The organism is Flavobacterium sp. 270, from assembly GCF_004368785.1.
In the GTDB taxonomy this organism is placed as follows: domain Bacteria; phylum Bacteroidota; class Bacteroidia; order Flavobacteriales; family Flavobacteriaceae; genus Flavobacterium.
Map to the genome: position 1 here is coordinate 791,648 of NZ_SODM01000002.1, position 115,343 is coordinate 906,990.

112 protein-coding genes and 1 pseudogene (1 of these 113 cut by a window edge) are annotated in these 115,343 nt (G+C 34.1%); 53 read left to right on the forward strand and 60 right to left on the reverse strand.

Going from position 1 to position 115,343, the window contains the following annotated elements; all coding sequences use genetic code 11:
- From EV144_RS24150 to EV144_RS10745, 6 genes are all read left to right on the forward strand, one after another.
- Positions 1 to 3,677, forward strand: a 3,677-nt coding sequence (locus EV144_RS24150; RefSeq protein WP_166670561.1) for a T9SS type B sorting domain-containing protein, incomplete at its 5' end; no start/stop codon positions are given.
- Positions 3,678 to 3,720: 43 nt separating this feature from the next.
- Positions 3,721 to 4,704: a type IX secretion system membrane protein PorP/SprF gene (locus EV144_RS10725; protein ID WP_243854652.1), complete on the forward strand. Its 984-nt coding sequence runs from the start codon at positions 3,721 to 3,723 to the stop codon at positions 4,702 to 4,704.
- 158 nt (positions 4,705 to 4,862) lie between these two features.
- Entirely contained in the window at positions 4,863 to 6,050 is a 1,188-nt protein-coding gene (locus EV144_RS10730; RefSeq protein WP_134148675.1) for a phosphoglycerate kinase, read from the forward strand.
- Between the two features lie 110 nt (positions 6,051 to 6,160).
- Positions 6,161 to 8,002, forward strand: a complete 1,842-nt coding sequence (locus EV144_RS10735) for a LysM peptidoglycan-binding domain-containing protein (protein ID WP_134148677.1) — start codon at positions 6,161 to 6,163, stop codon at positions 8,000 to 8,002.
- 46 nt (positions 8,003 to 8,048) lie between these two features.
- Positions 8,049 to 9,017, forward strand: a complete 969-nt coding sequence (locus EV144_RS10740; protein ID WP_134148679.1) for a DUF4837 family protein — start codon at positions 8,049 to 8,051, stop codon at positions 9,015 to 9,017.
- A 24-nt stretch (positions 9,018 to 9,041) separates the two neighbouring features.
- Positions 9,042 to 9,488, forward strand: coding sequence for a GNAT family N-acetyltransferase (locus EV144_RS10745; protein ID WP_134148680.1), 447 nt, complete (start codon positions 9,042 to 9,044; stop codon positions 9,486 to 9,488).
- 188 nt (positions 9,489 to 9,676) lie between these two features.
- Here EV144_RS10745 and EV144_RS10750 read toward each other — a convergent pair whose 3' ends face one another.
- The 4 genes from EV144_RS10750 to rnpA all read right to left on the reverse strand — a co-directional run bounded on the left by EV144_RS10750 (position 9,677) and on the right by rnpA (position 13,433).
- Entirely contained in the window at positions 9,677 to 10,480 is an 804-nt protein-coding gene (locus EV144_RS10750) for an OmpA family protein (protein WP_134148682.1), read from the reverse strand.
- Between the two features lie 3 nt (positions 10,481 to 10,483).
- A complete protein-coding gene (locus tag EV144_RS10755; protein ID WP_134148684.1) occupies positions 10,484 to 12,121 on the reverse strand; it encodes a S41 family peptidase in 1,638 nt (545 codons plus the stop codon).
- Between the two features lie 2 nt (positions 12,122 to 12,123).
- On the reverse strand, positions 12,124 to 12,948 hold the full coding sequence (locus EV144_RS10760; RefSeq protein WP_134148686.1) for a DUF4349 domain-containing protein: 825 nt from the start codon (positions 12,946 to 12,948) through the stop codon (positions 12,124 to 12,126).
- Between the two features lie 80 nt (positions 12,949 to 13,028).
- The gene (gene rnpA / locus EV144_RS10765) at positions 13,029 to 13,433 is read right to left on the reverse strand and encodes a ribonuclease P protein component (protein WP_134148688.1); all 405 of its coding nucleotides are present in this window, start codon (positions 13,431 to 13,433) and stop codon (positions 13,029 to 13,031) included.
- A gap of 126 nt (positions 13,434 to 13,559) precedes the next feature.
- Between rnpA and EV144_RS10770 the strand changes: the two genes are divergently transcribed.
- The 3 genes from EV144_RS10770 (at position 13,560) to EV144_RS10780 (ending at position 16,235) form a co-directional block, all read left to right on the forward strand.
- Positions 13,560 to 14,300 carry a lysophospholipid acyltransferase family protein gene (locus tag EV144_RS10770; RefSeq protein WP_134148690.1) on the forward strand — a complete coding sequence of 247 codons (741 nt, stop codon included), beginning with the start codon at positions 13,560 to 13,562 and terminating at the stop codon, positions 14,298 to 14,300.
- Positions 14,301 to 14,351: 51 nt separating this feature from the next.
- Positions 14,352 to 15,344 carry an acyl-ACP desaturase gene (locus EV144_RS10775; RefSeq protein ID WP_134148692.1) on the forward strand — a complete coding sequence of 331 codons (993 nt, stop codon included), beginning with the start codon at positions 14,352 to 14,354 and terminating at the stop codon, positions 15,342 to 15,344.
- A 237-nt stretch (positions 15,345 to 15,581) separates the two neighbouring features.
- Positions 15,582 to 16,235: an HD domain-containing protein gene (locus tag EV144_RS10780; protein WP_134148693.1), complete on the forward strand. Its 654-nt coding sequence runs from the start codon at positions 15,582 to 15,584 to the stop codon at positions 16,233 to 16,235.
- Positions 16,236 to 16,576: 341 nt separating this feature from the next.
- On the opposite strand, the gene EV144_RS10785 is transcribed toward EV144_RS10780, so the two are convergent.
- From EV144_RS10785 to EV144_RS10800, 4 genes are all read right to left on the reverse strand, one after another.
- Complete coding sequence (locus EV144_RS10785) at positions 16,577 to 16,699, reverse strand: FeoB-associated Cys-rich membrane protein (RefSeq protein ID WP_081491463.1); 123 nt, start codon at positions 16,697 to 16,699, stop codon at positions 16,577 to 16,579.
- Between the two features lie 6 nt (positions 16,700 to 16,705).
- Positions 16,706 to 18,805, reverse strand: a complete 2,100-nt coding sequence (gene feoB / locus EV144_RS10790; protein ID WP_134148695.1) for a ferrous iron transport protein B — start codon at positions 18,803 to 18,805, stop codon at positions 16,706 to 16,708.
- Complete coding sequence (locus EV144_RS10795) at positions 18,805 to 19,044, reverse strand: ferrous iron transport protein A (protein ID WP_134148697.1); 240 nt, start codon at positions 19,042 to 19,044, stop codon at positions 18,805 to 18,807. Before EV144_RS10795 ends, feoB begins: the two co-directional genes overlap by 1 nt.
- Positions 19,045 to 19,145: 101 nt before the next feature.
- On the reverse strand, positions 19,146 to 19,811 hold the full coding sequence (locus tag EV144_RS10800) for an SCO family protein (RefSeq protein WP_134148698.1): 666 nt from the start codon (positions 19,809 to 19,811) through the stop codon (positions 19,146 to 19,148).
- Between the two features lie 316 nt (positions 19,812 to 20,127).
- Here EV144_RS10800 and EV144_RS10805 point away from each other — a divergent pair, with 316 nt between their 5' ends.
- Entirely contained in the window at positions 20,128 to 22,188 is a 2,061-nt protein-coding gene (locus EV144_RS10805; protein ID WP_134148700.1) for a M13 family metallopeptidase, read from the forward strand.
- A gap of 58 nt (positions 22,189 to 22,246) precedes the next feature.
- On the opposite strand, the gene EV144_RS10810 is transcribed toward EV144_RS10805, so the two are convergent.
- The 13 genes from EV144_RS10810 to hemA all read right to left on the reverse strand — a co-directional run bounded on the left by EV144_RS10810 (position 22,247) and on the right by hemA (position 32,600).
- Positions 22,247 to 22,693 (reverse strand): GyrI-like domain-containing protein, encoded by a 447-nt coding sequence (locus EV144_RS10810; protein ID WP_134148702.1) that lies wholly within the window; start codon positions 22,691 to 22,693, stop codon positions 22,247 to 22,249.
- Positions 22,694 to 22,809: 116 nt separating this feature from the next.
- Complete coding sequence (locus EV144_RS10815; protein WP_134148704.1) at positions 22,810 to 23,214, reverse strand: c-type cytochrome; 405 nt, start codon at positions 23,212 to 23,214, stop codon at positions 22,810 to 22,812.
- Positions 23,215 to 23,222: 8 nt separating this feature from the next.
- Entirely contained in the window at positions 23,223 to 24,158 is a 936-nt protein-coding gene (locus EV144_RS10820) for a hypothetical protein (RefSeq protein ID WP_134148706.1), read from the reverse strand.
- Positions 24,159 to 24,207: 49 nt separating this feature from the next.
- A complete protein-coding gene (hemB, locus tag EV144_RS10825) occupies positions 24,208 to 25,203 on the reverse strand; it encodes a porphobilinogen synthase (protein WP_134148708.1) in 996 nt (331 codons plus the stop codon).
- Between the two features lie 73 nt (positions 25,204 to 25,276).
- On the reverse strand, positions 25,277 to 26,164 hold the full coding sequence (locus tag EV144_RS10830; RefSeq protein ID WP_134148939.1) for a fructose bisphosphate aldolase: 888 nt from the start codon (positions 26,162 to 26,164) through the stop codon (positions 25,277 to 25,279).
- 130 nt (positions 26,165 to 26,294) lie between these two features.
- Positions 26,295 to 27,197, reverse strand: coding sequence for an oxygen-dependent coproporphyrinogen oxidase (hemF, locus tag EV144_RS10835; protein WP_134148710.1), 903 nt, complete (start codon positions 27,195 to 27,197; stop codon positions 26,295 to 26,297).
- The gene (locus EV144_RS10840) at positions 27,187 to 27,738 is read right to left on the reverse strand and encodes a GNAT family N-acetyltransferase (protein WP_134148712.1); all 552 of its coding nucleotides are present in this window, start codon (positions 27,736 to 27,738) and stop codon (positions 27,187 to 27,189) included. The genes hemF and EV144_RS10840 overlap by 11 nt, the downstream gene beginning before the upstream one ends.
- 2 nt (positions 27,739 to 27,740) lie before the next feature.
- Positions 27,741 to 28,118, reverse strand: coding sequence for a hypothetical protein (locus EV144_RS10845; protein WP_134148714.1), 378 nt, complete (start codon positions 28,116 to 28,118; stop codon positions 27,741 to 27,743).
- A gap of 12 nt (positions 28,119 to 28,130) precedes the next feature.
- Positions 28,131 to 28,493, reverse strand: a complete 363-nt coding sequence (locus EV144_RS10850; protein ID WP_134148716.1) for a hypothetical protein — start codon at positions 28,491 to 28,493, stop codon at positions 28,131 to 28,133.
- Between the two features lie 68 nt (positions 28,494 to 28,561).
- Positions 28,562 to 29,587 (reverse strand): uroporphyrinogen decarboxylase, encoded by a 1,026-nt coding sequence (gene hemE, locus EV144_RS10855; RefSeq protein WP_134148718.1) that lies wholly within the window; start codon positions 29,585 to 29,587, stop codon positions 28,562 to 28,564.
- Positions 29,588 to 29,637: 50 nt separating this feature from the next.
- Positions 29,638 to 30,303 carry a uroporphyrinogen-III synthase gene (locus EV144_RS10860; protein ID WP_134148720.1) on the reverse strand — a complete coding sequence of 222 codons (666 nt, stop codon included), beginning with the start codon at positions 30,301 to 30,303 and terminating at the stop codon, positions 29,638 to 29,640.
- The gene (hemC, locus tag EV144_RS10865; RefSeq protein ID WP_134148722.1) at positions 30,303 to 31,226 is read right to left on the reverse strand and encodes a hydroxymethylbilane synthase; all 924 of its coding nucleotides are present in this window, start codon (positions 31,224 to 31,226) and stop codon (positions 30,303 to 30,305) included. The genes EV144_RS10860 and hemC overlap by 1 nt, the downstream gene beginning before the upstream one ends.
- Positions 31,227 to 31,349: 123 nt before the next feature.
- Complete coding sequence (gene hemA / locus EV144_RS10870) at positions 31,350 to 32,600, reverse strand: glutamyl-tRNA reductase (RefSeq protein ID WP_134148724.1); 1,251 nt, start codon at positions 32,598 to 32,600, stop codon at positions 31,350 to 31,352.
- Positions 32,601 to 32,827: 227 nt separating this feature from the next.
- Between hemA and EV144_RS10875 the strand changes: the two genes are divergently transcribed.
- The 6 genes from EV144_RS10875 (at position 32,828) to EV144_RS10900 (ending at position 38,494) form a co-directional block, all read left to right on the forward strand.
- Positions 32,828 to 33,703: an AraC family transcriptional regulator gene (locus EV144_RS10875; protein ID WP_134148726.1), complete on the forward strand. Its 876-nt coding sequence runs from the start codon at positions 32,828 to 32,830 to the stop codon at positions 33,701 to 33,703.
- 224 nt (positions 33,704 to 33,927) lie between these two features.
- A complete protein-coding gene (hemH, locus tag EV144_RS10880; RefSeq protein WP_134148728.1) occupies positions 33,928 to 34,941 on the forward strand; it encodes a ferrochelatase in 1,014 nt (337 codons plus the stop codon).
- Positions 34,942 to 35,031: 90 nt separating this feature from the next.
- The gene (locus EV144_RS10885; RefSeq protein ID WP_134148730.1) at positions 35,032 to 35,580 is read left to right on the forward strand and encodes a CopD family protein; all 549 of its coding nucleotides are present in this window, start codon (positions 35,032 to 35,034) and stop codon (positions 35,578 to 35,580) included.
- A gap of 134 nt (positions 35,581 to 35,714) precedes the next feature.
- Positions 35,715 to 37,130 (forward strand): sensor histidine kinase, encoded by a 1,416-nt coding sequence (locus EV144_RS10890; protein ID WP_134148941.1) that lies wholly within the window; start codon positions 35,715 to 35,717, stop codon positions 37,128 to 37,130.
- A 10-nt stretch (positions 37,131 to 37,140) separates the two neighbouring features.
- Complete coding sequence (locus EV144_RS10895; RefSeq protein ID WP_134148732.1) at positions 37,141 to 37,923, forward strand: enoyl-CoA hydratase/isomerase family protein; 783 nt, start codon at positions 37,141 to 37,143, stop codon at positions 37,921 to 37,923.
- A gap of 172 nt (positions 37,924 to 38,095) precedes the next feature.
- Entirely contained in the window at positions 38,096 to 38,494 is a 399-nt protein-coding gene (locus EV144_RS10900; RefSeq protein ID WP_134148734.1) for a hypothetical protein, read from the forward strand.
- Position 38,495: 1 nt separating this feature from the next.
- Here the strand turns inward: EV144_RS10900 and EV144_RS10905 are convergent, their stop codons facing one another.
- From EV144_RS10905 to EV144_RS10920, 4 genes are all read right to left on the reverse strand, one after another.
- Entirely contained in the window at positions 38,496 to 38,825 is a 330-nt protein-coding gene (locus tag EV144_RS10905; RefSeq protein WP_134148736.1) for a hypothetical protein, read from the reverse strand.
- A gap of 60 nt (positions 38,826 to 38,885) precedes the next feature.
- Positions 38,886 to 39,539 (reverse strand): metal-dependent transcriptional regulator, encoded by a 654-nt coding sequence (locus EV144_RS10910; RefSeq protein ID WP_134148738.1) that lies wholly within the window; start codon positions 39,537 to 39,539, stop codon positions 38,886 to 38,888.
- 104 nt (positions 39,540 to 39,643) lie between these two features.
- A complete protein-coding gene (locus EV144_RS10915) occupies positions 39,644 to 41,509 on the reverse strand; it encodes an Nramp family divalent metal transporter (RefSeq protein WP_134148740.1) in 1,866 nt (621 codons plus the stop codon).
- Between the two features lie 74 nt (positions 41,510 to 41,583).
- Positions 41,584 to 41,973, reverse strand: a complete 390-nt coding sequence (locus tag EV144_RS10920; protein WP_134148742.1) for a Fur family transcriptional regulator — start codon at positions 41,971 to 41,973, stop codon at positions 41,584 to 41,586.
- 94 nt (positions 41,974 to 42,067) lie between these two features.
- Here EV144_RS10920 and EV144_RS10925 point away from each other — a divergent pair, with 94 nt between their 5' ends.
- From EV144_RS10925 to EV144_RS10970, 10 genes are all read left to right on the forward strand, one after another.
- Positions 42,068 to 42,412: a MerC family mercury resistance protein gene (locus EV144_RS10925; RefSeq protein WP_134148744.1), complete on the forward strand. Its 345-nt coding sequence runs from the start codon at positions 42,068 to 42,070 to the stop codon at positions 42,410 to 42,412.
- A gap of 4 nt (positions 42,413 to 42,416) precedes the next feature.
- Positions 42,417 to 43,328, forward strand: coding sequence for an NAD(P)/FAD-dependent oxidoreductase (locus EV144_RS10930; protein WP_134148746.1), 912 nt, complete (start codon positions 42,417 to 42,419; stop codon positions 43,326 to 43,328).
- 156 nt (positions 43,329 to 43,484) lie between these two features.
- The gene (locus EV144_RS10935; protein ID WP_134148748.1) at positions 43,485 to 45,734 is read left to right on the forward strand and encodes a TonB-dependent receptor; all 2,250 of its coding nucleotides are present in this window, start codon (positions 43,485 to 43,487) and stop codon (positions 45,732 to 45,734) included.
- A gap of 238 nt (positions 45,735 to 45,972) precedes the next feature.
- The gene (locus EV144_RS10940; RefSeq protein ID WP_134148750.1) at positions 45,973 to 46,437 is read left to right on the forward strand and encodes a thioredoxin family protein; all 465 of its coding nucleotides are present in this window, start codon (positions 45,973 to 45,975) and stop codon (positions 46,435 to 46,437) included.
- Positions 46,438 to 46,455: 18 nt separating this feature from the next.
- Positions 46,456 to 47,622 carry a lycopene cyclase family protein gene (locus EV144_RS10945; RefSeq protein ID WP_134148752.1) on the forward strand — a complete coding sequence of 389 codons (1,167 nt, stop codon included), beginning with the start codon at positions 46,456 to 46,458 and terminating at the stop codon, positions 47,620 to 47,622.
- Positions 47,623 to 47,821: 199 nt separating this feature from the next.
- Complete coding sequence (locus EV144_RS10950) at positions 47,822 to 48,247, forward strand: ArsR/SmtB family transcription factor (protein WP_134148754.1); 426 nt, start codon at positions 47,822 to 47,824, stop codon at positions 48,245 to 48,247.
- Positions 48,248 to 48,428: 181 nt separating this feature from the next.
- Complete coding sequence (locus EV144_RS10955; protein ID WP_026982321.1) at positions 48,429 to 48,839, forward strand: BrxA/BrxB family bacilliredoxin; 411 nt, start codon at positions 48,429 to 48,431, stop codon at positions 48,837 to 48,839.
- A 221-nt stretch (positions 48,840 to 49,060) separates the two neighbouring features.
- Positions 49,061 to 50,419, forward strand: a complete 1,359-nt coding sequence (locus tag EV144_RS10960; RefSeq protein WP_134148756.1) for a rhodanese-related sulfurtransferase — start codon at positions 49,061 to 49,063, stop codon at positions 50,417 to 50,419.
- Positions 50,420 to 50,718: 299 nt separating this feature from the next.
- Positions 50,719 to 51,960 (forward strand): peptidase U32 family protein, encoded by a 1,242-nt coding sequence (locus EV144_RS10965; RefSeq protein ID WP_134148758.1) that lies wholly within the window; start codon positions 50,719 to 50,721, stop codon positions 51,958 to 51,960.
- Positions 51,960 to 52,190: a ferredoxin gene (locus EV144_RS10970; protein WP_134148760.1), complete on the forward strand. Its 231-nt coding sequence runs from the start codon at positions 51,960 to 51,962 to the stop codon at positions 52,188 to 52,190. The genes EV144_RS10965 and EV144_RS10970 overlap by 1 nt, the downstream gene beginning before the upstream one ends.
- A 75-nt stretch (positions 52,191 to 52,265) precedes the next feature.
- Here EV144_RS10970 and EV144_RS10975 read toward each other — a convergent pair whose 3' ends face one another.
- The 4 genes from EV144_RS10975 to EV144_RS10990 are packed head-to-tail and all read right to left on the reverse strand — an operon-like array spanning position 52,266 to position 56,183.
- Positions 52,266 to 53,021, reverse strand: coding sequence for a hypothetical protein (locus EV144_RS10975; RefSeq protein ID WP_134148762.1), 756 nt, complete (start codon positions 53,019 to 53,021; stop codon positions 52,266 to 52,268).
- Positions 53,022 to 53,067: 46 nt separating this feature from the next.
- Positions 53,068 to 53,610, reverse strand: a complete 543-nt coding sequence (locus EV144_RS10980; RefSeq protein ID WP_134148763.1) for a hypothetical protein — start codon at positions 53,608 to 53,610, stop codon at positions 53,068 to 53,070.
- A 19-nt stretch (positions 53,611 to 53,629) separates the two neighbouring features.
- A complete protein-coding gene (locus EV144_RS10985; RefSeq protein ID WP_134148765.1) occupies positions 53,630 to 54,973 on the reverse strand; it encodes an ankyrin repeat domain-containing protein in 1,344 nt (447 codons plus the stop codon).
- A 28-nt stretch (positions 54,974 to 55,001) separates the two neighbouring features.
- Positions 55,002 to 56,183, reverse strand: coding sequence for an ankyrin repeat domain-containing protein (locus EV144_RS10990; protein ID WP_134148767.1), 1,182 nt, complete (start codon positions 56,181 to 56,183; stop codon positions 55,002 to 55,004).
- 359 nt (positions 56,184 to 56,542) lie between these two features.
- On the opposite strand from EV144_RS10990, the gene EV144_RS10995 reads away from it, so the two are divergent.
- From EV144_RS10995 to EV144_RS11015, 5 genes are all read left to right on the forward strand, one after another.
- Entirely contained in the window at positions 56,543 to 57,904 is a 1,362-nt protein-coding gene (locus EV144_RS10995) for a stage 0 sporulation family protein (RefSeq protein WP_134148769.1), read from the forward strand.
- Positions 57,888 to 58,367: a gliding motility lipoprotein GldH gene (locus EV144_RS11000; protein WP_134148772.1), complete on the forward strand. Its 480-nt coding sequence runs from the start codon at positions 57,888 to 57,890 to the stop codon at positions 58,365 to 58,367. Before EV144_RS10995 ends, EV144_RS11000 begins: the two co-directional genes overlap by 17 nt.
- A 10-nt stretch (positions 58,368 to 58,377) precedes the next feature.
- A complete protein-coding gene (locus tag EV144_RS11005) occupies positions 58,378 to 60,681 on the forward strand; it encodes a penicillin-binding protein 1A (protein ID WP_134148774.1) in 2,304 nt (767 codons plus the stop codon).
- Positions 60,682 to 60,842: 161 nt separating this feature from the next.
- Positions 60,843 to 61,544: a CoA transferase subunit A gene (locus EV144_RS11010; RefSeq protein WP_134148776.1), complete on the forward strand. Its 702-nt coding sequence runs from the start codon at positions 60,843 to 60,845 to the stop codon at positions 61,542 to 61,544.
- 96 nt (positions 61,545 to 61,640) lie between these two features.
- Positions 61,641 to 62,294 (forward strand): 3-oxoacid CoA-transferase subunit B, encoded by a 654-nt coding sequence (locus tag EV144_RS11015; protein ID WP_134148777.1) that lies wholly within the window; start codon positions 61,641 to 61,643, stop codon positions 62,292 to 62,294.
- Between the two features lie 151 nt (positions 62,295 to 62,445).
- Here the strand turns inward: EV144_RS11015 and EV144_RS11020 are convergent.
- Positions 62,446 to 62,972 (reverse strand): annotated as a pseudogene (locus EV144_RS11020) (DUF6646 family protein).
- Between the two features lie 50 nt (positions 62,973 to 63,022).
- The gene (locus EV144_RS11025; RefSeq protein WP_134148779.1) at positions 63,023 to 63,757 is read right to left on the reverse strand and encodes a metallophosphoesterase family protein; all 735 of its coding nucleotides are present in this window, start codon (positions 63,755 to 63,757) and stop codon (positions 63,023 to 63,025) included.
- A gap of 465 nt (positions 63,758 to 64,222) precedes the next feature.
- On the opposite strand from EV144_RS11025, the gene EV144_RS11030 reads away from it, so the two are divergent.
- From EV144_RS11030 to EV144_RS11040, 3 genes are all read left to right on the forward strand, one after another.
- Positions 64,223 to 66,994 carry a M4 family metallopeptidase gene (locus EV144_RS11030; RefSeq protein ID WP_134148781.1) on the forward strand — a complete coding sequence of 924 codons (2,772 nt, stop codon included), beginning with the start codon at positions 64,223 to 64,225 and terminating at the stop codon, positions 66,992 to 66,994.
- A gap of 81 nt (positions 66,995 to 67,075) precedes the next feature.
- On the forward strand, positions 67,076 to 68,158 hold the full coding sequence (gene dinB / locus EV144_RS11035; RefSeq protein ID WP_134148783.1) for a DNA polymerase IV: 1,083 nt from the start codon (positions 67,076 to 67,078) through the stop codon (positions 68,156 to 68,158).
- An 85-nt stretch (positions 68,159 to 68,243) separates the two neighbouring features.
- The gene (locus EV144_RS11040) at positions 68,244 to 68,744 is read left to right on the forward strand and encodes a PAS domain-containing protein (RefSeq protein ID WP_134148785.1); all 501 of its coding nucleotides are present in this window, start codon (positions 68,244 to 68,246) and stop codon (positions 68,742 to 68,744) included.
- Positions 68,745 to 68,917: 173 nt separating this feature from the next.
- Here EV144_RS11040 and EV144_RS11045 read toward each other — a convergent pair whose 3' ends face one another.
- The 11 genes from EV144_RS11045 to EV144_RS11095 all read right to left on the reverse strand — a co-directional run bounded on the left by EV144_RS11045 (position 68,918) and on the right by EV144_RS11095 (position 80,176).
- Complete coding sequence (locus EV144_RS11045) at positions 68,918 to 70,522, reverse strand: fumarate hydratase (RefSeq protein WP_134148787.1); 1,605 nt, start codon at positions 70,520 to 70,522, stop codon at positions 68,918 to 68,920.
- A 70-nt stretch (positions 70,523 to 70,592) separates the two neighbouring features.
- Positions 70,593 to 71,327 (reverse strand): hypothetical protein, encoded by a 735-nt coding sequence (locus EV144_RS11050; RefSeq protein WP_134148789.1) that lies wholly within the window; start codon positions 71,325 to 71,327, stop codon positions 70,593 to 70,595.
- 2 nt (positions 71,328 to 71,329) lie between these two features.
- Positions 71,330 to 71,785, reverse strand: coding sequence for an FKBP-type peptidyl-prolyl cis-trans isomerase (locus tag EV144_RS11055; RefSeq protein ID WP_134148791.1), 456 nt, complete (start codon positions 71,783 to 71,785; stop codon positions 71,330 to 71,332).
- A gap of 55 nt (positions 71,786 to 71,840) precedes the next feature.
- A complete protein-coding gene (locus tag EV144_RS11060; protein ID WP_134148793.1) occupies positions 71,841 to 73,280 on the reverse strand; it encodes a nucleoside recognition domain-containing protein in 1,440 nt (479 codons plus the stop codon).
- Positions 73,281 to 73,374: 94 nt separating this feature from the next.
- A complete protein-coding gene (locus tag EV144_RS11065; RefSeq protein ID WP_134148795.1) occupies positions 73,375 to 74,448 on the reverse strand; it encodes a winged helix DNA-binding domain-containing protein in 1,074 nt (357 codons plus the stop codon).
- A 143-nt stretch (positions 74,449 to 74,591) separates the two neighbouring features.
- Positions 74,592 to 75,305 carry a 3'-5' exonuclease gene (locus tag EV144_RS11070; RefSeq protein WP_134148797.1) on the reverse strand — a complete coding sequence of 238 codons (714 nt, stop codon included), beginning with the start codon at positions 75,303 to 75,305 and terminating at the stop codon, positions 74,592 to 74,594.
- Positions 75,306 to 75,398: 93 nt separating this feature from the next.
- Positions 75,399 to 75,872: a methylated-DNA--[protein]-cysteine S-methyltransferase gene (locus EV144_RS11075; protein ID WP_134148799.1), complete on the reverse strand. Its 474-nt coding sequence runs from the start codon at positions 75,870 to 75,872 to the stop codon at positions 75,399 to 75,401.
- A gap of 100 nt (positions 75,873 to 75,972) precedes the next feature.
- The gene (locus EV144_RS11080; protein ID WP_134148801.1) at positions 75,973 to 77,847 is read right to left on the reverse strand and encodes a DUF2207 domain-containing protein; all 1,875 of its coding nucleotides are present in this window, start codon (positions 77,845 to 77,847) and stop codon (positions 75,973 to 75,975) included.
- Between the two features lie 17 nt (positions 77,848 to 77,864).
- Complete coding sequence (locus tag EV144_RS11085) at positions 77,865 to 78,707, reverse strand: NAD(P)H-binding protein (protein WP_134148803.1); 843 nt, start codon at positions 78,705 to 78,707, stop codon at positions 77,865 to 77,867.
- Positions 78,708 to 78,839: 132 nt separating this feature from the next.
- Positions 78,840 to 79,289, reverse strand: a complete 450-nt coding sequence (locus tag EV144_RS11090) for a GNAT family N-acetyltransferase (RefSeq protein WP_134148805.1) — start codon at positions 79,287 to 79,289, stop codon at positions 78,840 to 78,842.
- Complete coding sequence (locus tag EV144_RS11095; protein WP_134148806.1) at positions 79,274 to 80,176, reverse strand: LysR family transcriptional regulator; 903 nt, start codon at positions 80,174 to 80,176, stop codon at positions 79,274 to 79,276. The genes EV144_RS11090 and EV144_RS11095 overlap by 16 nt, the downstream gene beginning before the upstream one ends.
- A 147-nt stretch (positions 80,177 to 80,323) precedes the next feature.
- Between EV144_RS11095 and EV144_RS11100 the strand changes: the two genes are divergently transcribed.
- Complete coding sequence (locus EV144_RS11100) at positions 80,324 to 80,719, forward strand: rhodanese-like domain-containing protein (RefSeq protein WP_134148808.1); 396 nt, start codon at positions 80,324 to 80,326, stop codon at positions 80,717 to 80,719.
- Between the two features lie 43 nt (positions 80,720 to 80,762).
- Here EV144_RS11100 and EV144_RS11105 read toward each other — a convergent pair whose 3' ends face one another.
- From EV144_RS11105 to metG, 12 genes are all read right to left on the reverse strand, one after another.
- A complete protein-coding gene (locus tag EV144_RS11105) occupies positions 80,763 to 81,182 on the reverse strand; it encodes an SRPBCC family protein (protein ID WP_134148810.1) in 420 nt (139 codons plus the stop codon).
- 11 nt (positions 81,183 to 81,193) lie between these two features.
- A complete protein-coding gene (locus EV144_RS11110) occupies positions 81,194 to 83,584 on the reverse strand; it encodes a M28 family peptidase (protein ID WP_134148812.1) in 2,391 nt (796 codons plus the stop codon).
- Between the two features lie 13 nt (positions 83,585 to 83,597).
- A complete protein-coding gene (locus tag EV144_RS11115; protein ID WP_134148814.1) occupies positions 83,598 to 83,945 on the reverse strand; it encodes a hypothetical protein in 348 nt (115 codons plus the stop codon).
- A complete protein-coding gene (locus EV144_RS11120) occupies positions 83,942 to 85,471 on the reverse strand; it encodes a bifunctional GNAT family N-acetyltransferase/carbon-nitrogen hydrolase family protein (RefSeq protein ID WP_134148816.1) in 1,530 nt (509 codons plus the stop codon). The genes EV144_RS11115 and EV144_RS11120 overlap by 4 nt, the downstream gene beginning before the upstream one ends.
- Positions 85,472 to 85,626: 155 nt before the next feature.
- Positions 85,627 to 86,319, reverse strand: coding sequence for a DUF2461 domain-containing protein (locus EV144_RS11125; protein WP_134148818.1), 693 nt, complete (start codon positions 86,317 to 86,319; stop codon positions 85,627 to 85,629).
- Positions 86,320 to 86,669: 350 nt separating this feature from the next.
- Entirely contained in the window at positions 86,670 to 87,188 is a 519-nt protein-coding gene (locus tag EV144_RS11135) for a ferritin (protein ID WP_134148822.1), read from the reverse strand.
- A gap of 239 nt (positions 87,189 to 87,427) precedes the next feature.
- Entirely contained in the window at positions 87,428 to 88,573 is a 1,146-nt protein-coding gene (locus tag EV144_RS11140) for an OmpA family protein (RefSeq protein ID WP_134148824.1), read from the reverse strand.
- 186 nt (positions 88,574 to 88,759) lie between these two features.
- Positions 88,760 to 90,154, reverse strand: coding sequence for a hypothetical protein (locus tag EV144_RS11145; protein ID WP_134148825.1), 1,395 nt, complete (start codon positions 90,152 to 90,154; stop codon positions 88,760 to 88,762).
- 34 nt (positions 90,155 to 90,188) lie between these two features.
- A complete protein-coding gene (locus EV144_RS11150) occupies positions 90,189 to 90,818 on the reverse strand; it encodes a chloramphenicol acetyltransferase (RefSeq protein WP_134148827.1) in 630 nt (209 codons plus the stop codon).
- Positions 90,818 to 91,525, reverse strand: coding sequence for an HAD family hydrolase (locus tag EV144_RS11155; protein WP_134148829.1), 708 nt, complete (start codon positions 91,523 to 91,525; stop codon positions 90,818 to 90,820). The genes EV144_RS11150 and EV144_RS11155 overlap by 1 nt, the downstream gene beginning before the upstream one ends.
- A 190-nt stretch (positions 91,526 to 91,715) precedes the next feature.
- A complete protein-coding gene (locus EV144_RS11160) occupies positions 91,716 to 92,600 on the reverse strand; it encodes a DMT family transporter (protein ID WP_134148830.1) in 885 nt (294 codons plus the stop codon).
- 125 nt (positions 92,601 to 92,725) lie between these two features.
- Entirely contained in the window at positions 92,726 to 94,780 is a 2,055-nt protein-coding gene (metG, locus tag EV144_RS11165) for a methionine--tRNA ligase (protein ID WP_134148833.1), read from the reverse strand.
- A gap of 249 nt (positions 94,781 to 95,029) precedes the next feature.
- Here metG and EV144_RS11170 point away from each other — a divergent pair, with 249 nt between their 5' ends.
- From EV144_RS11170 to EV144_RS24345, 4 genes are all read left to right on the forward strand, one after another.
- On the forward strand, positions 95,030 to 95,230 hold the full coding sequence (locus EV144_RS11170; protein ID WP_134148835.1) for a hypothetical protein: 201 nt from the start codon (positions 95,030 to 95,032) through the stop codon (positions 95,228 to 95,230).
- A 225-nt stretch (positions 95,231 to 95,455) separates the two neighbouring features.
- Positions 95,456 to 95,683: a CDGSH iron-sulfur domain-containing protein gene (locus tag EV144_RS11175; protein ID WP_095952978.1), complete on the forward strand. Its 228-nt coding sequence runs from the start codon at positions 95,456 to 95,458 to the stop codon at positions 95,681 to 95,683.
- Between the two features lie 162 nt (positions 95,684 to 95,845).
- Positions 95,846 to 96,259: a hypothetical protein gene (locus EV144_RS24340; RefSeq protein ID WP_243854653.1), complete on the forward strand. Its 414-nt coding sequence runs from the start codon at positions 95,846 to 95,848 to the stop codon at positions 96,257 to 96,259.
- Positions 96,256 to 96,975, forward strand: coding sequence for a DinB family protein (locus EV144_RS24345; protein ID WP_243854654.1), 720 nt, complete (start codon positions 96,256 to 96,258; stop codon positions 96,973 to 96,975). Before EV144_RS24340 ends, EV144_RS24345 begins: the two co-directional genes overlap by 4 nt.
- A 62-nt stretch (positions 96,976 to 97,037) precedes the next feature.
- On the opposite strand, the gene EV144_RS11185 is transcribed toward EV144_RS24345, so the two are convergent.
- Positions 97,038 to 98,243, reverse strand: coding sequence for a dipeptidase (locus tag EV144_RS11185; RefSeq protein WP_134148837.1), 1,206 nt, complete (start codon positions 98,241 to 98,243; stop codon positions 97,038 to 97,040).
- Positions 98,244 to 98,431: 188 nt separating this feature from the next.
- Here EV144_RS11185 and EV144_RS11190 point away from each other — a divergent pair, with 188 nt between their 5' ends.
- Entirely contained in the window at positions 98,432 to 98,998 is a 567-nt protein-coding gene (locus EV144_RS11190) for a hypothetical protein (RefSeq protein WP_134148839.1), read from the forward strand.
- Between the two features lie 24 nt (positions 98,999 to 99,022).
- Positions 99,023 to 100,579: a patatin-like phospholipase family protein gene (locus EV144_RS11195; RefSeq protein WP_134148840.1), complete on the forward strand. Its 1,557-nt coding sequence runs from the start codon at positions 99,023 to 99,025 to the stop codon at positions 100,577 to 100,579.
- A gap of 1 nt (position 100,580) precedes the next feature.
- On the opposite strand, the gene EV144_RS11200 is transcribed toward EV144_RS11195, so the two are convergent.
- Positions 100,581 to 101,483 carry a PhzF family phenazine biosynthesis protein gene (locus EV144_RS11200; protein WP_134148842.1) on the reverse strand — a complete coding sequence of 301 codons (903 nt, stop codon included), beginning with the start codon at positions 101,481 to 101,483 and terminating at the stop codon, positions 100,581 to 100,583.
- Between the two features lie 63 nt (positions 101,484 to 101,546).
- Positions 101,547 to 101,819, reverse strand: coding sequence for a hypothetical protein (locus EV144_RS11205; RefSeq protein WP_134148843.1), 273 nt, complete (start codon positions 101,817 to 101,819; stop codon positions 101,547 to 101,549).
- A 255-nt stretch (positions 101,820 to 102,074) separates the two neighbouring features.
- Here EV144_RS11205 and EV144_RS11210 point away from each other — a divergent pair, with 255 nt between their 5' ends.
- Positions 102,075 to 102,614: a hypothetical protein gene (locus EV144_RS11210; RefSeq protein ID WP_134148845.1), complete on the forward strand. Its 540-nt coding sequence runs from the start codon at positions 102,075 to 102,077 to the stop codon at positions 102,612 to 102,614.
- Positions 102,615 to 102,752: 138 nt separating this feature from the next.
- A complete protein-coding gene (locus tag EV144_RS11215) occupies positions 102,753 to 103,292 on the forward strand; it encodes a hypothetical protein (RefSeq protein WP_134148846.1) in 540 nt (179 codons plus the stop codon).
- A 16-nt stretch (positions 103,293 to 103,308) separates the two neighbouring features.
- On the opposite strand, the gene EV144_RS11220 is transcribed toward EV144_RS11215, so the two are convergent.
- Positions 103,309 to 103,788 (reverse strand): hypothetical protein, encoded by a 480-nt coding sequence (locus EV144_RS11220; RefSeq protein ID WP_134148848.1) that lies wholly within the window; start codon positions 103,786 to 103,788, stop codon positions 103,309 to 103,311.
- Between the two features lie 307 nt (positions 103,789 to 104,095).
- On the opposite strand from EV144_RS11220, the gene serS reads away from it, so the two are divergent.
- The 8 genes from serS (at position 104,096) to proC (ending at position 111,804) form a co-directional block, all read left to right on the forward strand.
- Positions 104,096 to 105,367 (forward strand): serine--tRNA ligase, encoded by a 1,272-nt coding sequence (gene serS / locus EV144_RS11225; RefSeq protein WP_134148849.1) that lies wholly within the window; start codon positions 104,096 to 104,098, stop codon positions 105,365 to 105,367.
- 90 nt (positions 105,368 to 105,457) lie between these two features.
- Entirely contained in the window at positions 105,458 to 106,300 is an 843-nt protein-coding gene (gene lgt, locus EV144_RS11230) for a prolipoprotein diacylglyceryl transferase (RefSeq protein WP_134148850.1), read from the forward strand.
- Between the two features lie 48 nt (positions 106,301 to 106,348).
- Positions 106,349 to 108,130: a tetratricopeptide repeat protein gene (locus EV144_RS11235; protein WP_134148852.1), complete on the forward strand. Its 1,782-nt coding sequence runs from the start codon at positions 106,349 to 106,351 to the stop codon at positions 108,128 to 108,130.
- Positions 108,131 to 108,218: 88 nt separating this feature from the next.
- On the forward strand, positions 108,219 to 108,530 hold the full coding sequence (locus EV144_RS11240) for a DUF4286 family protein (RefSeq protein WP_134148854.1): 312 nt from the start codon (positions 108,219 to 108,221) through the stop codon (positions 108,528 to 108,530).
- 25 nt (positions 108,531 to 108,555) lie between these two features.
- Positions 108,556 to 108,744 carry a hypothetical protein gene (locus EV144_RS11245; protein WP_134148855.1) on the forward strand — a complete coding sequence of 63 codons (189 nt, stop codon included), beginning with the start codon at positions 108,556 to 108,558 and terminating at the stop codon, positions 108,742 to 108,744.
- A 51-nt stretch (positions 108,745 to 108,795) separates the two neighbouring features.
- Positions 108,796 to 109,581, forward strand: coding sequence for a 16S rRNA (adenine(1518)-N(6)/adenine(1519)-N(6))-dimethyltransferase RsmA (gene rsmA, locus EV144_RS11250; protein ID WP_134148856.1), 786 nt, complete (start codon positions 108,796 to 108,798; stop codon positions 109,579 to 109,581).
- Positions 109,565 to 110,914 (forward strand): magnesium transporter, encoded by a 1,350-nt coding sequence (gene mgtE, locus EV144_RS11255; protein ID WP_134148858.1) that lies wholly within the window; start codon positions 109,565 to 109,567, stop codon positions 110,912 to 110,914. Before rsmA ends, mgtE begins: the two co-directional genes overlap by 17 nt.
- Positions 110,915 to 111,027: 113 nt before the next feature.
- Positions 111,028 to 111,804, forward strand: coding sequence for a pyrroline-5-carboxylate reductase (gene proC / locus EV144_RS11260; RefSeq protein WP_134148859.1), 777 nt, complete (start codon positions 111,028 to 111,030; stop codon positions 111,802 to 111,804).
- A 220-nt stretch (positions 111,805 to 112,024) separates the two neighbouring features.
- Here proC and EV144_RS11265 read toward each other — a convergent pair whose 3' ends face one another.
- Positions 112,025 to 112,552, reverse strand: a complete 528-nt coding sequence (locus EV144_RS11265) for a hypothetical protein (protein WP_134148861.1) — start codon at positions 112,550 to 112,552, stop codon at positions 112,025 to 112,027.
- A complete protein-coding gene (gene nhaA, locus EV144_RS11270; protein ID WP_134148862.1) occupies positions 112,549 to 113,703 on the reverse strand; it encodes a Na+/H+ antiporter NhaA in 1,155 nt (384 codons plus the stop codon). Before nhaA ends, EV144_RS11265 begins: the two co-directional genes overlap by 4 nt.
- 195 nt (positions 113,704 to 113,898) lie before the next feature.
- Between nhaA and EV144_RS11275 the strand changes: the two genes are divergently transcribed.
- A complete protein-coding gene (locus tag EV144_RS11275; RefSeq protein ID WP_134148865.1) occupies positions 113,899 to 114,846 on the forward strand; it encodes a 2-hydroxyacid dehydrogenase in 948 nt (315 codons plus the stop codon).
- 217 nt (positions 114,847 to 115,063) lie between these two features.
- On the forward strand, positions 115,064 to 115,343 hold the 5' portion of the coding sequence (locus EV144_RS11280; RefSeq protein ID WP_134148866.1) for a DUF4234 domain-containing protein. It continues 98 nt past the right edge of the window; the window shows 280 of its 378 coding nt (coding positions 1–280); it begins with the start codon at positions 115,064 to 115,066; its stop codon lies off the right edge, out of view.

Genomic DNA, 115,343 nt, shown 5'->3' on the forward strand with positions numbered 1-115,343 from the left:
CAGGCACAGTTCCATTTACGATTTCAGGTTTATCATCAGGGGCTCACAGTGTTGCGGTCCATGATGTGAACGGATGCGGTAATACGGTTAACTTAACGATACTTGAGCCATTAACAGTTACTTCTGATATTAGCTTATTGCCTACATGTAATGATCCTAACGGAAATGTTACGTTGTCTGCTACAGGTGGTACAATTTCAACTCCTAGCAGTTATCTTTATACTAAAGATAATTGGTTGACATCTCAGGTAAATCCTATATTTACAGGATTAGGTTTTGGTACATATACTTTTAAAGTGAGAGATATAGTAACAGGATGTGAGGCACAGATTATTCAAGTAATTGAGCAAGCTATTCCTGTTACAGGAATAACTCTAACACCAGAAAAAGTATCTTGTTTTGGTGGATCTAACGGTAGTATTTCAGTTACACTGAATGCTTCAAACACAGATCCTGTTTATAAGTATAGTTTAGTTGGAGGTGCAATTACCAGAATTCCTCAAGATTCTAGTATATTCAATGATCTTCCAGCAGGAAATTATACTGTTACAGTAACATCAGGAAAAGGTTGTTCTGCTACAGCTAGTATAGCCGTAGATCAGCCAGCTGTAATTGTTGTTAATGCTCCAGTTGTTTCTCCGTTTACTTGTACAACGGGCACAAACACTACTAAAAATGCATCTATTACAGTTAATTCTGTAACAGGAGGATCTCAAAACTATATTGTTTATGAGTTTAAAGACATAAACGGAGTTGTGGTACAAAGCGGACCTTCTAATGTTTATAATCTAACAAACCTTGCAGGCGGAACATATTCTATAAGAGTATTGGATGATTTAGGTTGTGAGGGAAGCTCAACAGCACCGATAATTGTTCCATCATTTATTACGATGACAGATGTAACAGCGGCACCAGTAATTCCTATAACTTGTATCAATTCAGAAACAATGCAAGTAACAGTTACTACAGAAGGTGGAACTCCAGCATTGTTAAACTATACAGTGACAAATGTTACAGGCGCAGCATATAATAGATCTAATACAAATGGATTATTTTCAGATTTAGGAATAGGAAACTATTTAGTTACTGTCGAAAATCCTGCAACAGGTTGTACGATTAAGACTTATTACGATGTGTTTGATCCAAATACGTTTGTAATCGTAGCATCGCCAATTAACGGAGGTGAAATTTGTTACGGCACATCAGATGGAGCGGTAGATTTAACTTTTGTAGATAATTTCCCTACGCCATCAAATGATGCAGGACCATTTGCATATACAATCACTGGTCCAGTTCCTAGTAGCGGAACAACTACAGGTGTAGGTCCAATTAGAGTTTCAGGATTAACAGCTGGACAGTATACGGTTACTGCTAAGTTAATTGGAGGCCCAGAATGTACAGTTACAACAAACTTTACAATTTCACAGCCTTTAGAAATATTAGCTATAAACGAAGTTCATACTGCTATTACTTGTTTATCAGGAAATAATGATGGTTCTATTACTGTAAGCGCAACAGGTGGTTGGATTGGAGATTACCAATACCAATTGTCGGGTCCAATAAATGTAACATATTCTGATCAATTCTCTTTTGAGAACTTAACAGCAGGAACTTATACAGTTAGTGTTAAAGACAGCAAAGGATGTATTGCAACAACAACAGTTATATTAGTTGTTCCAGATCCAATTGCTTTCACCGCTTCAGCAAATGTAAGTGTGTTAAGTTGTTATGGTGCTAAAGATGCTGTAATTACAGTTGCAGCTCCAACAGGAGGTCAAGGACGTGATTATACTTATTATTTAAACTATATTAATGGATCAGAAGTTATCGTTTCAGGACCATTCGTTTCTAACATCTTTACAGATTTAGGAGCAGGAACATATACTGTTACGGTTAAAGATGCTTTTAGTTGTGAAACTACATCTGCAGCAATAACAATTACTGATCCGCCTATTATTGAACCGAGTTTAACTATAAATACGGCTATAACTTGTCTTACAAACGCAACACTTAAGTTAAGTGTAGTTGGAGGAACAGGGCCATATACTTATAGTGAAGACGGAACTAATTATAGTGCAAGTTTTGCTTCTTCAGTAACTTTTGCAGTGACTGCAGGTTCTCACCGTTATTTTGTCAAAGACAGTCACGGATGTGTAAGTTTTGTTTCTAATGATGTTGTTATTGCGCCAATAGTGCCATTATCAATAGATTTAGATTTATCTAATGCAATTGTTAATTGTAAAGGAGAAGGCAGCGCCTTAATTATTGCAGAGGCTAAAGATGGTCTTGGAAGTTATGTGTATACATTATTGAATGAATTAAGAGCCGAGATTAGACCAGCTCAAAACGATGGAATTTTCGCAAATCTTAGTGCAGGTAAATATATTGTACATGTTAAGAGTTTTGATTGTGAGATAGATTCAGCAGTTATAACTGTTGGAGAACCACAAAATGCGTTGACTTCTACTTATGAGGCTTTCCCTGTAAAATGTTACAATGAGAAGAATGGTAAAATTATCATTACAGCATCTGGTGGAACAGGAATAATCAAATATGCGATTTCTCCTAATTTAGATCAATTTGTTGAAAGCAATGTATTTGATCGTCTGGCAGCAGGTACTTACAAAGTAATTGTTCAGGATATTTTAGGATGTAACAACGTTTATGACATTGTTATAACATCACCAGATCTTCTAATTGCATCTGTAGTTCCAAATTCTATCATCCCAGAAATTTGTGATGGAGATAAAGACGCAGCATTTAGTATTCAAATTGTTGGAGGAACAGCTCCATATTTTGAAAGTCTAGATAAGGATAACGGACCATTCCTACCATTCACAGGTAATATTAAAGATTACACTGGTCTTAAAGGAGGTACTCACAATGTTTATATTAAAGATACAAATGGTTGTATAAGTGCAGTAGAAGTTAAGATGCCAGAAGCGGTAATTCTTAAACCAACAAATGTGGTTAATTATGACTGTGTGAATAATATGGCAGCTAATTCTGTTACTATTGATCCGGGTTATGCAGATCATAGCGAAATTGATTATAAACTTGACGGTACTGGTACATATACAGTAAATAACATTTTCACTAATGTTGCTCCGGGTAACCACTTTGTAACAGTAAGACATACTAATGGATGTGAAGCGAAAACAGAGTTTGTAATCAAAACAGTTCAACCGTTAACACTTGTAGAAGTTGTTGCTGATAAAGGTTCTATTGAAGATGCAAACATTATTGAAGTTGTAGCTGGTGGAGGTTCTCCTGCATACGAATACAGTTTTAATGGTGAAGCATTCACATCATCAAACAAATTCAAAATCTATAAAACAGGAATTTATGAAGTAATTGTAAGAGACCAAAATGGCTGTACAGTAACAATCCAGGTTCCTAAAACGTTTATCGATATTTGTATGCCAGACCACTTTACACCAAACGGTGATGGTCAGTTTGACGAGTGGGGTCCAGGTTGTACATTAATTTATGACAATCTTACATTCGACATCTTTGACAGATACGGACGTGTAGTTGCTAAATATCACTACGGTGAAAAATGGGATGGTAAATATGATGGTGCTGAATTACCAACCGGTGACTACTGGTATGTTGTTAAATTAAATGATCCAAAAGACAACAGATCGTTCGTAGGACATTTCACTCTATACAGATAACAAAATAATTGCCCCTATGATGTTGTCTAAAAAAATTATTACAATGAAAAAATTATTTTTATCCTTAGTACTCATGGCTGTAACAACAAGTTACAGCCAAGAGTTAAACCTACCAGTGTTTACGCAATATTTGGCCGACAACCCTTTTATACTTTCTCCAGCTTATGCCGGTATTGGTGATAATCTTAGAATTAGAGCCAACGGTCTTACGCAATGGGTAGGTATTAAAGATGCTCCTGATAACCAATCTGTTTATGCCGATTTTAGAGTTTTAGATCGTTCAGGAGTCGGAATCTCGATTTATAATGATAAGAATGGTTACACAAGACAAACTGGTGCAAAAGTTTCTTTTGCACATCACCTAATCTTGGATTATTATTCACAGCAGTATTTGTCTTTTGGTATTTCATATAACTTTAATAATTTCAGAATAGACGTTAACGATTTTGATTATACCAATCCAAACGGAGGAGCACCAGTATTTGATCCTGCGATTACAGATAATCGTTCTAATAACAACAACAACTTTGATATTAGTGCATTGTACCGAAACAGAGGATTTTATCTAAGTTTTAATGCCAACAACGTTTTAAAGAAAAATGTAAATAAGTACAGAGGAGTAGAACCAAACTTACTTTCAAACTATCAGGTTTATACCGGTTATACATTTAGAGATGGAGAAAATAACCGTATCGAATACGAACCATCTGTATTCTACCAATATTTTGCGAGTGATAAACGTTCGACTACCGATTTTAACTTTAAGTATAGACGATACAATCGTTACGAAGATTACTATTGGGTTGGAGTTTCGTATCGTTTCTTAAACGACCAATTCCCAAAACCTTTATCAGTTGGACCAATGGCAGGTTTTATGAAATCTAAATTTTATTTTGGATATTCATACCAAATCATGTTCAACGATTTAGGAAGTTACAACACCGGTACTCACGTTGTAACTATCGGATTTGACTTCTTACAAGCCATCAGTAATTGTCCTTGTACACAAAGTCCAGTTCACGATTAAGCAGATATTTTTATCTTTTTTGAAAGTTAATTTGTTTATTTTCATAAATTACAACGTTTTCGTTTTTATTAAGTAGTTATTTTTACTTTATTGAAATTTAATACTACTTTAAAAGTTCTATATTTGTTATTCTTTCAAAAAAATTAAATATTTAGCAAATGAAAACTTTAAACGATTTCGACTTTAAAAATAAAAAAGCAATTATCCGTGTAGACTTTAATGTACCGTTGGATGAAAACTTTAATGTAACTGATGCAACACGTATTGAAGCTGCAAAACCAACTATTGATGCTATTTTAGCACAAGGCGGAAGTGTAATTTTAATGTCGCATTTAGGAAGACCAAAAGGAGTAGAAGAAAAATATTCTTTAAAACACATTTTAAAAACAGCTTCTGAGATTTTAGGAGTTCAGGTGAAGTTTGCAGCAAACTGTATTGGCGAAGAAGCACAAACAGCAGCTAAGAATTTAAACCCAGGTGAAGTATTACTATTAGAAAATTTACGTTTTCATAACGAAGAAGAAGCTGGAGATGTTGGTTTTGCAAAAGAATTAGCATCACTTGGAGATATTTATGTAAACGATGCTTTTGGTACAGCTCACAGAGCACATGCTTCGACAACTATTATTGCACAATTTTTTCCAAACGATAAATGTTTCGGAACATTATTGGCAAAAGAAATTGACAGTTTAAACAAAGTTCTTAAAAACAGCGAAAAACCAGTAACTGCTATTCTTGGAGGATCTAAAGTTTCTTCAAAAATTACAGTTATCGAAAATATCTTAGACAAAGTAGATCACATGATCATCGGAGGCGGAATGACATTTACTTTCATTAAAGCACAAGGTGGTAAAATTGGAGAATCTATCTGTGAAGATGATAAACAAGAATTAGCTCTTGAAATTTTAAGATTAGCAAAAGAAAAAGGCGTTCAGATACATATTCCGGTAGATGTTGTTGCTGCAGATGATTTCTCAAATACAGCAAACACTCAGGTTGTAGACGTAACTGCAATTCCAGACGGATGGCAGGGACTTGACGCAGGTCCAAAATCTTTAGAGAACTTCAAAAAAGTAATCTTAGATTCTAAAACAATCTTATGGAATGGTCCATTAGGCGTTTTTGAGATGGAAACTTTCTCTAAAGGAACAATAGCTTTAGGTGATTTTATTGCAGAATCTACCAAAAACGGAGCATTTTCTTTAGTAGGAGGGGGTGATTCTGTTGCAGCAGTAAAACAGTTCGGTTTTGAAGACAAAATGAGCTATGTTTCTACTGGCGGCGGGGCAATGCTAGAAATGTTAGAAGGAAAAGTTTTACCTGGAATCGCAGCGATTTTAGACTAAAATATAACAATTAACATTTTTTTGCGTTTTTTTATTCAATAAAGGCCTTAGATTTGCAAAAATAAGGTTCCTATAATTATTTGAGTTACAGGATTTTAAAAAAATGTTATATGATTGTAAAAAAAATCTCTTTAGTGGTCACCGCTTTTTTATCAATGTCGATGTTCGCGCAGGAAACTGCAAAAGCAGAACTTGAGATCAAGCCTGAAGTAAAATTATCCTATTTAGATTCAATTAAAAGCACTTTCAAAAAAGACGTAATGGCAACAAAAGTTGACAGTCTTTGGATGAATGAGTTAGTGAGTTTGGATATTTATGATGATCTTTCAAAAGACATTCAAACCATCAATAAAGACGTTACAGTTGATGAAGAATTGCCAACAGAATTGCTAAAACAGCGTCTGCAGGCCATGAATGAGAAATCACCTTTTAATATAGAATACAATCAAGGTTTAGAAAACATAATAAAGTCATTTCTTAAGAACCGAAAAAAATCGTTTTCTCGATTAATGGCTTTATCAGAATATTATTTCCCAATTTTTGAAGAAAGTTTTGCACAACACAACGTTCCTCTGGAAATAAAATATTTAGCCGTTGTAGAATCTGCTTTAAATCCTAAAGCAGTTTCTCAAATGGGCGCAACAGGACTTTGGCAGTTTATGTACGGAACCGGAAAACAATACGCTTTAAAAATCGATTCTTATATAGACGAAAGAAGCGATCCACTTAGGGCAACTGCAGCAGCTTCAGATTACATGACCAAAATGTTTAATGTTTTTGGTGATTGGGAGCTTGTTTTAGCCTCTTATAATTCAGGTCCGGGAAATGTAACTAAAGCTATTCGTCGTTCTGGCGGAAAAACAAGTTACTGGGACATTAGAAATTATCTTCCAAAAGAAACTCAAGGTTATGTTCCTGCTTTTTTAGCAACAATGTATCTTTTTGAATATCATAAAGAACACGGAATCAACCCAGAAAGAGCCGTTGTCAAAAATTTTGAAACAGATACCGTTTGTGTCAAAAATCAAATGTCTTTCAAACAGATTGCAGATTTGTTAGACATGCCACAATCTCAAATTCAGCTTTTAAATCCTTCTTATAAATTAAATGTAGTACCTTACTATCAAGGAGAACAACATTTCTTACGTTTACCAAAAGATAAAATTGCAACTTTTGTTTCAAACGAAAATCAAATTTATGCTTACGTAAAACATCAATCAGAATTTAAAACTATTCCGTCAAGATTAGCTTTAAAAATTGCACCAAAAGTTAAAGCTGTTGCAAAACCAACTGATGAATTATCCAAAAACGTTGAGTTTTACAAAGTCAGAAAAGGAGATAATCTAGGAGAAATTGCTGCGAAATACAATGTAGATATCATCGATTTAAAGAAATGGAATAACCTTAAATCCAATTCTGTTGCATTAGGTAAAACATTGAAAATTAAATCTAATGACGATGCTAAAAGTTCTAAAGAGGTAAAATCAACTCCTGTAGTGGATAAAAAACCAGAAGAAGCTATTGCGTCTGCTGATGATAAAGATAAAAATGCTCCACTAATACAAGAATATGTAGTTGCAGCTGGAGATAATTTAGGAAGCATTGCTAAAAAATTCAATACAACAATTGCTGAAATCAAAGAATTAAATAAACTAACTTCAAACAATATTGGATTAGGGAAAACATTAGTGGTTACAAAAGTTAACGTTGAACTTGATGAAACACCAACGACAACTACCGCTACTGCTATTGCTTCAAATTCAGTAGATTCTTTTAAGAAAAAAGGATATTCTGCTAAAAATAATTCAGAAGATTATTACGTTAAAAAGGGAGATTCATTATACAGCATTTCTAAAAAATATCCAGGAGTAACAATTTCAGATATTAAAAAATGGAATGGCATTAAAGATGAAGAGTTAAAACCCGGAATGAAACTTAAAATCAACGGATAATCAAAAATCTTATTTAAATTTGGGTTTTATTTCATAACTTGTTAAAATGAATAAAACCCATTTTTTATTTCTAATACTTCCGTTTCTGTTTATTTCGTGTTTTAAAAACGAAAGAAAAGCAGAGCCGGTTTCTGGTAAAACCAATACGATTTCTATTATTATCGACGATCAGTTGTGGTATGGAGAAGTTGGAGATACGATTAGAAATAAATTTGCTTCACCAGTTTTAGGACTTACACAAGAAGAACCGTTATTCAACATCAATCAATATCCTGCCAGATTGCTCGAAGGTTTCGTAACCGATAGCCGAAGTATTATTGTAGTTAAAAAAGCAGCTACTGACAAATTTGAAATAACCCACAGTAAATCACTTCCTCACAACACTTTTCGTATTTATGGAAAATCTGTCGATGATATTATTTGCAGCATCGAATTGAATGCCGCAGAAATAATAAAAGTGATACGAGATGCTGAAATTCAAAAAATTCAGGAAGACAACAGTAAATCGTTATTAAGTCCGGCGATTATCAAAAACAAATTTCATGTAGACCTTCAAATTCCTTCAGGTTATGAATACATGATGCATAAAAAGAATTTTATCTGGCTTAAAAACGATATTATCAGTGGCAGTACAAGTCTGTTGATTTATCAGGTTCCGTTGCATAACTTCAAAAACAAATCAAATGTTGTCGAGAATATTGTTAAAATGCGCGATTCTATTGGCCGTTTTATAAAAGGACGCGAAGCCAATACACCAATGATAACGGGCGAAGCTTATGCGCCTTATTTTTTTACAACGACATTAGACGGTAAAAAAGCTTATGAAACGAAAGGCGCCTGGGAATTAAAAAACGATTACATGGCCGGCCCGTTTATAAATTATGCTGTTCTTGACGAAACCTATAATCGAGTTTTGGTTGTTGAAGGTTTTTGTTATTCACCATCAAATCAAGAACGCGACTTAATGTTGAATCTAGAAGCCATTATAAAGTCGATAAAAATCGATAAAAGATAATTTTAAGAATATAGAATAAGAAGAATGGAATTAAAATGGAAAATAAAGCCGTTTGAGGCACTAACAGTTTCGGAGTTATATGATTTGCTGAAATTGCGAAGTGAGATCTTTGTATTAGAGCAAAACTGCGTGTATTTGGATATTGATGGTAAAGATAAAATTGCTTTGCATCTAATTGGAGAATACGATGGAAAAACGGTTGCCTATGCCCGATTATTTGATGCAGGAATTAGTTTTGATAATGCTTCGATCGGAAGAGTTGTGGTTGATGCCAATTATCGTGACAAAAAATGGGGACACGATTTGATGCGTGAAGCTATTGCAGGAATTAAATCAAACTTTGAAAAAGATAAAATTACAATTGGCGCTCAGTTATACTTGAAGAAATTCTATGAAAGTCACGGTTTTGTGCAAATCAGCGAAATGTATCTCGAAGACGATATTGAGCATATTGATATGGTTCGAGGTTAAACTTATTGTTTAGTTTTTTGCCACAAATTAAAAGGATTAAAAAGATTTTTCTAAAACTTAATTAGAAATATAATCTGTGAAAATCCTTTTAATTTGTGGCAAAAGAAAATAAACTCGTTTATCATTTTGTCCAGTTTTCAAAACCTTAGCGTCTCAGTAACTCTGAACCTTAGTACCTTTAAAAAAAACTAAATCTTAGTAATCACAAATTCCACACGTCTGTCAAAATTATCACCTTTTCCCAACGGATATTTATTACCACAGCCAAGAAAAGTCATACGGCTTTTGGATACTTTTTTAGTCATAAGATAGAAGAAAACTGTTTTAGCACGGTTCCAGGAAAGTCTCCTTTCTTTAGTTGCTCTATCAATTCCGTCGGTATAAATTTCTGGAGTACAGCAAACGTGACCTCTAATTTCAAACTTAAAATTGGGATGCGTTTGTAAGGTCTTTGCAATTTTATCCAGTGTTTTTTTGGAAGAATGAGTCAGTTTTGCACTTCCAATATCAAATAAGAGATTGTCTAAACAGATTTTGTCGCCAACTTTCAGGTCATCTTTAAAAGAAGAATAAATGCCCTTTCCGAAACTATTCTTTTTAACAACAATTAAATCAACCCGTCGATTTCTTAAACGGGTTTCAGTTAAGTTTTCAACCGTATCAGCTCTTACAACAACACGTCCTTTACCTTCAAGAATAACAATTTTACTTTGCTTAAATCCAGAAGCAACTAATAGTTTTTGTATGGTAATAACCCGGTTTTGCGATAACCGAAAATTATAATCGTCGGTACCACGATCATCGCAATATCCATAAATCTGTACAGATTCAACTTTAGAAGTATCTATATTTTTTATAAAATAGGCAACAACATTCTCCTGAGAGGCAGTAAGATCGTATTTATCAAAATCAAAATAAATGGTTTCTACTGGTTTTTGCTGCGCCTCTAAAGTGTAAATAAAAAATACAAATAGGACTAAAGTTATCTTCATTCACTACATTTTTAAAATGGATTTATATTCTGTTTGGTTATTTAATACGTTCACTGCTCTTTTAATTTCTGAATTATTTTTGATATAATACTGATACAAACCTTCCTGATATTGGTATCTTTTAATAAGCTCTTCCAAAATCAGATTCTTAATTTCTTTTTGGTTTTTATCCAATAAAGTGTTTTCGCTTTTTTCTAGTGCAGCGACTAATTGTTGGTATTCCGGAGCAATTGTTTCGTCTATTTTCTCATTTTTTGCAGCAGCCAAAGTGTTTTTAAGTGCTACTTCAGTTTCAGTATCAAAACTAATTTTGTTTGTTTTCAAATATTGCTTAAAGCTTGTGTAATCAGCATCTGTAAGCGTCGGTATTTTATCTCCTAAATTTGGATTTTTATAATAGTAAGTAGTTGCATAATCAAAAATGCCATCATTTTTTAGCAAAGCAGTCGTAATCGGACTCATTTTAGTTTCATCCAATTCGATGTCTGGTAAAACACCGCCTCCGTCAAAAACAGTTCTGCCTTTTCTGGTTTTAAAAGCATTAAAGTTTTTAGCATCCGTTTTCTGTGCTACGCCATTTTTATCTTTATGCGCATAATCCAACGCCTGAATACAACGTCCGGATGGTGTATAATATCTTGAAATTGTAACTTTTAACTGCGTTCCATAAGTCAGGTCAACAGAACGCTGTACCAAACCTTTTCCAAAACTACGGCTTCCTAAAATTACGGCGCGGTCTAAATCCTGCAAAGCTCCCGATACAATTTCAGAAGCAGAAGCACTTCTTCCATTCACCAAAATAGCCAGTGGAATTTCTGTATCTACAGGTTCTTTCGTAGTTTTATACGTATTGTTATGCTTCTCAATTCTTGATTTAGTTGTTACAATAACTTCATTTTTAGGAACAAACAAATTACAAATATCAATCGCTTCATTTAGCAGACCGCCAGGATTTCCTCTTAAATCAAGAACAATTTGTTTTGCTCCATCAGCTTTCAGTTTTTCAAGCGCCTCTTTAACTTCTGCCGCTGCTTTTCTGCTAAAATGTGCCAAAACGATATAACCCGTTTTGTCGTCAATTTTTCCGTAAAATGGAACAGATTTGATATCCACTTCATCCAAAACCAAAACCGTCGTATTCATTTTACCCTGACGCAGATATTTGATATTGATTTTGGTGTTTTTAGTTCCCTTCAATAATTGGGAAGTATCATCTTTGTAATCAGCAACTAAAATATCTCCAATTTGAATAATTTCGTCTCCGGCTTTTAGTCCCGCTTTATCCGCAGGATAATTTTTATAAGGCTCGCGAACAATTAAGCGGTCTTTCTTTCTGGCAATCATGGCGCCAATTCCGGTATATTCGCCGGTATTGTTGATTTTAAAATTAACGACATCTTGTTCGTTAAAATAAACAGTATAAGGATCCAAACTTCCCAGCATGCTTTTAATGGCTTTGTCCATCAAATCTCCTGGATTAGTTTCGTCTACATAATTTGTATTTACGGCTTTGAATAAAGTTGTAAAAATTTCTATCTGTTTGGCAATTTCAAAGAAATCTTCTTTAAAACTGGTTCCAACAAATAAAAATCCTGCTGCAACAGCAGGGATAACAAACTTCTTTTTGAAATAAGGATACATGATTATATTTTTTTTCTTTTAAATCTTCTTCTAATAAAATAGGCAAGTAAACAAAATATGATGATAAAAGGCCAAATGCTTATCAGCCATATAAACAAACTTGACAATCCGAAAAATCCCGATTGTATAGCGGTTAGTATTTTTGATCCGTACGAAACTTTTACGCCTTCTTTTTCTGCTATTGTTTTATAAAACTCAATAGTAAATGTGCTTTCAGAAACACGGCTTTCCATATATTTTAACTGGCCTTGTTTTGATTCAATTTCTTCCCGGATGATAGAAAGTTGTTTTTCAATTTCTAATATTTCACTAATTTTAGTGGCTTTTTGCAATATTTGTAAATAACGATCTTCTAATTTACGTTTCGTTTTTAATCTTGAATCAAGATCAATATATTCTGCTGTTACATTATCTGCAGAAATCTGTTTGGTATCAAAATAAGAAACTCCTTTTGAAATAGATTGTAAAAAGGCATCAAAATTCTGACTCGGAACACGAACGATTAGGTTTCTTGATTCGGTACCATATCCTTTTTCTTCAGAATCATTTTGAACAGATCCTTTATTTTCTTTTATTGCTTTCTGAATTTGATCTGCCGTGTCTTTTAAGTCACTTGTTTCAAATTTAAGATACGCTTGTTTTATTATTTTTTGTTGAATTTCATCTGGTGCGGGACTATCTCTATCATAATCACCACTGGATTCCATTTTCTTGGCAGGAAGTTTTACGGCAGAAATTTTAATATCATTAGATGCTTCCTCGTGCTGTTCTTTAGCACAACTTGTCAAAATCAGAGCAAAAAATAATAAATAAAGAATATGTCGCATAAAATTTCAATTTAGAGCTAAAACTACAATTTTTTTATAATTTTTTGTCTAATTTGATAAACAAACTTATGTTTTGAGTCTTACAATTCTGTTTTGTTTTCAGAATCGGTGGTTTTGTTTATTTGTAAAAGAAATTTCTCAAACAATTGAATCGTTTTGGTATTGATTTCTTCGTAAGATAATCGGTCTTTGGTTTGATAAAAAAACATAATAGAATAATTTCCATTTACATTATCCCAAAGCAAATGTTTATTTAATCGATAGGTTTCTCTCAGCACACGTTTGAAGTAATTGCGATCAACCGCTTTTTTAAAGTATTTCTTAGAAACCGAAACGCCAAGTTTAATTTTTTCATCAGCTTCAGGTTCTCCAGCACGATAAACCAAACGCAAAGGATATTTTGAAACCGATTTTCCTTCAGAAAAAAGTAGACCAATTGTTGTTTTGCTTTTTAAACGTTCGTTTTTTGGATAAGTAAAGTTCATTTAATTCAGAAAAAATTTGCAAATTTATAGGGCAAAGGTACAATTAAACCAGAAAACGGGTTATTGTTTTTAATTTTAATACCGCTAAAAATATATTTATTACTTTTGGCCTTAAATTTTTCAAGCATGCAAAAGATAATTTCGTATCCAATATCTGTAATTTATTATTTATGTTTTGGGTTTTGTCTGGCTATTTTTCATCCAATACAATGGATCTGTCTAAATCTGTTTGGTTATCAGGCTCATAAAAAAAGTGTTGACTATTTAAATTTTTTCCTTTTAAGATGTACAAATCTTGTGGGAACAACTTATAAGATCGAAAACCGCGAAACAATTCCAACCGGAGTTCCTATCATTTTTGTTTCTAATCATCAAAGTATGTACGATATCGTGGCAATGATTTGGTACTTTAGACGTTTTCATTGTAAATTTGTAAGTAAGAAAGAGTTAGGCAGCGGTATTCCAAGTGTTTCTTTCAATTTGAGACATGGCGGATCGGTGCTAATTGACCGTAAAGACCCTAAACAAGCGATTCCTGTAATCAAAGGCTTGTCTGAATATATCGAAAAAAACACTAGATCTGCCGTAATTTTCCCTGAAGGTACCCGAAGCAAAACTGGAAAACCAAAAGAATTTGCCCAAAGCGGGTTAAAAATCTTATGTAAATATGCGCCGTCAGCGTATGTTGTTCCGGTAAGTATCAACAATTCTTGGAAAATGGTTAGATACGGAATGTTTCCTGTAGGTTTAGGAAATCGCCTTACCTTTACCGTACACAAAGCAATGGCTGTAAAAGATTATGATTTTGCAGATTTAATGGCATTGACAGAAAAGGCAGTTGTAGAAGGAGTAAATGAATATAAATAGATTTTTGCGTTTAGTGAATTCTAAACCTTAGGTCCCAAACTAAAATGAGTAATGTCTATAAAAAACATTAGATTAGAAGTTATGCAGTTTTTGGAAAAAAACGTGGATAGCTTCGTAGAACAGTATTTAATTCCAGTTGAAAAAATTTGGCAGCCGTCTGATTTTTTGCCTAATTCTGAAGGAGACAACTTCTTTGAAGAAGTTAGAGAATTACGCGAAATTGCTAAAGAACTACCATATGATTTCTGGGTTACGCTTGTTGGTGATACCATCACCGAAGAAGCTTTACCAACATACGAATCTTGGTTGATGGATGTAGAAGGAGTAAATCAAGTTGAAAATGGTGGAAATGGTTGGTCTAAATGGATCCGTCAATGGACCGGAGAAGAAAACCGCCACGGTGATTTACTAAATAAATACTTGTATTTGTCTGGTCGTGTGAATATGCGTGAAATCGAAATGACGACACAGCACTTAATCAACGACGGTTTTGATATTGGTACTGGATCTGATCCGTACAAAAACTTTGTATATACCAGTTTTCAGGAATTGGCAACTTATGTATCTCACAATAGAGTAGCTCAAATGGCTAAGAAATTTGGAGATAATAAATTGTCTAAAATGTGTAAAATGATTGCAGGAGACGAAATGCGTCATCATCATGCATACAGCGAATTTGTAACAAGAATTTTTGCAGTTGATCCTAGCGAAATGATGTTGGCGTTTCAATATATGATGAAACAAAAAATCGTTATGCCGGCTCATTTCTTAAGAGAATCTGGCCAGAAAATAAGTTCTGCTTTTGAACAATTTTCAGATTCAGCGCAACGTATTGGAGTTTACACTGCAAACGATTATGTAGATATTATGCAAAAGTTAATTGATAAATGGGAAATTGATAAGATTTCTAATTTAACTGATGAAGCAGAAAAAGCTCGTGATTATTTAATGAAATTACCAGCCCGTATGGCTAAAATTTCAGAGAGAATTGTGATCCCAAAAGAGTCTCATATTTTCAAGTGGGTTGAACCTGCAAGACTTTAAAAAATTCAGATTTTAGAGTTTAGATTGAAAAAATTCAAACAAACGCAATAAAGTTGCATTTGTAAAATAAAAAAATCATGTTGATTGGAAAAGCTGGTAAATCTTTGACAATCAACATTTTTTTTGAAGTCAATTTTTCGCCTTTTTCTTAATGCAACAATGTTCTTGTTGAAGTTTAAGAAATATTTGTCCATTTTCATCAAATAAAAAAGCAATTAAAAAATCAAAAAAAGTAACATGAATCACACAGAATTAATAGAAAAAACAATTGCCTTTGTAAAAGAAAAATTGAATGATGCAGAAGGTGGACATGATTGGTTTCATATCGAGCGTGTTTATAAAAATGCATTCTTAATTTCTAAAGATACCGATTGTTATTTGATAGTTGTACAGCTTGGTGCCTTACTTCATGATATTGCCGACAGCAAATTCCATAATGGCGATGAAACTATCGGGCCAAAAACGGCACGTTTGTTTTTGGAATCTGAAAATGTGTCGGAGGATATTATAAAACATGTCGTAAACATTATAGAAAACATCTCGTACAAAGGCGGCAATTTCGAGAAGAAGTTTTCTTCTGTCGAATTGGATATTGTACAAGATGCTGATCGTCTAGACGCAATTGGAGCAATTGGCGTTGCAAGGGCTTTTAATTATGGAGGATTTAAAAACCGCGCATTGTATAATCCAGAAATTGCTCCAATTACGAATATGAGTAAGGAAGAGTACAAAAAGAATAATGCACCCACTATAAATCATTTTTACGAAAAACTTTTACTTCTAAAAGACAAAATGAATACCGAAACCGGAAAACAAATCGCAGCAGAAAGACACCGCTTTATGGAATCTTTTCTGGCGCAGTTTTACGCGGAATGGGAAGGAGTGAAGTAAGTCTGGTTAGTTTTTAAAGACAAAATGAAAAACGGTTGCACACATACACCCAAGTGTAAACCATAATAATCTCGCTACTCTGTTATCTCTGATAATCTCTGTTCTTTCTGATTCTGACATCTTTAGCTTTCTTTAAATTATTAAAGTTATAAAGTTAAGAAGCCTGTTGTTTCAAGAAGAGAACCAATAAGTCTTTATTGTATCAAAAAGAGACAAATCTAAAATAGCATAAAATAGAAAAAACCTTTGTCATAGTTTTTAAACTTAGACAAAGGTTTATGTATTTTTATAATAGTTTTAAATCTTAGAAGCTTAGCAACTCAGTGCTTAAGAATCTTAAATTACGAACATCCGCAATTCCCATCTCCACAATCTTTTTTCTTTTTAGATTTCCAAAAGAATTTTTTTATCAAAAAGAAGACGGCAAAAGCTAATATGGCAAAGGCTATAATTTCTTGTATCATGATTTTTTATTTTAGAATTTGATACGCAATCAGCGCAGCAAAATAAGCGAGACCACTCATAAAAACAAGCTGCATAGCCGGCCATTTCCAAGAGTTGGTTTCTTTTTTAGTAATAGCAAGCGTACTGGCACACTGCATGGCAAAGGCATAAAATAACAAAAGAGAAATACCCGAAGCAAAATTAAATATCTTATTACCCGTTTGCGGATTTACTTCTTGCTGCATTTTACTTTTTATGGTTGCTTCATTATCGCTGTCTCCAACGCTGTAGATAGTTGCCAAAGTTCCCACAAAAACTTCACGCGCGGCAAAGGAGCTGATTAAGGCAATTCCGATTTTCCAGTCATAACCTAATGGAGCAATTGCCGGTTCGATAGCTCTTCCCATTAAACCGATATACGAATTCTCTAGTTTTTGAGAGTTTACTTCGTTTTCAAAATCAATTTCATTTAAATGCTTTTCAGCCGTTCTTTCTTTTACGATAGCTTCAGCCTCGTTAAAATCTTTTCCGGGCCCATAAGAAGCCAAAAACCATAAAATAACAGATATTGCCAAAATGATTTTACCTGCGCCAACAATAAAAGCTTTTGTTTTCTCAATAACATTGATTCCAACATTCTTAAAAAGAGGCATTTTATAGCTTGGCATTTCAACAACAAAATACGTTTTGGTATTTAGTTTTAAAACTTTGTTTAAAACATAAGCCGAAATAATTGCTGCAACAAATCCTATAACGTAAAGGAGCATCAGCGTTAAACCTTGAAGATTTAGAATTCCGAAAACACGTTTGCTTGGAATCACCAATGAAATGATAATAGCATATACGGGTAATCTTGCAGAACAAGTCGTAAACGGCGTTACCAAAATCGTAATAAGACGTTCTTTCCAGTTTTCTATATTTCGGGTTGCCATAATAGCCGGAATTGCACACGCAGTTCCTGAAATCAAAGGCACAACGCTTTTTCCTGAAAGCCCAAATCGGCGCATGATTTTATCCATCAAAAAGACAACCCTGCTCATATAACCACTTTCTTCTAGAATTGAAATAAACAAAAACAAGAAAGCAATCTGAGGAATAAAAATAATAACACCACCAATTCCCGGAATAATTCCTTCTGAAAGTAAATCGGTTAAAATACCGCTCGGTAGGGAAGCTGCAGTCCAGGCACTTAATGAAGCAAAAGTGCTGTCAATAAAATCCATTGGGATTGTTGACCAAGAGAATATTGACTGAAAAATAACAAACAAAATCGCAAAGAAGATAACGTAACCCCAAACTTTATGAGTTAATACACGATCAAGTTTTGCTCTTATGTCTTTTGCCATAGAAACATCAACTTTTAGACCTTCTTTTAAAACCTCATTTATAAATTGATAACGTTTTATGGTTTCTTGTTGTTGCAAACGTTTTAATTCTGAATGTGATTTGGTAAAAGTGCTGCGAATTTCATTTCGATCTAAATTCGAAAAGTTAACGTCCTGCGTAATTACCAGCCACAATTTGTATAATAATTGATTCGGAAATGCATGTTGCAGTTTTTCAAAATATTCACGATCAATAACAGAAGCATTTAAACAAGATTCGTGAGGAACGGTTTTATAAGCAACAATAAGCTCTTTTAACTCCTCAATTCCGTGGCCTTTTCTAGAACTTACTAAGGCAATTTTGGTTTTTAGTTTTTCTTCCAAATACGGAATATCAATTGTAATTCCTTTTCTTTCCATACGATCGGCCATATTTATGACTAAAATCGTCGGGATTTCTAGGTCTTTAATCTGAGTATAAATCAGTAAATTTCTTTTCAGATTTTCAACATCAGTTACAACAACAGCAACATCGGGATATAATTTGTCGTTTTTATTTAATAAAAGTTCAATAACAACACTTTCATCCATAGAACTAGCATTCAAACTATAAGTTCCAGGCAAGTCAAGAATGTTGGCTTTGATGTTATGAGGTAATTTACAGAAACCTATTTTCTTCTCAACTGTAATTCCGGGATAATTCCCAACTTGTTGATTTAGTCCTGTAAGCTGATTAAAAACGGAAGTTTTTCCGGTATTTGGATTTCCAATAAGGGCAACATTGATATTCTGAATGCTCATTACAAATTGTTTTTGATAAGTTCAACTTCAATTTCACGAGCAGTTTCAATTCTAATAGCAACATGCGAACCGTTAATATCCAAATATAAAGGATCTCCAAAAGGAGCAATTTGAAGTAATTCAACCATACTGCCCGGCAAACAACCCATTTCTAGTAATTTTAGAGGAATAAGATCGATATCAAAATCTTTGATAATGGCTTTCTCGCCTTTTTTTAGGGAATGAATAGTATTTTGCAAAGCTTATTTAGATTGAATTTAGATTGCAAAAATAGGTAATTATTCTATATGTCAAGGTATTTAATGCCCTGACAAATGCTAAATGTTTCTAAAAATAAGGTTTATTCTTTGCTCAAGAAGTCTATATCTTCTAAAAGACGTTTGATTTCGTCTTTATTAGTACCATCATAAAAACCGCGAACACGTCTTTTTTGATCTACCAAAACAAAGTTCTCTGTATGAACCATATCATAAAGCTGATCGGGTCTGCCCAATTTTACAGCCAAATAAGATTTTCTGGCCATCGTGTAAATTTGTTTTTTATCGCCCGTAACCAAATTCCATTTGCTGTCTACAACTCCATATTTTATGGCATATGCTTTTAAAACAGAAACGCTGTCAACTTCTGGAAAAACAGTATGAGAAAGCAGCATAACTTTCGGATTTTTTAAAACTGCTTTTTGAACATCAACAAGATTGGTTGACATTTTAGGACAGATGGAACCACAAGTAGTAAAGAAAAAGTCGGCTACATAAATTTTTCCTTCATAATTCTTTTGAGTAATCGTATCTCCGTTTTGGTTTACAAACGAAAAATCTGCAATGGTATGATATTTACTTTTGTATTGAATTGTACTGTCAACCAATTCAGGATTTACATCGGCAGGGTTATAAATTGGCAATGTTTTTTGTGGCTTTAAAGCCGAATAAAACAAGGATAAAGTAATGGCGGAAAATATAATTAAGACGATAAAGAATTTTCTATATCTGTAGAGTAACGATTTCATAAAAATAATTTGGCACAAAAATACAAAAAGCACTTTTTAAATCCTTGATTAACCTTGTTATTTATCGATGTTCGAAGATCAAAATTTAAGTACCGAGAATTTATAAATTTCATTTTAACTATTGAATACACGAAACTTACACCAATTTGTGTAACAAATGCGGTAATAAATATACTAACTATTAAAGTGCTCTTTATTTTTAGCATTTTTAATAAAATAACTGAATGCGTACTTATTGTTAAATATTGTGAAATTTTAACACAAAATTCAAATTAATAACAATAAGTTTGTGTTTTACCTAAAACAATAGATTATTATGAAAAGACAGCTTGTAAAACCTGTGTTTTGTGTCGTTTCTGCAATGTTCTCTTTCGCGACACTGCAGGCTCAAAGTACAGCACCAAAAGAACCAGGTATTAATGTTTCTAACATGAACACTAAAATTAGTCCAAAAGACGACTTTTTTAGATATGTAAACGGAACGTGGTTAGACAAAACAGAAATTCCCAGCGACAGAAATGCATGGGGAAGTTTTAATGAATTAAGACAAAAAACGGATAAAAATTCGCTTGCTATTTTAAAAGAAGCTTCGAAAGATCCAAAATATAAATCCAACACAGATCAAGGTAAAGCAATTGCTTTATTCAATACGATCTTAGATACTGTTGGAAGAAATAAGCAAGGTATAAAACCAATCGAGCCTATTTTAAAGAAAATTGACGCTATTAAAAATGTAGCCGATTTACAAAACTTCCTTACCGAAATGGAAACTCAGGGAGGTATTGGTTTCTTTGGTGTGTACATTGGTGCAGATGCAAAAAACAGTAATGCAAATACAGTAAGCATCGGGCCGGGCCGTTTAGGATTATCAGACAAAGATTACTACAATTCTGATGATAAAGATTCTAAAGAAAAACGTGAAAAATACGAAATCCATGTTGCCAGAATGATGCAGTTTATTGGAGAATCTCCAGCAAAAGCAAAACAAAGTGCAACTCAGATTTTAGCTTTAGAAACTCAAATGTCTTCTCCAAGATTAGACCGTGTTGAACGTAGAGACCGTAGAAAACAATACAATCCAACAGCAGTTGCCGATTTAAAAAAGACAGTTCCTTCTATTCAATGGGAAAAATTTTTTACAGGAATCGGAATGACAAAGCTGGATACTGTAAATGTAACACAGCCTCGTTATATGGCTGAATTAGAAAAGATTTTTACTGAAAAGAAAGTTGCTGACTGGAAAGAATATTTAAAATGGTCTGTTCTAAATAGTTCGTCTTCAATGTTGAGTACAGATATCGAAAATGCAAACTTTGATTTCTACGGAAAAACATTAACAGGAGCATTAAAACAACGTCCGCGTGAAGAAGTAGCTTTACAAGTAATAAATACTACTGTCGGAGAAGCTTTAGGAAAATTATATGTTGAAAAATTATTTCCTGCTGAAGCAAAAGAGAAAGCACAAAAAATGATTCAAAACGTAATTTTAGCTTACGAAAACAGAATCAATGCTTTGCCTTGGATGTCTGCTGCAACTAAAGTTAAAGCAATTGAGAAATTAAAGAAATTAACAATCAAAATTGCATATCCTGATAAATGGAAAGATTATTCTGCTTTAGAAATTAAAAATGTTGGTGAAGGCGGAACATACTTTACAAACATGGTAAGTTTATCTAAATGGGATTACAAACAAGATCTTGCTAAATTGGGTAAACCAGTTGATAAAACAGAATGGGGAATGTCTCCACAAACTGTAAATGCATATTTCAATCCTTCATACAATGAGATTGTTTTCCCTGCAGCTATTTTACAACCTCCATTTTACAACTACCAAGCTGATGAAGCTGTAAACTATGGTGGAATTGGAGCTGTTATTGGTCACGAAATCTCTCACGGTTTTGATGATTCTGGTGCACGTTACAATGCAGATGGAAATCTTGTTGACTGGTGGACTGCTGATGACTTGAAACAATTTACTGCTCTTGGTGCTGCACTTGCTGCTCAATATAGCGCTTTGGAGCCATTGCCAGGAATACACGTAGATGGTAAATTTACTTTAGGTGAAAACATTGGTGATTTAGGTGGAATTAACGCTGCTTACGATGGATTACAATTGTATTTGAAAGCAAACGGAAATCCAGGTTTAATTGATGGTTTTACACCAGAACAACGTTTCTATATTTCTTGGGCTACAGTTTGGAGAACAAAATCTAGAGATGAAGCAATTAAAAGTCAGGTAAAAACAGATCCGCACTCTCCGGGAATGTACAGAGCTTATGTGCCAATTCAGAATGTTGATTCTTTCTACGATGCATTCGGAATTAAGAAAGGTGATAAGATGTATGTTGATCCAGCAAACAGAGTTAAAATCTGGTAATAAATAATATTAGAATAAGAAAAACGGCGCTGAATAGGCGCCGTTTTTTGTTTTATCGCTAAAGAGCGATATAAATATCTACTTCTGCATTTTCTGGATTTTGGGCTTTTTCGCCATAAATTTCAAAATCAGCAGTAAAAGCTCTTTCTAAATCAGAGCTCCAAATTTTCAGCCATTCATTAAAAACAATTCCCTCAGACAAATTTCCTTTTGCAGTGAACTTTTCATAATGATTTCCTTCAACAGTTTTGCCAGTCATTTCATCTGGAATGGTATCTAGATTTTCTACCAAACAACCCAGAATTGTAGTGTAAGGTTTTGTGTGATCTTTTTCATAATCAGTATAAATGCAAATAATGTCGTTAGAGGTTTTATTCGGAATTTTTCCTGCGATGTCTTCAGAAATAAATTTATTCCAAAGTGCCGGAATGTCTTTTCCAGATTGTCCATCTTCATTAGTTGTTCGTACTGAAATGCCGATTACATCAAATTTTTGAATATTCATTTTATTTAAAATTACAATTAGGAAATAAAATTAATGCGGTGTTGCGACAACAGTATGTCATTAGTTTTAGAAACAGCTAAAAAAAACGACGCTGATTTAGCGCCGTTTTCTGTAATCTAATTTTTTAAGTGACTATAAATGTAACTTTCAATGGCTTTTAATTCTTCGTCAGACATTGCCTGTGTTACCGGAAAGTTGGTTTTCATAACAGAAAACTGACTTGGATCTACAATAGGATCGGCATTTCCTTTTAAGAAAGTAATGATGTCGCCATTTTTAGTTTTGTATGTTTTGGCAATTTCCTGAATGCTTGGTCCAATAACTTTCTGATCGGCCTGATGGCATGCAGTACAATTTCCTTTTCCTTCAAAAATTTGTTTTCCGAATTCTTCCGGAGTTTTGGCTTTCGCCGATTCACCTTCAGAATAACTTTCGGTTGTGTTTTGAACTGGATTTTCAGCTTGTTCTTTTTTACAAGAACTCAAAGCTAAAATGGAGGCAAGGAATAGTAATTTTTTCATTTTATTTGTTATTTCATAGCTTCAAAAGTGTAGCCATTGTAAAGTAATCTTGCAACAACTCTGACAGGAAGGTAATTTTCGCTTCCGAAAATATTAAGATCATCTTTTTCTAAACCTGCATCACTTACTTTTTCTGCACCAGAAATAGATCCTCTTAAATTATAATACTTGTTATCCCAAGTGATTATTTCATTTTTAATATTCTTTTTAGTAGTCGGATTTGAGTATCCTGTTTTTGTAGCATACCATCCGCCAAGTAATTTAGTGTAACGTTCGTCTTTTCCCTGATTATTTTTCAAATAATAAATAGAAGTCACATTATAAACTAAACTAGGAGGAAAGTTAGGCATAAAAGTGATGTTTTCTTTAGAAACAGAACCAATTACAACATAATCCATAACTGGTTTACCATCTTTGTAAACTTCTTGCTTTTGATAAATGGTACCGTTTTCAACCTTTATATTTTTGGCAACCATTGCGTCATATTCTGCTTTTAGAAGATTTTTTGTTTTTAAATTGGCTTCTGCAAAAACTTTTTCAACGTCTGTTGGAGTACCATTTATAAATTCTGTAACCCCTTTTTCGTCAATACCTGCCGAACTGATAAATTTATATTTATCATTACAGACACTAGCAATAATTGTTCTTTCAAAACTTAAACCTTGATTCTCACCGTAGTCGAAAACTTCATTTGTTTTGTTGGTATTTAAATCTGTCAAAACACTCCAATAAACTGTAGAACCATTAAGTAATGATGTCATTTTTCTTTCAATTGAAAATATTGGTCTGTTGTCTAATGATAAAATCTTGTAAACTTGTTTTTGTTTGTCTAAAATTCCAACCTCAGTTTCATCGATGTTGATTTTGTCTTTTTTAATTTTAATTTTTTGTGCAAATGTAGATACACAAGCAAGCGTCATTAAGCTAAGTAATACTTTTTTCATAAATGGAAGATTTAATTTCAGCTAAAATACATACTTTTTATGTGAGTATTTACTTGTTTAGAAGTATTGCTGCTTCTTTTGCAAAATAAGTTGAAATTAAACTTGCTCCAGCACGTTTGATGCACATTAGCTGCTCCATCATAATCTTATCATTATCAAGCCATCCTCTTTCTGCGGCGGCTTTTATCATGGCATATTCGCCGGAAACATGATAAACAGTAACGGGAACATTCACGGCATTTTTTACTTCACGAACAATATCCAAATAAGCAATTCCCGGTTTTACCATCACCATATCAGCACCTTCTTCAACATCATGTAAGGCTTCTTTTATCGCTTCAATACGATTAGCATAATCCATTTGATAGGTTTTTTTGTCTTTTGGAACAACAACATCAGCTTCTCTTGGAGCAGAATCCAAAGCATCTCTAAACGGACCGTAAAATGCTGAAGCATATTTAGCCGAATAACTCATGATTCCCACATTCTGAAATCCTACAGCATCCAAACCTTCGCGTAAACGTAAAACTCTTCCGTCCATCATATCGCTTGGGGCAACAAAATCGGCACCGGCTTGTGCGTGAGAAACGGCCATTTTTACCAAAGCATCAACTGTGCTGTCATTTTCAACATCGCCGTTTGCAATAATTCCGTCATGACCATAAATAGAATAAGGATCTAAAGCAACGTCTGGCATTACAATCATTTCCGGACAAGCGGATTTAATGGCACGAATTGCTTGTTGCATTAAACCGTCTTTATTCCATGCCTCTTTTCCGGTATTGTCTTTTAGGTTTTCGCTTACTTTCACGTAAATGTTTACGGCACGAATTCCTAAAGCAAAAAGTTCTTTAACTTCTTCTACCGTCAAATCAATTGATCTGCGGAAGATTCCAGGCATTGATGAAATTTCAGTTTTTACATTTTCGCCTTCAGCAATAAACATTGGAAACATAAAATCCGACGGACTTAAACTGGTTTCGCGTACTAAAGAACGAACGGATTCATTTACTCTTAATCTTCTGCCTCTGTGTAATGGGAACATATTTTTTTGTTTAAAGTTTAAAGTTTCAGGTTTTATTCTGAATTTTTAAAATCGTGTTATTATTTGTTGTGGCTTATGTAATAGAAGCCTTGTATATTTCTTTAATTGTTTCTCCTAATGTGTTATTAAAATCAGCATCAGATTGACCTGCCGAAAGTCCTTCAGATAATGCTCTTGAAAAACTCGCAATTAATCCGTGATTTTCTGAAAGTTTTTGATTGGCATCTTCTCTAGAATATCCGCCGGAAAGTGCTACAACACGTACAACATGCGGATCTGACATTAATTCGCTGTAAAAATCATTTACAGTTGGGATAGAAAGTTTCAGCATCACTTTTACATCTTTGTCTAATGCATTAAGTTGCTTTTTAATTTCTTCTTTCAGAATCTCTTCTGATTTCTCTTTATCAGCACTGTAAATATCAACTTCAGGTTCAATAATCGGAATAAGTCCTTTTTGGAAGATTTGCAAACCAACTTCAAATTGTTGTTTTACGACTTCTCTAATACCGACCTGATTTGCTTCTTTAATTACAGAACGCATTTTAGTTCCGAACACATTTCTTTCTACTGCTCGATCCAGCAACTCGTCTAAATTAGAAATGGGTTTCATTAACTGAACACCATTTACAAGATCTGCAAGTCCTTTATCTACTTTTAAAAGCGGAACTATATTTTTCTTTTCCCACAAATAATCGGCAGTCCATTGTCCGTCGATTTTGCGGTCCATTGTGTTTTCAAACAAAATAGCTCCCAAAATATATTGGCTGTCAAAAGCAGGACTTTTGATGATTCTTGTTCTCATTTCATGTACGAGTGTGTACATTTCTTCATCATTGGAGAAGCTGTTTTCCTGAACGCCATATAGCGATAAAGCTTTTGGCGTACTGCCTCCGCTTTGATCTAACGCGGCAATGAATCCTTTCCCGGAATGCATACGATCTAATTGTGCCATTTTCATGTTTTCCATAATAATGATTTTATTTAATTATAAATCCGTTTAAACGTTTTACCTCGTTGAGGTTCAATTTAATAAATTTACAAAATCTCTATAAACAGTTCGTTCCGTTGGGACTTAATTAACGTATTTATTAAATCCAATCCTGCGGATTCTCTAATACTTTCAATAATCGTTCTTCTTCACTTCCGGCTTCGGGATGATGATCGTAAACCCATTGCACATGCGGCGGTAAACTCATCAAAATGCTCTCGATTCTTCCATTTGTTTTTAAACCGAATAAAGTTCCTTTATCGTGAACCAAATTGAATTCAACATAACGACCGCGACGAATTTCCTGCCAGTTTCTTTGTTCTGATGTATACGGAAGATTTTTTCTTCTTTCTACAATTGGCACATACGCTTCAAGGAAACTATTTCCAACTTCAGATACAAAATTGAACCAATCTTCCATCGACATTTGCTCATTTGCTTTGCAATAATCAAAGAACAAACCACCAAGTCCGCGGGCTTCATTTCTATGTGCGTTCCAGAAATAGGAATCGCATTGTTTTTTATATTTCAGATAAAAATCTGGATTGTGTTTGTCGCAAACTGTTTTACAAGTTTGATGAAAGTGTTTTGCATCTTCTTCAAACAAATAATAAGGCGTTAAATCTTGTCCGCCGCCAAACCATTGTTCGATCACATTTCCTTTTTCGTCGTACATTTCAAAATAGCGCCAATTAGCGTGCACAGTAGGAACCATTGGGCTTTTCGGATGAATAACCAAACTCAGTCCGCAAGCAAAGAAATCTGCTTCGCCAACGCCAAACATTTTCTGCATGGCTTCCGGCAGTTTTCCATGAACGGCTGAAATGTTTACACCGCCTTTTTCAATAACAGTACCGTTTTCAATAACACGTGTTCTTCCGCCACCGCCTTCTGGACGTTTCCAAAGATCTTCACGGAATTTTGCAGTTCCGTCAACAGCTTCTAATCCGGCTACGATTTGATCTTGTAACTTTTGTATGTATGCGTAAAATTTATCTTTCATGTTGATTGTATTCTGATTTAAGTAAGCCGAAATAAACCGAGTTTTGCAATTCGCCATCTCCGTTTCTAAATTCGTCCCGTAAAATTCCTTCTTGTTTAAAGTTGTGTTTTAATGCAACTCGCTGGCTTGCGACATTAATTTCAGATGTGCAGATAAATATTTTGTTAAGATCTAATTCATTAAAACAGAAATCTAATGCATCAGATACCAATCGGGATGTAATGCCTTTTCCTTGATAATCTTCGTCAACAAAATAACCAAACTCACATTTAGAAATGCGGTAATCTATGGTTTTTACACATAAATAACCAATTAGGTCATTTGTTTTAATGTTTCTGGCAAAAAAGAAAAAGCCTTCTTTATTTTTCTCTTTATCAGAATTATATGCAATAAAATCTTTTGCTTTCTCTAAAGAATCAGAATTGACGAGTGTTAAAGGAAAAGTTTTCGCAATATGATTTCTATTCTTATCAATTAGATTATAAAACTCTTCGGGTAGAATGTTTTCAATTCGGTCTGTTTTCCAATCTGTAAAACTCATTTTTATTTGTTTTTAGCAGAAGCGATTTTAGCATTTATTCCAAAAGAAAAAACTTTGCTTTCCTGCTGAATATATTGATAAATGTGTAAAGCTTTATCTTGAAAATTGAAATCTTCGGCTTTAGAAAATTCCATCAGAAAATCAGCAAATTGTTCTAAATGATCAAAATCAAAATGAAGTCGAAGTAATAATTCGATTAATTCTTCATTTGAATATGCAACTAAAGTTTCAATGTTTAAACCGAAATCTTTTAGTTGATTTTCAATGTTGATTTTTTCAGCGTTGTTTAAAGGTTGAGGTACAAAAACGATAGTTCGTAACGTTTTAAGAACGTTATCAATTCTAATTTTTTCTTCGTCTCTTAAACCTTTATTGAGCATTGTTGTTTGTTTTTATTCGAAATATACCCGATTGTCTATCGTTAACTGAAAATAAATATAGATTACAATTATAATTATCGTTGGTAGCCACGCTAATCCGATAAGTTTAAAATATAAAGACTGCTTTTTAATCTTCGCATATTGAATATGAGCCAAAATATAAAAAGTATATAATAGTGGTAAAACAAATGAGCCAACATTATAAAGGAATATCTCAAACATTTGCTTTTCGCCAGATAAAGAATAATTACCGAAACCAAAAGCGCTGATTACATTGAACCACCAAATTATAAAAACAAAAAGAATAATAATATTAAATGCAATGAAATTAATACCAATTTCATCTGTTTCAGAAGTGATATTTTTTTGTGCCATGTTTATTTCGATTACAATTTTCGTCGCAGTTTTCAAATGTAAAACTGCGACCGAATACTGTATACTTATTATTGTCCGTATTCCTTAACAGCGTCAATAAACGCTTTAGCATGATCTACAGGAATATTTGGTAAAATTCCGTGACCAAGATTCACAACATATTTATCTTTTCCGAATTCGTCGATCATTTCGTGAACCATTTTCTTGATAGTCGGAATCGGAGAAAGCAATCTTGACGGATCAAAATTTCCTTGAAGTGTGATATTTCCGCCAGAAAGGTAACGTGCATTTCTTGCAGAACAAGTCCAGTCAACACCTAGCGCAGAAGCACGACTTTTTGCCATTTCACCAAGAGCAAACCAACATCCTTTTCCGAAAACAATTACCGGAGCATGATCTGCCAAAGCTTCAACGATTTGGTTGATGTATTTCCATGAAAATTCCTGATAATCAACAGGAGAAAGCATTCCTCCCCAAGAATCAAAAATCTGAACAGCATCAACACCTGCTTTTACTTTTTCTTTTAAGTATAAAATTGTAGTGTCTGTAATTTTTTGCAATAAAGTATGCGCTGCAGCCGGGTTTGAAAAACAGAAACCTTTTGCAGTATCAAAACTTTTAGAACCTTTTCCTTCAACAGCATAGCAGAAAATTGTCCAAGGCGAACCAGCGAAACCAATTAACGGCACTTCGTCGTTCAGCATTTCTTTAGTCAATTTAATGGCATCCATTACATAACCTAAACTTTCCTGAATGTCTGGAACATAAACTCTATGAACGTCTGCCATAGAACGAATAGGATTTGGTAAAAACGGACCAAAATTTTCTTTCATTAAAACTTCAATTCCCATTGCTTGTGGCACTACCAAAATATCCGAGAATAAAATTGCAGCATCTGGAGCAATTCTGCGAATAGGCTGAACTGTGATTTCTGCAGCCAATTCTGGAGTCTGGCAACGGGTGAAGAAATCATATTTATCACGCAAAGCGATAAATTCCGGCAAATATCTTCCAGCTTGACGCATCATCCATACTGGCGGACGTTGAACAGTTTCTCCTTTTAATGCTTTTAAAAATAGGTCGTTTTTTAACATGTTTTTTATTTTAGTTGCAAAGTCACAAAGTGACAAAGTTGCAAAGGTTTTTATTTATATTCTTGAATTACATCTTCTATCACATCTTCAATTGTGGGTTGATCTGCGATAATGATGTTTTTAGTGATTTTTGATAAAGCTTCTGCTGTGGTTTCACCAATGCAGAAACAGATTTGTTTTTGTATGGTATTGTCTTTCAGGTAACTTTTTACTCCAGACGGACTAAAAAACAAAAGCGCCTCTGAATTTGCTTTTATTTTTTGAGGCTGTAAAGAAGTTTCGTAAACCTGAATTTCATTGAATTTAATTCCGGCTTCTTTCAAAGCTTCCGGCAAAGTATCTCTTCTTAAATTTCCACTGAAAAAAGTATAACTCTCACTTCCATAAATCAAAGTGATAATTTCAGCCAAATCTGAAGCATAACCTGTATACGCAATAACGTTAAATCCATTATCCGCTAAAAGTGCTTTTGTTTTTAAGCCAACGCAGTATACATTTTTGCTTTTTAGTTTTTCAACATTTGGATCTTTTAAAACACTTTGAACCGCATTTTGACTGGTAAAAATCAAATTTTCGTTAATGTTTTTTAATTCGAAAGGTTTGTTTTCGGTTTTAATGAAATCGGCTTCGATTACTTCAACGCCATATTTCATTAGCTCTTGTTTATGAAGAGGAGATAATTTTTTAGTAGATACTATTTGAATTGATTTTGCCATTATTTCTTCAAAGAATCTTTAATTGTCTGCATCAGTTCAGTTCCGCCATTATTCAAAATTTCCTGAGCAGCATGAAAACCTAATTTCTTCCATTCAGAAATATCAACCTTTTTATTGATTTCCAGTTTTTGTTTTCCATCAACAGAAAGTAAAACACCTTGAAAATCAAGCGTGTCTTCATCTTCATTATAATGTACCAAAGCTCCGATTGGCGCAGTACAACCGCCTTCCAACGTTCTTAAAAACTGACGTTCAATATAAGTACAGATTTCAGTTTCAATATGATTCAGTTGCGATAAAGCGTCCAATGTGTAATTGTCATTTTCCATTGCTACGACTAACATCGCCCCTTGTGCCGGCGCCGGAATCATCCAATCCAGATCAATAACATTTTCCGGTTTTAGGTTAATGCGTTCCAAACCTGCAGCGGCAAAAACAGCTCCATCCCAATTATTGTCTTGTAATTTTTGCATACGCGTATTTACGTTTCCGCGTAAATCAACAACGGTATGATTTGGATATTTATTAAACCATTGTGCCTGACGACGCAGACTTCCGGTTGCAATAGTACTTGGATTTGTAAAATCAGGATTTCCTTTGTGAACTAAAATATCCAGAACATTGGCTCTTTCTAAAACAGCTCCCTGAACAATTCCTTTTGGTAAAGCCGTCGGAACATCTTTCATAGAATGCACAGCAATATCAACATCACCATTTATCATAGCGATGTCAAGCGTTTTGGTGAAAATTCCGGTAATGCCCAATTCGTAAAGTGGTTTATCCAGAATTATATCTCCCTGAGATTTTACAGCAACAATCGAAGTTTTATAACCTAAATCGTTTAGTTGTTTTTCAACAGTATGAGCCTGCCAAAGAGCCAATTCGCTATCACGCGTTCCTATTCTGATTGTTTTTTCAGCCATGTTTTTTAATTTCACCATATAAGGTTATATAAGTTCATTTTAGATATAGTTTGCGCAAAACTGATCAGCAAAGCTTTTTAATATGAACTTATATCACTTATATGGTTTAAAATTTTATGTTTTTTATGATGCTTTTATTTTGAAGACTTTTTCGATCCATTCGATGCTTTCGTCAACCATCGTGTCGTCGTCTTTTAAATGATTCGCGAAGTGAGTAGTGATTTTCTGAATGATTCTATTGCTGATGATTTCAGCTTGTTCCTCATTAAAATCTCTAATTTTTCTGCTTTGAAAATCTAATTCTGAAGTTTTAATAGCATTCAGTTTTTCTTTTAAAGCATTTATGGTTGGAGCAAATTTGCGTCCCTTCATCCAAACCACAAATTCCTCTTTGATTTCTTCGATAATTGCTTCTGCAGCCGGAATGTGTAACTTTCTGTTTTCTAAAGTTTCATCTGTCAACTGAGACAAATAATCCATGTGGATTAAAGTTACGCCTTCCAAATCCTCCACATTTTCGTGAACGTTTTTCGGTATCGATAAATCTAAAATCAATAAAGGTTTTTTTAGATTTAAAATGGCTTTGTCAACCGTTGGGTTTTGTGCGCCTGTAGCAACTACAACAACATCGGCTTTTTGAAGTTCTAAGTGTAATTCAGAATAATCTTTAACAATCAGATTCAGTTTTCCTGCTAGTTTCTCAGCTTTGTCTTTTGTTCTGTTGATTAAAGTAATGTGTTCGTTTTTAGTATGTTTAACCAGATTTTCGCAAGTATTTCTTCCGATTTTTCCGGTTCCGAACAGTAAGATATTTTTGTTGCTGATATCCTCAACATTTTTAAGAATGTATTGAACAGATGCAAAAGAAACCGAAGTTGCTCCGGAACTAATTTCTGTTTCTGTTTTTATTCTTTTACTCGCCTGAATAACAGAATTAACCAATCTTTCTGTAAAAGCATTCGCCAAACCCATTGATTTTGCATGCGCAAAACTGGTTTTGATTTGAGAAATGATTTCGAAGTCACCAAGAATCTGACTGTCCAATCCTGTTCCTACGCGATACATATGATTAATCGCTTCCTGATTTTTATATACAAAACCCACTTTTTGAAAAGCATCGACAGAACCGTTGCTGTTATCACAAATAAGTTTTATTAATTGAAATGGGTGTTCTGCAAAACCGTAGATCTCGGTTCTGTTGCAAGTCGAAGTAACAATTAAGCTTTCTATTCCTTCCGTTTTAGCTTGTTCCAGCAAACGCGTTTTCGCTACAGCATCCAAACTAAATTGACCTCTTACCTCAGCATCCGCTTTTTTATAACTCAGACCAACTGAGTAAAAATAAAGATGTTTCGGTACGTTATTGTTTTCCATAAATTCACTTTCTAAAAAGTGCAACAAAATTATTACTATACCTTTGATAAAAGTAACGCTCAAAGTACTATTTATGTCGCTGGATGTTTTTTTAAACCTAAATAGGTGTTTTTGAGTAAAAAGAAGTATTTTTGTAGCAAAATCAATTGGTTACAAAGGGTTTGTTTAGAGCGATTCTAAATAACATTTTGCTTTTGATTCGATTTTAGTTTTAAAAAAATATCGCTATGGGTTCTCAGGAAATTATAAAAATTGAAGACGACTTTACGCTGATCCGTTTTCAAAACGACGGTCTCGAGCCTTTTTCAGCACAGCACGAAATTGTGGGTACTGGTCTGATACAGTTTCACTTCGGTATAAAAGGTAATGCTAAATTTTTATTCAATCAAGGAAGTTATGCTTTAGAATTGAAAGAAGAAAAATCATTGCTTTTATACAATCCGCAGAAAGAATTACCGCTTAATTTAGAATTGGCTCCAAACTCCTGGGCGATTTCTGTTATTGTTTCTATCAAGAAATTTCACGCGTTGTTTTCTTCCGAAGCCGATTACATTACTTTTTTAAGTGCTGATAATAAGGACAAGAAATATTATAACGAAGGAAATATCAGTCCGTCAATGGCGATTGTGCTGAGTCAGTTGTTTCATTATAATCTTCATCCATCCATAAAAAACCTTTATTATAAAGGAAAAGGATATGAATTGCTGAGTTTGTATTTCAACAGAACTGAAGATCCAAATGCAGAACAATGTCCGTTTTTGATTGATGAAGACAATGTTTTAAAGATCAGAAAAGCCAAAGAAATTATCATCGCCAATATGGCTGAACCGCCCGGATTGCAGGAACTGGCAGATGAAATTGGTTTGAATCTGAAAAAACTAAAAATGGGTTTCAAACAAATTTACGGCGACACCGTTTATGGGTTTCTATTTGATTATAAAATGGATTTCGCCCGAAAACTTCTGGACAGCGGTTCTTATAATGTAAACGAAGTAGGATTGAAAATCGGATACAGCACCGGAAGTCACTTTATAGCGGCCTTCAAGAAAAAATTTGCCACAACTCCGAAAAAGTATTTGATGTCGATTAATGCGAATGTATAAAGGTTTTTTTGCCACGAATTTCACGAATTTCCACTAATTAATCTGTGTAGATCTGCTTTAATCTGTAATATCTGCGTGAAATCTAGCAAACGGTATAAATCAATTTTGAATATTCAACAATAAATAAAAAGTAACAATTATCATATTTCTAATAAAGTACCAAACCTACTTTTGCAGAAAATTTTAAAAACAAATAAAAGCTTAAAGCTCAAAGCAAAAACATAATGAAAGGCGTATTATTAGTAAACTTAGGTTCTCCGGAAAGTCCAACACCAAAAGATGTAAAACCATATTTAGATGAATTTTTAATGGATAAATACGTAATTGATGTTCCGTATTTATTGAGAGCATTATTGGTTCGCGGTATTATCTTAAGAAAAAGACCGGAAGAATCGGCACATGCGTATGCAAAAATTTGGTGGGATGAAGGTTCGCCATTGGTAGTACTTTCTGAAAGAATGCAGAAAAAAGTACAGCCTTTAGTAAACGTTCCGATTGCTTTGGCAATGCGTTACGGAAGTATGACTATCGAAAAAGGGCTTCAGGAATTAAAAGACAAAGGCGTTACAGAAGTTTTGCTTTTTCCACTTTATCCACAATATGCAATGGCTTCGACTTTGACGATTTTAGTTAAAGCGGAAGAAATCAGAAAAAAGAAATTCCCTGAAATGACTTTTACAGATGTTCCGGCATTTTACAACAAACCGGATTATATCAAAAACCTGGCTGATTCAATTAAGAAACATTTAGTTGGATTTGATTACGATCACTTATTGTTTTCGTACCACGGAATTCCCGAACGTCATATCCGAAAAACAGACATAACAAAATCACATTGTAAAATTGATGGTTCTTGTTGTAACACGCCATCTCCGGCGCACGATTTCTGTTATCGTCACCAATGTTACGAAACTACAAGACAGGTTATAAAGTTATTAGATATTCCTGCAGATAAATACAGTCTGACTTTTCAATCAAGATTAGCGGGAGATAAATGGTTAGAACCTTATACCGATATCGAAATTGATAAAATGCCTGCAAAAGGAATTAAAAAACTGGCGGTTGTAACTCCAGCTTTCGTTTCTGATTGTTTAGAAACTTTAGAAGAAATCGCCATGCGTGCCAAAGAAGATTTTGAAGCAAAAGGAGGAGAAGAGTTTCTTGCAGTTCCATGTTTAAACGACGACGACGAATGGTGCGAAACTGTTGGGAATTGGATTAATGAATGGGCGAAATAATATTTTGTTTCAGGTTTTAGGTTTCAAGTTATCTCAAAGTTGATAACCTGAAACCTGAAACCTGAAATCTGAAACTTGAAACAAATAATAATGGAATACTATAACTACTTAAAATCACTGCACTTAATTTTTGTAATCACTTGGTTTGCAGGATTATTTTATATTGTTCGTTTATTCGTTTATCAAATCGAAGCCAACGAAAAACCTTCTCCTGAAAAGGAAATTCTGCAAGCGCAATACAAAATTATGACGTACCGTTTGTGGTATATTATTACTTGGCCGTCGGCAGTTTTGGCGAGTATTTTTGCTTTTTGGATGTTGCTTTTTACAGATTTAGGAAATGCCTGGCTCAAAATGCCCTGGATGCACGTAAAATTATGTTTCGTTTTCCTTTTATATTTATACCACGGAAAATGCCATCAGATTTTCAAACAATTGCAAAATGATGAAGTAAAATATACCAACAACTTCATGCGTTTATGGAATGAAGGTGCAACTATTATTTTATTTGCTGTTGTATTTTTAGTAGTTTTAAAAAATGCAATCAACTGGATTTACGGTGTAGTAGGAATCTTTTTATTCTCGATTTTAATTATGCTGGGATTCCGTTTTTACAAGAGAATTAGAGAAAAGAAATAGTTTTTTAATTTCAGGTTTCAAGTTTCAAGTTGTCATACGCAGCGTTAACCTGAAACCTGAAACAAATAAAACAAAAAATTATGCTAAACTTCAAAATGTCGATGCTTTCATTACGTACCAGGATTTTCCTGTCGATGATTGTATTGATTGTTGTGGCATCTTTTTTATTGGCTTCGATTTCTATTATTCAATTTAAAACCGAAGCCAAAGAATATCATCAGGAACGTTTAGAGCGAAAAGAAAATGCGGTAAAAGAACATATCAATTATGTACTTTCAACTACAACATATCCGCTGAAAACCGCAAATTTAGATTTAATCTTCAAAGATAAAATCCACGAATTAGCACAGATTCATAAAATCGAAATCAACATTTACAGCCTTGACGGAAAATTATTAAAATCCTCAAAAGAATCTTTTGCTGTAGATAAAGCACCGCCGCCAATTCCGGCATTTATTCTAAAATTGGTTCGTTCTTCTATAGAAAAACGATTTGTAGATATTAAAACTATCGACGGCGTTAAGAACAGATCTTCGTATAGTTTAATAAAAGACGAAAAGTTTAAACCCCTTGGCGTTTTAAATCTTCCATATTTAGAAGACGATGGTTATTATGACAATGAATTAAATACTTTCCTGATTCGTTTAAGCCAAGTGTATTCTTTTATGTTGATTGTGGCTTTTGCATTAGCATATTTTCTTTCTACATATATTACAAAATCGCTTAAAACTATTTCTGATCGTTTAGAAGAAACCAATCTGGATCAGAAAAACGAAAAAATCGTTTTGGAAGCCAATAGTAAAGAAGTTAATTTCTTGATTAAAGCTTACAACGGAATGGTAGATAAACTGGAAACGAGTGCCATAAAATTAGCACAAAGTGAAAGAGAAGAAGCTTGGCGCGAAATGGCAAAACAAGTAGCACACGAAATTAAAAATCCGCTTACGCCGATGCGTTTAACGGTGCAGAGTTTTCAGCGAAAGTTTGATCCCACAGATCCAGAAGTAAAGCAAAAAATGAATGATTACTCAGAAACTTTAATTCAGCAGATTGATACCATGACCGCTGTAGCTTCTGCGTTTTCAAATTTTGCTTCGATGCCGGCACAGCAAAACGAAACCTTGAATGTTGTTGAGGTTGTAGAATTAGCGCTGGATATCTTTAATGAAGAATATATTGTTTTTGAAAGTCCTGAAGCGGAGATTATTTCAAAAATGGACCGAACGCAATTGATTCGTGTCATTACCAATTTGGTTAAAAATGCGACTCAGGCAATTCCCGAAAGCCAGTTTAATAAATCGATTTTAGTTACTGTAATGCGAAGAAACAATAATGTTGAAATTGCAGTAAAAGATAACGGAATCGGAATTCAGAAAATGGATACCGGCAGAATTTTTGAACCTAAATTCACCACCAAAACCAGCGGAATGGGACTTGGTTTAGGAATTATTAAAAACATCATCGAAAATTACAAAGGAACAATTACCTTTGAGTCAACTTACGGAAAAGGAACTACATTTATAGTTTCTTTGCCTATCACAAACTCCTAAAAGAACCGTCATGAATTACGAAAACCTTTTAATTTCTATTGAAGAAAATATTGCGGTTGTTACCATAAACCGCCCAACAAAACTGAATGCTTTAAACAAAGCAACGATCAGCGATTTAAATAAAGCGATAAAAATATTAGGCAAGAACAACGACGTTCGCGTAATTATATTGACTGGAATGGGAGAAAAGGCATTTGTAGCCGGAGCTGATATTGCAGAATTTGCGAATTACACGATTGTTGAAGGTGCTCAATTAGCAGCCGAAGGTCAGGAATCATTATTTGATTATATCGAAAATTTAAAGAAACCCGTTATTGCTGCCGTGAATGGTTTTGCGCTTGGAGGGGGATTAGAATTAGCGATGGCTTGTCATTTTAGAGTAGCATCAGATAATGCAAAAATGGGACTTCCAGAAGTAAGTTTAGGTTTGATTCCAGGTTACGGAGGAACGCAGCGTTTACCACAATTAGTAGGTAAAGGCCGTGCAATGGAAATGATCATGACAGCCGGAATGATTTCTGCTGAAGATGCAAAACAATACGGTTTGGTAAACCATGTAGTAGCGCAAACAGAACTATTATCTTTTACAAAAGTACTTGCTCAAAAAATTATTAAAAATGCTCCTTTCGCGATTAGCAGAGCAATAAAATCTATAAATGCCAACTTTACAGATGGTAAAAATGGTTTTGATACCGAAATAAAATCATTCGGAAAATGTTTCGGAACTCAGGATTTTAAAGAAGGAACTACAGCATTTTTAGAAAAACGTAAAGCGGAGTTTACAGGAAAATAAATTTTTCTTAACCACAAAGTTCGCAAGACATTATGCAAGGGACGCTAAGTTTTTTTTAATTTCTTTGTGTCTTTGCGTAAATCTTTGCGAACTTTGCGGTTAAATAATTAATAAGCAAAGGATTTAAAAACTTAGAACCTTAGCATCTCAGAACCTTACCAACTTAAAAAAAATGTACGAACCAATATTTGCCCTTTTTTGTGAACGAGTTAAAGAAAGCATCCAAGCCGGAACTTTCGCAAAATTGACTTTGGCCAAAACCATGGGCGATACCGAAATCAAAAACATCTATTTCAGATTGGTTTTGAATGAAGATGATACCTATTCTATTTCACTAACAACAAGATATAAAACCGAAGAAATCGAAAGCATTCACACTTTAGACGAAGCTTTATTGGTTTTAGGAACTTATATTAAAAACCCATTTTTAACGGCACTTTTGTTTACAACAGATAATGATGTGACATTCAAAGTAAATAAGAAAAATGCAGGAAGTATTATCGAACAACCGCCAACATTTAAAAATGCTTCGCCGGTGATGTTGGAAATGATTGAAAAGGGAATAGTTTAATTTATTTTAAAAACACTTGAGTTACATAAGTATCAAAAACAAATGGAAGGGCAATTGTTCCTGCAAAAACAATGACAGTGGGAATAATGTCTATTCGATGTTTTGGTTTTTTTGAAAATTCAGGTTCTCTTAGAAAAATTGGGTAATAAACATCTCTGATGATTCTATATAAAATCAAAAATATAAAAGAAGTTTGAGAACCAAAATAGCTTAATTCTTGAGCTGGAGAATTCTTTTTATATAAAAAGAGAATTCCTGCAAGCATTAGAATTAATGAAATGGATAAAAACTTTAGAAACAAAAATGGCTTATGTAATTGATCTTGTTTCATAATAATCCACAAAAGAGGAATTTGAAGAAGGATATAAAACAGAATAGAATTCATAAGTAATTAAACTAGCTTCACAAACAAATTAGAAGCAATTTTATTAGAAATAGACAATTCTCTTCCATCTACTTTTATTTTTACCGATAAATCGAAAGATTCTTTAGAAAGAAATTCGATTTTAGAACCCAAAGCAATTTCCTGTTTGTCCAGATATTTCAAAAACTCCGAAGAAGTATCTTTTACGCCCACGCAAACACCAATCTGATTTTCATTCAATTCAGAAAGTAATTGTTTTTCAATCTTAACAATACGTCCGTTTGCATCCGGAATCGGATCTCCGTGTGGATCTTCAGTCGGATTTCCAAGAAAATCATCCAAACGATTAATCAGTTGTTCCGATTTAATGTGCTCCAATTGTTCTGCAATATCGTGAACCTCATCCCAGCTGAAATTTAGTTTCTCCACCAAAAAAACTTCCCACAAACGATGTTTTCTAACAATCATCTTTGCAGCCAGTTTTCCGTTTTCCGTTAGAGATACCCCTTGGTATTTTTTATAGTTAACTAAGTCTTTATCAGCCAATTTTTTCAACATATCCGTAACCGATGAAGCTTTTGTCTCCATCATTTCGGCAATAGAATTTGTACTTACTTCTGTTTCCAGAGAAGCAGTAAGATGATAGATCGCTTTTAAGTAGTTTTCTTCTGAGAAAGTCATTTCTTTTTAAGATTCTAAGGTTCTGAGCTGCTAAGGTTCTAAGTTTTTAAAGCGTAAAGATTAGAAAACCTTAGAAGCTTAGCACCTTAGCCACTTAGTAGCTTTTATTTAACAATCAACAAAGGTATAGAAATTTTATGTCTCAATTTATCGACTGTTGTTCCAAAAATAATATCTTTTAAACCAGTGTGGCCGTGAGTTCCCATAACTAGAATATCAAAATTACCTTCATTAATGATTTTCGGAATTATGGTGTTTGGTTTTCCGAAACCGAGTTCTGTTTCTATCTTGAAACCTTTCTCCGTCAGCATTTCTTTATATTCGAGTAAAAGCTTTTCGTCGATTGTGGTTTCGTGATCGTGTACATGAACGCCGTACATCAGCGCGCCGACCGTTTCAACAATATGTATTAAAGTATATTTTGCTTCAATTCCTCCCAATTCAAAAGCTCTGTTTAATGCTGCTTCATCAGCATTCGAGAAATCGACCGAAATCGCAATGTTTTTTACGCTTTGACTTTCTTTTGGCGTAAACTTCAGCTTTAAGTTGTGCGGAGAATGATTTACAATCACTTTCGCTTTTGTAATAAACGGTTTAAATACAATATAAAGAAGCAAACCTAAAAAGCCAAAAGCCAGCGGAACAACCGTTAACCATAAAACTATCGGATGACTAGAATTTTCAAGCCAAGAGGTAATTTCATCATAAACCAATTTCGCATTTAGCGAAACAATTATCGCTGCAATAATCCAGGAAACAACCTGCGTAGTTTTAGAAATATGAAAACCATTCATCTTCGATTTGTCGCTCACAAAATGAATCAGCGGAATAATCGCAAAACCCAATTGCAAACTCAAAATTACCTGACTTAGAATTAATAATTTTCCTGTTACACCTTCACCATAAATTAAAATCACGATTACGGCTGGTATGATCGCAATAAGGCGTGTTATAATTCTACGCACCCAAGGCTGAATTCTAAAATGCAAATAACCTTCCATTACGATTTGTCCTGCTAATGTTCCGGTAACAGTAGAACTTTGCCCCGCCGCAATTAAGGCAACGGCAAATAAAGTTGGTGCCCATTTGGTTCCTAAAAGAGGTTCCAGAAATTTATGTGCATCCTGTATTTCGGCAACTTCAAACATTCCATTTCTGTGGAAAGTCGCCGCGGCAAGAATCAAAATGGCAGCATTTACAAAAAAAGCAAGATTTAATGCAATTGTAGAATCGATGAAATTATATTTTAAAGCCTGTTTGATTCCGGCTGGAGTTCTGTCAAATTTTCTGGTCTGCACCAAAGAGGAGTGTAAGTAAAGATTGTGAGGCATAACCGTTGCACCAATAATTCCGATTGCGATATACAAAGCAGCAGAGTTTGGAATTGACGGAATAAGCCCTTCCAGAACCTTATGCATTTCTGGCTCGGCAAAAATCATTTCGAAAATAAAAGAAAAGCCAATAATCGCGACCAAAGCAATAATGAAAGCTTCCATTTTACGAATTCCTTTATTAATTAGGAAAAGTAATAAAAAGGTATCTAGAACGGTAATTAGAACCGCTTCGAGAAGCGGAATCCCAAATAAGAGATTAATACCAATTGCCATTCCGAGAACTTCGGCTAGATCACAGGCTGCAATAGCAATTTCAGCCAAAAAGTATAAAATGTAGTTAATGTATTTGGAATAGGTTTCTCGAGACGCCTGCGCAAGATCGCGCTGCGTAACAATTCCGAGGCGCGCACTTAAGCTTTGAAGTAGCAACGCCATAAGATTACTCATTAGCAAAACCCAAACCAGCGTATAACCAAACTGACTTCCGCCGGCAATATCGGTTGCCCAGTTTCCGGGATCCATATAGCCAACGCTTACTAAATATGCTGGGCCTAAAAAGGCTAAAATTTTTCTAAATCCTGTTTTTTTATGTTCTGTAGAAACAGATTCGTGAACTTCTTCTAATGATTTGGACATTCTTAAAATATTGATTTACCAAATATAAAGAAAAATTATATTCGCTCAACAATATTTTTAGACAAGTCTAAAAGTTAAATGTTAGAATTTAAACATTTCGGACATAATCCGGAAAGCGTAAAATTGATATCATTTACTTTATAATTATGAGGTAAAATATAACTCGGTTTTACATTTTCAAGACAGGTAATTTCATGACAATTTTCACAGCTAAAATGGGCGTGATTATGTATATGAACCGGATGTGAATGATGGCATTTTGCATATTTTACTGTTCCGTCAAGATCAACAATTTTATGTACTATATCATCATTTACTAAACGATCAAGTATTCTATAAATGGTAACGCGATCACATAAGTCCTGAGTAAGTTTATAAATTTCGCTATGAGAAAGCGCAGTTTTAGATTCCTTAAGAATCTGCGTAACGGCCATCTTTGCTGTGGTGTTTCTTGTCGTTTTCATGATAATGTATAAAAAAATATTATCGCAACATAGTTGCAATTTATAAAATCTCTGTATATTTGCAACAAAATTGCGTTAAGCAAATATACAAGAAATGAAGAAAACTACGACACGTCTTTACGATATTTTAGGAATTTCGAGTGCATCAATTTGCTTGGTACATTGTCTCATTTTTCCACTGCTTACAATTTTGCCAATCGGGTTAATTCACAATCATTTTATTGATTTAATATTTGCCACAATTGGATTATTTGCAATTGTAAAAATAGTCAAAAATTCAACTCTAATAGTAGCTGTTTTGCTTACAGTTTCAATGGCGCTAATTTGGATTAGCGTTTTAACAGAAATATTTCTGGACATTCATCTTGATTTGATTTTTATTGGAGGCATCGGAATGATAATCGGTCACTTTTTAAACTACGAATCACATAAAAAATAATGCTATGAAAGATCAGAAACATTTTGAAGTAATAATTATTGGAGGAAGTTACAGCGGATTATCCGCCGCGATGAGTTTAGGACGTTCTTTGCGTCAGGTTTTGGTTATAGACAGCGGATTGCCTTGCAACAGACAAACACCTCATTCTCATAATTTCATCACACACGACGGTGAAGTTCCGGCTGTAATTTCGGCGAAAGCCAAAATACAAGTTGATTTATACGATACTGTTCAGTTTTATAATGGACTTGCAATAAGTGCAATCAAAACAGAATCAGGTTTTGAAGTAAATACTGAATCGAGATTTTTATTTACTGCGAAAAAAATATTGTTCGCAACCGGAGTTAGAGATTTAATTCCGAATATTCCTGGGTTTGCAGAATGTTGGGGAATTTCGGTTTTGCATTGTCCGTACTGTCACGGTTATGAAGTGAAAGCTGAGAAAACCGCTATTATTGCCAATGGGGAAATCGGGTTTGAATTTGTAAAAATGATTTCAAACTGGACAAAAGAGTTGAAATTAGTTACCAACGAAAAATCAACTTTAACTTCAGAACAAACTAAAATCCTTCAAAAGCATAATATCGAAATTGTTGGAGATGAAATTGATTCTTTCTTTCATGAAAATGGAAAAATTCAAAACATCATTTTCAAAAACAAATCAAAAATTGAAGTGAAAGCCATTTATGCAAGACTTCCTTTTGAGCAACATTGCCCACTACCGGAAGCTTTAGGTTGCGAATTGACAGAAACAGGTTTGATAAAAGTAGATATGATGCAGAAAACAAACATTGATGGAATTTATGCCAGCGGAGACAATTCTATTCAGGCAAGATCTGTAGCAATGGCGGTTTCTTCCGGTTCTTTCGCGGGAGCAAGTATCAACAAAACATTGATTGACGAAAGTTTTGCGTAATTTTAAACCATATAAGTTATATAAGTTCATTTAAACTAAACTTACATTTTCTTATATAACTTATATGGTTTAATTATTCATTTTAAACTTTTTAGCATTAGAAACATTATTTGTCGAATTTAATTTTTAGATTTGTCTAAAATTAATTTTACAACAATGAAATATTTATTTTCGATATTATTCTTAATTTCGGCGAAAGCCACCTATTCGCAAACCATTTCTGGAAAAGTGACTTGTGAAAATCCTTCAATTGAGATTAATATCAAATTGATCAATACCGATTTTAAAACTCAAACGGATAGTTTGGGAAACTACAAACTAGAAAATATTCCACAAGGAAACTATAAAATTCAAGTAACTGCGAATGGTTTCAAATCTCAAACCCAAAAAATATCCCTTTTAGAAAATGAAAATCTAATTCTCGATTTTGAATTAAAAGAAGACAACAACGAGTTAAACGAAGTCGTGGTTTCAGGAACTTTAAAACCCGTAAAACGTTTAGAAAGTGCTGTTCCCGTTGAGGTTTATTCGCCGACTTTCTTTAAGAAAAACCCAACGGCAAGTATTTACGATGCGCTTCAAAATATAAATGGCGTTCGGCCTCAACTTAATTGTGGGGTTTGCAATACGGGCGATATTCACATAAACGGACTCGAAGGCCCGTATACTTTGGTTTTGATTGATGGAATGCCAATTGTGAGCAGTCTTTCGACAGTTTATGGATTGTCGGGAATTCCGAATTCGCTTGTCGAAAGGATCGAGATTGTAAAAGGTCCGGCTTCGTCTTTGTACGGAAGTGAAGCGGTTGGAGGTTTAATCAACATTATCACTAAAAATCCAACCAATGCGCCTGTTTTTTCTGCTGATTATTTTACAACCTCTTATTTTGAAAGTAATCTTGATTTGGGAATGAAGTTTAAAGTGGGAAAAAAAGCAACTACACTTTTGGGCGTTAATTACTTTAATTACGATCAGGTGATTGACAAAGACCACGATAATTTTACGGATGTTACGCTTTCTGAAAGAATTTCGATTTTTAATAAATGGAGTTTTCAGCGAAAAGAAAATCGCCTTTTTACGATCGCAGCGCGCGGAATGTACGAGGATCGCTGGGGCGGAGATGTGCGTTGGGAAAAGCGCTTTCGCGGAGGCGACGAAATTTACGGCGAAAGTATTTATACCAAAAGAGGAGAATTAATCGGAAGTTATCAATTGCCTTTTGAGGAAAAACTGATGCTTTCGTTCTCCGGAAATGTACATTATCAGGACAGCCGTTACGGAACAACGTCGTATATCGCGAATCAGAAAATTGGTTTTCTGCAATTAACGTGGGATAAAAAGCTGGGAAGAAATGATCTTCTTGCCGGAATTGCCAGCCGATACACGTATTATGACGATAATACAACGGCAACAAAAGAACCTGAAAGTACGTGGCTTCCCGGAATCTTTGTTCAGGATGAAATTACGTTGTCGCCCAAAAGTCAAGTTTTGTTGGGAATGCGTTACGATTATAACTCGATTCACGGTTCGATTTTGACTCCAAGATTTGCGTATCGATTGAAGGCAAGTGAAAACACCATTTTCAGGTTAAATGCCGGAACTGGATTTCGTGTTGTAAATTTATTTACAGAAGATCACGCCGCGCTTACAGGTTCGCGAGATGTTGTGATTGCCAATAATTTAAAACCTGAAAAATCGGTGAACGTCAATCTGAATTATATTCAGAAAATAAATTTTGATAACGGCACTTTTATGGGAATTGAAACTACGGCTTTTTACACCAGATTCAGCAATAAAATTATTTCCGATTATGAAACCGATCCTAATAAAATCATTTATGACAACATAAACGGTTATGCGCTAAGTCAGGGAATCAGCACCAATATTGACCTTAATTTGAATTCAGGTTTAAAATTTATTCTCGGCGCGACAGTGCTGGACAACAAAAATGTACAAGACGGAATTTCTGAAACGCCGTTTCTAACAGAAAAGTTTACAGGAACCTGGAGCATTTCGTACAAAATACAACCTTGGAATTTGTCAATAGATTATACGGGAAATGTTTACAGTCCGATGAAGTTGCCTTTGTTGAGTGAAAATGATCCGAGAAGCCCGAAATCGCCTTGGTATAGTATTCAGAATATTCAGTTTACCTATTCAGGCTGGAAAGATTTTGAAATTTATGGTGGAATTAAAAACCTGCTGAACTTTACTCCAAAACAAAATAATCCGTTTTTGATTTCGAGAACAAATGATCCTTTTGATAAAAATGTGCAATACGATTCGGCCGGAAAAGTTTTGGTAACATCGGATAATCCATACGGATTGACTTTTGATACGACTTATGTTTACGGGCAAAACCAAACCATTCGTGGTTTTTTGGGATTGCGGTATAATTTGAGATGATATTTTTTGCCACGAATTACACTAATTTCCACTAATTAATTCTGTGTGAATATTTAAAGCCACAGATTTTACAGATTAAAAGGATTTTTTGCATTTGTCAGGCTGAGCGTAGTCGAAGCCCGAGGCTTGTAAACGTGACGTGGACTTCGACTACGCTCAGCCTGACATTGACTACTTAAGTATAAGAAGATAAAAAATCATTTTAATCCTTTTAATCTGTGGCAAAAAACAACCAAAAATGAAAAAGCTATTTCTACTTATTTTCTTTCTCGGAATATCTTCAACAGGATTTTGCCAGCTCAAAAGTATTCCGTTTGAGGCGATTGATAGTTTACAGCAAATTCAAAAAAGAAAAACGGTTATTTTTATACATACCGATTGGTGTGTGTATTGTAAACAAATGAAAAACAGCACTTTTAAGAATCTGGAAATCATTCAAAAGCTAAATTCAGATTTCTATTTTATTAATTTTAATGCTGAAGAAAAACGAGATATTTCGTTTAATAATCGGGTTTTTAAATATCAGCCTTCTGGAAATAATGTTGGCGTTCATGAATTGGCGATTCAATTAGGAACGATAAACAATCAAATCGTTTATCCGGTTTTGTGTGTCTTGAATGAGAAAAACGAAATCATTCTTCAATACAATAATTACTTAAATCCAAAAGATTTTAAACTGCTTTTAGAAAAACTGAAAGAATAAAATTGCTTATTTTTGAAAATGCAATCCTCACAAATTCCACATTTTGATTACATTTTTACCGGAACAGGTTTGTCGGCTTTGATGACCGTTTACAAAATGGTTCAGTCCGGAAAATTCGCAGATAAATCGATTTTGCTTTTAGATGAAAATTCAAAAAAAACCAACGATAGAACTTGGTGTTTTTGGGATAAAAACGAAATGGTTTGGAATTCGATTGTTTCAAAAAAATGGGATTTTGCTTTATTTGCGAATGAAAACTTTAATCGCAATTTGGCTTTAAAGCCTTATCAATACAATCAAATTCGAGGATTAGACTTTTATAATTTTGTTTTGAATGAAATTTCAAAACAGTCCAATATTACTTTTTTAAATGAGAAAGTAACAGACATTAACGAACTCGAAACCCATGTTTATGTCGGAACAGAAGAGAACCGATATACTTGCAATTATTTATTCAACAGCATTTATACCAAGGCTTTCGCCGAAAGTCAGATGAAGTATCCGGTTTTGCAACAGCATTTTATTGGTTGGTTTGTAGAAAGTGAAGTTGAAATTTTCAATCCGGAACAGGCAACTTTTATGGATTTTTCGGTAGAACAAAAAGGAAATACACGTTTTATATACGTTTTACCAACTTCAAAAACAGAAGCTTTGGTTGAATATACTTTGTTTTCTGAAAAATTGCTTCCGAAAGAGGAATATGAAAACGAAATTCAAAACTACTTAAAGAATTTAGGCGTAAAAGAGTATCAAATTCTGGAAAAGGAGCAGGGAAGCATCCCAATGACTTGTTTTCCGTTTTGGAAAAGAAATACAAAACGAGTTCTCAATATTGGTACAGCTGGCGGATGGACAAAAGCGAGTACGGGTTATACGTTTAAAAACTCGGATAAAAAGTCTTCAGAATTGGTGAAATTTCTTCAAAATAATTCTTCGACTTCGCTCAGAATGACAGCGTTTCATAAAAAATCCAGATTTTGGTTTTACGATTTATTGCTTTTGGATATTCTGTATCGTCACAATGAATTGGGAAGTTCTATATTTTCATCTTTATTCAAAAAAGGAAATCCGAAATTGATTTTTAAATTTCTGGATGAAGAAACTACTTTGATCGAGGATTTTAAAGTGATTTTAAAATGTCCTAAAATACCTTTTATTAAGGCTTTGTTTAGAGTTTTAGTTTAATTGGCTTTGTTTCTCAAAATTTGATTTTCCTTTTACTATTTCAGATTTAAAATCTTTATCGTCAAAAATCGTTCATCCCTTTGACAATAACGATTTCGTATGAATAAAAATGTCTTATTGTTGTTTTTTTGAGACTTCTAAAGGTGATTCGTAAGTTGTGTGTCTGTCTAAATTTGCAATTCGAAAAACGACATTGATTATGGGAATTAGCAAACGCTTAGATTTTGATACGGAAACAAATGCAATTGGAACAATCTGCAAAGCACTCGGACATCCTACAAGAATTCAGATCATGACACTTTTGTGGAAAAAAGACAATAGAACTTGTGGCGAAATTGTTGACTTAATTCCGCTGGCACAATCAACAATATCCAAACATCTACTAGAATTGAAAAAAGCAAGTCTTGTAACTGTTAAAAACGAGGGGAAGAAAGCAATTTACTCTGTTGAGGTAGATAATATGCAATTGCTTAAAAAATATTTGTCGAGTTATCTTTCAACTATTGAAATTCCGGAAAAAAGAAAAACGACAATTTTAAAAACGAAACAACAATTTATAACTAAAAAAAGTTATTTGAAGCAGTACAATTACCAATTTCCAGATAAGGTAAAAGTGGCTATTTAGAGTGTCTTAAACAAGAAAAACCGAAAGGAATGAAGATAATACAATTATTAAACTCATGCTTATCAAAAGAAGTTTAGTAAATAACAATCAAACTATAACAAAACTTTATAGCTCAAATTAACTTCTTGCTTGTAAACTTTGTAACTTTGCAGATCAAAAGTAAAATTTAAAAGATAAAAATATGTATCCAGAAGAAATGGTAAAACCAATGCAGGCTGAACTTACAGCTGCAGGTTTTCAAGATTTACATAGTGCTGACGCTGTAGATAATGCTATCAAAGCTGAAGGTACCACTTTGGTTGTTGTAAACTCTGTTTGTGGTTGTGCTGCAAGAAACGCACGTCCGGGAGCAAAAATGAGTTTAGAAGGAGCTAAAAAACCAGATCACTTAATTACAGTTTTCGCAGGTGTTGACAAAGAAGCAGTTGATGCTGCAAGACAACATATGTTTCCTTTTCCTCCATCATCGCCATCTATGGCTTTGTTCAAAAACGGAGAATTGGTTCACATGTTAGAGCGTCACCACATCGAAGGTCGTCCAGCAGAATTAATTGCTGAGAACTTGCAAGATGCTTTCAACGAATTTTGTTAATTCAAAGGGACAAAGGTTCAGAGTTACATAGCGACAAAGATTTCAAAAAGCACCATTAGGTGCTTTTTTTTATGTTTATTGTTTAAAAATCTTTGTTGCTATGTAACTCTGAACCTTTGCACCTTTGAGCAAAAACCTTTGTCGCTTTGAGCCTTTGCAACTTTGAACCTTTTTGCATACTTTTGCAAAAAAATATTCTAAACTTAAAAACTGTTTATAGCATGCAACTGTACAACACTTTAAGCGCAGAAGAAAGAGCCATCATGATCGATGATGCGGGTAAACAACGTCTTACGTTGTCTTTCTATGCGTATGCCAAAATTCAAGATCCTAAAAAATTTCGCGACGATTTGTTTATTGCCTGGAATGCACTCGATGCGCTTGGCCGAATTTATGTTGCTCACGAGGGAATAAATGCTCAAATGAGTATTCCGGAAGAAAATCTGGAAGCTTTTAGAGCAACTCTTGAAGTTTACGACTTCATGAAAGGCATACGTTTGAATGAAGCTGTTGAACATGACGACCATTCCTTTTTAAAATTAACCATCAAAGTACGTGACAAAATTGTCGCTGACGGTCTTAACGATGAAACTTTTGATGTTACCAATATTGGCGTTCACTTAAAAGCCAAAGAATTTAACGATATCCTTGAAGATCCAAATACAATTGTGGTTGATTTTAGAAATCATTATGAAAGTGAAGTTGGACATTTCAAAGGTGCGATTACTCCAGATGTTGAAACTTTCAGAGAAAGTCTGCCAATTATCAACGAACAGCTTAAAGATCATAAAGACGATAAAAACCTGGTAATGTATTGTACAGGTGGAATTCGTTGTGAAAAAGCTAGTGCTTATTTCAAGCACCAAGGATTCAAAAATGTGTATCAATTGGAAGGCGGAATTATTAATTACGCTAAACAACTGGAAGAAGAAGGCTTAGAAAGCAAATTCATCGGAAAGAATTTTGTATTTGATAATCGTCTAGGCGAAAGAATTACTGATGATATTATTTCGCAATGTCACCAATGCGGAAAACCTTGCGACAATCACACGAATTGTGAGAATGATGGTTGCCATTTGCTTTTTATTCAATGTGATGAATGTAAAAGTGCAATGGAAAACTGCTGCTCAACAGAATGTCTTGAAGTTATTCATATGCCTTTGGTTGACCAAGTTAGATTGAGAACTGGAAAACAAATTGGAAACAAAGTCTTTAGAAAAGGAAAATCAGAAAACTTAAAATTCAAACATTCTGGTGAATTAACAGATACAGCTTTGGCTCCTGCTGAAAAACAAGCTGATATCCGTCAGAAAATAAAAGTAAAAAAAGTGCTTCTTGGAAAAGCGGAACATTATTATGTAAAAGCACAAGTTGGACAATTTACTATTGAAAACCAAGAATTAAACGTTGGTGATAAAATCTTAATTTCTGGCCCAACTACTGGTGATCAGGAATTGGTTCTAGAAAAAATGATTGTTAACAATGCTCCAAATACCACTGCAAAAAAAGGAGATCGAGTTACTTTTGAGATTCCATTTCGTATTCGTTTATCGGATAAATTATATAAAATTGTAAATTAGCAAAAGATCTTTTGCCAAAGTAGGAATGCATACCATTTGATCAACTAAACTCCATTAGGAATTAATTGATTTTTTAATTGAAAAAATACTTCCCAATTTTAAAACAAAGCCCACGGTTTCAGCCGTGGGCTTTGTTTTAAAAACCACTGCAAATAATTTTTTAAAACATAAAGTATGATATATATCATAGAAATGTAATGCATATCCACATTATTTTTGCCCATTGCTTAAATGGCTAGATTTGAAAACTAATGAGGATAAACAGTGGCTTTGACCATTAGAACAGAATGCAAACTACAATGACACTTAACAATAAAATTGAACTCATGGCTCCGGCAGGAAGTTTTGAGTCACTTCAAGCAGCGCTCGATAATGGAGCTGATTCTATTTATTTTGGTGTAGAACAATTGAATATGCGCGCACGTTCGACAGTAAATTTCACAATTGATGATTTAAAAGAAATTGCAAATCGCTGCGAAACTAAAAATGTCCGCAGTTATTTGACTTTAAACACTATAATTTACGATCACGATTTATCGGTAGTAAAAACACTTTTAAATAAAGCCAAAGAAGCTGGAATTACCGCAGTAATCGCTTCTGACCAGGCTGTAATTGCGATGGCGAGGTCTATTGCAATGGAAGTGCATATTTCTACGCAGTTGAATGTAACCAATATCGAGACCATAAAATTCTACAGTTTGTTTGCTGATACCATGGTTTTAAGTCGTGAATTGAGTTTGAGACAAGTAAAGAAAATCACTGAGCAGATTGAAAAAGAACAAATCAAAGGTCCAAACGGAAATTTAGTCGAAATCGAAATTTTTGGACATGGTGCTTTGTGCATGGCGGTTTCAGGAAAATGTTATTTAAGTCTTCATTCGCATAATTCATCTGCAAACCGTGGCGCTTGCAAACAAAACTGCCGAAAAAAATATACCGTTATCGATCAGGAAACCGGTTTTGAAATCGAATTGGATAATGAATACATGATGTCTCCAAAAGACTTATGTACGCTGGATTTCTTAGATCAGGTGATAGATTCAGGAATTCAGGTTTTGAAATTAGAAGGTCGCGGCCGTGCGCCGGAATATGTAGCAACAGTAACCAAAACCTATCGCGAAGCAATTGATGCTTATTACGACGGAACTTTCTCAAACGAAAAAACAGCAGCTTGGATGGAAGATTTGAATACCGTTTACAATCGCGGTTTCTGGTCAGGCTATTATCTGGGGCAGGAATTGGGTGAGTGGAGTGATATTCCTGGATCTGCAGCAACGCAGAAGAAAGTGTATGTTGGAAAAGGAACACATTATTTTCCAAAAGCGGAAGTCGGACAATTTAAAATTGAAGCTTACGATATTAAAATTGGAGATAAAATTCTCGTAATCGGTCCAAGCACAGGTGCTCAGGAAATGATTATTGACGAAATGTTCGTAAATGATCTTGTGGCAGAAAAAGCCTCAAAAGGAGACGATTGTACTTTCAAAATTCCTTTCAGAATTAGAATGTCGGACAAATTATATAAAATTGTGGAGGCGTAATGGTTATCATCACTTTACAAAGAGAAAAATGCATCGGCTGCAATTATTGTGTAGAAATGGATCCTATTCATTTTCAAATGTCTAAAAAAGATGGTAAATCCGTTTTGCTTCATTCGCAAAATGCAAAAGGCTTTTTTACATTGAAATCACCAAATCATGCCATTGCAGAAAGTTGTGAATTGGCGGCGAAAGCTTGTCCGGTGAAGATTATTACAGTTAAAGAGACCTAAAAAATATATAAAAAGATAAAGAGCCGTGATTATTACGGCTCTTTTTATGGAGTTAACCGACATAGAAAACCAGATTTATTCGTCTGAAAAATCCAGTTCATCAAAATCTTTAATTTCAGACAATTTTATCAGTTGAGTCCTTCTGATTTTAGTTGTGGTTTTCTCAAAAATTTCATCCCCATCATAGGTGTTTTCATTCACGTTTTGATTAACAATTTTTTGTCTCGTCAGGAAATTGATGCTAACGTCACTAAGTACTATTGGACCACGATTACTGCTTCCATCATAACCAATCAGTTCAAAATCATTATTTTGATGTTTAAAAGTATAGGACCAATAACCATATCTTCCATGGGCATAACTTACAAATAATTTCCCTTTATCAATTTCAATAGATAATTCAGGAGCATAATAAACACCTCCATCTTCATTTTCAGAAGAAAAGCAATCGTAATTTTTAGCGGCCAGTTTGTAGCCATTTTTGGTATTGAAAAGAATAATAAGTCCTCGTCGATTACGATCTAATTGGCCTCGATATTCGTGTGTGATAATTTTGCTTTTATCTGTGCCTTTTATCATATAAACTAAATCTTCAACCCCATCTTTATTTAAGTCGCCGTAAATAGTGTCAAAAGGAACACAATTTTTGGGAATAAAAGCTGTAGGTTCTTGTTTTACTTCTACCGCAGTTTCTTCCACTTCTGGGACTTCTTTAAGATCGACAACTTCAGTGTTGTCTGTTTTCGTAGTTGTTTTAGAATCTTTACAACTAACTGCGAGAATCAATACAATAAAAGAAACAAATAGGGAGGGTTTTAAAGTTTTAATCATTTGTTTTTTTCGGTTTAATTATGCTCTTGTTGGAGTTTGTCAGTTCTTAAATACCAAACTTAGCATCAATGTTATGCTTCTCGGCGTATGCTTTACCAACAATCATCAATTTGGTAAACTTGGCATCAGCTTCGGTTTGAGTGGAAGCATCAAAATCGGCAATTGCTTTTTGTATTTGTTCCGGCGAAGCTTTTTCGTCTTTCATTTTCGCAATTGGCAAATAACCTTCTTTTTGTTTCGCAATTACATAAGAAAATAAGTCTTTAGAAGCTTGAAGGATTTCTTTATTGTCATCATCTTCCGGTATTTCTGTAATGGATTTTAATCGGATTTCTAAATTGGATATGTCGTATTTAAAAGCATCCTGATAAGAAGAAGAAATCATCTTTTTTTGACTTTCATCATAAACCTGAGCCTCAGATTCTAATTTATAGTTGATTTCTTTGCTTCCAAATCGAGATAGTAAATTCGAATTTAAAACGGCAACATCAAAAGTTTTTTCTGGCGAAAAGTTGGAACAAGATACAAAAGTAAGATTCCCAGCCATTAGCAATAATACTATTATAGATTTATTTAAGATTTTTTTCATTTTTAATTTTGTTTATTATTTATCCTTTTAAAATTTTACTTTTTTCTAAATCAAATTCTTCCGAAGTTAAGATTCCCGCATCCAAAAGTTCTTTTAAATCTAATAATGCTTTTTTCTTTCCTTCCATAGAATTTCCTAAATCTGTTTTTGGAGTTTCATCTTTATGAATCGGAGTGACAACCGTTCCTGATGGTGCATATTTCAAAATCAATTCAGTTATTTCATTAAACCCTTTCACATTCGAATAATCAATTGCTTTTTGTTCTTTTACGTTTACAATAGATGCATCGGCTTTATTTTCTAATAAATATTTCACCACATCTTTCTTTCCGTTTGCAGCACTGTAATGTAAAGGCGTATTTCCTGATTCGTCCTGAATGTTGATGTTCGCCCCGGCTTCAATAAGTAATTTTACCATACTCAGATTGCCTTTTTTGGTAGCAACATGCAGAAGGCTTTCTCCTCCGTAATTGTAAGAGCTGTTTAAGGTAAAACTAGATTCGTTCGAAATATTGGTAGCACTTACAACCCAATCCAGATAATCATTCATTGAAGAAGTATCTCCGGCAACCGGTTTACTGTAATTAACATCGACTCCATTTTCCAGAAATAAAGACACAATTTCCTTTTGATTATTCGCACAGGCGTACCATATAGGAGAGTAGCCGTTATTGTTTGAAGTAAAAACATCAGCACCTCTTTCTACCAATAATTTGGCAAGCATTCTGTTGGTTTCGTAACAGGCAATCAAAAGTGCGTTTTCTCCAGAATGATTGACGTGATTAATGTCTGCCCCGTTATCCAAAAGTAAGGTCACCATCGGAATTGATTTAGTGTAACAAGCATAAAGTAATGGTGTATTTCCTTGTTTGTCGGTTACATTTATATCGGCACCTTTGTTTAAAAGTAGTTGAATAATTTCTCTATTAAGTTTTGCTGAGGCTAATAAAAGAGGCGTTTCTCCATTGTTATTCAGTAGATTAACATCTGTTCCTGCTTCAAGCAACTTTGTTGCAATTTCAATTTGAGCCGTCTGAACTACCAAATGTAACAGACTGTTTCCGTATTTATCGTTTTTAGTAATTTCGGCACCGTTTTCTAAAAGATACAAAGCCGTTTGCTTTTGTTTTTGAAGACAGGCAAAGTACAAAGGCGTTTCTCCCTGATGATCTTCATAATTAAGATCGGCACCGTCTTCGGTCACTATTTTTACGATATCCAAATAACCGCGATGCGCCGCATAATGAAGTGCTGTTCTTCCTTTTTCATCCGTATATTTTACATCTACTTCTTTATTCTGAAGTAATAATTCGGCGATTTTTCGGTTGCCGTTTTCACAGGCAATTATAAATGACATTGACATGAATTTCTCTTTTTAAGTAAATGATTGTTTATTGTTTCATTAAAAGTTCGACGGTTTTGATTTTCAAATTATCGCCCGAAGCCAGCATTAAAGCAGTTTCATCTTTATCATTGGTAATCGAAATATCAGCTCCCTGATCTAATAGTAATTTTACTTTTCGATACGTTTCTTTTGCCATTTCAGCATCATAATTGACATTGTAAGCGCAAACTTTATGCAAAATCGTATTTCCCAGATTATCCTGTTCGTTAACATCTATTGAAGCATTGTCTAAAACCGATTTTAAAATCTCTGATTTTTTTTCCACAGCAAAATCAATTCCTGATTTAGGCTGTCCGTAATACTGAGCGCAGAAATTAATATCGGCGCCATCTGATAATAAGCGTTCTAAAAATGTAATTTCAGTAGGAGAACCGGAAATACTGCTGATAAAATTAGTTAATAAAGTACGTCCGTCTTTATTCACAATATTAAAATCAGGTGAAGAAACGGATGCTAAAGCGTCGTACATATCAAATGAAAATTGCTCTGCAACGGCATAATAAAATGCAGTATTGTTTGAATTATCGGTTTCATTAGGATCTGCGCCATTTTCAAGTAAAAAGGAAATCAATTCTTTTCTGTTTCTTTTGACAGCGCACATTAACGGAGTTGTTCCGACAATATTCTTTTCGTTGATGTCTACACCATTATCTAAAAGAATCGAAATATATTCTTTTACTTTCTCTCCTTCATGCCCATAAGTGTTGATTACTTTGTAAATGAAATTTTCTCCGGCGTTATTTTTATATTGGGTATTTGCACCAAAATCATCAATGAGTGTTTTAATGACTTTTGGCGAAGCGCCTTTTTCAAAAAAATAACCTAACAAAGTCTGATCGCTGATTTCGTCATTTATGTTATCCATTTTTGACATCAATTCTTTGAAAAAAAGAATCGATTCGTCGTCATCTTTTAAATATCGGGTCAAAGAACTGAATATTGATTTGTCAAAATTGTCCAGTTCATAAATATCAGTCTCAATAAAACCGGCTTTTATGAGTTTTTCTATAAAATCAATTTCTTTGGCGTCAATGATTTTAGTCGCTATCTGCAAAAAATTGTTGTTGAGATATTGCTCGTTAAAAGTTTCTCCGTTATTTAGACATTCTCTGGCCTCGTCAAATTTTCCCTGAAAAAGGAAACTTTCAATCTGGTTTTGTGTTTGCATTTTTATTGATATTTAGTAATGAAAGATTAAAATGAATAAGAACTGAAATCTAGAATTTAGACTTCTTCAATGATACTGTAAGATAAAACATAAAAACGATAAATATATTTCAGAATAAAAATTTAAAATAACTATTTAAATCATAAAAATAACCGAATAAGATTTTTTAGCCTAAATTGTTTAAAAATTTTAGAGAAAGAGGAATGAATATCAAAGAATTCTCAATAAACAAGGAAGCACTTTTTTATTTAACAACCCTTTAGAAGTAATCCATAAATAGCCAAATAAAAAAAATACTATCTTTACCGATCAAACGTTTATGAACTTAAGCTGCATTTTTGCGGCACTACATATATATTATGGCATGTACAAGTTGTTCAACCTCAGATGGTGGCGCACCAAAAGGTTGTAAAAATAATGGGACTTGCGGCACCGATAGCTGCAATAAATTGACGGTTTTTGACTGGCTTGCAAACATGAGTCCGTCTAATGGAGAGGCAATTTTTGATTGTGTTGAGGTTCGTTTTAAAAACGGACGTAAAGAATTTTTTAGAAATTCAGAGAAATTAACTTTAAGTATTGGCGATATTGTAGCAACTGTTGCTTCGCCAGGACATGATATTGGTATTGTTACTTTGACAGGAGAATTGGTAAAAATTCAAATGAAGAAAAAAGGAGCAAATCCAGATAGTAACGAAGTTCCAAAAATTTACAGAAAAGCATCTCAAAAAGATATTGATATTTGGTCTGTAGCCCGTGACCGCGAAGAACCAATGAAAGTTCGTGCGCGTGAATTGGCTATTCAGCACAAGCTGGAAATGAAAATTTCTGATATCGAATTTCAAGGCGACGGATCTAAAGCAACATTTTACTATACGGCAAATGACAGAGTCGATTTTAGAATGCTGATTAAAGATTTTGCTAAAGAATTCAGCACAAGAGTAGAGATGAAACAAGTAGGTTTCCGTCAGGAAGCAGCTCGTTTAGGCGGTGTTGGATCTTGCGGAAGAGAACTTTGCTGTTCTACATGGCTTACCGATTTTAGAAGTGTAAATACCTCTGCGGCACGTTATCAGCAGCTTTCTTTAAATCCGCAAAAACTGGCAGGACAATGTGGTAAATTAAAATGCTGCCTGAACTACGAATTGGATACGTACATGGACGCCTTAAAGGATTTTCCGGATTACGATACCAAACTGGTTACAGAAAAAGGAGATGCTGTCTGCCAAAAACAAGATATTTTTAAAGGATTAATGTGGTTTGCTTACACGAATAATTTTGCAAACTGGCACGTTTTAAAAATTGATCAGGTAAAAGAAATTATTGCAGAAAATAAACAGAAAAACAAAGTTTCTTCACTTGAAGATTTTGCTATTGAAGTAATTGCAGAACCTGAAAAAGACTTTAACAATGCAATGGGTCAGGAGAGTTTAACTCGTTTTGATCAGCCAAAAAGAAAGAAAAAGCCAAATCGCAAACGCAAACCAAATGCCGAAAACGCGACTGTTGCAGCTCCGGTTAAACCACAACCGCAAGGCAATGCTAATAACAACAACAACAATAAACCAGCTGGCGGAAATCCAAATAAAGGAAATAAGCCAAATAATAATAACAATAATAACAGGCCAAATCATTCGAATAAACCAAAACAACAGAATGACAATAAACCGGCTGAGCCAAGAAAACCTATAATTATTACTAAAAATGAGAATAAAAAATAGCGGTATTCTTCTTTTGGCGGCAATACTTCTTTTTTCTTGTGATAAAAAAAGAGTATTTGACGAGTATAAATCTGTTGGAAGTGCGTGGCACAAAGACAGTATTGTAACTTTTAATCTGCCAGTCTTAGATTCTACCAAAAAGTACAATCTGTTTGTAAATTTAAGAGACAATAACAATTATCCGTTTAATAATTTGTTTTTGATTGTAGCTCTGGAAACACCAAGCGGTTTTACAAAAGTGGATACTTTAGAATATCAAATGGCAAATCCAGACGGAACACTGCTAGGAAATGGTTTTACAGACATAAAAGAAAGTAAACTGTTTTACAAAGAGAATGTGAAGTTTAGAGGAAAATACAAAGTACACATTAAGCAAGCAGTTCGCCAATCAGGAAAAATTCCTGGGGTTGAAGCATTAGAAGGTATTACAGACGTTGGTTTTAGAATAGAACAAAAAGATTAGATAAATAGTTATGGCTGCTAAAAAAAACAATCAATCCAATAGCGTTAAAGATATTAATTACTACAAAAAGAAATTCTGGAGAATATTTGCCTACACTTTATTGGGTATTCTAGCTTTCTTTTTATTTGCCTCATGGGGATTATTCGGTTCAATGCCGTCTTTTGAAGATTTAGAAAATCCGGATTCTAATCTGGCTACCGAAATTATTTCTTCTGATGGAGTTGTGATCGGTAAATATTTCAAAACAAACAGATCGCAGCTTAAATATTCAGATCTTCCAAAAAGCCTTGTTGAAGCTTTGGTTGCGACCGAAGATGCACGTTTTTATGAACATTCTGGAATTGACGGACGTGGAACTTTAAGAGCCGTTTTCACTTTAGGAACAAACGGAGGAGCAAGTACTTTAACACAGCAATTAGCAAAACAATTATTTCACGGAGAAGGCTCTAAGTTCCTTCCTTTTAGAATTGTACAAAAAATAAAAGAATGGATTATTGCCATTCGTCTGGAAAGACAATACACCAAAAACGAAATTTTGGCAATGTATTGCAACGTTTATGATTTCGGAAATTATTCTGTTGGAGTAAGTTCTGCAGCACAAACGTATTTCTCTAAAGATCCAAAAGATTTAACTATGGACGAATCGGCTATTTTAGTCGGAATGTTCAAGAATTCAGGATTATACAATCCGGTTCGTAATCCGCAAGGAGTAAAAAATCGTCGTAATGTGGTGCTTTCGCAAATGGAAAAAGCAAAAATGATTTCTTCTGCAGAAAAATTAAGATTGCAAGCTTTGCCAATTGCTTTAAAATTTAAATTAGAAAGCCACAGAGAAGGAACAGCTACTTATTTTAGAGAATACCTTCGTGATTACATGAAAAAATGGATGACGGAGAATAAAAAACCAGACGGTTCTGATTATGATATCTACAAAGATGGACTGAAAATTTATACTACTATAGATTCTAGAATGCAATTGCATGCTGAAGAAGCAGTTTCTGAGCACATGAAGAATTTACAACAGCAGTTTTTTATTGAAATGAAAAACAATAAAAATGCGCCTTTCGTAAATATCACTCAAGCAGAAACCGAGCGAATTATGATGCAGGCCATGAAAAACTCAACACGTTGGGCGATCATGAAAGATTTAGATAAAAGCGAAGATGATATCATTGCTTCATTCAAAGTAAAAACTCAAATGAGAGTATTTACCTGGAAAGGGGAACGTGATACAATAATGACACCTTTGGATTCTATTCGTTATTACAAACACTTTTTACAGTCAGGTTTAATGGCGATGGAGCCACAAACCGGAGCAATTAAAGCGTGGGTTGGAGGTATTAATTACAAATATTTTCAATATGATCACGTAGGACAGGGAGCAAGACAAGTAGGTTCTACTTTTAAACCTTTTGTTTACGCAACTGCAATCGAACAATTGAATATGTCTCCTTGTGATTCTATTCTTGACGGACCATTTATGATTCATAAAGGGCGTCATAATGTAACCGAAGATTGGGAACCAAGAAACTCTGACAACAGATACCGCGGAATGGTAACTTTAAAACAAGGTTTGGCAAACTCTATCAATACAGTTTCTGCAAAATTAATAGACCGCGTTGGTCCAGAAGCGGTTGTAGAATTAACTCATAAATTGGGTGTAAAAACAGAAATTCCGGCACAACCTTCTATCGCGCTTGGTGCAGTAGATATTACGGTTGAAGATATGGTTGGAGCTTACAGCACATTTGCAAATCAAGGAGTTTATGTAAAACCACAATTTTTAAGCCGTATTGAGAATAAAAGCGGAGAGGTTATTTATGAGCCAATTCCAGAATCTCATGATGTATTAAATAAAGATATTGCTTTTGCAGTAATTAAATTACTTCAAGGTGTAACCGAAACCGGTTCTGGTGCGCGTTTACGTACACAAGGGGGAGGAAGCGGTGACAATCGCTGGACAGGATATCCATATATGTTCAAAAATCCAATTGCTGGTAAAACCGGAACAACACAAAATCAATCTGATGGATGGTTTATGGGTATGGTTCCGAACTTAGTAACGGGAGTTTGGGTTGGATGTGAAGATCGTTCTGCACGTTTCAAAAGTTTAACTTACGGACAAGGTGCAACTGCTGCATTACCAATTTGGGGTTATTTTATGAAACTTTGTTATGCAGATCCGGGACTTCAGGTTTCTAAATCAGAATTTGAGCGTCCGGCAAATCTTTCTATAAAAGTAGATTGTTACAGCGCGCCAAAAGTAAAAGACACCACAACAACAGAACAAAATACAGACGAGTTCGAACTGTAATACGTTTTATTTCTAATATAAAAATATCCTTTTGTATCTTCTGAAATTCAGAAAGCGACAAAAGGATATTTTTTTGCTCAATTAATTTTACGAAATCGTTATAAATTAATCTAAAAATCTTATTTTTATCAAAATTACACGATAATAAAAGACAGTTTGTTATGATAACAAAAAAAGTAGATAATGTTCAGGATGCGATAGAAGGAATCAAAAGCGGTATGACAATTATGTTTGGCGGTTTTGGACTTTGTGGTATTCCTGAGAATACAATTGCAGCTTTGGTAAACACATCAATTTCAGATTTAACTTGTATTTCTAATAATGCAGGTGTTGATGATTTTGGACTCGGACTGTTATTGCAGAAAAAGCAAATCAAAAAAATGATTTCGTCTTATGTGGGCGAAAACGCAGAGTTTGAACGTCAAATGCTTTCGGGTGAATTAGAAGTTGAACTTACACCACAAGGAACTTTAGCCGAACGCTGTCGTGCGGCTCAAGCCGGAATTCCTGCTTTTTTTACGCCCGCAGGTTTCGGAACCGAAGTTGCAGAAGGAAAAGAAGTTCGCGAATTCAACGGGAAAATGCATATCATGGAAGAAGCCTTTAAAGCAGATTATGCCATTGTAAAAGCATGGAAAGGTGACGAAGCCGGAAACCTAATCTTCAAAGGAACTGCCAGAAACTTTAATGCGTGTATGGCTGGTGCCGGAAAAATCACAATTGCTGAGGTTGAAGAATTGGTTCCTGTTGGAACACTTGATCCAAATCAGATTCATATTCCCGGAATTATGGTACAGCGTATTTTTCAGGGAGAAAAATTTGAAAAGAGAATTGAACAACGCACCGTTCGTCAAAAAAATTAGATAATTAGAAAATGTGATAATTATTAGATGGTGTAGTCATTATCTAATTATCAAATTGACTAATCGACACATTAACAAATTGACACATTAAAAAATATGTTGACAAAAGAAGATATTGCAAAACGAATTGCTCTAGAAGTAAAAGACCGCTATTTTGTTAATCTTGGAATCGGGATTCCGACTTTGGTTGCCAATTATGTGCGTGAAGATATCGCGGTAGAATTTCAGAGTGAAAATGGAGTTCTGGGCATGGGACCTTTTCCTTTTGCGGGAGAAGAAGATGCTGATATTATCAATGCTGGGAAACAAACAATTACAACGCTTCCGGGAGCAAGTTTTTTTGACTCTGCTTTTAGTTTCGGAATGATCCGAAGCCAGAAAGTTGATTTAACAATTTTAGGCGCAATGGAAGTTTCTGAAAACGGAGATATCGCCAATTGGAAAATTCCGGGTAAAATGGTAAAAGGAATGGGAGGCGCAATGGATTTGGTTGCTTCTGCCGAAAATATCATTGTTGCGATGATGCACGTAAATAAAGCAGGCGAATCTAAAATCCTAAAAAAATGCACTTTGCCATTAACAGGCGTAGGATGCGTTAAAAAAGTGGTAACTGAGCTTGCAGTTCTGGAAGTGAGAGAAAAGGGTTTTAAGCTCTTAGAACGCGCGCCAGGTGTTTCTGTGGAGCATATCGTTGCTTCTACAGAAGCTGATTTAATTATTGAAGGAGAAATTCCGGAAATGAGGATTTAAAAATTAACCGCAAAGGTCGCTAAGATTACGCAAAGTTTTAAAATGTATAAAGTAAAAAACCGCCATCTAGGCGGTTTTCTTATTTTATAAAATCTAGCTTCGTCTTTGCGAACCTTTGCGTAATCTTAGCGACCTTTGCGGTTAAAAAATCTTATAGGTTAAAAGAAGCTCCTAAACTAAAAGTAGCTTGATTATTTAAGTGGTAAAAAGGATCATCATTAGTTCCGTATTTTGCAATAGGAAATCCGATTTCTGTGAAAACTCCAAATCCTTCAGTAAAGAAATAGCGTCCACCAACATGACCTCCAAAATTATGTAAACCTAGGCTTAATCCAGGATAAACGTCTAATTGCTTAACACCAATAACGCTTGATAAATTAGCATTGATTCTTGCTTTAGCATCAAAACGATCTCCGAAATCTGCTTTCGAATCATTGTATGCGTTAGGAGCTCCATGGTAAAAACCGCTAAAGTTGTCAACTCCCAATAAATAATTCGCAACAAAACCAAAAGAGAAATTTTCTCCCAAACCAAAATCAACAGAACCTTGATTCCAGAACCACCATCTTGAAGATTAGCGCCAACGTTTACTTTAATGTCTCCTTTACCTGAGAAGGCTTCCTGAGCATTTACAAATCCGAATGAAACTAAGAACAAAAGTGTAATAACCTTTTTCATAAATTTTAAATATTAATTATTTTGCGGGGCAAATGTAGATTTTAAATAACTTAATTCCTACCTCTTTCGTTAAAATACAACTCATTTAATGGCTCACTCTGCCAGTATTCCTTAGTATCAACATTCATAATCGTAAGCGGACCGCGGAAAGCAGCGCCAGTATCAACATTCCAGACACAAGCTCTATTTACAGGTGTGGTTTCCCCGATACGGGTTACAGGAGTATGACCGATAAAAACTTCTTTGTATATCGTAAAACGTTTAGGATAAAGCGTATCGTCAATTTTTAAATCTGGATTTAAAGAAAGTGCCGTTTCCCAAAGCGTTCTGTCCCAGTAAAATAACTTAGGGAAATATTCCCATCTTACGCCATTTAAATTGGTAAATCCGGCATGCACAAAAAGTCTATTTTCATCATCCAGATAATAATCCTGTAAATTTTCTAAAAAGGCAATATGGGTTTTCTTTTTTTCATCAGAAAGTTTAGCGTAGCCATCAACGGTAGCTTTACCGCCATGTTTATACCACATTTCCTCGTCAAAATCTTCATGTCGGTTTTCCAGCCAGTCCAATGCCAGCTGATCGTGATTTCCTCTAATGCAAATACAATTTTGTTTGCTTTTTAAATCAATCAAAAAGTCGATTACTTCTGCAGACTGACTCCAGCCATCTACATAATCGCCTAAAAATATAAGGGTATCTTCTTTCGTAACTTCGGCTCTCTCTAACACCTGTTGCAGCGCAAGTAGTCCTCCATGTATGTCGCCTATAACAAATGTTCGCATTTTCATATTTTTCGTGTAGACAAAAATAAAGAAAATGATTTGTTTGCACTCATTTACTTTAAAATCTTTATAAATGATAATTAATTAGAATTCTAACTTTTCAAATCAATATTAAAATAAAAAAAATTGAAGGCGATTCTCCTTTTTTCTCTACCAAAGAAGTTTTTCAGCTTTTAATTTGTATTTTCTTATATCTAAAAATGAAATTATGGGCATTTTATTTATAAATTGTTAGTTATCAGAACAATAATTTAAAATTATCCAAAGTGTTGTCCTTGCTGAGATTCTTGTTATTTTTTAATGTTTATTTAAGACTAAATGTTATATTTTATCGATTAAAGGCAAATTTGTCCGTTTAATTAACAAAATTTGTATATTTTTATTCAATAAATAAAGTATTTACTTACATATTTTATTTGATGATAATTTAACCAAATTTTTTTAACTCAAAACCACAATTTGCTTATGAAAAGTACTTTACCTAAAATTCTAACAACAACCGTTGTTGCTTTTACATTTTCAATATCCGCCTTTGCGCAAGTGCAGGATAAAAGAGTAAGTCAGAAAAACTTGTCCGAAAACGGACTTCCTAGTTTAATTACCTTTAGTGATAAATCAACTTATAAAGGTTCTGATTTTAATACCGTATTCAAAGAACAGTTAGGCCTAAAAGACAATCAGTCTTTTGCAAAAATTAAAACAGAATCTGATCGTGAAGGTTTTATTCATGAAAAATTTCAACTTTATGAACAAGGCATCAAAGTAGAATTTGCTAGTTATACTCTGCATTCTAAAAATGGGAAGCTTGCCTCGATGAACGGAGAATTTTACAACATCAAAAATGCAGTTGCAACACCAAAGCTGTCTGCGCAAACTGCATTTAATAAAGCTGTCGCACACATAGGCGCCAAAGAATATCTTTGGGATTCTCCTCTGGATGCTGCAGTAATGGATTATGTAAAACCACAGGGAGAATTGGTTTTTCTGCCGGATATGGAAACTCAGGGAACCGAACGAACTACAGATAAAATTAACCTAGCCTACAAATTTGATATTTATGCGACAAATCCTTTAAGTCGCGGTGATTTGTATATAGACGCTATAACTGGAAAGGTTTTGTTTTATAATGCAACAATAAAACATGTTGGCGAAAACAGTCATAGAAAAGCTAATGTTGGTACTAAAAAAAGCAATTCTAATGCAAAGCTAGCTGTTGCCGCCGCAAATGCCGCAACTCGCTATAGTGGAACGCAGACAATACAGACTACGTTAAGCGGTTCTTCGTATATTTTGCTTGACGGTACAAGAGGAAACGGAATCCAGACTTACAATTCTGCAAGAACGGCAACTTATCCAACAACCAATTTTACCGATGCAGATAATAACTGGACTGCAGCAGAATTTAATAACACGAATAAAGACAACGGTGCTCTAGATGCACATTGGGGAGCCGAAATGACTTACGATTATTGGTCTGCTGTTCATGGCAGAAATAGCTATGATAACGCAGGCGCCAAAATTAAGAGTTATGTACATTACAATTTAGTAGCAGCTGGATATCCAAATAACAATAATGCTTTCTGGAACGGAAGCGTGATGACTTACGGCGACGGAACAGGAACGGGAGGATTTGATATTTTAACAGGATTGGATGTTGCAGGTCACGAAATTGCGCATGCTGTTTGTACTTACACAGCTAATTTGGCTTATCAAAAAGAATCTGGTGCAATGAACGAAGCATTCTCTGATATTTGGGGAGCTTGTATCGAGTACCGTGCAGCACCCACAAAATCTACGTGGCTGGTTGGGGAAGACATAGAAAGAAGATCCGGACATCTTGCACTGCGTTCTATGAGTGATCCAAATTCTGAAGGACAGCCAGATACTTATGGCGGAACGTATTGGGTAAGTGTAAATTGTACTCCAACAAACAATAACGACCAATGTGGTGTTCATACCAATTCGGGAGTATTAAATCACTGGTTTTATATTTTGTCTGTAGGTAAATCGGGAACAAATGATATTGGAAGCGTTTACAATGTGACGGGAATTACTATAGATAAAGCCGCAAAAATCGCTTTCCGTTTAGAAAGTGTTTATTTAAGTTCTAATTCAACTTATGCCAATGCCAGAACTTACGGAATACAATCTGCCATAGATTTATATGGAGCAGGTTCTGCAGAAGTTATTGCAACAACAAATGCATTTTATGCAGTTGGAGTTGGAGCGGCATATTCTGGCGGATCAAGCGATACTACTGCGCCAAGTACTCCAGCTTCTTTAGCAGCTTCTGGAACTACCAGCACAACAACCAATCTATCATGGACAGCTTCTACAGATAATGTTGCCGTAACTGGGTATGAAGTTTATCAAGGAGCAACACTTAAAGCAACCGTAACAACTACAAGTTATACTGTAACCGGACTTACAGCATCTACAGCTTATACGTTTTCTGTAAAAGCCAAAGATGCAGCCGGAAATACTTCTGCTTCTAGCAATACTGTGAGTGTAACTACACTTGCTGGCACAGTTGCGTATTGTACCTCAAAAGGAAATAGTGCATCTGATGAAAGAATTGGTAAAGTGGTTTTCGGAACAATTAATAATACTTCAACTTCCACAACAGGTTATGAAAATTTCACGGCAGTATCAACAAATGCAAGCAGAGGAACAGCTTACACCATTACGATAACGCCAACATGGGCTTCTTCTGTCTATAGCGAAGGTTATGCGGTGTTTATAGATTACAATCAAGATGGCGATTTTTCTGATTCTGGAGAAACCGTTTACACAAAAGCAACTTCTACAGCTTCTACAGCTACAGGATCTATAACCATTCCTGCAACAGCAGCTTTGGGAACAACACGAATGAGAGTTTCTATGAAGTACAACGGAGTTCCAACTGCTTGTGAAACTTTTTCTTATGGACAAGTAGAAGATTATACAATAAATATTACTGCATCTGGAGCATCTGCTATTAATGATCTTCTTGCAGATGTTGACAGTTCAGATGCTGCATTTACCTTATATCCAAATCCGGTTGATGCTGAAGTAAATATCTCATCAATAGGAAATAACGGATCTACTTTTAAAATTACAAATACTTTAGGTCAGCTAGTAAGCACGGGTCAATTGTCTGAAAATCCAATTGACGTAAGCAAATTAGATACAGGTATTTATATAATTGAAGTGAATAACGGTCAAAAAATAACTGCTAAAAAGTTTATAAAAAAATAACAGCTGTTTTTTAACTTATTAAGCCTCGCAATTGCGAGGCTTTTTTGTTCTGACTATCTGAAAACTCTTTAAATTTGTAGCATGTCTGAAACACCTACATATCGAAAAATTATCCATATTGATATGGATGCTTTTTATGCTTCTGTAGAACAGATGGACAATCCGGCTTTGCGCGGAAAACCCGTTGCTGTTGGTGGATCAGAAAATAGAGGAGTAGTTTCGGCAGCTAGTTACGAAGCAAGAAAGTTTGGTGTTAGAAGTGCAATAAGCGGCGTTTTGGCAAAGAAATATTGTCCCGAAATTATTTTTGTGCGACCGCGTTTTGATCGTTACAAGGAAATATCATCTAAGATTCATCAGATTTTCCATGAATATACAGATTTGGTTGAGCCTCTTTCGCTTGACGAGGCATATCTTGATGTGACGCAAAATAAAAAAGGAAATCCAAGTGCGAGTCTACTTGCGCAGGAAATCAGGCTTCGAATTTTTAATGAAGTTGGGCTCACGGCTTCAGCAGGTATTTCGGTTAATAAATTTGTTGCCAAAATAGCGAGCGATATTAATAAGCCCAACGGACAAAAAACGGTAAATCCCGATGAGATTTTGACTTTTTTGGAAGATTTGCCAATTCGAAAGTTTTATGGTGTTGGAAAAGTGACAACCGAAAAAATGTATCAGTTGGGTATTTTCACCGGAACAGATCTCAAATCGAAGTCGCAGGAATTTCTGGAAAAACACTTCGGGAAATCGGGAACCTTTTACTACAAAGTAGTTCGTGGTATTCATAACAGTGAGGTAAAACCTTTTCGCGTAACTAAATCTGTAGCGGCAGAACATACATTTGATGTCAATTTATCATCAGAAATTTTTATGCTGGAACAGCTCGACCGAATCGCGGGAACATTAGAGAAACGTTTAAAAAAACACAAGATTTCTGGTAAAACAGTTACATTAAAAATTAAATACAGCGATTTTACCCAGCAGACGCGAAGCAAGACACTGCCATATTTTATCAATGATAAAAGTTTGATTCTCGAAACGGTCGAGGAATTATTATATCAGGAAAAAATGAAAGATTCAGTTAGGTTACTTGGTATTTCTTTGAATAATTTAAATACGGAAGAGAAGAAAGCAGTTGTGGTACAGTTAAAATTTGCTTTTTAAACATTAAATTAAGGGATTCTGTAATTAACTTCACAGTTTTCGCTTTATCTTTGAGGGAAAGGAGTGTTCATCAAAATGAATTCATATGAAAAACAGCAACTTTGAAGAGATTTCGGATCGCAATTCAGTTCCCATTTTATCCTGGGATTTTCATTATGAGTATGTAAATGAGTTAAAAGCAATCAACACTGATTTAAAAAGAGTCAATGTGATTTCTAATAAATTTACATGGGACGAAAAAAATCTGGAAATTAAAGAACGTATAAAAGAAGAAGTTGTTCTGGTTACAGATTTAGATTTAAAAATCGTATTTGCATCAAATGGTATTGCAAAAATGACGGGTTATAGAGAAGAAGAAATTCTAGGCAAAACACCAAAAATGTTTCAAGGAGCAGAAACTTCAAATGCTGATTTAAAGGAAATTAAAGAAGCAATTGCATTACATATTCCGTTTGAAAAAACAATTATAAATTATAAAAAAAACGGCGACATTTATAAATGCAAAATCAATGCATTTCCTGTTTTTAATTTAAAAGGAAATATTTCTCATTTTATAGCTTTTGAAAGACAGGATTTGAGTGCGTAGTTGGAGGTTCAAAGGTTCAGAGTTACAGAGACACAAAGGTATAAAAACGTATAAGCTCTAAGTTTATAATATAAAAGCATAAATAAGAAAAACCGCCCATAAGGCGGTTTTTTATTTTTACGAAAGTCAAGTTCCTTTGTAGCTTTGTGCCTCAGAACCTTTGCCACTCTCTCTTAAAGATTTTCAAAAAAATCATTCCCCTTATCATCAGTAATAATAAAAGCAGGGAAATCTTTAACAGTAATTTTACGAACCGCTTCCATTCCTAATTCTTCAAAATCAACAACTTCAACTTTTAAGATATTGTCTTGAGCCAAAATTGCAGCAGGACCTCCAATCGAACCTAAATAAAATCCGCCGTAAGTATTACAAGCATCAGTAACTTGTTTGGTACGGTTTCCTTTTGCAAGCATCACCATACTTCCGCCATTTTTTTGGAATTCATCTACATAAACGTCCATACGGCCGGCAGTTGTTGGACCAAAACTTCCAGAAGCCATTCCGTCTGGAGTTTTTGCCGGGCCTGCATAATATACCGGATGGTTTTTGAAGTATTCCGGCATTGGTTTTCCGGCATCTAGTAATTCTTTAATTTTTGCGTGAGCAATATCTCGGGCTACAATTACAGTTCCGTTTAGTTTCAAACGGGTTTTAATTGGGTATTGAGATAATTTCGCTAAAATATCTGCCATTGGCTGATCTAAATCTATTTCAACCGGAGCTTCTAAATGCGGTGCAGTTTCTGGTAAAAATTGTTTTGGATTTACTTCCAGCTGTTCAACGAAGATTCCGTCTTTAGTAATTTTTCCTTTGATGTTTCTATCCGCAGAACAAGAAACGCCTAATCCAACCGGACAAGAAGCTGCGTGACGAGGCAGACGAATGACACGAACATCATGCGTAAAATATTTTCCTCCAAACTGTGCGCCGATTTCACTTTCCTGACAGATTTTCTGAACGCGTTCTTCCCATTCTAAATCACGGAAAGCCTGACCAGCCATATTTCCAGAAGTTGGAAGGTTGTCATAATATCCAGCCGATGCTTTTTTAACCATACTTAAGTTGGCTTCTGCCGAAGTTCCTCCAATCACTAAAGCCAAGTGATAAGGCGGACAAGCTGACGTTCCTAAGTCTTTAATTTTGGCGCGAACAAATGCATCCATAGATTTTTCGTTTAATAACGATTTTGTCTGCTGATACAAATAGGTTTTGTTTGCTGATCCGCCTCCTTTTGCCATAAACAAAAACTCGTAAGAAGCTCCTTTTTTAGCATAAATATCAATTTGTGCCGGAAGATTTGATCCTGAATTTTTTTCTTCAAACATCGAAATCGGAACAATCTGTGAATAACGTAAGTTGCGTTTTTGGTAGGTATTAAAAATTCCTCTGCTCAACCATTCGGCATCATCAACACCTGTAAAAATGCTTTCGCCTTTTTTTGCCATTACAATTGCAGTTCCCGTATCCTGACAGCTTGGTAACTGTCCTTCGGCTGCAACAGAAGCGTTTTGTAATAAATTGTAGGCCACAAACCGATCGTTATCTGTAGCTTCCGGATCGTCTAAAATTCTACGCAGTTTTTGTAAATGCGTTGTTCTCAACATAAACGAAACATCTGTTAAGGCTTCTTCTGCCAATAACTCTAACCCTTTTGGATCAACAGTTAAAACTTCGCGTTCTCCAAACTGTTCAACTTTTACAAAATCAGAAGTGATTTTGCGGTATTGTGTCTCATCCTTCAAAATAGGATAAGGATCTTGGTATATGAAATCAATCATTGCTTTGTTTTTTTACAAAGTTAAAAATTATTTATCTTAGAAAGGTTTTGAATTACGAGCGTTTTAAAGTCTAATCCTGTTTGTAAAAATCATTAATATTCATTTTCTTTTCAAAATAAACCTTTTCTTTTGGAGAGCGTAATTGTTTAGTCCAGCGATTGCCTTTTAATTCAAAAGATGTTGAATCTGAGTAAGTAAGAAGTCCCATGTTATCGTCATTCTCATCTGCGGGTTCAAACGCAACACTTTTGCAATAAAAAGATTTTGGGTCAGAATCTGTATCTGGATTCGAAAATTCAACCCAGTTTCCCCATCCACTGTCAGACATTGTATACCATTCATACACCAATTGTAAATTTTTGTTTTTTAGATAATAAAGATAATTGTAGTAGGTATAACCGCAGGCAGGATATCCGTATGAAATTTTTATAAATGAAGAATTTTTAGGAGAGGCTGTAGTTAAGCCAAAATCAGCAGACCATTCAGAACCTTTTTCGTTATTCTGAATTGCTACTTTAGAAGAAGCAGTTTTGATTTTATTTTGGTAAAAATCAATTTGAAATTTTAATGTGATAATGCTGTCCTTATCTGCTTTCTGACTTACAAGATTGGCGAGTATTAGATTTACTGGTGAATCTTTGTCGTTTGAAATTAATATAGTATCTGTTTTTAGGAAACTTTCTTTGCTGGAAATAACGGCAGTTTCCGTTTTATTAGACTGTATCGGAAAAGTTGCGGCGATTTTAGTTTTTTCTTTTTGACAACTTGCCAAAAGGACTAAAATTAGTAGGGATTGGATTTTCATTACTAATTAACAGAAATAAGTTTAATTTCAAAAATAAGAACAGAACCTCCAGGAATACCTTTGTCATCATCATTGCCATAACCTAAATGAGCGGGTACTAAAAGAATACCGCTGCCGCCTTCTTTAAAATACGGAATTCCTTCTGTCCATCCTTTTATTACTCGTTGCAAATTAAATGATATTCCTGCAGCATTACTTTGATCAAAAACACTTTTGTTGGTATAATATCCTTTGTAAGCCACAGTTACATTTGAATTGGCTGAAGGTTGTTTTCCAGTGCCAGGTTCGTTAATTACGTAATATAATCCCGTACCCGTTTTTTGAGCATTTAGTTTATTATCTGCAATATACGTTGTTATTTCAGTTTCGTTTTTGGCAACATAATCAGTATTATCAATTTCATTTTTACTGCAGGAGATGAAAAGTGTAAAAATTAGGGCGATTAAAGAATATTTCATTGTGGTATTATATTATAATAATTTAAATTTTGAATTGAGGTTTTGAAATTGAGTTTTAAAAAAACCAAGTAGCCACAAAAATAGCGGTAATCACACAGATTAAATCAACCAAAAGCATCGTTCCTAAAGCGTAACGTGTATTTTTGATATTTACAGAACCAAAATAAACCGCAATTACATAAAAAGTACTTTCGGCGCTGCACTGAAAAATACTGCTTAATCTTGCCGTTAAAGAATCGGCTCCAAAAGTGTTCATAGAGTCAATAAGAAATCCTCTTGATCCTGCAGAACTAAAAGGACGAAGCATTGCAACCGGCAAAGCATCTGTAATTTGTTTATTTACCCCCATATTCGAAAATACAAACCCAATACCATCACTGATAATTTCAAACAAACCACTATTTCTAAATAAAGAAATCGCAACCAGCATTCCTAAAACATAAGGAAAAATGGTCACTCCGGTTTTAACACCATTATTGGCTCCAACAACAAATGCATCAAAAGGAGTCGTGTTGGCAGCAGTAAATTTCTTTTCATGAAGAAAGGCAAAAATCAAAGTAAAAGCTATAATACCGACCAGTATCAGTCCAGATAAATTAGACGTGAAAAAGTTCTTACCTATTAAATCTAAATGATTTACATACATAAGCAGACCAACAATTGCAGCAATTAAAACCATTAAGGCAATAACCAAAGAGGCACTTTTGAAATTGATTTTTTGTTTAATTCCAACAATTAAAAATGCGGCAATCGTACCAATAAAAGAAGTAATAATACAAGGCAGCATCACATCAGCCGGATTGCTGGCGTTGGCAGCAGCGCGATAACCGATAATTGAAGTTGCAATTAAAGTCAGTCCTGACGCATGCAGACACATAAACATAATCTGCGCGTCGCTGGCTTTGTCTTTTTCCGGATTTATTTCCTGTAAACTTTCCATTGCTTTAAGTCCAAATGGAGTGGCGGCCGAATCTAATCCCAAGAAATTGGCAGCAAAGTTTAAAGTCATGTATGAAATTGATGGATGATTTTTCGGAATACTTGGAAACACTTTTACAAATACCGGACTCAATCCTTTAGCCAATTTTTCTGATGCTCCAGAAATAATTAAAAGTTCCATTAAGCCGCAGAAAAAAGCTAAATAAGCGATAAGCGGCAGAATTAAATCAAGTAAAGTGCTTTTACAAGTAGGCAGTAAACCATCTGATTTTTGAAGACCACTGTAGATTTTTACAGTTTTATTTTTATAAACATAAGTCGTGTCGGCATTTACCGTATCACGATTGATAATCATGGTTTGATCCGGCGCTTTTTTAATGCTGTCTCTGATATAAGCAGGAAGCTGTTCCGCATATTTTTCGGAAACCAAAACAGGATCGTCTTTTTTTCCATTCAAAACATAATCAATAGTATAAGTGTTGGCTGTGAACAAACTGATTACTATAAAAGCAATTGACGAAATAAAAATAGCTAACCAAAATCTACTTAATACCATAATTATATTTTTTTGTAAATGTAATAAATCAATTGCAATGACAATTACAAAAGTCAATTTCGTGTTTTTGAGGCAAAATTAATTTACTAAAACCTCATTCGATCACAATTTTAGTTTCCAGATAGTTTTCAAAAGACTTTATTCCTTCAAAAAGAATCTGTTTTTTGCTCATTTCTGTTTCGTTAAAAAATTGCGTTTCTATTTTGGTGTGGTCTTTTTTTGTGGTTCGTTTCCAGGTTCCAATTACTTTTCCGTTTTCTACAATTATTGGTTTAAAGATGCCATTGTTGGTAAAAGCTTTTGATTGATGTTCTAATAAAATAGAAGCTTCACGGGTTTTATAAGAAATTAAAATCTCGTCAAAAGCCGGAAGAAAATGTACACTTTCGCGAAATTTATCCAAATCAGGATGATTTTTCCCTAACCAATATTCCTGATTATCAATAGTAATACGGTTTAATTGCAATTCAATTGCATTAATTGCAGATTTGCAAATAGTAGGTGCAAAACCCGACCACCACGAGAAATCCAGTAATGTTGCAGGGCCGTGACTTTCAAAATAACGTTTGGCTAATTTTGCCAAGCCCTCTTCTTTGGTCAACTTGTTTTTGGGTTTCGAAACTCTTTCTTCGAGCAAAGCATACGTAATTTGTTTGCCTTTCATTTTTCCATTGCAAACCAAACCATCGAGTTCAGCATTCATCATAATAGCAGCACTCAGGAAATCATCGCTGGAAGTTTTTTTAATATTAAGTTCCTGCATGATTTCATCTCGTGTTAGATGATTATTTCCAGCTAATAGCTTTTCGATTGAAGCATTCGCCTGCGCTATTTTTTTATCATCATAGCCATATTTCTTTGCAGCCGAAATTGTAAAACGCTTCACCTGGGGTGCTGAAAGATCCAACATCCAGTAAATATCTTCGGCGGCAACAAAATGCCAGGTCGGACGTAAAATATGAGTTCGAATGATTTTAGCTGAATTAATCGCTTCTTCGATTTCTTTTTCAGATGCATCACAACGAGAACCAATTGCCCATTTTGCCATCGAATAATCCTGTGCCTGCATAGCGCCCAAATGATGCACAATTTCTTCAGGTTTATGAAAATTGGTTTTCAGTATTTTCTGAGAAGCCATTCTTAAAAGTGCTATATCCGAATGTATCATTTTTATTAAACCATATAAGTTATATAAGATAATTTAAGCATTTTGTTTTATAGATGTATTCCTCTCGTAAAGGCGCAAAGACGCAGAGTTTTGATTGTTGTCAACCTTAGAGCCTTAGGAGCTTTGAATCTTAGAACCTTAAACTAAACATGAATAATCTCATCATCAATCAATAAATCTTCTCGGCGAAGTCTCAGAAAAATCTGCGCTACGGCAATTGTATCTTTTTCGCAATACGTAACAATTCTGTCAATGTCTTTTTCAACATAATAAACGTGCGCCACCTGACTTCCGTCAATATCGCCTTTTGGCGATGGGATTCCAAGAATCTTAGTTAAAAGCTTCAAAGAAGTAAAATGTTTATAATCGCCAAACTTCCATAATTCTAAAGTATCTAAATGCGGAATTTCCCAAGGTTTTTTTCCAAACAAATTCAATTTATTGGGAATAGCGATCTGATTAATAATCATACGTCGCGCTATAAACGGGATGTCAAATTCTTTGGCATTATGCCCGCATAAAAGATGTTGTGGCTGATTGTAATGATTATTCAATAGATTACTAAAATCATGAAGTATCTTTTTTTCTTCCCCAAAAAACGAAGTCACTCTAAAATGCCTAATGTCACCTTTAATGGTAAAATAGCCAGCCGATATGCAAATAATTTTTCCAAATTCTGCCCAGATTCCGGCACGCTCGTAAAACTCTTCTGGTGTAAAATCGTCTTTTCGCTGATATTGCGTTTTCAAATCCCAAAGTGATTGCATTTCCGCATCAAGCGAATTAAAGTTCTCTTCTTCAGGAACGGTTTCTATATCTAGAAATAGAATGTTGTTGAGGTTTATTTTTTCAATCACTTTTGAGACCGCTTAGATAATTAGATTGTTAGATTGTTAGATTTTTATAGCTATTTACAAATATGCATAAAATTCCTACTATTTGATGGTTTTCTAAAACAAACTTTGTTGTGTCGTAGGATTTTCATGTTCCAAAAGCCATTTTTTACGCCAAATACCTCCAGCATATCCTGTAAGCGAACCATTTGTACCAATAACTCTGTGACACGGCACAACTATCCAAAGCGGATTTTTACCATTTGCAGAGGCAACAGCGCGAATTGCTTTTATATCGCCTAGTTTTTTGGTTTGATCCATATAGCTTATGGTTTTTCCGTATGGAATTTCGAGTAGTAATTTCCAAACTTTTTGTTGAAATTCAGTTCCTTTCGGATTTAGCTTGAATGTAAAATCGGTTCTTTTGCCCTCAAAATATTCTTGTAACTGCATAACCGCTTCTTGAAGTATTTCTGGAATTTCAGTAGAAGCTTCTCCTTCTTTGGTTACCGAAATTACCGAAATGCCATTTTCATCACCAATAATTGTGGTAATTCCGAGAGGAGATTCTATGTGTACAGTTTGTTCCATTTTTTATAATCGCAAAGAAGCGAGGTTTATCGCAAAGTTCGCAAAGTTTTTTGGATTGTAAGTTTTTGCAGAAGTATTTAATAAATAAAGGTCTAAGATCTTACCAGCCTCCGCCACCACCGCCACCGCTTCCGCCACCAGAACTGCCTCCGCCGCTACTTCCGCTGGAGCCATCGATATCTGTAAAATCACAGGATTGGGTAAAACTTAGAAAGCCATAAGCTGCAAAATCTGAAAATCCGCCTGTGGTTTTTACCCAATTGCTGGTGTAGTTTAAGGTGTTTAATACAGGAATAAATTTATCATTAAATTTTTTCTGTATTTCCAACGCAAAAGCATAAGGAAGATATTCTTCGTAAATTCTAATTGTGTCATAACCTTGAACTACTGGAAGATCTAATAAAAACTGTTCGAATTTTTTTGTTTTAAGTTTTGTTTCAAGGCCAAGTTTGGTATAACTGTAAATGCAGCTTAAATAAAGAGCAAAACCGGCAATGATTAAAAACAGCACCAAGACGTTTAATACCGAATAGTTTTTGTTGACATTTATGGCAAAGAATGCACCATAAGTAAAAACACCAGCAAAAGGTATTAGCGGAATATAGATAATCAAGCGGGCATATTTTCTAATTATAATAGAATTTACAGCGCCAACAATTAAGGATATTGTGCAAGTCAGAAAAAGAGCGCCAGTGATTGCCATTCCTAAAGAAGCTTCTTTAGAAATATAGCAATAACCTGTAATTACAGTTATTACGACAATAATACCGATTAGTATTTGTTTGAAATTGTAACGGAAATAATCTTTTAAATTATATTGCTCAGACAATGATTTATCAATTGCTGTTTCGCCTTTTCTAAAAATTTTATAAGTATCAGAATCAAAAATAACAGTATCATTTTCTTCGAATAGCGTTTCATAAACTGCTTCTTCTTCTTTAGATAGAGTGTTGGGCTTTGTTCCTTTTTTCAAAAAATATTGAAATCCATTTGCCCAGCTTTGTTTTCCATTATCACAAATTTCGATTGCTCCCTTAATCGAAAGACTGATTATAGCTGTTAACAAAGCTTTTGATCCAGCGTATCTTTCTTTGATATAATATAATGCTGGCGCCGAATAAAGATTCTTTAAATCAACATTCTCAATATCTTTTGGCGCTGTGGGATCTTTTCCGTATTTCTTCCATGAAAAATAATAAAATAAAAAACAGATCAAAATTGGTATTAATCCTGCAAGGACTTTGTTTGGAGATAAAAAATCTTCAATTTTATAATGTGGCTGAAAAAATGGCTGTTTTACAATTCCTTTTGGAAATCCAACAGCAACTGTAAATCCTTCTCTTTCCTTTAAGTTTTGAGAGTCAAAATATACTGAACTGCCTACAACTTTACTCGTACAATTATTTTCGGTAGAACCAAAAGTACCTGTATAGCAATGTATTTGTTTAACAGAAGCCCAGCCTGGTAAAGTAACTTTTGCAGATACATTGTTGATTTCAAAATCCCAGTCGTTTCCAGTTACATTCCAATAAATTTCATCAAAGTCATTATAAGAATGTATTTGATCCTCAACTTCATAAACTATTTTGTAGGTATAATTTCCTTCTTGTAAACTGATGTTTTCATCGCCGATGTACAACGTTAAATTGTCATCCATTTTTGTGTGATAGGGTTCTTTAAGTCCGTCTTTGGATACCTTTAAAATCGTATAAAAAGTGCTTTTGTTTCCCCTTTCGGCATTGCTTTGTAGGGGAAGAACTCTATAAATACCATGATTTATTGTTTCTCCGGCAGCATAAACAGAAATAGTTTCCGTAACAAGTATGTTTCCATTTTCTTTGATTTGAATATCCGAATGAAATTGGTTTATTTTTTCGGTTCTGTCTATTTCATTAGAAGTTTCGTCTTGGCTGTAACAAGGAAATAATGAAAATGATAAAAAGACAAATAATAAAATAAATCGGATTTGTTTCATAGAAATGAACTTTAGGGCTAATAATCTTCTAATTTAAATTTATAGTTTAAAATGGTTTCTACTTTTTCACTCGAAATAGTCTTTTTAATATTCGATTTTTCGAAACTAAATTGCGGTAAAGCTAAGTTTAAATCTATCGCTTTTTGACGATAATACGTTTCGCGGGTAGGATGGAAGGGTGCAACGGCATTAAAAACCTCATTCCATTTTGACTGATTGATGATTTCCTGAATCACGCCAATACAATCGTTTAGATGAATTAAGTTTACGGGCGCATCTGCGTTTTCGAGGTTTTCTTTTCCTGCAAGAAACTTTACAGGCTGACGATCTTCGCCAATCAAACCTCCAAAACGTACAATTGTAGTTTCAAAGTTTGGATTGTTTTGCAAAAGAGCTTCCGCTAAAAGTAATTGTCTACCGCTTTCGGTATCTGGATTTGGATTGGTTTTTTCTGAAATCAAACCATTTTCATTGCCATAAACAGAAGTTGAACTCACAAAAAGCACTTTTTTTACGGTTGAATTTTCTATAAATGGAATCAGATTCTCAATTTTTCTCACGAATGTCATTTCGAGAGAAGTCGAGAAATTTTGATTGCCACGTAATTTCGGTGGAATATCAATTATTAAAATGTCACTTTTATCTAAAAATGAATTTATAGTTTCTGAAACACTTTCGCTTTCAAGCGCTCCTTCAACTTCGCTCAGGATGACAAGAAATGGATTTATTCCAGCGTTTTCTAATATTGAAAGTTTATTTTCTGAAGTTGTTGAGCCGTTTACAGTAAAACCTTTTTCGATTAATTTTTTCGCTAAAGGCAATCCCAGCCAGCCACAGCCTAGTAAGCTAATTTTTGTCATTTTTTGTTTTGAGTTTGCTTTTTTTGTTATAATCTCGCAAAGTCGCAAGGGCGCCAAGTTTTTCTTTGCGACTCCGCGACTTTGCGAGATTATAAGTCAAAGAAAAGCTTTTATTTCTTTAAGAATTCAATATTACAAATCTAAGGTAAATCTAACTTTATCTTTTCCTTTTGCGCCAATTCTATTATAGAATTTTATTGCTCTTGTATTAAACTCTGGAGTTTGCCATTGCATATTAATGCAATTCTTTTCGATAGCAATTTGTTTTAGTTTTTCAATTAGAACTTCACCAATTCCAAAACTTCTGGCTTCTTCTTCCAAAAATAAACAATCCATGTACATAAAATCTGCTGCATCCCAAGTCGAATAATCAAAAGTATAAGATGCATAACCTACAATTGTTTCTTTTGTGGCAACAACCAGACAATGTAATTTCGGATTTTCTGAAAACAATACTTTTGCTAAACCTTCTTCTTTTCCTTCGGGAGAAAAATCAGCTTTTTCAAGTTCTGCATGTTTTTGACATAAAACAACCAATTTTGATACGTCTGATAATTCACAGTTTCTTATTGAATATTCCATTGTAAGTTGATTTCGGTTTGTAAAAAGGCAATAAAATGATGAAAATAATCCGGGTAATCCTGATTTTGTCTAATCGCAATAAAGTGCTTTCTTTTTAAACCATTCTTCCCAATTTTAACCGCCTTGATTGGGCTGTTTTTCAAATACGGCTGTAATGCCCATTTTGCCATCGACATCACGCCCATATCGGCTTTTACCATTTCTATAGAAGCTTCTGTAAGCGGTAAAGGTGTTATTTTTTTAGGAGTAACTTTGGCTGGAGCCAAAACAAATTGATGAATGGTTACCGTTTCCAACGGAAGAGAATGTATCAGTAAATGTTCCTCAATAAAATCTTCTGCAACGACATATTTTTTATCCGCCCAAGCATGATTTTCAGAAACTGCCATAACGACTTCATCCTGAAAAAGTTCGAGATATTTGATGTTGTTATCTTTGATCTGATCACTTATAATGGCAATATCGATTACATTTTCTAATAATTTTTGTAACGGATAATGCGTTGCTTCAGTAACAATTTTTAGTTCGACATTTGGATATAAAAGATGAAATTGCTTTAAAACTGAAGGAAGCCAATGATAACTCGAATAACATTCTGTACTGATTCTGATTTCGCCATATTCACCAAAAACCATTTGTTTGATCTGAGATTCGGTTTGAGAAAGTTTGTCCAGAATTTCGTTAGCGATTTCGTAGATTTTCTCTCCGGCTTTAGTCAAAACCAGTTTTTTATTTGTTCTTAAAAAAATGGCCGTGCCAAGCTGATATTCAGCTTCTTTAAGTTGATGGCTTAAAGCAGATTGCGTTAGGTGAAGTTTATCAATTGCTTTGGTAATGCTTCCTTCTTCAACAATTGCTTTTATCAATCGTAAATGACGTATTTCCATTTTTTAATGTGTTTGTACACAAAGAAACAAAATTTTATGATGGCTTTTTGATGAAAAAAAGTAATGAAAGTGATGAATTCTTTTCGTTTTTATGGTTTGTGATGTTGCATTACTTTTGAAAAAACAAATCACTAAAACGGTACAAAAATGGAAGCACAAATTAGACATTATGAAAACAAATTAGCATTTGAAATGGATCCTTCTGATTTGTTTGATGCTTTGAACAACGGAGAAAAAGTAATTGTTATTGATGCCAGAAAAGCTTTTGGTTTTGAAGCAGAACATATTCCAACGGCAATTAACATTCCGCATCGCGAAATGAATTTAGAAACTACACAGCATCTAGACAGAGAAATTCTATACGTTACCTATTGTGACGGAATTGGTTGTAATGCTTCTACAAAAGGCGCTTTGAATATGGCAAAATTAGGTTTTAAAGTAAAAGAATTAATTGGCGGTATAGAATGGTGGAAATTTGACGGTTATGCCACAGAAGGAACAAAAGGCATAAAAGCAGGATTGAAAATAGAATGTGCGTGCTAAAAAATAAAAGGGCAGACTTTAGTTTAGTCTGCCCTTTTGTAAATTATGATTCTATTAAAGCTTTTAAACTTTGTAAAATTGGATTTTCTTCTCCTTGTGGTTCTTCCTGAACTGCGCCCGGTCGATTGTCTTCCTGAAGAATCTCGAGTTTTACTTTCTGATTTTCTTCGGATAAAACATAGCTCATTATAAAATAATTCTCCGGTTTGTCTTCTAATTCTGGTCTTGGAAAAAACAGGGAATATTTAATTTTCTGATTTTGAATTACTTCTAAAACAGTCCCCCATTGCTCAAAAACCTGACCTTCCCACTCATTTCTAAATCGGATTTCACTTCCGATTTTCCAATCTGTAATTAAGTCACTTCCATATTGCCATTGTTTTACAAGAGCGGGTTGCGTCAAAGTATTCCAGACTTTTTCTATTGGAGCATCTAATACAATTGTTGAAATGTTTACAGCCATAATAATTGTCTTTATTCGGGTTTCACAAGCTTAATGCTGTCTTTGATAATAGTAAGACTATCTTTTATCGGCGCGGCTTGAAGCGGAACTTCTAAAGGCGCTGTATATCTTTTTATTTTTTGTTGAATTAAAACAGCATCATTCAAAACAAAAGGAGTTGGCATCATCCAATCGCTTCTTGGTTTGACACTGAATAACGGATTTGTCATTAAATCAAATGAACTTTCTATCAGATCCATATCAAAAATAGACGTTTTGTTAATGTAAAATTCTAAAACAAGCGGTTCATTTCCAACTACATAATAGCATAAAATTTTAGGATCGTTGCGTTCTAATCTATTTCCTTTCTGGCCTAACGAAGAAACGCCATTGGCTTTAAAGTTATACAATGTCATTTTTGGGTTGGCAAAAATATCGTAACGATTTACTTTTCTGTTTGGTGTAATTTTTATTTTTAAATACCTGTTATTTCCTATCACACTGTCTTTTAAAAATGCAATTGTTGGTTTTGGAAGATCAACTTTTGGAGCAATCGCACTGTAAGTAAACCTTGAATTGTATTTGCTTGAAATCGGAAGATTATTTAAACCAACCGCTTTTTGATTTTTTTCGCCCACATACGTTTTCGTCCAATCGTCTAAATTCGTGTCATAAGTAGTCCAGACAGAAGAATCTGTATCAGCATTATAAACATACAATAAACTGTTTGATTTTGCTTTTCCGTATTCGTAACCGGAATTATATCCTGCGTAAATAAAATAACCGATCGAAACAAGGAAGAAAACCATAACCCAAATTCCTTTTTTGACAAAAGAACCAAATATTGGCAGCAATAAACCAAATGCTAAAACGGTTAAAACGGCACTTCCGTAAAGGATTTTTAAACCTAAACCAATCGGGAACATTACAATAAATGGCGCTATAATCGCTAAAGCCGGAATACTGAATAATAAATTTAATCCTAATCCCGAATATTGGGTTAGCACATAAATTGCGAAAAGAATGATTCCGAAATAAACAGGAATGATTAAGAAACCGGCACCAGTCAGACTATTGGCTAAAAAAGCATTAATAACAATCCAAAGCAATAACGGAGAAGCAAAATGATTCATTGTTGACTTTGGCTCCGAAAAAAGCTGGTAAAACATAAAACAAATTGCAATACTCAAAGTTACAAACGCACCAATATACGCGTGACCGTTATAGGTAAATCCGTTTAGTAAATCAGAGTATTGAGGATATATCTGAAGGATAATTTTCCAGCCTAAAAAAGTAACTAAACCAGAAACTATTAAAGAACATAAAAGCGGTACAAATCCTCTGAAAATTTCTCTAAAAGTGATAATGCGTTTTGCTTTTCCAATAAAAATAAAAAGGATTAATAACCCGAAAGCAATTATTGTCATTGGCATTACCCAGGTAAACGGATAACTTATGAATGAAAATGGGGCGCTGAAATAAACATCATCCTGCGTTGAAGCTGTTTGGTTTAAATCAACATTGGCAAAGTATTTTAGCAAAGGCATTAAATAAGTTCCTTGATGCGCCAGTGTAGTTTTGTTTAGATGTTTAATATCATCTTGCTGTGTGTGGTAATTGTAATGCCCGTCTATAAAAGCAAAGTTAAAACCCTGAATATTTCCCTGCTCTCTAAAAACCGTAAGATCAGTATCATTTGGAAGCATTTTGTAAATGCTGTACATCAAAGAGTTTGAAACGGGATAAGAAGTTTTTGCGTTGGAAAATTCTTTTACAAGAGCTTCATTTCCTTTATTAGTTTCCATCAGCATATAGCTCGGTCCAGAGCTACCTCTTGCTTCAAAATTTAAAACCAAACCAACATCTTTGGCCCACGGATGCTGATTTACAAAAAGTGCTGCACCGTTTAATCCTAATTCTTCAGCATCAGAAAAAAGAATAATGATGTCGTTTTTCTGTGGCTGTTTAGCATATAAAAAGGCTCTGATTCCTTCTAAAATTGTGGCAACTCCCGAAGCATCATCACTCGCGCCTTTAGAAAAAGAATGTGGCGCACTGTCGTAATGAGAAAGTAAAAGAAGTGCCTTTGTATTATTTGTCCCTTTTATACGGGCTAAAATATTTTTTGATTTAACTAATAATCCCCTGTCATTTAAGGTAAAACCTTCCTGAACACTCGTTTCTAATCCAATTCTGTTCAACTCCAATTTAAGATAATTGGCAACCAATTCATGGTTCATAGAACCTACATAATGTGGTTTCTGCGCAATTATTTCGACTTGGCTTAAGGCTCTTTCTGTAGAAAATTCTGCAAGAGCTTCTTCGTCTTTCGAAATAAATTGCGGCATCATTGTGGCGTAAATGATACCTAAAATCGCAAGAACGCAGACTACGGCAAGAATTGAAGTTGGGTTTTTTTTCATGATGGGGGCTATACTAAATTTCTTTTTTTACAAGCATATAAGAATCATTGTCCAAAGGATAGTATCCTTGGTCATACAAAAAATAGTAGGTATTTCCTGTTTTGGTCTGCATAACATTCGTAAAGAATTCAAAATCAAATCCTTTTGTCAACATTTTGTCTCTTGTTGTCTTTGATTTTCCTTCTGAATTTAATTCGGACAAAATACGGTAATTTTTGCGTAATTTATTGTTTATATTTCGCATAAAATTAGTACTGTCCTTATTTATTTTATTATTGTAAGCATTTCGACAACTATCTGAACAAAATTTCTTGTCTTGCCGGCCTACAATTTCTTCTGAACATTCGAGACATGTCTTCATGGTTCCAGTTTTTTGATTTCATATAAATCATTTCTTCGGTCTTTTAGAATTCGAACACTTCCATGTTCGTGAAGATGTTTTAGTAAATTCAAATCAACATCAACGATCAAAGTCATTTCTGTATTTGGAGTTGCTTCGGCTTTAATTCCATTACTCGGAAAAGCAAAATCAGATGGTGTAAACACAGAAGCCTGGGCATATTGAATGTCCATATTATTTACTTTTGGTAAATTGCCTACACAACCCGCAATCGCAACATAACATTCGTTTTCTATAGCACGCGCCTGCGAGCAATGTTTTACACGCGTATAAGCATTTTGAGTATCGGTTAAAAACGGCACAAACAAAATGTTCATTCCCTCGTTTGCCATAATTCTGGAAAGTTCAGGGAACTCAACATCATAACAAATCAAAATTCCAATTTTACCGCAATCCGTATCAAAAGTCTTAAACTGAGAACCGCCCTTCATTCCCCAATGCTGAACTTCGTTTGGCGTGATATGAATTTTGGTGTACATTTCTGAAGTTCCGTCTCTTTTACACAGAAAACCAACATTATATAAATTACCATTATCTAAATAAGGCATACTTCCGGTAATAATATTGATGTTGTATGAAATAGAAAATTCCTGAAAACGTTTCCTGATTGGTTCAGAATGTCGGGCAATTTCACGAATGGCTTCTGCTTCAGATAAATGATTGTAATCTGCCATTAAAGGCGCAATAAAAAGTTCAGGAAACAAAGCAAAATCGCTTCCATACCCCGAAACGACATCAATAAAAAATTCTGCCTGCTCAAAAAACTCTTCCAAATTATTGAGCGGACGCATCTGCCATTGAATTAAACCCAGTCGAATTACACTTTTTTCAAGATTAATAAGCTTTGGGCTTTCATCATAATAAACATTATTCCATTCTAGAAGCACCGCAAACTCTTTAGATTCCTCGTCACCTTCCAGATAATTTTTAATGATTCGCAAAACGTGAAAATCATTACTTAACTGAAAAGAAAGAACCGGATCGTGTATTTCTTTATGTTTTACCTTTTCTATATAATTTTTTGGAGTTAGTTTGCTGGCATATTCGCGATAGTTCGGAATCCTTCCTGCAAAAACTATGGCTTTTAGATTCAGCTGTTCGCAAAGTTCCTTTCTGGCATCGTATAAACGGCGCCCTAAACGCAGTCCGCGATAATTAGGGTGTATAAAAACATCGATTCCGTATAGAATTTCAGCATCTTTATTGTGAGTAGAAAAAGTATAGTCGCCAAGAATTTGTTTATAGTTATGTCTTTTATCTACCAATTTTTCATCAACAATTAGCGATAAAGCAGATCCTACAACAACGCCGTCAACTAGAATAACCAATTGGCCTTCTGGAAATATAGAGAGTAATTTTTTGATGTCGCTAGATTCCCAATACGAATTGGCCATTTCTGGATACGACTCAACCATTGAATTTTTCAATTGTTTGTAATCGTCTAATTGTAAGTTTCGAAGTTCAACTTTATTGATTTGTGTTTGCATACCGTAAGATTTATCTCGAATATACAAAAAATAATTGCCATTTACAAACGTTTACAAGTAGTTACGGTCGAAAGCAAATTGTTGGATTTTGAAAATTTAAAAATAAACCCAACATGTTTTTAAAACCTGTTGGGTTTACAAAATAATCAAATTGATTATAAAATAGAAGCTCCATTAATATCGGTTGTGAGTACTTCACTCATATAATCAAAAAAGGGTTTCATGTTTTGAAATGTTTCTAAAGCCTGATCCAAAAATAAAGGGCTTAATACTTCTTTATCGGTAAAACGTTTGATAATCAAAAATTGCTTAAAACGAAGCAAATCAATCGCTTCATGATTGATGTCAAATCCTTTTGGTGCAGTTTTGAGTTGTTCGCCTTGCAAAGTTCCAAAAGTACTAACAAAAGATTTTGACTGTAGAATTTCCTGCATTCTTTTTGGGTCGTGAGCAAATTCGCTTCTTATGCGTTTTAAATCTCCGGCATTTGGTCCCCAGAAACCGCCGGCGAGAAAACTATTTCCTTGTTCCAAATGAAAATAATAACCGCCACGTCTTTCTTTTGTTGCGCGGGTATAACTGCCACCCCAAAAAGTTTTAAATGGGGTTTTGTCTTTAGAAAAACGAATGTCACGGTAAATTCTGTAAACGCTTTTTTTGCCCGAAGCTGTTTCTAAAACATCAGTTTTAGAGAGTTCATGAAGCAAAGCGTCTGCAAAAGTTTCAATATGATTTAATTCTTTTAAGTATTCAGGTTTATTATTTTCAAACCAGGGTTTATTGTTGTTTGCTTTAAGTTGCTGCAAAAAATCCAGACTGGATTTGGGTATAGTGATGTTGTTTTTCATAATTAAAAATTGAATCGTAAGTTAAGAAGACGACTCCAATTAAAACTAAAAACCCACCAAAATTTTGGTGGGTTTTTTATATATTATTTAAGCGGTTTTTTTCAATAAATCGAACATAGGACAACGCGAACAACGTTTCTTTTCGCTTTTTTTAAATTTCTCACAGCAAGAAGACTTGCAGTTATCCATTTTTTTAAGCTTATCAAGGATTTCCTGATTCTTTTTTTTCTTCTTCTTGTCCTTGTCTTTGACCTTATCTTTCTTGCACACTTTTCATCTCAATTATAAAACTGAGACAAATATATACTAAAAATGTTATTTTTATATATTCTAAATAAACTTTAACTTTTTTATTTAGGATTGATTGCGATTGAACTTGTAACCGTTAATTGCTGAATATCACGATCAAACAAGTAAAGTCCACCTTTATCATCTCCAATCAAATTGATTTTATCAAGGATAGATTTAGCTGTCGCTTCTTCTTCGATTTGTTCTGATACATACCATTGTAAGAAATTATGTGTTGCATAATCTTTTTCAGAAAAAGTAATGTGTACCAATTCGTTGATAGATTCTGAAACAAAAATTTCATGATTATAAAGCGCTTCAAACATTTCTTTAAATGTAGAATAAGAAGTTTTAGGTGCTTTTAGATCTGTAATCTGAGCGTGTCCTCCGCGTTCGTTTACATACTTAACTAATTTAAGCATGTGTGCACGCTCTTCGTCTGATTGTGTGTACATAAATTGAGCGATTCCTTCTAATCCGTGTACTTCAGCCCAACAAGCCATAGAAAGGTAAGTTTGCGAAGATTCTGCCTCTATGCGAATTTGTTTGTTTAAAGCTGTTTCAATATTTTTTGATAGCATAATAGTGTCTTTTTTGTAAAATTAAGAAAAAATCAGCAATTAAGAAATTCTACATTCATCTTGAGAGCAATTCAGATTCAGACTAAATATAGCATCTGTTTGTTTTTGAGATAATAAGCATCCAAATTTTTATAATAAGGGAAAATTTTTTCTAAAGAAAATAGGATATAAAGGCAGTTATAATGCAAAAAAAGCCCTAAATATTTCATTTAGGGCTTTTAGTACTAATTCAGAAGTTTTTATTTCACTTTAAAAGTAACTCTTCTTGCTAATCTTCTAGCTTCTTCAGATTCTTTTGCAATACTCATGTCTGCTCCCTGAGCTACAACATTAATTCTAGAGGATGCAATACCCGCTTTCTCTAAAATAGTTTTTACATTGTTTGCTCTTGCAAGAGATAATTTATCATTGTATTGTGATTGACCACCAACCTGATCAGCATATCCAATCAAATCAACAGATGCAGATGGATTGTTTTTCAAGTAAGTTAAAACAACATCTAAAGCTGCAGTTGATGTTTCAGCTGGAGTAGATTTATTAAAATCAAAATAAACACTAAAGTATTTATCATTGATCATGTTTTTAATCAAATCTTTTTCAGCTGGTGCCGGAGCATTTACTTGTTTTTCTACAATAGTTGGTTTTTGTTCAGATATAGTTTTAACCTTAGCTGTAAGATCGCTAACTTGATTTTCTAATGCAGCAACATCAGCATTGTTTGAAATAACTACCCAGTCAGCATGTTTTTCATGTTTTCCTAAGTAAACATTTAAACCTACAGTTCCGTTAAAAAGCAATCCAGAGAAACCTCTGTTGTTTGTCGCACCATTACCGTCAAAAGTACGGTCTTGATATGCGTTAGCAATAGTTGTAATATCTCCTGTTAAAGCGATTCTGTCAGTCAATCTAATTTGTCCTGTTAAACCAGCCATTAAATTACCAACCCAGTCTTTAGTGTTTAGATCGCTGTTGTCTAATCTTCCAACACCAAAACCTGCATGTCCTAATAAACCAAAAGTTTTGGTCCAGGTTTCAAAATTCATGATTCTTCCTAAGTTAGCTACAGCTTGCAAATCTGCTCTGTAGTATTTAGAATCAAAATTAAGAGAACTGTTTTTTTGTTCGGTTAAGCTATTGTATCCAACATCAGCTTTTAAACCGAATTTGTTGTTTAACATATATCTTACCCCTAAATCAACAGTAAACGGACTGATTCTGTCTGTGTAATATGAGTTTGAAGTAAATGGACGTTGAGGTTTGTTAAAACCACCGCCAAGATCAACTGACCATTTGTTGTATTGGTCACCTACGTTTTCTGTTTTTTCCTGAGCATGTAAAGCAGTAAAACTTACTGTAATTGCCAAGATAGCCACAATCTTTTTCATTGTTATTTGAGATTTTAAATTTTCGTCAAAAAAACAACGTATTGTAAGAATTATCGTCCGCTAGAAGTTATAAATACAACAGAATAAGACAGCGGTGCAATGTGGGGAAGAAATTATGTGTTAAGTATTTAGTATTTAGAATTTTAATGTTTTTAACTTTTCAAAAATTAACTTATTTGAACTCATTTAGTTATATCCATCAGTAAACTTTCGCATTACATATTGCTTTAAAAGAGAATCATAGTATCCGAGTATACTATAGTTTGTAAGCTTTAAAATGTTTTGCTGTTTTATTTCTTTATGATTGTCAATAAAATAATAGATTTTGTCAGTAGCAAGTGGCTCTTGATCTTTACGGGTTGTTTCTAAATTTTTGTTTAGAATACTTTCAAAAAATGCACTTTCTATATAGGAACTTTCATAATCATCACCAGGATAACTATTAAAGTTATTATCTGCGGTAAAAAAATTTTCACTATCATTCCAGGAAGAATAATGAGTGCTGATTCCTCCAATGGTTAAAAAAAGATTTTTTCTGTTTTTGAATACAGATAAGCCAATATCAGAAAATGATAATTGTTTTAGAAATTTAGCTGTATTCTTTACTTTTCGGGGTTTCAAATTCTCTTTTTGAATAAGCAATGGAGAATTTTTAAAACCGATAGTGTCTTTCTTCACGACGGTAAAGTTTTTAATCAATTCGCCGGAATTAAAATCTTTGATGTCTAATAATAGCTGATCTGAATTTGCACTAAGCTGATAAAGTTTGTTTTCATGATAAAATGAATTAGAAGATTTTGCGCTATTTTCGGTCGTTGGCGGTATAAATTCTCTTTCTTTTATTTCAAGATTTTCAATATTAATGTCAAAAAACTGTGTTTTTCCAGGATTATGATCTAATGTTAAGATCAAGCGATTTGGCAATGTATAAAGTTTGGTTTTGGCAATAGCTTTATACAATTCGTTGTATTCGCCAGAATCCATTTTTCGAATTGGATATTGTCTCAAAATCTGATTGAATGTAACTTTTCGTATTTTTTGATCCAGAAAAGTAAAAGGTGAAAAATCAAGGAATTTTTCTTGAACCGTTCCGTTGTTAAAAACAAACAATGTAAGTCCTTGTTTATCTTCGTTTTGCATCAACAGATAAAAAGCATTGTCTTTTTTATACTGTGTAACCAATAATTGGTTGTCAGGAAAATCAAATTTTAATGCTTTTGAAGTTTTGGTTTCCAGATAATATTTAATAATAATGATATTTTTACTTGCAGGTGAAAGCCAGTATAAAGTCGGATTTCCGTCCTCGCCAAAACTGTAACCCATTAAGATTTTGCTCTCACTATATTTTCGGGTTTCGGTAAATTGATCTTTTAAGAATAATGCACTATTGTACTTTAAGATTGTAAAATTCTCGGGAGAAGCAATGAAAGCAAATACGTCGTGGGTGACTGTATTTTCTGCATTAACAATTTGAGATTGCCCTTCTTGATTGTTTAGATCTAAAGGATAAGAAGTTAATACTGTTTGACTTAATAAAACAGTATTGCAAAATACAGCCAGTAAAAAGTAAATTTGTTTCATATATTTTTACGGACAAAAATCATTCCATTAATTTCTAATTATCCATTAGTTCCTGAAAGTAATCTACAAACTTTCCTAAATGTAAACCGTCCATTAAACCATGATGTACATAAACAGCCATAGATATGGTTCTTTTTCCAGATTCTGAAACCATCATTTTGCCGAAAGAAACTTTAGGACAGCTGTCTGGATAACTAAAACTGCGCGCATGTGTAAGCGAGGTGAAATTTAACCACGGAATTGCCGAAAAATGTATGACATTATCATCTTTAAATTCTCGGGTAAAAAGCCCGGTTGTATGTTGAATTCGCTCAATTTCTGCTAAAGCATTTTGTTCAAAAACCTTAAAATCTGCATTATATTCAATCAATGAAAACCCGAAGGTACCATCTTCACGGCCAATTGTTGCCGAAACATCTATTCGGTCGTTAATGAATATTTGATCTTTGTCAATTCTATATTTGAAGTTTTCTATTGTATTTACTGCTGTTAACGTCTTATGGAGATAATAAATAAAGAAAGAAGCTTTCAGACTTTTAGCATTTTGATATGCTTTTGTACAGTCAATTTCTACAGTTGCGCCAAAAAACGGCTCTTCCATTTGTTTGAAATGCGCAAAATGCTCTTTTCTGTTCCAGTTTTCTAAATCTAAAAGTGTTTTCATTATAATAAATTATTTACCACTTCGGTAATTTTTTCGAATGAACTAAAATGTTCGTGTTCGACTTTATGACTAATTTTTTCGTGCTCCCAAGTAGTGTGAAACGGAATGTGAACGGCATATCCTCCAATTTCTAAAACAGGCAGAACATCTGATTTTAAAGAATTTCCGATCATTAAAAATTCGCTTGGCTGAATGTCTAAACGACCTAGTAATTTCTGGTAATCAATTTCTTGTTTGTCTGACATTACCTCGATATGGTGAAAATAATGACCCAATCCAGAACGATGCAATTTGCTGTGCTGGTCTTTTAAATCGCCTTTTGTCGCAACAACCAATTTGTATTTTCCGTGAAGCGCTTGTAAAGTTTCTTCAACTCCGTCTAAAAGTTCGATTGGTTTTTCAAGTAATTCTTTTCCGTATTTGATGATTTTTTGAATCACTTCAACCGGAATTGTATTGTTGGAAATATTCATTGCGGCTTCAATCATTGACAAAATATAGCCTTTGATTCCGTAACCGTATAACGATAAATTTTCAATTTCAATTTTGAATAATTCCTGCGAAATACCCTGATGCGAAAGATAATCTTCCATCAAAGCACAAAATTTATGTTCGGTTTCCTGAAAGTACGGCTCGTTTACAAATAAAGTATCATCGGCATCAAATGCAATTACTTTTAAGTTTGGAATTTTGCTTTTATGTAACATAAGTTTTTTGTTTCAAGTTTGTTTTTGTTTCAGGTTTCAGGTTTTTTGCCACGAATCACACGAATTGGGAACTAATTTTTAATCAGCTTAAATCTTTATAAATCTGCGTGAAACTTTTTTGCCACAGATTAAATGATTAATAAGATCTTTTAGCTAAAATAAAAAGAATCAGCCTAAATCTGCGAGCAAATTATTTAGCAAATAATCTTTTCAATGAAATTGTTTTATCGTAAAAAGTAATTCTGATTCCGAAAAGTAAAATGATACCGCCGAAAACCATTTGTAAAGTTATTTGTTCTTCTAAAAACAACCAAGCTAATATTGAAGTAATTACAGCCTGACTTAATAAACTCAGCGAAACCCTTGTCGCACGCATGTGTTGTGTCGCATAACTTATAGACAACCAAGCACATAATTGGCAAATTACAGCCTGAAGCAGCAATACAAACCAACCGGTATTTGAAAATCCTGTGAAAGGCTGATCCAGACTATAACACAGAATTCCTAAATAAATGCTTGAAGCGGTTAAGCTAATTGTCATAAAAGTTAAAACATCAACTTGAGATAAAACATTTTTGCTGACCAAAAGATAAATCGAATATAAGATTCCAGAAAGAACAGCAAAAAGAAAAGCTTTGTCAAAATTCAATTTCATAAAAAAGCTGAAACCAACCAAAGTTATCATTCCGAAAAGCGCAACCACAGTTCCAATCCAGAAATTCGTCGCCGGTTTTGATTTTAAAAACAGAAAAGAACCAATTCCAACCCAAAGTGGCGATAGATTAGTTAATAACGAAGCCTGAGTCGCGCTTGATTCCTGAATAGCGATATTCCAAACCGCAACATCAGAAGAAAATAAAATACCGCATAAAACTGCCAAAAGAGTAAATTTTAATGTTGGAATTTTAAAGCTTCTTGTAATCAGAACATACGGAAGAAGCAATGTCACCGCAAAAAACATTCGGTAAAAAGCAGAAATTAATCCTGGCGCTAACTTCAATTTTACCAAGATTGGGAATATTGAAATACAAAGTATTCCAGCAATGAGGGCAAGTCTTGGTTTGGTAATTTTCATTTTTTCATTTATTAGCTTAACTGATTTTTTCAAACTTAATTAGTTAAGTATTATTTTAAAAGCAAATTGCGTGAATCAATTAAAAATGTTAATCGATTCACGCAATTTTATAAGATTATAAAACGTTAGTTCACCGTTTCACCATTAGGAGCATCAGCATCCGGATTAATGAAAACCAATTTACCTTCGGCATTTGTTGTCATTAAAATCATACCTTGACTTTCAACACCACGTAAAGCTCTTGGCGCTAAGTTAGCCAATACAGAAACACGTTTTCCGATAATTTCTTCTGGTGAAAAGCTTTCTGCAATTCCAGAAACAATCGTACGAACATCAATTCCAGTGTCAACTTTTAAAACTAATAGTTTGTTTGCTTTTGGCATTTTTTCAGCTTCCAAAATAGTTCCAACACGAATATCCATTTTAGCGAAATCTTCAAACTGAATTAATTCTTTTTGAGGTTCCGGTTGTTTGCTTTCTGCAAGATTGGCTGTTTTTGTAGCTTCCAATTTATCTATTTGTTTTTGTATTTCTTCGTCTTCTATTTTTGCGAAAAGCAATTCTGCTTCGCCAATTTTGTGGTTTTCAGGGAATAAATTCCAATCTTCAAAATCCAAATTCCAATTTAGGTCTTTAATATTTAAGATTCTTGACAATTTATTTGCTGTAAAAGGCAAGAAAGGTTCAGCCAAAACGCTCAACGCAGCAGCAATTTGTAAGGCCACATACATTTGAGTTTTTACACGTTCCGGATTGTCTTTCATTACTTTCCAAGGCTCTTCGTCAGCAAGATATTTATTTCCTAAACGAGCAACATTCATCAATTCGCCCAAAGCTTCACGGAATCTGTAACGCTCTACAGAACTTGCAATTACCGCTGGATACGCTTTAAGTTCGTTTAAAGTATTTTCGTCAATTTCTGTAAATTCATTTGGCGTTGGAATAACGCCTTCGTAATATTTGTTCGTTAAAACAACTACACGATTAATGAAATTTCCAAAAACAGCAACCAATTCATTGTTGTTTCTCGCTTGGAAATCTTTCCATGTAAAATCATTATCTTTTGTTTCCGGAGCATTAGATGTCAAAGCATAACGCAAAACATCTTGTTTCTCTGGAAAATCCTCTAAATATTCGTGTAACCAAACTGCCCAGTTTTTAGAAGTCGAAAGTTTGTTTCCTTCTAAATTCAAAAACTCATTTGCAGGCACGTTGTCCGGTAAAATGTAGCTTCCTTCAGCTTTAAGCATTGCCGGGAAAATGATACAGTGAAAAACAATATTGTCTTTTCCGATAAAGTGAACCAATTTCGTGTCTTCATCTTTCCAATACGGTTCCCAGTCTTTTCCTTCGCGCGCTGCCCATTCTTTCGTAGAAGAAATATATCCGATAGGAGCATCAAACCAAACGTATAATTTTTTTCCTTCGGCACCTTCAACCGGAACATCAATTCCCCAATCAAGGTCACGAGTTACGGCGCGAGGTTCTAATCCGGCATCAATCCAGGATTTAACTTGTCCGTAAACATTCGTTTTCCAGTCGTTTTTATGTCCGACTAAAATCCATTCTGTCAGGAAATCTGTATATCTGTCTAAAGGTAAAAACCAGTGTTTTGTTTCTTTAAGAATCGGAGTTTCACCAGTGATTGTAGATTTTGGATTAATCAAATCGGTTGCGTTCAAAGTAGAACCACAGTTTTCGCATTGATCTCCGTAAGCTCCGTCATGACCACATTTTGGGCAAGTCCCAACCACAAAACGATCTGCTAAAAACTGATTTGCTTTTGCATCGTACAATTGCTCTGTAACTTCTTCAATAAAATCGCCTTTATCATACAAAGTTTTAAAGAATTCAGAAGCCGTATCGTGATGAATTTTAGCAGAAGTTCTAGAATAGTTATTAAAAGAAATTCCGAAATCAGAGAATGATTTTCTGATGATTCCGTCGTATTTATCAATAACTTCCTGTGGTGTAATTCCTTCTTTTTTTGCTTTCATAGAGATTGCAACACCGTGTTCGTCGCTTCCGCAAATAAACGCAACGTCTTTTCCCTGCAAACGTAAATATCTCGAATAAATATCTGCCGGCACGTAAACCCCCGCCAAATGCCCAATATGAATAGGTCCGTTGGTGTAAGGCAATGCTGCCGTGATAGTATATCTTTTTGGATTCTGTATCATAACTCAATTTTATTGCTGCAAAAATAAGCAATAGAATCGAGATTTTAGTATTCCGCTTACATTCGCTGATAAAACAACGGGATTAGATATTTTTTAATCTCGTAAAGTAGAGAAGAAGTAAAGTTTTTATTTTACGCAGATTTTAAAAGATTTAAGCTGATTTTGCAGATAATTTAATAAAGGAAAATCAATTTAAATCTGTCATAATCTGTAAAATCTGCGTGAAAAATAAAACCCCTATATTTGCAAATGCAATTAATAAAGATTAGAAATCATGGCAAAAGGACCGAAAAAAACACCAAAAACAAGGCTTTGCATACCAAATTGCTAAATCGAAAAAAAGCTAAAATTCAAGAAGAAAAAAGAGAAAGAGCATTGCGTTTGAAAGCTTTAGTTGCCAAAATGAACCAGCAGAAAAAGGATAATGAATCTGATAAGGATAACGAATAAAAATTTTCTCCCGCAGATTTAGCAGATTAAGGGGATTTTTAAAGTGTAGTTGATATCAGCCAAATCAGCTAAATCTACGAGAAAAAGAACTTATAAAATCTCCGTATTAACTTTGCGAATCTTTTCGAAACAACTCATTAAAATAGAACCAGTTTAAACTACGCTCTGCATCCCTAAATAAAAAGATAATTCACAATCTTTGCACCCAAAAACAAAGCAAATTTTATGAGCAAGACAAAACTTATTATCAATAAAAACGGATCAATCAAAATAGAAGGTGATTTTGAAATCATGGATCCAGAAGGAGTTCTTTACGGATTACAAGGAAGAGCAGCATTAGGACTTTGCCGTTGCGGATTATCTGCAAACAAACCTTTCTGCGATGGTGGACACCGTAATAATTTCGAACACGATTCTGTCGCATTTGATTTACCACCAATGAAAACGAACTAAATTTTTTAGTTATAAAATACAAAAGCCACATTTTAATGAATGTGGCTTTTTTTATTATTAAACAATTGATTTGGAATAATATACATTCTAATTTTTAATTAAAATAAGTTAATTCTTAAAAAACAATTCTATATTTACAGTGTTAATCCTAAAGAATAAAACGTGAATAAGATTATTACCTTATGCTTGTTTTTAAGTTTTACTTTGATTCAGGCGCAAACACAGAAGGTCATTTCTAGTGACTGGACTTCTTTTAATCAAACAATTGACATTCAAACTAAAGTCAAGAAAAAATTTAAAGTCATTGCTTCAGTTAAATTAGAAACCACAGAACCAAAATCCTGGGCAGGTGTCTGGGCAAGAGTCGATACCAAAAACGAAGAAGAAGGTTTTTTTGATAATATGCAGGATAGACCAATAAAATCAAAAGAATGGAATTCTTATACAATCGAAGGGACTATTGATGAAAACAGTAAATCATTAAGTTTTGGGGGTTTGTGTTTGTTTAATGGAAAATTCTATTTTGATAAATTTGAATTACTTATAGAAAATGAAAAAGGTGTTTTGAACCTTTGACAGTTTTAAACTCAAGTTTTGAAGTTCCGGTAAAAAATGGAGAGATTCCTAAATGGAATTTTGGTACTTCTAAAGAATCAATTGTAAAAGTTAAAGAATATAAAGTTACCTCAGACAAATCGAGTACTGATGGAAAATGGAGTGTGATGCTTGAAGGAAATGGTATAAAACCAAGAGCAGAAGCAAAAATTGGAGGAGTAGAAGGAGCTTCGCCAAAGATTGGCGATATGATTTCGATGCTTGAAGATCTTAAAGCGCGTGTTGAAAGGACAGTTAAAAACATGAGCCAGTATGAAATTGATTATCTGCACGATGAACAGGCAAACCGAATTGGAGCCTTAGTAATGCATTTGGCCGCAGCCGAAAAATATTATCAGGTATTTACTTTTGAAAACCGAGATTTTAATGAAGAAGAAAAGAAAATATGGAACAACGCTTTAAACTTAGATCAAGGAGGTCGTGATGAATTTAAAGGACATCCTATTCAATATTATCTAGACATATATAATGAAGTAAGAGCAAAAACTATTGAAGAGCTAAAGAAAAGAGATGATGCCTGGTTTGCAGAAGTTCAATTAAAATATGATATGACAAATCAATATTGCTGGTTTCATGTAATGGAACACCAATCGAGTCATTTAGGGCAGATTTTGTTTTTGAAAAAACGTATTCCGCCGGAACAAAAGCAAAAATTTGAGCAAGAGCTTAAAAAATAGAGAATTAAAAAAAGCTGCATTTTTATAAATGCAGCTTTTTTGTTTGTTATTTTCTCTAAAAATTAATGTCCTTTTGTAGCAGCATCAAAAACTCTTAAGAAGTTACCACCCCCAATTTTTCCAATTTCGTCTTCGTTAAAACCTACTTTTAGTAAAGCTTCAACAACGACATAATAGAAACCTTCTTTTTGACCCTGCCAGGCTTCGTTGGTACCACCGCCCATTTTATTAGGTTTACCGCCGTGTTTCTCTTTATCATTGCTTTTTTCGCCTCCCTCACGGTGTTCGTCTGGTTTATGATTTAAACTTTCTGGAGATCTATACGGCGGAGTCAATTTGGTATCTGTTCCAATCGCAACATGATCGATTCCAACAACATCGACCATTGCTTTGATATTTTCTGCATATTCTAAAGGAGAATCTGCAAGATGAGTCCAAACGCCAATAACACCACCGGTATTAGCAACTATTTTAGCTTGTTCTTTACTAATTAATCTCGGGCGCATCATTTTAGACATAAATTCATTTTGCCCTAAACGGGTATCAAGTCCAGTGTGCGAAATCAAAACAGGCTTGTTGGTTACTTTTAATGCTGCATTTACCATATCATTAGTTCCATGCGAAAGATCGACCAAAATACCAAGTCGATTACATTCTTTAATAACTTCAACGCCAAAAGGGGTTAATCCGCCAAATTGTACAGGATTTGTAAAAACATCACCCAAAGGAACAGAAGCATCATTATCATGAAGTAAGGTTAAATGTCGCAACCCTCTTTTGTAAGCAACTTCAAGCCGATCTAGTTTTCCTTCAAGAAAATGTGCACCTTCCACAGATTGAATTACGGTTGGCTGTTGTTTTTTATGAGCTGATTCAATGTCGAACAGATTTAAAGAACGCTTCATGTTATTGCTTTCAAGCGCTTTGTCCATTGCAGTTAATCCGTTTAGGAAACGATCGTATGCCTGACCTTCAGTGGTGAGTTTTTGATAATCAACAGCAAAAGTCATACAGATTGCCGATAAACCTGATTTTTTCATTTCGCCAATCAGATCAATTTTAGGGCCGGGAAGTTCGAGAGTATTTAATGGTACATCAATATGATTGTGCGTATCAATTCCGATAGTTTTGGCAACAATTGCTGCAATTCGCGGATCGTAAATTTCCGCTGCCCAAGTAATCATTGGATTTAACATTGCTAATGTACCAGCGCCAGTGAGCGTGTACATAAATTTTCGGCGTGACCATTCCTGTGGAGATTTTTCCATAAAATTTCAAATTTCTAAATTGTTAATGACTTCGATTTTCTTGTAGAATCAGCCGTTGCCCGTATATAAGAATCAGTTAAAAGCATTTGGTTTAAATTTAATTTGTTAAAAGTTAAAAATAAATCGCAAGTATTTCTTATTCAATAAATTAATTTAATTTTAATGAAATAAAAAGTAGAGGGATTTTTATGGAAGAATTTACTCATATCAAATCGATTATCGGAATTATTCTTGGACTGGGTTTAACGCATCTCATCAAAGGATCTGTGGTTTTTATTCAGCATCCGGGACGGAAAAAGCCTTATTATGTCCACGCACTTTGGGTATTTTATGTTTTTATGCTCATCATTCATTTTTGGTGGTGGGAGTTTAATCTCAAACTCATTACAGAATGGTATTTTGCCGATTATTTTTTTATAATCTGTTATATTCTCATTTTTTATCTTTTATGCGCACTTTTATACCCAGATGATCTCAATGATTATACAGGTTATGAAGACTATTTTTATTCTAGAAAAAAATGGTTCTTTGCCATTCTTGCTATAAGTTTTGCAGCAGATCTGATAGACACGGCGATAAAAGGAGGGAATTATTTTTTATATAATCAGGGAGAATATTATGTTCGAATTATCAGCCATATTATTTTGTGTTTTGCGGCGATAAAAGTGCACAATAAAACTTTTCATACCGTGTTAGTATTACTGTTTATTGTTTATGAACTTTCGTATATTTTGAGATTATTTAATGTAGAATAAAACACCAATTTAATTGTGCGTCAAATGGGACACAAAAAGCTTCATATCGTTTTCTTTTTTCTTGCTTTTGCGGGTAGCGGAATTTCTCAAAACAAAATCAATCTTTTCTCAGAAATCAATTATAATTCTATTCCGGCCGTAGCTTTAAACGAATACAAATCGGTTCAGGAGCGTGACAGCAGATTTCAAAACCCAAATATTGCATTGGGAGTTGGAATTTCTGGTGGCGGATCGAGAGCGCAGTTTTTTAGTATGGGCGTTCTTTTAGGATTAGAAGAAATTCAGGAAAATAATACGCAACGCAATTTTTTAAACGAAGTCGATTATTTTTCTACCGTTTCCGGAGGTTGTTATTCTGCCGGATATTATTTAACAATTCTAAAAAACAAATTACAACACGATAACTGTAGTTTCAATGAATTTTACTTTTCTAAAGCAGATGCGTTTAAATCTGATGTAAATAAATCGGCAACTTTATTTTCTCTTCTCAATAATAGCAGAAACGAAAAAGGCGAAAAAGTCTCTATGACACAGCGATTGGATTTAGAAGTTTTGCAATACGACAGCACAAATCCTGAAAACCCGGATAAGTTTAATACTCAAATGCTGTTGTCTGATTTTTTTATTCCTAAAGAAAGCAGCAAAAATCCTCAATTGCCAATAATGGTTGCCAACGGAACGGCTTATAACAATGGCGAGCGATTTCCGTTTATGCCTCATGTTATAAGGGCATTAAAGATCAATTCGTCTTTGGCTCCAAATAAAGCAGATCTTCCGCTTGACGGGAATCAGATTAATAATGGTTATGATTTTCCGCTGACGTATGCTATTACGGCGAGTTCTGCTTTTCCTGGTGTGTTGCCAAAAACAAAATTCGGAATCAAAAATCAAGATAAAATATTATGTGTTATAGATGGCGGTGCTTCTGATAATACGGGATATGAAACTTTATTAGAACTGCTTAACAAAGATTCTAGAGTTGATAATAAAAATAAAAAAGCACTTTTTATTGATTGTTTAGGACAAGGAAAGAAGGCACCTTTTATTAATGATGAAAAAATCAGGCTGCTTTCTTTATTAGAAACAGCTTCATTATATACTGTTCAAACACGATATATTACTTTTGAAAGGGATGTTGAAAATGTTTTGGAACGATATAAAATTCCAACTTCCAATTATCAGGTTATTGGTTTTACAACGCTGCGAGATCATTTATTAAAACTAAAGAAAGATCAGGATTATGAGAATCTGGTTTTGCAATTAAAAAACACCGATGACGACGAAAGCAGCTGGCTTAAACTTCACAATGATTTTAAAGCCAAATTGGTTGCAAAGTTTGGGGCTGAAAGTTTTAAAAAAGACAAAAACAGCGAAGTGATTCTCTCAAGTTTAAGCAAAGAAAAGTTTCCGGATTTTGGCGCAAGCGAGCTTTTGATTTTATACGAATATGCCTCTCACGTAGAAACAAAACTAAAAACAACACCAGAAGAAAAAGAAATGTTATTGCTTTCAGGACGTTTCGCCGTGTTTTTAAAAACAAACGAATTAAAAGAATTGCTGGTTGAACACAAAGGATTTTAATCTAAATATAAAGTTCACCGCGCATTGTAATAACAGACATTCCGCCTACCAAAACATCGCGGTCACGATTCATTACTTCAATTACAGAAGGCTGGTTTAATTTGACACCCTGAAGAATTTTATATTCTTTATTAGATTGTGCATATCTGTTTTTTGTTAAAAAACCGATTAATGGCCCAGCCGCAGTACCCGTTGCAGGATCTTCTTCTATACCAATTATTGGATTAAAAAAACGTGCTTCAACAATATGATCCTCATTTTCATCCGCAATTGCAAAACAATAGAATCCTTCAAAATGATATTCTTTTGAAATTTCGATCAGCAGTTTATTATCCGGAATACATTCATTTAGTAATTTGCTATTTCTTACCGGAACCATTGTATGCGCAACTTCTGTCTGAACTACAGTTGGAATAAGCATGTCGATTTCTAAATCTTCGATTTTAAAACCGAGAGCAATCGCTATTTTATAAGTTGGTATTTGTTGTTTTACAAGCGCTGATTTTTGATGCATCTGCACAATAGGATAATTAGTGTCGGGATCAAAACGCACTGTTACCGGTATGGGCGAATGTTTCATTATGACATAACGATTGTTTTCATTTTGTGCATCAAAAATGGGCATCTTTTTTAATAATGCACCGCAGACCGCACCCAATAAATTGTGTCCGGCACCATCGATTTCAAAACCTATCGGAGTGAAAGAACGCACATTTAATGCTTTTTGTTTTTGAGAATAATAAACAAAGGAGGTTTCAGAATAGCCAAATTCTTTGGCAATATTTTGATAAACTTCTAATTCTAAATCACCATCTGTAAAAACTACAGACAAAGGATTGCCTTTGTAACTGGTGTGTGAGAACACATCTAAAACGTAATATTCTAATGTTATCCTTTCGCTCATTAACGCTCTTTTTTAAATATAGATTTCTTGAGAATAACATCTTACTTGTTGAATTTTAAAAGTTTACAAGTTTGCTATTGCTCTAATAATCCATAAAAGTACTACAAATAACAGAAAATAAAGCTGTACTTTGTTGACTTTTTCATTTCCGAGCTGCCGAACCAAAATTCTATCAATTAGTATGGCTATAGAAACCGGAATTAAACCGAAGAGAATATAAATTCCTAATAAGCCATCTTCTGCTGAGTTTCCAGTAATTAAGATTATGGCGTAAATAGTACCGGCGATAATTGATAAAATTCCTAATACAAACAATAGGGTAAGGTTCTTTAGCATAATGGTTCGTCTATTTTGAAAATTATTTTTGGTTGTTAGTTTATAAAAATCCAAATTATATTTGTACGATTCTATTTATTAACAGATATGGGTTTTTATAAAAGGTTGCGTTTAGATTTATAATTTGAATAACTACTTTATACATAAACTGCAGTTTTTCATTTACATAAGAATAAATTTAAAGAAAAGAAATCACCTGTGGGTTTTTGTAGTAAAAAACTTTATGTTTGCATTTGATATAAAAAAGCCATTTTAATGAAAAATTTAAAAAAAATCCTGTTTTTTGCCATTGCCATTTTCGCATTAACCTTATTCTCATCATGCAGTGCAGATAATTTTCCGAAAGGAGATGATCCAAATGAAGTTTCAAATGAAAACCCAGACGACAATCCGATTGAAGTTCCGGGCGGGAATGAAACACAGACTGATTTTATTAAATTTAAATATAATGGAACTTCTTACTCTTTCGATCCTTCATTCTCAACTTCATTGACTATGGATCTGTCAGGATATACAGGGATAGATGATACTTATAAAAGAGTTGCTTTATGGATGCCATTAAAACCAACAATTGGAAGCCATCCTGTAGTTTTTGATTTGTCGCATCTTGAAACAACATATCAGGCAAGTTTTTCTTTTTTGCCAGAAATTAACAACGCTAATGCAACAGCAGGAACAATTAATATTACGCTTCTTACCAAAGAAAGGATTGAAGGTACATTTAGTTTTTCAGGAATGCAAAACGGTAAAAACTTTAGCGTTACAGATGGTAGTTTTAGTATTGAAAAATTTTAATTGAAGATTTTAAATAAACATAAAAAAAGCAGTAAACGAGAGTTACTGCTTTTTTTATTTGAGGTTAAAACACCAACTATTTCTTTTGTATATTATTTTACCCGAAATTTGCATCAAACTCATTAAATCAAACTCAAAATGGAATTCGGAAGAATCATAATTTCAGAAACCGCGGCAAACAGCGAAAATCCTCAGGACATTATTAATTCTAATATTTCTGTGATAAATCTAATGCGCGAGGAAAAAATCGACGACGATTTGATTCATGAAGATGCATTAATGAGTTATTATTTAGATTACTACACTTCAAAATATACCGAAGGCAACTTCTCAAAATTTGTTTACGATTCTAAATGGAATAAAGAACTAAACGAATTAATCGAAGAAGGTTTAGCATTAATTGGTGCCGAAAAGCATTTAGAGCTTTTTCAGGCGCAGGCCAAAAGAGTTCGTTTACTAAGCAGCGTTAAAATTGATAAATTCCTAAAAGGAAAATACGAAGGCGTAAACCCAACAAGAGACTTGCTAAACAATGATACTTTCTTTGAATTAGAAGAGAATCTTGCAGCACTAAATGCCGATTTTCTAAAATCACATCCCGATACCGAAGTACTTTCGGTAGACGAAATGTTTGCGGCTTTAGAAGAATTTGTTGGGCACGAAATCAAAAGAGCATAATAGGAGTTTCCTGCTATTATCGCAATTCGGCATTATTAGATTCGGCATATTCAACCTGAATTTCTTTAATTGATTCGTCAAGCTCAAGTAGACTAGACAAAACTCCTTTTAGCATTATTGCAGCTTTAGGTTCACTGTCTTTCTTTGTCAAAATATCGATATTAGCTTCTAAACCATCCATAGAATTTAAAGCAGTAGAAAACATCTCTAACATTTTTTGTCTTAAACCTTTATCATTAAGAGGAAGTAAATCCTCCACAGGTTTTTGTGCTTCAATTAGCTTTTTTCGGGTTGCATCAATCACCTTCAGCAATTGTTTTTTTGATTCTGGTTTTCCAATTAAATCTAAACTGCCGCTTAAGAATTCATTAGTAGCTTCAAAAAGTAGTTTGTGGGCATCAACGATAGTGTCGTTATAACTTCGTGTATTAGATTGATTACAACCTGTAAACATTACAGATGCAAAAAATAGAATTAAGAGTAGTTTTCTTTTCATAGGTTTAATCTTTGTAAAATTGGTTAATGAACAAATGTATCGATTTGATTTTGAGAGCAAATATTTTTAATATAATTTTTTTGAAAATAATTTGTATCGAAATAATTAAGAAAGAAAGTTTCATTTCGATCTAGTATTTCATCTGGAAAAATTGCCGTTTATATTTAAAAACAATAACAAATACAATTTTTTTAAGATCATTTAGAATAATTAAACTTTCCGTAGTAAACTTTGTCCGAATCTTAACAAACATTTCCTTAAATTTGCTTCCATTATAAAAAAATACAATAGTTACAAAAATCAAGCTATGTTACAAATCGCATTTATTAGAGAAAATCAGGAGAAAGTAATCAAGGCTTTAGCAAAACGAAATATCGATGCTAAAAGCGTTGTTGAAGAAGTGGTGCAATTAGATGAAAACCGTCGCGCTGCGCAGGTAGAATTAGACAATACTTTATCAGAATCTAATAAATTATCCAAAGATATAGGCGAATTAATGAAAGCCGGAGAGAAATCTAAAGCTGCAATCTTAAAAGAAAAAACAGTTTCATTAAAAGAAAAAAGCAAAGAATTGAGCGAAAAAGCAGAAGCTTTGGCTGCTGAATTGACCAATAAATTATACACATTACCAAATCTTCCGGCAGATATTGTTCCCGAAGGAAAAACGCCAGACGACAATCTAAACGTTTTTGAAGAAGGAGATATTCCGGTTTTGCATGAAGGTGCACAACCGCATTGGGAATTGGTAAAAAAATACGACATCATCGATTTTGAATTGGGTGTAAAAATTACAGGCGCAGGTTTTCCGGTTTATAAAGGAAAAGGTGCTCGTTTACAGCGTGCGTTAATCAATTATTTTTTAGATAAAAATGCTGCTGCAGGTTATAATGAAGTACAAGTGCCTCATTTGGTAAACGAAGCTTCAGGTTACGGAACAGGACAATTGCCAGACAAAGAAGGACAAATGTATCATTCTACAATTGATGATTTATATTTGATTCCAACTGCTGAGGTTCCGGTTACGAATTTGTTTCGTGATGTAATTTTAAACGAAAGCGAACTGCCAGTATTACATACAGCTTATACGCCATGTTTCCGTCGTGAAGCAGGTTCTTACGGCGCGCACGTTCGCGGATTAAACCGTTTACACCAATTTGATAAAGTAGAAATTGTTCGTATCGAGCACCCAGATAATTCATATGCTGCGCTTGACGGAATGGTGGAGCATGTTAAAAATATTTTGCAAGAATTGAAATTGCCATACAGAATTTTACGTCTTTGTGGTGGCGATATGGGTTTCACATCTGCTTTGACATATGATTTTGAAGTATTTTCTACAGCGCAGGATCGTTGGTTAGAAATTAGTTCAGTTTCTAACTTTGAAACTTTTCAGGCAAATCGCTTGAAATTACGTTTCAGAGACAAAGACGGAAAAAACCAATTGGCTCACACACTTAATGGAAGTTCATTAGCATTGCCAAGAGTTTTGGCTGGAATTTTAGAAAACTACCAAACTCCGGAAGGAATCGTAATTCCAGAAGTTTTACGTCCGTACTGTGGATTTGATATTATAAATTAAGTTTTAAAACTTAGGGATTAACCTAACAGGTTTTAAAAGCCTGTTAGGTTTTCTTAATTTTAAGCAAGAAAGAAATTAAAAAGGAACGAGATGAGTGCAATAGTAAACTGGAATGTAGATCCTGTTATTTTTATGATAACAGATAGTTTTCCTCTAAAATATTATGGCGCTCTTTTTGCTATCGGATTGCTGCTGGGCTATTACATTCTAAGAAAAATCTACAAAAAAGAGCATCAATCACTCGAAAATCTGGATAGTTTACTGGTTTATGTAATTGTCGGAACAATTTTAGGTGCAAGATTGGGACATTGTTTGTTCTACGAACCGGATTATTTTTTTAAACATCCAATTGAAATATTACTTCCAATTCAGAAAATTGCAGGAACTTATCAATTTGTTGGATATTCGGGTTTAGCAAGTCACGGCGGAACCATTGGCGTTTTGATTGCTATCATTTTATATTGTAGAAAATTTAAAGTTCAATTGTTTTGGCTTTTAGACAGAATGGCTGTTGGAGTTCCTGTTTCCGGCGCTTTTATTAGATTTGGAAATTTTATGAATTCTGAAATTTATGGAAAACCAACCAACGGAAATTGGGGCGTTGTTTTTCAAAGAGACGATCTGATTCCGAGGCATCCTACACAATTATACGAAGCATTTGCTTACTTATTGATTTGTGGAATTTTATATTTTATGTACAAATCTGAATCAATTAGAAAATCACAAGGATTAATTTTCGGATGTTTCTTAACTTTATTGTTTCTCGCCAGATTTATTATTGAATTTTTTAAGGAAAATCAGGAAAGTTTTGAAGATAATATGATCATAAATATGGGACAAATTTTAAGTATTCCCTTTATTTTAATTGGTTTAGCTTTGATTGTCTGGAAATCCAGAGCAAATAATAACACGTTGAATATTGATAATGTATAATTAATCAGCTAATTGCGATTGAATAAATACCACTTTAAAAACTGAAATATGAAAAACATCTTTATCTATATCGTTTTGTTGTGGTCTACTTTTGCATTAGCTCAAAACGAGCAACTGGCTCAATATTACTACGATAAAGGCGATTTTGAAAAAGCTAAAATCAGTTACGAACAGCTTTTAAACGCTTCGCCATCCAATACACAATATTTTTTACGAACTGTCGATTGTTATCAGCAGTTACAGCAATTTGATATTGCACAAAAAGCAATTCAGGAAAGATATAATAGATACAAACAAGGCGTTTTTTTAGTTGAATTGGGATATAACTTTCAATTGCAAAAAAACGAAGCCAAAGCCAAAAGTTACTACGAGCAGGCAATAGTTAAAATCAAAGAAAATCCAAATGACGTTTACGGAATCGGAAATTCTTTTGAGAAAAAAGTATTGTTGGAATATGCTTTAAAAGCGTATCAGACAGCAATGGAAATGCAGCCGAATTACAATTTCAATTTCCAAATCGGAATGTTGTACGGTCAGTTAGGAAAAACCGATCAGATGATTGATCTTCTGTTGACCGAATCGTATACGAATCAACAAAATTCAAATTTAATTCAAACACAATTATCTCGTTTCATGAATGGAGAAACAGATAATACTGCTTTTAAAGATGCGATGCGAAAAGCATTAATCCTGAGAACTCAAAAAGATCAGGATGTATTTTGGAATCATTATTTGAGTTGGTTTTATGTACAACAGAAAGAATTTGGTAAAGCATTTATTCAGGAAAAGGCCATTTACAAAAGAGAACCAGAATCGTTGATGAGCATTGTAAATCTTAGTCAATTTGCATTGAATGAAGATGACACCGAAACAGCAACAGAAATCCTGAATTTTATTCTTCTTAATACCAAAGATTTAGATTTGCTGATTCAGTCAAACGCACGTTTGATGGAGATTAAAATTGCAAAAGCACAAGAAAAAGATTATCCGGCAATTAATACTGAATTGCAACAATTGCTGGTAACCTATGAAATCTCGCCTTTTACCTTATCTTTGCAAATAATACAAGCGCACTTTCTGGCTTTTAATTTAAAAAAACCAGATGAAGGCAAGGAAATTATAAAAAAAGCGCTGGATCTTAATCTAAATGATTATCAAAGGGCAGATGCTAAGATGGAACTGGGAGATATTTTACTTTTAGAAGAAAAATTCAATCAGGCGCTGATTTATTATTCGCAGATTCAATTGGATCTAAAGAATGATGTCATGTCGCACGAAGCAAGCCTAAAAGCAGCAAAAACAAGTTATTATAAAACAGATTTTGAGTGGGCTTTAAAACAATTCAAAGAATTAAAGTCGGCAAACACACAATTGATTGCCAACGATGCTTTGGAATATTTTTTATTGATAAATGATAATACAGTTGCAGATTCAACACAAACAGCCTTAAAGCAATTTGCAAAAGGCGATTTTCTAATTTATCAAAACAAGAAAACCGAAGCTATAGCTCAGTTTCAGAGTATTTTGAAGAATTTTAAAGGACAGGAAATAGAAGCTGTTACAATGTTGCGTTTAGGAAAAATATACGAAAGTCAAAAAGATTTTGCTTCGGCTTTAAGTCAATACCAGCAGATCATTGACAATCATAGCGACGGAATTTATGTAGATGAAGCGTTGTTCTTTTCTGCAGAAATTTACAACGACGAATTAAAAGATGTAGAAAAGGCGAAGCCTTTATACGAAAAAGTAATATTCAATCATCAGGACAGTATTTACTTTGTTGATGCAAGAAAAAAATACCGCGAGTTAAGAGGAGATAAAAATTTGTAAAAAAATAAATTCCAAATTTTAAATCTCAAATTCCAAAGAGAAAGAGCTTAGAAACTTAGACTCTCAGAACCTTAGAACCTTAAAAAAAATGATTATTTTCAACGTTACCACAAACATACACGAAAGCGTTCATGACCAATGGTTAAAATGGATGCAGGAAAAACATATACCAGAAATACTGGCAACTCAAAAATTCTCTTCAGCACGAATTGTGAAAGTTTTGGTAGAAGAAGAAATGGGCGGCATTACATATTCCGTTCAATATACAACTGATAATAAAGATACTTTAGAGAAATATTATCTTGAAGATCAACCTAAATTCGATAGAGAAGCATTAGAATTATTTGCTGATAAGATGCTTTCGTTCAGAACGGAGTTAGAAGTTATTTCTGAGCATTAGTATTTAACTTAAATTATTCATCATCATGGAAATTAGATTTCAAACCAAAGAAGAAAGTAATAGACAACAGCAAGAAGATTTTCTTAAGTTATCTGGAGCAGAACGATTTTACAGTTTTTTGAGGTTATGTGAAAGAGTAAGCAAATTTCCTGTAAAGAATAAAATAAATAAAAATGAAGGTAATTTCTTGATTGTAATAAAAGAAAGAAAATAGACCTTTGTGCCTTAGCGCCTTTGTGGCATTAAAGCAAACAAATAAAGAATAATGGAAAAAGTAAAAGCCAAAAAACATTTAGGACAGCATTTCTTAAAAGATGAAAGTATTGCAAAAGCAATTGCAGATACTTTGAGCTTAAAAGGATATGAGGAGGTTTTAGAAATAGGACCAGGAATGGGTGTGCTTACTAAATATTTGCTTGATAAGCCTGTTAATACGCACGTGATTGAGATTGACACAGAATCTGTGGTGTATTTGGGTGAAAATTATCCAAAATTAAAAGATAAGATTATCTCTCAGGATTTCCTGAAATACAATATCAATGAAGTTTACGAAAACAAACAATTCGCAATAATTGGAAACTTTCCATACAATATTTCGACACAAATTGTTTTTAGAACTTTAGAGTTTAAACACCAGATTCCTGAGTTTTCGGGAATGTTTCAAAAAGAAGTTGCAGAACGAATCTGCGAGAAAAAAGGCTCAAAAGCTTATGGAATCTTATCCGTTTTAGCCCAGGCTTTCTATGATACAGAGTATTTGTTTACTGTAGACGAAAATGTTTTTATTCCTCCGCCCAAGGTGAAGTCGGGTGTGATGAAAATGACCCGAAAGGAAGATTATAGTCTTCCTTGTGGTGAAAAGTTATTTTTTACGGTTGTAAAAACGGCTTTTCAGCAGAGAAGAAAAACATTACGTAACAGTTTGAAAACATTAAATTTATCAGATAAACTGCGAGAAGACACTATCTTTGATCTTCGACCTGAACAGCTTAGCGTTGATGAATTTATTGTTTTGACTCAAAAAATAGAAGCCGATGGAGTTCAAAGTTAGCAAAGAATTAATCCAACAATTAGAAGAGCATATTGTAAATAAAAACGACAAGGAACTTGAAGTTTTATTAAACGATCTGCACCATGCCGATATTGCCGAAATCCTGGATGAACTGGATTTTGACGAGGCAACTTACATCTTCAAAGTTCTGGATAGTGATAAAACCGCAGAAATTCTTCTAGAATTAGAAGATGATTTGCGTGAAAATATCTTAAGTCGTCTTTCACCAAAAGAAATTGCAGAAGAGCTTGATGAGCTGGAAACCAATGACGCGGCAGATATTATAGCTGAACTTTCGCAAGAAATCAAAGCAGAAGTAATCTCGGAACTGATTGACGTTGAACACGCCAAAGACATTGTAGAATTATTGCGTTACGACGAAAATTCTGCCGGTGGTTTGATGGGTAAGGAACTTGTAAAAGTCAATGAAAACTGGAATGTGCTTACTTGCGTGAAAGAGATGCGTATTCAGGCAGAAAATGTATCAAGAGTGCATTCTATTTATGTTGTTGATGACGAAAACCGCTTAAAAGGAAGATTATCATTAAAAGATTTATTGACGACTTCTACCAAAACACAAATCAGCGATATCTATATTCGAAAGTTAAATTTTGTAAACGTAGATACTGAAGATGTTGAGGTAGCACGTATCATGCAGAAATACGATTTGGAAGCCATTCCTGTTGTAGATGAATTAGGCCGTTTAGTCGGAAGAATTACAATTGATGATATCGTAGACGTAATCAAAGATGAAGCCGATAAAGATTATCAATTAGCGGCGGGTATTACACAAGACATTGAAACTAACGACAGCGTTCTAGAGTTAACAAAAGCACGTTTACCATGGCTTTTAATCGGAATGGTAATAGAAATTGTGGCTTCATTTGTATTGAAAGATAACGAAAGTGCATTCCAAAAATATTCAACCTTAATTATTTTTGTGCCTTTGCTTTCGGCAACAGCAGGAAATATTGGAGTTCAGGCATCTGCGATCGTTGTACAGGGTTTGGCAAACGGAACTTTAAAAGAATTCAGCCGCAGCTATTTTAGTAAAGAAATTACCGTTTCTATGATTTCGGGAACTATAATTTCATTGCTTCTTTTAGGATATCATTCTTTAATGTACGGACAATATTTAGTTGGAATTGCGATTTCAATCTCAATGATTGTAGTAATTTTATTCGCAGCAACTTTAGGAACTCTGGTACCGCTTTTTCTTCATAAAAACAAAATAGACCCTGCAATTGCAACAGGTCCGTTTATCACTACAACCAATGACGTTTTTGGTATTATGCTCTACTTTGGAGTTGCCAAAATGATTTTAGGGTTTTAGATTTTTGCCACAAATTCATTTATTATAGTGATTATAAATCTATAAAATCGGTGTAATTTGTGGCGGAAAATATATGCTGTTTCTCAGCCTAAAATAAATTAAAACCAACCAAGATGAAAGTACACATTATTGGAGGAGGAAACCTTGGGGTTTCTATTGCCTTGGGAATTGCTAAATTCTCGAAAAACAACCAAGTTACAGTAACGAGAAGAAACACAGCAAGTATTCAGTATTTAGCTGAATACGGAATTACGGTTTCTTCAGACAACAAACATAATATTCAAGAAGCTGATGTAGTGATTTTAACCATAAAACCGTATCAGGTAGATACTGTTTTGGGAGAAATTCTACCAGTGATCCAAAACAAAACAATTGCTTCTGCAGTAAGCGGTTTGTCTTTAGAAGCACTTCAAACAAAAACAAATAACGCTTATCCAGTTATCAGAATTATGCCAAATATCGCGGCACAGTTTGGAGAATCAGCAACTTGTATTTCTTTCCCTGAAAAAGACAGAGAAAAAGCACTGCCAATTGTTGATTTATTTCAAGACTTAGGAACTGCTCCTGTAATTGACGAAAAATTGATGGATGCAGCAACTGTTTTAGGTGCGTGCGGTACTGCTTATGCATTACGTTATATTCGTGCGTCTATGCAGGCAGGAATTGAGATCGGATTCGATTCTCAAACTGCTTTGGCAATAGCAGCACAAACCGTAAAAGGAGCGGCTAAAATGCTTTTAGAAGAAAGAGTACATCCGGAACAATTAATAGACCGCGTTACAACACCACAAGGCTGTACAATCGTTGGTTTGAACGAAATGGAACACAATGGTTTCAGTTCTTCTTTGATCAAAGGAATAAAAACTTCTTTGAAACAGATTAAAGGATAAAATTTAAATTTCAATATTTTTAAATTCCAAATTCCAATTTTTATGTTGGAGTTTGGGATTTTTTGTTTTGAATTGAAGCACTGTTTGTCATTTGGAGGAACGAGAAATCTCACTAGTTTGTCCTCAAAAATTATCGAGTTTCGTGTGCGATTTCTCGTTCCTCGTAGTAACAAACTAAATGCCAATTGGAATTTGGAATTTTAAAAAATTGGAATTTAACTCATCGTTTTTTAATCAACTGAATATACTTACTTCCACATTCTGAAATCTTAGTATAAGAATTCATAGCATTTCCATAATTCTGAATTGTCAGTGTATCTTTAGTGTAACTCGCATCAATACCAATTGGTATTTCAATTCCTTTTGCTGGTTTTCCAGAATCAGATATAGAATCATTTTCTTCTTCATTGCTGATATCTCCTTCATAATCATCCCATTTTATTCCTTCTAAAACCAAATACTTTTCTCCAGATTCATTTTTAGAAAAAGTAGCTTTGCCGTTTAATTTTCTCTCACTTGTTTTAAGAAAATACGTGTAGCCGTCTTTTGTTTTGGTAATCTTTACAGACAGATCGCATTCGTTAGAAGCGTAAATTCCTTCGATATATTCCTCACTTTTTTGAACTGGAATAATTGCTTCACTTGTGACTGCTTCTTTTTGAATAATCGTTTCTTTCTTTTTGTCGGAGCAAGCCGTAATAAATAAACAGATAATAAATACTGCGATTAATTTACTTTTTAGAATCATAATTGTGTTGTTTTTTTCTTTTGATTAAGAGTATATTTCAAAAATAAAAGACCAAAAAGTCCAGAAAGTACCGAGGCGATTAGAATTGCTATTTTAGAAAAAAGGATAGTTTCTGCATCTTTGAAAGCTAAAAGTGTGATGAAAATAGACATTGTAAAACCAATTCCGCCCAACATTCCGGCTCCCAAAATATGAGGCCATCGCAAATCTTTTGGCAATGAACATAATCCAGCCGTAATACCAATAGAAGAGAAAAGTACAATTCCCAACGGTTTTCCGATTACAAGACCAAGAATAATTCCGTAAGTATTAGGATGATTTATTCCTTCATGCCAGTTCGATTGAATTGCAACGCAAGTGTTGGCCATTGCAAACAAAGGCAAAATAAAAAAAGCGACAGGTTTGTGTAAAAAGTGCTCCAATTTATGAGAAATAGATTTTTCATCACCATTTCCAAACGGAATCACAAAGGCTAAAATTACGCCCGTTATTGTAGCATGCACGCCAGAATTCAGCATAAAATACCACATTGCAGCGCCGCCAATTAAATAAGGAATTATGTTGTGAATTTTCATTCTATTCAAAACAAATAAAAATATCCAAATTCCTAAAGCAATGGCAAGGTTTACAAAAACTATAGTTGTCGTATAAAAAATGGCAATTACAATTATAGCGCCCAAATCATCTATAACTGCCAAAGCGGTTAAGAATACTTTTAGGGATGCCGGGACTTTATTCCCTAATAGCGATAATATCCCGATGGCAAAAGCAATATCGGTTGCCATTGGAATTCCTGCTCCGTTTTGCGTTGCAGTTCCAAAATTTAAAGCAAGGAAAATTGCTGCAGGAATAAGCATACCGCCAAAAGCAGCCATAATTGGCAATGATGCATTTCTAATATTAGACAATTCGCCGTGGTAAATTTCGCGTTCCAATTCTAAACCAATCAGCAAAAAGAAAATCGTCATCAAACCGTCATTAATCCAATGCGTTATAGAATGTCCGCCCAAATCTTTTTCCCAAAAACCAATGTATTCAGTTTGAAAAGAAGAATTGGCGAGATACAGCGAAATTATGGTAACAAAGAGCAAAAGGATGCCGCCTGATTTTTCGTTTTCAAAAAAGGTTTTAAAGGTTTTAGTTAATTTCATTTGATAGAAGCTCTAGGATTTAGAAACACAAAAGGTTTCTGAGAAGTTTAATAATACTCGATTATCCAAAGTTAAAAAAAATCTTACCAAATAAAAACTTCACGGATTTTGTTTGAATAGATTCCTGCTGTTTTCATTGTTTGAGAATGAAGAATAAGCTGTATTTTTGTTTTCAATTATTTTATTCAAATTAATATGAGCATAAAAATTCTACATATCGACAGCAATAATCCAATTCTTTGGCAGCAATTGGAGGATGCTGGTTTCGAAAATCACGCCGATTTTAAATCTTCAAAAGAAGAAATCGAGGCCAAAATTAAAGACTATAATGGAGTTGTAATTCGCAGCCGTTTCAAGATTGATAAGACTTTTTTAGATAATGCAACACAATTGCAATTTATTGCCAGAGTAGGCGCAGGGCTGGAAAGTATTGATTGTGAGTATGCAGAAAGCAAAGGCATTCATTTAATTGCGGCGCCAGAAGGAAATCGTAATGCGGTTGCAGAACATTCGCTTGGCGTAATTTTATCTTTGTTTAATAATTTAAATCAAGCCGATGCTGAGATAAAATCCGGACAATGGAACCGAGAAAGTAACCGCGGTCATGAACTCGATTTAAAAACAGTAGGAATTATTGGTTATGGAAATATGGGGAAAGCTTTTGCTAAAAAGCTGCGTGGTTTTGAAAGTACTGTTTTGTGTTATGATATTTTAGATAATGTTGGTGATGAAAACGCCAGACAAGTTTCACTTCAGGAATTACAAGAAAAAGCAGATGTTTTGAGTTTGCATCTTCCGTGGACACCACAAACAGACAAAATGGTCGATAAAAATTTTATAAATGCATTTTCGAAGCCATTTTGGATTATAAACACTTCACGTGGTAAAAATATCGTTACAGCAGATTTAGTGGAAGCAATGAAGTCTAAAAAGGTTCTAGGGGCAGGTTTGGATGTTTTGGAGTATGAGAAGTTATCTTTTGAAACATTATTTCAGGATAAAAATACTCCGGAAGCTTTTCAATATCTTCTGGAAGCTAAAAATGTTTTGCTGACGCCTCATATTGCGGGTTGGACATTTGAAAGTCATGAACGTTTGGCGCAAGTAATTGTGGATAAGATAAAAGCGCTTTATTCTAAATAAATTGGCTGTAACGCTTATATCAAGCAATGATGCTTTTTGCATTTAAATAACGAGTTTTTTCCTGTAAATATTGGTGGTATTATTAGTTTGTTTTATTATTTTTTAATAATATTGTTTCTCAATTTTAAAAGAATTGATCTAAATAAGACGTTCTTTTAGGAAAACAGGAGTAACCGAAAATCCAAAGAGTAGGAATTAACCAATTTAAATAAGCAAAATGGAATTAGAACAAACATCGAATAATTTTAATGACCCGATCCCAGTATTTAAAGTTGACCCAATTATGGTGTTGCTTTTCGGATTTTTAACTTGTGGATTGTATTTAATTTATTGGAATATTAAAGTAGCTGAAGTTTTTAATGCAGTAGCTAAAAAAGAAGTTATCTCGCAGCCAATCGCAATTTTTGCAGGTTGTTGTATGCCGGTTAATATTTATTTTTACTACTTAGCTGGTAAAGAAGCATTGCCAGAAGTTTATAAAAGAACTGGTGAACTTC

Bases quoted from the DNA above. Each gene is read 5' to 3' on its own strand.
- feoB (WP_134148695.1), bottom strand. From the start codon at position 18,805: ATGAGCATTCAGAATATCAATGTTGCCCTTATTGGAAATCCAAATACC.
- EV144_RS10990 (WP_134148767.1), bottom strand. From the start codon at position 56,183: ATGCAAACACAAAACCAGATTGAAAGTTTCCTTTTTCAGGGAAAATTT.
- EV144_RS11125 (WP_134148818.1), bottom strand. From the start codon at position 86,319: ATGAAAAACAACATCACTATACCCAAATCCAGTCTGGATTTTTTGCAG.
- EV144_RS11110 (WP_134148812.1), bottom strand. From the start codon at position 83,584: ATGAAAAAAAACCCAACTTCAATTCTTGCCGTAGTCTGCGTTCTTGCG.
- EV144_RS10850 (WP_134148716.1), bottom strand. From the start codon at position 28,493: ATGGCACAAAAAAATATCACTTCTGAAACAGATGAAATTGGTATTAAT.
- EV144_RS10750 (WP_134148682.1), bottom strand. From the start codon at position 10,480: ATGAAGATAACTTTAGTCCTATTTGTATTTTTTATTTACACTTTAGAG.
- EV144_RS11085 (WP_134148803.1), bottom strand. From the start codon at position 78,707: ATGACAAAAATTAGCTTACTAGGCTGTGGCTGGCTGGGATTGCCTTTA.
- EV144_RS10745 (WP_134148680.1), top strand. From the start codon at position 9,042: ATGGAATTAAAATGGAAAATAAAGCCGTTTGAGGCACTAACAGTTTCG.
- EV144_RS10925 (WP_134148744.1), top strand. From the start codon at position 42,068: ATGAAGAAAACTACGACACGTCTTTACGATATTTTAGGAATTTCGAGT.
- EV144_RS10805 (WP_134148700.1), top strand. From the start codon at position 20,128: ATGAAAAGACAGCTTGTAAAACCTGTGTTTTGTGTCGTTTCTGCAATG.
- EV144_RS11160 (WP_134148830.1), bottom strand. From the start codon at position 92,600: ATGAAAATTACCAAACCAAGACTTGCCCTCATTGCTGGAATACTTTGT.
- EV144_RS11000 (WP_134148772.1), top strand. From the start codon at position 57,888: ATGAGAATAAAAAATAGCGGTATTCTTCTTTTGGCGGCAATACTTCTT.
- EV144_RS11245 (WP_134148855.1), top strand. From the start codon at position 108,556: ATGGAAATTAGATTTCAAACCAAAGAAGAAAGTAATAGACAACAGCAA.
- EV144_RS10905 (WP_134148736.1), bottom strand. From the start codon at position 38,825: ATGAAACAAGATCAATTACATAAGCCATTTTTGTTTCTAAAGTTTTTA.
- EV144_RS10740 (WP_134148679.1), top strand. From the start codon at position 8,049: ATGAATAAAACCCATTTTTTATTTCTAATACTTCCGTTTCTGTTTATT.
- EV144_RS10915 (WP_134148740.1), bottom strand. From the start codon at position 41,509: ATGTCCAAATCATTAGAAGAAGTTCACGAATCTGTTTCTACAGAACAT.
- EV144_RS10820 (WP_134148706.1), bottom strand. From the start codon at position 24,158: ATGAAAAAAGTATTACTTAGCTTAATGACGCTTGCTTGTGTATCTACA.
- EV144_RS10980 (WP_134148763.1), bottom strand. From the start codon at position 53,610: ATGAAAAAAATCTTAAATAAATCTATAATAGTATTATTGCTAATGGCT.
- EV144_RS10815 (WP_134148704.1), bottom strand. From the start codon at position 23,214: ATGAAAAAATTACTATTCCTTGCCTCCATTTTAGCTTTGAGTTCTTGT.
- EV144_RS11095 (WP_134148806.1), bottom strand. From the start codon at position 80,176: ATGGAAATACGTCATTTACGATTGATAAAAGCAATTGTTGAAGAAGGA.
- EV144_RS10895 (WP_134148732.1), top strand. From the start codon at position 37,141: ATGAATTACGAAAACCTTTTAATTTCTATTGAAGAAAATATTGCGGTT.
- EV144_RS11200 (WP_134148842.1), bottom strand. From the start codon at position 101,483: ATGAGCGAAAGGATAACATTAGAATATTACGTTTTAGATGTGTTCTCA.
- EV144_RS10730 (WP_134148675.1), top strand. From the start codon at position 4,863: ATGAAAACTTTAAACGATTTCGACTTTAAAAATAAAAAAGCAATTATC.
- EV144_RS11220 (WP_134148848.1), bottom strand. From the start codon at position 103,788: ATGAAAAGAAAACTACTCTTAATTCTATTTTTTGCATCTGTAATGTTT.
- EV144_RS10950 (WP_134148754.1), top strand. From the start codon at position 47,822: ATGGGAATTAGCAAACGCTTAGATTTTGATACGGAAACAAATGCAATT.
- EV144_RS10955 (WP_026982321.1), top strand. From the start codon at position 48,429: ATGTATCCAGAAGAAATGGTAAAACCAATGCAGGCTGAACTTACAGCT.
- EV144_RS11120 (WP_134148816.1), bottom strand. From the start codon at position 85,471: ATGCAAACACAAATCAATAAAGTTGAACTTCGAAACTTACAATTAGAC.
- EV144_RS10890 (WP_134148941.1), top strand. From the start codon at position 35,715: ATGATTGTATTGATTGTTGTGGCATCTTTTTTATTGGCTTCGATTTCT.
- EV144_RS11235 (WP_134148852.1), top strand. From the start codon at position 106,349: ATGAAAAACATCTTTATCTATATCGTTTTGTTGTGGTCTACTTTTGCA.
- EV144_RS11015 (WP_134148777.1), top strand. From the start codon at position 61,641: ATGTTGACAAAAGAAGATATTGCAAAACGAATTGCTCTAGAAGTAAAA.
- EV144_RS11075 (WP_134148799.1), bottom strand. From the start codon at position 75,872: ATGGAACAAACTGTACACATAGAATCTCCTCTCGGAATTACCACAATT.
- EV144_RS10885 (WP_134148730.1), top strand. From the start codon at position 35,032: ATGGAATACTATAACTACTTAAAATCACTGCACTTAATTTTTGTAATC.
- EV144_RS11190 (WP_134148839.1), top strand. From the start codon at position 98,432: ATGGAAGAATTTACTCATATCAAATCGATTATCGGAATTATTCTTGGA.
- lgt (WP_134148850.1), top strand. From the start codon at position 105,458: ATGAGTGCAATAGTAAACTGGAATGTAGATCCTGTTATTTTTATGATA.
- EV144_RS11100 (WP_134148808.1), top strand. From the start codon at position 80,324: ATGGAAGCACAAATTAGACATTATGAAAACAAATTAGCATTTGAAATG.
- EV144_RS10770 (WP_134148690.1), top strand. From the start codon at position 13,560: ATGCAAAAGATAATTTCGTATCCAATATCTGTAATTTATTATTTATGT.
- EV144_RS10985 (WP_134148765.1), bottom strand. From the start codon at position 54,973: ATGTCAATGTCATTTATAATTGCCTGTGAAAACGGCAACCGAAAAATC.
- EV144_RS11175 (WP_095952978.1), top strand. From the start codon at position 95,456: ATGAGCAAGACAAAACTTATTATCAATAAAAACGGATCAATCAAAATA.
- hemH (WP_134148728.1), top strand. From the start codon at position 33,928: ATGAAAGGCGTATTATTAGTAAACTTAGGTTCTCCGGAAAGTCCAACA.
- rsmA (WP_134148856.1), top strand. From the start codon at position 108,796: ATGGAAAAAGTAAAAGCCAAAAAACATTTAGGACAGCATTTCTTAAAA.
- EV144_RS11210 (WP_134148845.1), top strand. From the start codon at position 102,075: ATGAAAAATTTAAAAAAAATCCTGTTTTTTGCCATTGCCATTTTCGCA.
- EV144_RS11185 (WP_134148837.1), bottom strand. From the start codon at position 98,243: ATGGAAAAATCTCCACAGGAATGGTCACGCCGAAAATTTATGTACACG.
- EV144_RS10810 (WP_134148702.1), bottom strand. From the start codon at position 22,693: ATGAATATTCAAAAATTTGATGTAATCGGCATTTCAGTACGAACAACT.
- metG (WP_134148833.1), bottom strand. From the start codon at position 94,780: ATGATACAGAATCCAAAAAGATATACTATCACGGCAGCATTGCCTTAC.
- dinB (WP_134148783.1), top strand. From the start codon at position 67,076: ATGTCTGAAACACCTACATATCGAAAAATTATCCATATTGATATGGAT.
- EV144_RS10900 (WP_134148734.1), top strand. From the start codon at position 38,096: ATGTACGAACCAATATTTGCCCTTTTTTGTGAACGAGTTAAAGAAAGC.
- EV144_RS10860 (WP_134148720.1), bottom strand. From the start codon at position 30,303: ATGGCAAAATCAATTCAAATAGTATCTACTAAAAAATTATCTCCTCTT.
- EV144_RS10800 (WP_134148698.1), bottom strand. From the start codon at position 19,811: ATGAAATCGTTACTCTACAGATATAGAAAATTCTTTATCGTCTTAATT.
- EV144_RS10780 (WP_134148693.1), top strand. From the start codon at position 15,582: ATGAATCACACAGAATTAATAGAAAAAACAATTGCCTTTGTAAAAGAA.
- EV144_RS11025 (WP_134148779.1), bottom strand. From the start codon at position 63,757: ATGCGAACATTTGTTATAGGCGACATACATGGAGGACTACTTGCGCTG.
- EV144_RS10910 (WP_134148738.1), bottom strand. From the start codon at position 39,539: ATGACTTTCTCAGAAGAAAACTACTTAAAAGCGATCTATCATCTTACT.
- EV144_RS11195 (WP_134148840.1), top strand. From the start codon at position 99,023: ATGGGACACAAAAAGCTTCATATCGTTTTCTTTTTTCTTGCTTTTGCG.
- EV144_RS11090 (WP_134148805.1), bottom strand. From the start codon at position 79,289: ATGGAATATTCAATAAGAAACTGTGAATTATCAGACGTATCAAAATTG.
- EV144_RS11150 (WP_134148827.1), bottom strand. From the start codon at position 90,818: ATGAAAACACTTTTAGATTTAGAAAACTGGAACAGAAAAGAGCATTTT.
- EV144_RS10945 (WP_134148752.1), top strand. From the start codon at position 46,456: ATGCAATCCTCACAAATTCCACATTTTGATTACATTTTTACCGGAACA.
- EV144_RS11065 (WP_134148795.1), bottom strand. From the start codon at position 74,448: ATGATACATTCGGATATAGCACTTTTAAGAATGGCTTCTCAGAAAATA.
- EV144_RS10975 (WP_134148762.1), bottom strand. From the start codon at position 53,021: ATGATTAAAACTTTAAAACCCTCCCTATTTGTTTCTTTTATTGTATTG.
- EV144_RS11010 (WP_134148776.1), top strand. From the start codon at position 60,843: ATGATAACAAAAAAAGTAGATAATGTTCAGGATGCGATAGAAGGAATC.
- EV144_RS10775 (WP_134148692.1), top strand. From the start codon at position 14,352: ATGTCTATAAAAAACATTAGATTAGAAGTTATGCAGTTTTTGGAAAAA.
- hemE (WP_134148718.1), bottom strand. From the start codon at position 29,587: ATGTTAAAAAACGACCTATTTTTAAAAGCATTAAAAGGAGAAACTGTT.
- EV144_RS11105 (WP_134148810.1), bottom strand. From the start codon at position 81,182: ATGGCTGTAAACATTTCAACAATTGTATTAGATGCTCCAATAGAAAAA.
- proC (WP_134148859.1), top strand. From the start codon at position 111,028: ATGAAAGTACACATTATTGGAGGAGGAAACCTTGGGGTTTCTATTGCC.
- EV144_RS10840 (WP_134148712.1), bottom strand. From the start codon at position 27,738: ATGAGTTTTACAGATTGGAAAACAGACCGAATTGAAAACATTCTACCC.
- EV144_RS11215 (WP_134148846.1), top strand. From the start codon at position 102,753: ATGGAATTCGGAAGAATCATAATTTCAGAAACCGCGGCAAACAGCGAA.
- EV144_RS11275 (WP_134148865.1), top strand. From the start codon at position 113,899: ATGAGCATAAAAATTCTACATATCGACAGCAATAATCCAATTCTTTGG.
- EV144_RS11115 (WP_134148814.1), bottom strand. From the start codon at position 83,945: ATGAAGACATGTCTCGAATGTTCAGAAGAAATTGTAGGCCGGCAAGAC.
- EV144_RS11265 (WP_134148861.1), bottom strand. From the start codon at position 112,552: ATGATTCTAAAAAGTAAATTAATCGCAGTATTTATTATCTGTTTATTT.
- hemB (WP_134148708.1), bottom strand. From the start codon at position 25,203: ATGTTCCCATTACACAGAGGCAGAAGATTAAGAGTAAATGAATCCGTT.
- EV144_RS11145 (WP_134148825.1), bottom strand. From the start codon at position 90,154: ATGAAACAAATTTACTTTTTACTGGCTGTATTTTGCAATACTGTTTTA.
- EV144_RS10875 (WP_134148726.1), top strand. From the start codon at position 32,828: ATGGGTTCTCAGGAAATTATAAAAATTGAAGACGACTTTACGCTGATC.
- EV144_RS10735 (WP_134148677.1), top strand. From the start codon at position 6,161: ATGATTGTAAAAAAAATCTCTTTAGTGGTCACCGCTTTTTTATCAATG.
- hemF (WP_134148710.1), bottom strand. From the start codon at position 27,197: ATGAAAGATAAATTTTACGCATACATACAAAAGTTACAAGATCAAATC.
- EV144_RS11140 (WP_134148824.1), bottom strand. From the start codon at position 88,573: ATGAAAAAGATTGTGGCTATCTTGGCAATTACAGTAAGTTTTACTGCT.
- EV144_RS11240 (WP_134148854.1), top strand. From the start codon at position 108,219: ATGATTATTTTCAACGTTACCACAAACATACACGAAAGCGTTCATGAC.
- EV144_RS10930 (WP_134148746.1), top strand. From the start codon at position 42,417: ATGAAAGATCAGAAACATTTTGAAGTAATAATTATTGGAGGAAGTTAC.
- hemA (WP_134148724.1), bottom strand. From the start codon at position 32,600: ATGGAAAACAATAACGTACCGAAACATCTTTATTTTTACTCAGTTGGT.
- nhaA (WP_134148862.1), bottom strand. From the start codon at position 113,703: ATGAAATTAACTAAAACCTTTAAAACCTTTTTTGAAAACGAAAAATCA.
- EV144_RS10845 (WP_134148714.1), bottom strand. From the start codon at position 28,118: ATGCTCAATAAAGGTTTAAGAGACGAAGAAAAAATTAGAATTGATAAC.
- rnpA (WP_134148688.1), bottom strand. From the start codon at position 13,433: ATGAACTTTACTTATCCAAAAAACGAACGTTTAAAAAGCAAAACAACA.
- EV144_RS10935 (WP_134148748.1), top strand. From the start codon at position 43,485: ATGAAATATTTATTTTCGATATTATTCTTAATTTCGGCGAAAGCCACC.
- EV144_RS10960 (WP_134148756.1), top strand. From the start codon at position 49,061: ATGCAACTGTACAACACTTTAAGCGCAGAAGAAAGAGCCATCATGATC.
- EV144_RS11050 (WP_134148789.1), bottom strand. From the start codon at position 71,327: ATGAAAATCCAATCCCTACTAATTTTAGTCCTTTTGGCAAGTTGTCAA.
- EV144_RS10965 (WP_134148758.1), top strand. From the start codon at position 50,719: ATGACACTTAACAATAAAATTGAACTCATGGCTCCGGCAGGAAGTTTT.
- EV144_RS11205 (WP_134148843.1), bottom strand. From the start codon at position 101,819: ATGCTAAAGAACCTTACCCTATTGTTTGTATTAGGAATTTTATCAATT.
- EV144_RS11055 (WP_134148791.1), bottom strand. From the start codon at position 71,785: ATGAAATATTCTTTAATCGCCCTAATTTTTACACTTTTCATCTCCTGC.
- EV144_RS11170 (WP_134148835.1), top strand. From the start codon at position 95,030: ATGCAATTAATAAAGATTAGAAATCATGGCAAAAGGACCGAAAAAAAC.
- EV144_RS10970 (WP_134148760.1), top strand. From the start codon at position 51,960: ATGGTTATCATCACTTTACAAAGAGAAAAATGCATCGGCTGCAATTAT.
- EV144_RS11135 (WP_134148822.1), bottom strand. From the start codon at position 87,188: ATGCTATCAAAAAATATTGAAACAGCTTTAAACAAACAAATTCGCATA.
- EV144_RS11005 (WP_134148774.1), top strand. From the start codon at position 58,378: ATGGCTGCTAAAAAAAACAATCAATCCAATAGCGTTAAAGATATTAAT.
- EV144_RS10760 (WP_134148686.1), bottom strand. From the start codon at position 12,948: ATGCGACATATTCTTTATTTATTATTTTTTGCTCTGATTTTGACAAGT.
- EV144_RS11060 (WP_134148793.1), bottom strand. From the start codon at position 73,280: ATGGTATTAAGTAGATTTTGGTTAGCTATTTTTATTTCGTCAATTGCT.
- EV144_RS11045 (WP_134148787.1), bottom strand. From the start codon at position 70,522: ATGATTGATTTCATATACCAAGATCCTTATCCTATTTTGAAGGATGAG.
- EV144_RS11080 (WP_134148801.1), bottom strand. From the start codon at position 77,847: ATGAAACAAATCCGATTTATTTTATTATTTGTCTTTTTATCATTTTCA.
- hemC (WP_134148722.1), bottom strand. From the start codon at position 31,226: ATGGCTGAAAAAACAATCAGAATAGGAACGCGTGATAGCGAATTGGCT.
- EV144_RS10940 (WP_134148750.1), top strand. From the start codon at position 45,973: ATGAAAAAGCTATTTCTACTTATTTTCTTTCTCGGAATATCTTCAACA.
- mgtE (WP_134148858.1), top strand. From the start codon at position 109,565: ATGGAGTTCAAAGTTAGCAAAGAATTAATCCAACAATTAGAAGAGCAT.
- EV144_RS10755 (WP_134148684.1), bottom strand. From the start codon at position 12,121: ATGTATCCTTATTTCAAAAAGAAGTTTGTTATCCCTGCTGTTGCAGCA.
- EV144_RS11155 (WP_134148829.1), bottom strand. From the start codon at position 91,525: ATGTTACATAAAAGCAAAATTCCAAACTTAAAAGTAATTGCATTTGAT.
- serS (WP_134148849.1), top strand. From the start codon at position 104,096: ATGTTACAAATCGCATTTATTAGAGAAAATCAGGAGAAAGTAATCAAG.
- EV144_RS11040 (WP_134148785.1), top strand. From the start codon at position 68,244: ATGAAAAACAGCAACTTTGAAGAGATTTCGGATCGCAATTCAGTTCCC.
- EV144_RS11030 (WP_134148781.1), top strand. From the start codon at position 64,223: ATGAAAAGTACTTTACCTAAAATTCTAACAACAACCGTTGTTGCTTTT.
- EV144_RS10830 (WP_134148939.1), bottom strand. From the start codon at position 26,164: ATGAAAATGGCACAATTAGATCGTATGCATTCCGGGAAAGGATTCATT.
- EV144_RS10785 (WP_081491463.1), bottom strand. From the start codon at position 16,699: ATGATACAAGAAATTATAGCCTTTGCCATATTAGCTTTTGCCGTCTTC.
- EV144_RS10995 (WP_134148769.1), top strand. From the start codon at position 56,543: ATGGCATGTACAAGTTGTTCAACCTCAGATGGTGGCGCACCAAAAGGT.
- EV144_RS10920 (WP_134148742.1), bottom strand. From the start codon at position 41,973: ATGAAAACGACAAGAAACACCACAGCAAAGATGGCCGTTACGCAGATT.
- EV144_RS10725 (WP_243854652.1), top strand. From the start codon at position 3,721: ATGAAAAAATTATTTTTATCCTTAGTACTCATGGCTGTAACAACAAGT.